This window comes from Streptomyces lydicus (genome assembly GCF_000717345.1).
Taxonomy (GTDB): Bacteria; Actinomycetota; Actinomycetes; order Streptomycetales; family Streptomycetaceae; genus Streptomyces; species Streptomyces lydicus.
The window spans coordinates 113,765-227,294 of the sequence record NZ_JNZA01000014.1 but is presented as its reverse complement, the minus strand read 5'-3'; the positions used below and the strand labels follow the sequence as shown (position 1 = coordinate 227,294).

The following is a 113,530-nucleotide window of genomic DNA, read 5'->3' as shown; positions in this document are numbered from 1 at the left end:
TCCGCCTGCGACGGCGTCGGCAGCTCCAGGCTGCGCGCCACGCTGCCCAGGGCCATGGACAGGTGCGCCACCAGCTCCCGCACCGTCCAGTCCCCCAGCCGCGTCGGCAGCGCGTACTGCTCGGCGGTCAACTCCCTTACGGCCGCGCGCACATGGGCGAGCTGTGCGGCGACGGCGGCGCGGGTCCTGGCGGGGTCGTAGCTGCGGGTGCGGGACGTACCGCGGGCGGGAGACATGGCGCCGAGGCTACTGGGGCCGCGGCCCGCGCGCCGCCGGATTCATGGCAGGAGCCGCGGCCCGCACCGTACGTGCGGGCCGCGGCTCCTTCCGGACGATCAGGCGATCAGGCCGGGGATGGTGCTCTCGTGCGCCTGCTTCAGCTCGCTCAGCGGAATGCTGAACTGGCCCTGCACGTCGATCTCCGCACCGTCGACCACGCCGATGCGGGTGGCCGGCAGCCCCCGCGCACCGCACATGTCGGTGAAGCGGAGCTCCTCGCTGCGGGGGACGGCGACGACCGCCCGGCCGGCCGACTCGGAGAACAGCAGGACGAACGGGTCCTGGCCGTCGGGAACGACCAGGCGGGCACCCTTCCCGCCACGCAGGCACGACTCCACCAGCGCCTGGATCAGACCACCGTCGGACAGGTCGTGCGCGGCGTCGATCATGCCGTCGCGCGAGGCGGAGATCAGGACCTCCGCGAGCAGCTGCTCACGGGCCAGGTCGACCTGCGGCGGCAGACCGCCGAGGTGGTCGTGAACGACCTGCGACCAGGCCGAACCGCCCAGCTCCGCGCGGGTGTCGCCGAGGAGGTAGAGCAGCTGGCCCTCCTCGGAGAACGCGATCGGCGTGCGGCGGTTGACGTCGTCGATGACACCGAGCACCGCGACCACGGGGGTCGGATGGATCGCCACCTCACCGGTCTGGTTGTACAGCGAGACGTTGCCGCCGGTGACCGGCGTGCCGAGGATCTGGCAGGCGTCCGCGAGACCGCGGGTGGCCTCGGCGAACTGCCACATCACCGCCGGGTCCTCGGGCGAACCGAAGTTCAGGCAGTCGGAGACCGCCAGCGGCTTGGCACCGGAGGCGGCGACATTGCGGTACGCCTCGGCCAGCGCCAGCTGCGCGCCCGCGTACGGGTCGAGCTTGGCGTAGCGGCCGTTGCCGTCGGTGGCCACCGCCACACCGAGGTTCGAGTCCTCGTCGATCCGCACCATGCCGGAGTCCTCCGGCTGCGCGAGCACGGTGTTGCCCTGCACGAAGCGGTCGTACTGGTCGGTGATCCACGCCTTGGACGCCTGGTTGGGCGAGCCCACCAGCTTCAGGACCTGCGCCCGCAGCTCCGCGGCGTCGGCCGGCCGCGCCAGCTCGCCCGCGTCGTCGGCCTGGAGGGCGTCCTGCCACGCCGGGCGCTCGTAGGGCCGGTGGTACGTCGGTCCCTCGTGCGCGACGGAGCGCGGCGGGACGTCCACGATCTGCTCGCCGTGCCAGAAGATCTCCAGCTGCGAGCCGTCCGTCACCTCACCGATGACGGTGGCGATGACGTCCCACTTCTCGCAGATCTCCAGGAAGCGCTCGACGTTGCCGGGCTCGACGATCGCGCACATCCGCTCCTGCGACTCGCTCATGAGGATTTCCTCGGGCGAGAGGGAGGAATCACGCAGCGGCACGGTGTCCAGCTCGACGCGCATACCGCCGGAACCGGCGCTGGCCAGCTCGCTGGTGGCGCAGGACAGCCCGGCGCCGCCGAGGTCCTGGATGCCGGTGACCAGCTTCTCCTTGAAGATCTCCAGGGTGCACTCGATGAGCAGCTTCTCCTGGAAGGGGTCGCCCACCTGGACGGCGGGGCGCTTCGCGGGCTTGCTGTCGTCGAACGTCTCGGACGCGAGGACCGAGACGCCGCCGATGCCGTCGCCGCCGGTGCGCGCGCCGTAGAGGATGACCTTGTTGCCGGCGCCGGACGCCTTGGCGAGGTGGATGTCCTCGTGCTTCATCACGCCCACGCAGAGCGCGTTGACCAGCGGGTTGCCCTGGTAGCAGGGGTCGAAGACGACCTCGCCGCCGATGTTGGGCAGACCCAGGCAGTTGCCGTAGCCGCCGATGCCGGCCACGACACCGGGGAGCACCCGCTTGGTGTCGGGGTGGTCGGCCGCGCCGAAGCGCAGCGGGTCCATCACCGCGACCGGGCGGGCGCCCATCGCGAGGATGTCGCGGACGATGCCGCCGACGCCGGTGGCCGCGCCCTGGTAGGGCTCGATGTAGCTGGGGTGGTTGTGCGACTCGACCTTGAAGGTGACCGCGTAACCCTGGCCGACGTCGACGACGCCGGCGTTCTCGCCGATGCCGACGAGCATCGCGTCGTTCTCGGGGGCCTTCTCGCCGAACTGCTTGAGGTGGACCTTGCTGCTCTTGTAGGAGCAGTGCTCGGACCACATGACGGAGTACATGGCGAGTTCGGCGCCGGTGGGCCGGCGGCCGAGGATCTCGCGGATGCGCTCGTACTCGTCCTTCTTCAGGCCGAGTTCGGCCCAGGGCTGCTCGACGCCGGGCGTCTCGCTAGCGTGCTTGACGGTGTCGAGAGTCATGCGTTGACCAGCTTCTTCAGGATCGAGGTGAAGAATCCGAGGCCGTCGGTACGACCCGTACCGATCAGCGGCTCGACGGCGTGCTCGGGGTGCGGCATCAGGCCGACGACGTTGCCCGCCTCATTGGTGATGCCGGCGATGTCGCGGAGCGAGCCGTTGGGGTTGCCGTCCAGGTAGCGGAAGGCGACCCGGCCCTCGGCCTCCAGCATGTCGAGCGTGCGCTCGTCGGCGACGTACCGGCCGTCGATGTTCTTCAGCGGTACGGAGATCTCCTGGCCGGCGGTGTAATCCGTGGTCCAGGCGGTGTCCGCGTTCTCCACCCGCAGCTTCTGGTCGCGGCAGATGAAGTGCAGGTGGTTGTTGCGCAGCATGCCGCCGGGCAGCAGGTGGCTCTCGGTGAGCACCTGGAAGCCGTTGCAGATGCCGAGGACCGGCATACCGGCCTTCGCCTGCTCGATCACGGTCTCCATCACCGGCGAGAACCGGGAGATGGCCCCGGCCCGGAGATAGTCGCCGTAGGAGAAACCGCCGGGCAGCACCACGGCGTCGACCTGCTTGAGGTCCTTGTCGCGGTGCCACAGCGGCACCGCCTCTGCGCCGGCCACCCGGACCGCGCGCTGGGTGTCGCGGTCGTCGAGCGTGCCGGGGAAGGTGATGACTCCGATCCGCGAGGTCATGAGTCGACCCGCACGGTGAAGTCTTCGATGACGGTGTTGGCGAGGAAGGTCTCGGCCATCTCTTGGATGCGAGCGAGGGCGGCCTCGTCGACCGGACCCTCCACCTCAAGTTCGAAACGCTTGCCCTGACGGACGTCGGCGATCCCCTCGAAGCCCAGGCGTGGCAGTGCGCGCTGCACCGCCTGGCCCTGCGGGTCGAGGATCTCCGGCTTGAGCATGACGTCGACTACGACGCGTGCCACTGGCACTCCCGGTGGTGTGGTGCGTAAGGCGGTGTCCTCACAGTACCGTGTTCGAAAATCTACGCGCATAGATATCCTGGCCGTCCGATCACGGCCCGGTATCGGCAGGAGTGGACCGCTGGAAAAATCCTCGAAAAGATCCGGAGTCCGGATTGCGGGAAGACACGCTGACGAAATTAACTGGGCTTCACAATGCAATGCCCATCGCTGTACAAATGAAAAAGCATTGATCCCAATCAGCCGGATCCGGAGCATCACTCCACGTCAACACGGGGTTGCTCCACGAAAGGACCGATATCCGTGGCGCAGCGCGTAGTAGTAACGCTCTCCGATGACATCGACGGAGGAGCAGCCGCAGAGACGGTCACCTTCGGATTGGACGGGAAGTCGTACGAGATCGACCTCAATCCCGCCAATGCGAAGAAACTGCGCGGCGCACTCGCCCCGTTCGTCGAGGCCGGCCGCAAGCGGGCGAAGTCCGGCAAGGCGTACCACCGGACCGCGGTGACCCCCGATCCCGCGGCCGTCCGCGCCTGGGCCCGCTCGAACCAGATGGACGTCCCGCCGCGCGGCCGGATCCCGAAGAAGGTCTACGAGGCCTTCAACGCCGCCAACCGCTAACGGATTTGCCGGCGTCCCTCGGGCCGGGCGGAGCCGACTTGCACAGCACCCCTACTGATCAGCTAGAGTCTGGAGCACGCCGAGGGGCGAGGCCGGAAGGCCGGACCTCACGGAGTCACGCGGGTGTAGCTCAGTAGTAGAGCGCCCCCTTTCCAAGGGGGAGGCGCAGTGTGCAATCCCTGTCACCCGCTCTGACAGTCTCGACCAGTCCATTGGATCAGGTAGAGTAGCTGTCGCGCCGCTCGGTGAAAGCCGAGTGGATGCCTGCGGACGTAGCTCAGTTGGTAGAGCGCAACCTTGCCAAGGTTGAGGTCGCGAGTTCGAGCCTCGTCGTCCGCTCAGAAAGAGAAGGCCCCGGTCATCGCGACCGGGGCCTTCTGCATTTCCCGGTGCCCGGCTCCGCCCGCGCCTCCTTACCCGCTCTTCGCTCATCGGCAACTGACATTTGTCATCGGCCGTGATGACAGGGCGCACTGCCCGGAATCCCGGACCGGCGAAACGCTGGAAGCATGAACATCGGGGAGAAAAGCGCCGGGGGCGCGAGGCACAGCGGCGCGTGGTCCGACGCCGACGTGATCGACGTCACGGGACTGCGCAGGGCGTACGGCGGCGGGCGGACCCGGCCGGACCGGAACCCGCGGGGACGGAACGAGCAGGGACGGAGCGAGCGGGGCGGCCGGGTGCGGCCGGGCGGACGGCCGGGGTTCGAGGCCGTACGGGGGATCGACTTCTCGGTCGCGCGGGGAGAGCTGTTCGCACTGCTGGGGACCAACGGGGCCGGCAAGACCTCCACCCTGGAGCTGCTGGAGGGGCTGGCCGCGCCGACGGCCGGGCAGGTCCGGGTGCTGGGGCACGATCCGTTCCGCGAGCGGGCCAGGATCCGGCCGCGGATCGGCGTGATGCTCCAGGAGGGCGGGTTCCCGTCCGACCTGACGCCCGAGGAGACGGCGCGGATGTGGGCCGGGTGCACCACCGGGGCGCGGCCGGTCGCCGAGGCGCTTCGCCGGGTGGGGCTGGAGCGGCGCAAGGACGTACGGGTCAAGCAGCTGTCCGGCGGTGAGCGGCGGCGGCTGGACCTGGCCCTGGCGCTGCTGGGCGACCCGGAGGTGCTGTTCCTGGACGAGCCCACGACCGGGCTGGACACCGAGGCCCGGCACGAGACCTGGGCGCTGGTCCGTGAGCTGCGCGACAGCGGCGCCACGGTCGTGCTGACCACGCACTATCTGGAGGAGGCCGAGGAGCTGGCGGACCGGCTGGCGATCCTGCACGAGGGGCGGATCGCGGCGGCCGGACGGGTTGCCGACGTCGTCGCCGCGCACCCCTCGCACCTCTCCTTCGAGCTGCCCGACGGGTACCACCTCGGGGATCTTCCCCCGCTGGCGGAACTGGGCGTCACCGGTCACGAGACGGCCGGGCGGACGGTCCGGCTGCGGACGGACGAACTCCAGCGGGCCGCGACCGGGGTGCTGGTCTGGGCGCAGGAGAAGGGGATTGCGCTGGGCCGGCTGGATGTCAGACCGGCCTCTCTGGAAGAGGCATTTCTGCAGATTGCAAAGGGGCTGGAGAAGGCATGAGGGCAAGCGTGCGGGAAGCGGACGGCAATCTGCGCACCGGAACCGGAGCGGAAATCGGTTCCGTGGCGCGGCTACTGTCCCTGGGACGGGCCGAGTTGACGCTCATCGGCCGCAACAAGTCTGCGCTGTTCACCTCGTTGGTCATCCCCGTCGCCATGGCCCTGGCCATGAAACAGGCGGTGGCCGGAATGCCGCTGGCCCGGGCCGGGCTCTCGCCCGAAACGGTGCTGCTGCCGGCCACTCTCGGATATGTCCTGGTGTTCGCCGTCTACTCCGGCCTCACCGGCGCCTATGTCGCCCGGCGCGAGGAACTCGTCCTCAAACGGCTGCGGACCGGAGAGCTGCGGGATCTGGAAATTCTCGTCGGCACGGCGCTGCCCGCGGTGTTCCTGGGACTGGCCCAGTGCGTCCTGCTGGTGGTCCTGGGCGGGCTGGTGCTGGACACCGGCCTTCCGACGGCGCCGCACCTGCTGATCGCCGGACTGGCGCTGGGCATGGTCACGGTCGTCGGGTGCGCGGCGGCGTCGTCGCGGCTGGCCGGGTCGGCCGAGGCCGCCCAGCTGGCCGTACTCCCCTTCATGGCGGTGTCGTTGGCGGGCTCCGGGATGGTCGTCCCGCTCGACGTCCTTCCGGACCGGGTGGCCGGCGTCCTCGAACTGCTGCCGCTGTCCCCGGCGATGGAGCTGATACGGGCCGGCTGGACGGGTGGCGGGACGACGCACGACACCGTGCGGCAGCTGCTCACCGGATTGGCCTGGAGCGGGCTCGCCCTGTTTGCTGTGCAGCGGTGGTTCCGCTGGGAACCGCGGCGCTAGGGCTATCGGTACGGCGGGGACGGGGGCAGCGGATGATCCGGCGGGTACGGGCGGGGTGGCAGCGGCGGAGCCATATGGGCAGGGTCGACGCGTACTTCCGCTGGTCGCTGTACGCCGTTCCCTGGATCTCGCTGCTCGGCGGGGTGGGGCCGGTCATGGGCAGCGCGGCGGGCACCCCCACCGCGGTCACCCTGGTCGGCGTCCTCGCGGGGCTGACCGTGCTGCACGGCGGGCTGGCGGCACCGCTGTTGAACCGCTCCCTGAACCGCTACCTCACCCGGGGCGCGACTCCGCGGCCGCTGCTGGTCGCCTCGGCGGTGCTGGCGCTGCTGGCCGAGTTCCTGCTGTTCGCGCTGGTCGCCGTGCGGGGGCTGGCCGGCGAGGACGGCCTGAGTGCGGCGGTGCTGGCGATGGGCGGGGTCGTCACGCCGTTCTTCATGGCGTACTGCCTGGTGGTGTCCAAGCGGGTGTTCCTGGCGGCACTAGCCGGTGCCGCGGCGGCGCTGGCGCTGCTGATGGGGCTGTTCACGGGCGTGTGGGGGAGCTCGGTGGGCCTGGCGGTCCTGCTGCTCTCCGCCGGCGCGTGGAGCTTCGTGATCACCCGGCCGACCGGCTGGCTGCTCGCGGTGATCGGGAAGCTGGACGCGGCGCACAGCACCGAGACCCGCCTCGCGGTCGCCGAGGAACGGCTGCGGTTCGGACGGGACCTGCACGACGTGATGGGACGGAACCTGGCGGTGATCGCGCTGAAGAGCGAGCTGGCCGTGCAGCTGGCGCGGCGGGAGCGGCCGGAGGCGGTGGCGCAGATGGTGGAGGTGCAGCGGATCGCCCAGGAGTCGCAGCGGGAGATCCGCGAGGTGGTGCGCGGCTACCGGAAGGCGGATCTGCGGGCGGAGCTGGCCGGCGCCCGCTCGATCCTGCGCGCGGCCGGCGTCGACTGCCGCATCGACGGCGAGGAGGACATCCGGCTGCCGGCGGAGGTGGAGTCGGCGCTCGGCTGGGTCGTCCGCGAGGGCACCACCAATGTCCTGCGGCACGCGCCCGACGTCCGCAGCTGTGCGTTGCGGGCCCGGATCGACGCGGAGCGCGCGGTGCTGGTGATGACCATGGAGAACGACGGGGTCGGCGGTGTGCCGGCCGAGGTGGCCGGCTCCGGCTCCGTCCCCGGGAGCGGTCTGAAGGGGCTGCGGGAACGGCTCCATCCGCTGGGCGGGGCGCTGACGGCGGGCCCGGGCCCGAAGGGGTCGTTCCGGCTGACGGTCGAGCTGCCGGTGGCCGGTGCGGGGGCGGCGGGATGAGTGACGCGAGGGGTGACGGGGTGATCCGGGTGCTGCTGGCGGACGACGAGCATCTGATCCGGGGGGCGCTGGCGGCGCTGCTGTCGCTGGAGGACGATCTTCAGGTGGTCGCGGAGGCCGCGTCGGGGCCGGAGGCGCGGGCGATGGCCCGGGCCCACGAGCCGGATGTGGCGGTGCTGGACCTTCAGATGCCGGGGGCGGACGGTGTGGCGGTGGCCACATCGCTGCGGGTCGAGGTGCCGGGGTGCCGGTCCATGATCGTGACGAGTCACGGGCGGCCGGGGCACCTCAAGCGGGCGCTGGAGGCCGGGGTGCGGGGGTTCGTCCCCAAGACCGTGTCGGCGCAGCGGCTGGCGGAGATCATCCGGACCGTCCATGCCGGAAGCCGTTATGTGGACCCGGAGTTGGCGGCGGACGCGATCAGCGCCGGGGAGTCTCCGCTGACGGCCCGGGAGGCGGAGGTGCTGGAACTCGCCGAGGCCGGGGCGCCCGTCACGGAGATCGCCGAGCGGGCCGCGCTGTCGCCGGGGACGGTGCGCAACTACCTGTCGTCGGCGACCGCGAAGCTGGGCGCCGAGAACCGCCATGCGGCGGCGCGCCTCGCACGCCGGCGAGGTTGGCTATAGTGGTCCCCGCACCGCGCGGCGGCGACTGGTTCCAGGAGCCCGGCACGGAGCATGCGGACGTAGCTCAGTTGGTAGAGCGCAACCTTGCCAAGGTTGAGGTCGCGAGTTCGAGCCTCGTCGTCCGCTCAGAGTGAAGGACCCCGGTCGGTGACCGGGGTCCTTTTCGTCGTGCGGGCCCGCGCCCCGGGCCCGTCGTGCGAGCCCGGGGCGCGGTCCGGCCCTACGACCAGCTCAGGCCGGTGAGGCGCTCGTACGCCTCCAGGTACTTGGCGCGGGTGGCCTCGACGATCTCCTGCGGGAGGGCCGGCGGCGGCTGCTCGCCCGTACGGTCCCAGGCCGTGGCCGGCGAGGTGAGCCAGTCGCGGATGAACTGCTTGTCGAAGGAGGGCTGGGCGCGGCCCGGCTCCCACTGGTCGGCGGGCCAGAAGCGCGAGGAGTCGGGCGTGAGGACCTCGTCGCCGAGGGTCAGCACGCGCTCGCCGTCGGGGCGCTCGTCGAAGCCGAACTCGAACTTGGTGTCCGCCAGGATCAGGCCGCGCTCGCGGGCGATGTCGCGGGCCCGGCTGTAGACGGCGAGGGTGGTCTGGCGCAGCTCGGCGGCGACGTCGGCGCCGACCTGGCGGGCGGTCTCCTCGTAGGAGACGTTCTCGTCGTGGTCGCCGACGGCGGCCTTGGTGGCCGGGGTGAAGATCGGCGACGGCAGCTCGGAGCCGTTGGTGAGGCCCTCGGGCAGGGCCAGTCCGCAGACCGTACGGGACCGGTCGTACTCGACGAGGCCGGAGCCGGCGAGGTAGCCGCGGGCCACGCACTCGACGGGCACCATCCGCAGCGACTTGCAGATCAGGGTGCGGCCCTCCCAGTCGGCGGGGGCGCCGGCCGGGACGTCGCTGGACAGGACGTGGTGCGGGACGAGGTCGGAGAGCTGGTCGAACCACCACAGGGACAGCCGGGTCAGCACGCGGCCCTTGTCGGGGATCTCGGTGGGGAGCACCCAGTCGTAGGCGGAGGTGCGGTCGCTGGCGACCATGACCAGGTCGCCGTCGGCGTTCTGGTAGAGGTCGCGCACCTTGCCGGTGTGGAGGTGGGTGAGCCCCGGGACCTCCACAGGCTCAGGCTTTTCTACAAAACCGGACACGCTTCCTCCGCGTAGGTTGATCCAGGAGTCGCTGTCGATTCTCCCGTATGCGGAAGGGTGGCGTCCCCCGGGGGCCGGACCGCTGCCCGGCCCCGTGCGGGCGGTGCCTCAGTCCCGCTTGCAGATGCGGTCCAGGAGGTTGGCGGTGGCGCGCTGGACGCGCTGGTCGACGTGGCCGGGGCGGTCCAGGGCGGGCGACCAGGCGAAGGTGCCGGAGGCGAAGACCAGGGCGCCGCTGGGGGCGCGGTACAGGGAGGTCTCCTGATGGCGCCGGGTGCCTTCGCTGTCGCGGTACGGGGAGTGCGCGAGCAGGATGCGGTGGGTGTGCTCGGGGAGGGCGGTGCGCGGGAAGTACCGGTCGGCCTCACCGGCGACCAGGCCGGGGATCTCGTCGCCTTCGTGGGCGCCGGTGGCCTCCCACAGCCAGTGGTCGCCGTTGCGGACGACCAGCGGGGCCGGCTCGGGGACCCGGCCGGCGTACTGGATGCCCATCAGCCGCTGCTCGGGGTCGCCGGCCTCGCGCCAGAGGGCGGGCCGGCCGGGGCCCTGGCGCTTGCGGCAGCTGAGCAGGGAGTGCGGGCCGGAGGGCGTCGGGGAGAGGTCGACCTGCCAGTACATGGTGTTGGCGGAGAGGAAGACCAGGGAGGTGCCGGTATCGCGGGCGCGCTCGACCGTGCGGCGCATCGGCACCGACCAGTACTCGTCGTGGCCGGGGAAGACCAGGCCCCGGTAGCGGGACGGGTCGACCCGGCCGGCGTGCAGATCGCGGGCGTCGGCGTAGGCGAGGTCGTAGCCGTAGCGCTCGGCCCAGCGGATGAAGTCGTAGGCGTGGCCGACGTGCAGGGGAAGGCCGGCGCCGGCGTAGGGGCGGTCGAAGGAGACCGTGGTGGCGGCGTCCTGCTCGCCGAGCAGGGCGCCCTTCTCGTCCCAGGCGTGGTAAAGGCTGGCGCCCGTACGGCCGTCCTCCGGGTAGAGGTTGTACGCCTGCCAGGTGATGTCGGGCAGCAGCAGGAGCAGGTCGGCGGGGTGGTCGTCGCGGACCGTGAAGGGGATGTGGGAGCGGTAGCCGTCGGCGGTGGTCAGGACCGCGACGTACGCGCCGAGGTTCCAGAACGTGGGGACCTGGAGGCGCCAGGACAGCCACCAGTGGTGGCAGGAGACCGTGCGGCCGGCGGTCAGCGGGGCCGGCTGGACGATGCCGGCCAGCCGCGGGCTGGTGGTGATCTTGGCGGCGCCGACGCCGCCGTAGTGGCCGATGCGGTAGACGTCGATGCTGAACGGCTGGGACGGGTCCACCGAGACCCGGAAGTCGATCGCCTCGCCGGGGGCCACCGCGCCGGTGCTCGCGAAGCCCTTGATCTGGCCGTGCACGTCGTCGGCGGTACGCGGGCCGTTGTGCTTATGGGGTGCGGGCATCCGCAGGTCGCCCTGGGCGACGGCGGGGTCGACGTACCAGGGGATGATGTGGCCGGAGTCGAAGTAGTTCTCGCTGCCGCGCAGCCAGGGCAGCGGCCCCTGCCCGAACGGGTCCGTGACCGCGTGGGCGAGGGCGCCCGATTCCCAGCGCCTGATCTGTTCCGTCGCCACCTTCCACTCCCCTCCCGCGTCCCCCTGCGGCCGCGGCCGATCGGGCCGGTGTCACGTCCGGCTGAGCGAGCCCGGCCATCCCCCAGCACATCACATTACGCACTCACTTCGTCACCCTTCGTCGTGAATTTAGAGCCCCACTCCCCCGAAACGCGAACTGGAAGGGAACATTCAGCCGGGGTCGCGGAACCCTGCGGGTGACGGGTCCGGCCGGGTGTTCGCAGGTCGGCAGCTCCGGCGGGCCGGGGACGGGCCTGCGCCCCGGCGCGCGTACGGACCCGCGGTCCGCCTCATACCAGCCGGACCGGCTTCTCGGGGCGAACACCGACCGTCGTCAGCCAGCCGCGGAGCGGCTCCGCGTCGCCGTCGTCGACCAGGCTGAGCACCGGGCGGCCCAGGTCGGCCCGGCGGGCGCCGCCGACCAGCAGCGCCGGGCCGTCGAGCCAGTCCAGCCCGGGGGCGGCGCCGGCGGTGTCGACGGCGGCGCAGCAGACCATCGCGGTCACGTGGTCGGCGAGCAGCTCACGGCCCGTACGGGGCGGCTGGAGCGGGAACAGCGGCAGGCCGCCCTCGGCGGTGCCGTCGCCCCAGCCCGCGTCCACCGGCACGCCCTGCGCCGCGCCGCCGCGGGCGGCCTGGCGGGCGGCCTCCTCGCGCTCCTCGCGCTCGACCTCGGCGCCCAGCCGGGCGGCGACGAGGTCGCCGGCGCCCGCGTCGTGGGTGAGCCGGTCGATGACCCGGGCCAGGGTCGGGCCCGGCGGCACCACGGGCTCGTCGTCCCGGGGGTCCGCCGGGCGTACGCCCGCGGGCGTACGGCTCGGGGTGCTGGCGTACGACAGCGTCGGGGCGGCGGACTCGGGGGCGGGGGCCGCCGGGAACGCGGTCGTCGGGAGGGCGTCGAGGACGCGGTGGAGCCGGGCGGCCTCCAGGCGCCACTTCCGGTCCACGACCTCTTCCGGGTACTGCTGCCAGCCGACCGGGGACCAGTCGGGCCCGGGCTCGGCCGGGCCGCCGTGGAACAGGCGGGCGGCCAGCAGGGAAGCGGCGCGGTCGATGGCGCCCGGCTCCTCCAGGAGGTCGCAGGCGGGGCGTTCGCCCAGCCGGGAGGCGAAGCCGTCGGCGAGGCGGTCGCGGCGGGAGAGCTCGGTGAGTGCCGAGACCACGCCGGCGTCCAGCCGGGAGGGCCAGCGGCCCATCCGCCAGGCGGGCAGCGCGACCCGGGTCAGCAGCCGGTCCCAGCCCGCGTAGGCCAGGCCGACCTGTTCCTGGGCGACGATCCGCAGGCCGTAGTCGACGGTCTGGGCCCGCTCGGAGGCGGCGGCCGCGACCGCCCGCTCCATGATCGTGGCGTGCTCGCGGCAGGCGCGGAGCAGCAGCCGGGCCACCCGGCCGACGAAGCGGAGCGGGAGGGCGCGCAGCGGGCCGCGGGGGCGGGCGGCGACCGCGACGGCGGCGTCCAGGCCGCGGATGAAGCGGCGGGCGGCCGCTATGTCCGGGTGCGCGGAGGGGCCGGTGCCGGCGACGACCGGCGCCAGCAGGGCGCGCAGCTCGGCGACCCGCATCCACCACAGGAACGGCGAGCCGATGACCAGGACGGGGGCGGCGGCCGCCCGGCGGTCCTCGGCGGTGCCGGAGCGCCGGGCGCGGCGCGGGGGTCCGTGGGCGCGGTGCGTACGGTCCTCCAGCCAGCTGTCGCAGTCCGGGGTGAGCGCTATGGCGGAGGGCGCGGGGACGTCCAGGCGGTCGGCGAGGTCGCGTACCAGGCGGTAGAGATCAGGCGCCGACTGCTCGGAGACGGGCACGGAGGGGCTGAGCGCGGGTCTGGCGCGCGCGACGACGAGCCCGACCAGCGTCGCCAGCAGCAGGCTGAGCAGCGCGAGGCCGCTCACGGCCCAGCGGACGGCCGCGCCGGCGCCGCCCGCGCCGAAGTGGCCGGTCGCGCGGCCGGCGAAGAGCACCACCGCCACGGCAGCCGGCAGCAGCGCCACCGCCAGCGCCGTGCCGCGGATCCGCAGCACGGCGAGGGCGCGGGCACGCGCCGCCAGGACGCCTGTTTCCGGACTTGCCACGAGCCTGTACACCCCCTGCTGTCCTGATGGAGCCGGACGGAGAGAACACGGGACGGACGCCTTCGAACATTGCGTGTGGTGCGAGCGAGCTCACCCACCACCACTGTGGCACCGGCCACTGACATCGCAATGCCGGTGAGCCACTTGCCGGACGTCGCCGCGGTGACCGTGCCGCGGAACGGCACGGCGACCGCAGGACGCTTGCGCGGCACCCTAGTTGGGGGTGCTGGTCTCGTCAGCCGGAATCTGGCGTGGTCACTCGATGGAATGGCTTTGGGCAAAGCCGGGAACCCGGGGCGGGGGTGGTGTGAGCCGGGTGCGGCGCGTGTGGCATATGCGGCTTACGCCCTATGCGCCCTGTGCCTCCGCTGCCGCGTCCGCGACCTTGGCGGCGATGTCCGTACGGTGCTGGGAGCCGTCCAGGGAGATCCGTTCCACGGCCCGGTAGGCGCGCTGCCGGGCGGTGGTGAGGTCGGTGCCGGTGGCGGTGACCGACAGCACGCGGCCGCCGGCGCTGAGCACCGCGCCGGAGTCGTCCCGCCGGGTGCCGGCGTGCAGCACGTACGCGCCCGGGGCGTCCTGGTCGGCGACCTCGGCGAGGCCCTCGATGGGGTCGCCGGTGCGCGGGGTGCCGGGGTAGTTGTGCGAGGCGATGACGACGGTGACGGCCGCGTCGTCGCTCCAGCGCAGCGGCGGCAGCGCGGCGAGGTTGCCGGTGGCGGCGGCGCGCAGCAGGCCGCCGAGCGGGGTCTTGAGGCGGGCGAGGACGACCTGGGTCTCCGGGTCGCCGAAGCGGGCGTTGAACTCGATCACCCGCACCCCGCGCGAGGTGATCGCGAGCCCGGCGTAGAGCAGCCCGGAGAAGGGCGTGCCGCGGCGGCGCAGCTCGTCGACGGTGGGCTGGAGCACGGTGGCCATGACCTCGTCGACCAGCTTCGGGTCGGCCCACGGCAGCGGGCTGTACGCGCCCATGCCGCCGGTGTTGGGGCCCTGGTCGCCGTCGTAGGCCCGCTTGAAGTCCTGGGCGGGCTGGAGCGGCACGACGGTCTCGCCGTCGGTGATCGCGAAGAGCGAGACCTCGGGGCCGTCGAGGAACTCCTCGATGACGACGCGCTCACAGGCCAGCGCGTGCGCCCGGGCGGCCTCGACGTCCTCGGTGACGACGACGCCCTTGCCGGCGGCCAGGCCGTCGTCCTTGACGACGTACGGCGCACCGAACGCGTCCAGTGCCTCGTCGATCTCTTCCGCGGTGGTGCAGACGTAGCTGCGGGCGGTCGGGACGGCCGCGGCGGCCATCACGTCCTTGGCGAACGCCTTGGAGCCCTCCAGCTGGGCGGCCTGGGCCGACGGGCCGAAGACCGGGATGCCGCGCTCGCGCACGGCGTCCGCGACGCCCGCCACGAGGGGGGCCTCGGGACCGACGACGACCAGGTCGGCCTGCAGGCCGGTGGCGAGTTCGGCGACGGCCCGGCCGTCGAGGGCGTCGACCCCGTGCAATTCGGCCACCTCGGCGATGCCGGCGTTGCCGGGAGCGCAGTGCAGCGCGGTGACGTCGGGGTCGAGGGACAGAGAGCGGCACAGGGCGTGTTCGCGGGCGCCGCCGCCGATGACGAGGACCTTCACGGTGGCAGCCTAGACGAACGCACCAGACGGCCGGACGTCGGCCTTGCCCCGATCGCACAAGGCCGGCGCCGCGGCCGGAAACCGACGGAAGCCGCCGGAGCCCGCCGCGGCGCCCACCAGGCGCGGCCGGAGGCCGCCGGGCGCCGCACCCGCCGTCACCTCGCCGCCCCGTCGGTAACTCTTTCGGGTGAGCCACCTCCGGGTCCCCCGTCCCGTCCCGCACCACTTCTGGGCGGAAATAGCGGGATCTTGGGGGCGAGACCAGTCTTTCGGCGGTAGGAAGGGGCTGCGCGCAACGGCCGTCCCGGATGTCCCGCGTGCACCGGACGTATCCACACAGAGCGCGGAGAAGGAGTGCAGGGGTGAGTCAGCCCGAGATGCAGCCCGAGGGACTCCCTCGGGAGGGCGGCCGCCCCGCTCGCCGGTACGGGAACCGCGGCCTCGGCCGGCGGGACCTCGCGGGGCGGGCCTTCCCGCCCGGCGGCTGGGGCGACCCGGCCGGCCGGCTGGACGCGCTCTACCTGTGGACCGAGGAGGGCGCGCTGCGCGCCGCCGACTGGTATCTGCACGACCGGCTGGCCAAGCGGCGCGGCGCGCGGGCGCTGCGGCTGGGCGCCGCGGCCGGGGTGACGGTGGGCGGGGCGCTGCCGCTGCTGGACCTCGCCGCGGTCTGGGACGGCGGTGCGTCGTGGGGCTGCCTGTCGCTGCTGCTGGCCGCGGTGTGTGTGGGCTGCGACCGGTACTTCGGCGTGACGGCCGGCTGGATGCGGGACCTGGCGACCGCCCAGGCGATCCACCGGCGGCTGGAGGCCCTGCAGTTCGACTGGGCGGCGGAGGGCGTGCGTGAGGTGCTCGGGCCGACCGAGGGCACGGCCGGCGACGCGGCGGAGCGCTGTCTGGGCGTGCTGCGGCGGTTCAACGAGGACCTCGGCGAGCTGGTGCGGACCGAGACGGCCGACTGGATGACGGAGTTCCGGGCCGGGCCGGTGCCGCAGGCCACCCAGGCGATGGTGCCGTGGCCGGCGCCGCGGCACGAGGGGGCGGGGCCGCCGGGGCGGTACGCGGTACCGCACCGCACCCGGCCGAACATGCCGCGCCAGCGGCCGCCGGAGCAGGGCCGCTGAATTACCGGCCGGTCCCGTGGGCCGTCGGATCAGCTGAAGACGATCATGGAGCCCTGGCCCAGGCTCTTGGTGGCGGCCGCGTGCAGGCCGAGCCACACATGGCGCTCCCGGGCGAACGGACCGTCGTCCAGGGGCACCGCGCCCGACCGCTCCTCCAGAGAGGTGGGGCCGGCCGGTGGCGCGGGCGCGGCCGGCGGATTGGCCGGATCGATACCCAGGGATGGCGCGACGAGTTCCAGATCGCGCAGCAAACCGTGCGACGAGCCCAACGGGCCGCCGCCCTCCAGGAGTTCGTCGTTGGCGAGCGGGTGCGGGAAGTCGACCGGCACGTACGCGCCCGCGTGGTCGTAGTGCCACACCAGGTGGGACTGCTGCGCGGTGGCCTCGAACATCTCCAGCAACTGCTCGTAGTCGCCGCCCAGTTCGTCGACCGGCGTCACCTCCAGGCCGCACAGGCGCAGGAGGTAGGCGCGGCGCAGGAAGTGCAGCGCGTCGTAGTCGAAGCCGGCGACGGGGGCCACGTCACCCGACAAACCCGGCATGTAGCTGAAGACCGGCACCGGCGGCAGTCCCGCCTCCGTCAGGGCCTTGTCGTAGGCGGCGATCTCCTCGGAGAACGGGTTGTCGGGGCTGTGGCACAGCACATCGACGAGGGGTACCAGCCACAGGTCACATGCCACGGGTGAGAACTCGCTTCCGGTCGGGGACGGGGACACCGGCGCACGAACGCTTACGGGATCGGACCGTTACGGCCGAGTCGGGACAGCGTAGTGCCCGCCGCGCCATCCGACGAGAGCGGGCGTTACCCGATGAGAGCGAGCGAGTGCTCGTTGTACTCGGCGATCAGATGCTGGGCGGCGGGCAGGTCGTGGCGGATCAGCGCGTCGGCCAGCGCGCAGTGGTCCTGCCACAGGTGGCCCCGCAGATCGGGGACCCGGCGCAGCAGCGGAACCGCGAACATCCAGGTCTGCACGCGGATGCGGTCCAGGAAGTCGCTGATGTAGGCGTTGTTCACGATGCTGCTGAGTTCGCGCCAGAACCGCAGGTCGTAGCCGATCAGGACGTCCAGGTCGCCGGCCCGCGCGGCCCGCTCGGCCTCGTCGGCGCGGCGCCGGATGGAGATCAGCACCTCGGCGGGGGTGGCGCGCAGCGCCGGCCCGGCGCCGCTGCGGAAGATCCCCTCGATGATCAGGGTGCGGGCCTCGACCATGGCGCGGAAGTCGTCGGCGGTGAAGGCGTGCACCTTGAAGCCGCGGTGCTGTTCGACGTCGAGCAGGCCCTGGGCGCACAGGTCGAGCAGCGCCTCGCGCACCGGGGTCGCGGAGACGCCGTACTGCTCGGCAATCTCCTTGACGGTGAACGGGTGGCCGGACGGCAGCCGGCCCGCCAGGACCTCGTCGCGCAGGGCGTCGGCGATCTGCTGGCGCAGGGTGCTGCGACGTATGACTGAACTGTCTCCGCCGGCGGCCATCGTGTGCGTCTCCTTCGACGTCCGTTGACCGCGCGGGTGGGAGCGGCCCCCGCCCACGATAGGCGAGGGCCGCGGCGGGCCGCCCGGGGGCGGCCTGCTCAGACGGTGTGCGCGTCCGCCGCCGTGAGGGCCTCGTCGAGGGCGGCCAGGCCCTCCTTGGCCTCGGCCTCGGTGACGGTGCAGGCCGGGACGACGTGCGTACGGTTCATGTTCACGAACGGCCACAGCCCGCCGCGCTTGCAGGCCGCGGCGAACTCCGCCATCGGGGCATTGGCGGCGCCCGACGCGTTGTACGGCACCAGCGGCTCGCGGGTCTCCTTGTTGCGGACCAGGTCCAGGGCCCAGAAGACGCCCAGGCCGCGGACCTCGCCGACGGACGGGTGCCGCTCGGCGATCTCGCGCAGGGCCGGCCCGATGACCTGCTCGCCGATCTCCGCGGCGTTCTCCACGATCCGCTCCTCGGCCATCGCCTCAAGGGTCGCGACGGCGGAGGCGCAGGCCAGCGGGTGCCCGGAGTACGTCAGACCGCCCGGGTAGGGGCGGGTGTCGAAGGTGGCGGCGATCTCGGCGCTGATCGCCACGCCGCCCAGCGGGACGTAGCCGGAGTTGACGCCCTTGGCGAAGGTCAGCAGGTCGGGGGTGACGCCGAAGTGGTCGGCGGCGAACCACGCGCCGGTGCGGCCGAAGCCCGCCATCACCTCGTCGAGGATGAAGACGATGCCGTGGCGGTCGCAGATCTCGCGGACGCCGGCGAGGTAGCCGGGCGGCGGAACCATGATCCCGGCGGTGCCGGGGACGGTCTCCAGGATGATCGCCGCGATCGACTGCGGGCCCTCGAAGGCGATCGTCTGCTCCAGGTGCGCGAGCGCGCGCTCGCACTCCTGCGCCTCGTTCTCGGCGTGGAACGGCGAGCGGTAGAGGAACGGGCCCCAGAAGTGGACGACGCCCGCGGAGGCGGTGTCGGAGGGCCAGCGGCGCGGGTCGCCGGTCAGGTTGATCGCGGCGGCGGTGGCGCCGTGGTACGAGCGGTAGGCGGACAGCACCTTGGCGCGGCCGGTGTGCAGCCGGGCCATGCGGACCGCGTTCTCCACGGCCTCCGCGCCGCCGTTGGTGAAGAAGATCTTGTCGAGGTCACCGGGGGTGCGCTCGGCGATCAGCCGGGCGGCCTCGGACCGTACGTCCACGGCGAAGCCCGGGGCGAGCGTGCACAGCTTCGCGGCCTGCTCCTGGATCGCGGCGACGACCTTGGGGTGCTGGTGCCCGATGTTGGTGTTGACCAGCTGGGAGGAGAAGTCGAGGTAGCGGTTGCCGTCGTAGTCCCAGAAGTACGAGCCCTCGGCGCCGGCGATCGGCAGCGGGTCGATGAGGCCCTGCGCGGACCAGGAGTGGAAGACGTGGGCGCGGTCGGCGGCCTTCACGGCGGCGCCGGCGGCAGGGCCACCGGCAGCCGCAGCGGCGGCGGAGGCAGCGGGATGCGTCGTGGTCACGGTCAGTACCTCGGATCGGGTCGCTCGGGTCCGCCGGGGGATGGGCGCGGCGAACGCCCTCAGCCTAGGGATCACGGCGCTCCGGCCGGTACCGACAGTCTGTATGGCCCTCACCACGCGCACGGACAGAGTGTCTACGGACTGGAGGAACCTCCAGGGCCGCTGACCGGGGTGGCCGCGGGGCCGCCGTCCCGCGGTGGCTTCCGGCCGCCTCCGGGACCGTCCGCAGGGGTGCCGCCGGCGTGGGCCGCCCGGGGGCGCGCCGCCGGGAACGTTTTGCGCAGCTCCCGCGCCCACCGTCCGGCGGCCAGTTCCGGGTGGAGTGCGCCGAGGCCGCCGGCGTACGGGGTGAAGGCACCGGGCCGTATGCCGTGGCCGTGCAGCACGTGGTCCGCCCGGGCGGGGCCGCCGGCGGTCCTGGTGCGGACGAGGACGAGCCCGCCGTCGGTCCGTAACGTGCGGCCGGTCGCCGGGTCCCGGCACAGCAGTGCCGCGTCGCAGGTGACGCGCTGCCCGGCCGTGACGAAGGTGGCCCGGAGGTGGTCGGTCTCCAGGGAGCGGTGCAGGTCGGCGGGGGCGGCGAGGCCGTAGGCGCGGGCGAGTACGGCGGCGAGGAAGTCGCGCGGGCCGGCGCCGAGGGCCGGGTCGCCCGGCAGCAGCGGCTGCCGGTGCTTGACGGTCCCGCCGTGCCGCCCCGGCAGCTCGACCTCGAACTGCCGCTCCCCGGTGTCCTCGTAGAGCCGCTCGCGGATCGTGTACCGCGGCCCGGCACCGCGCCGATGGCCGTGGAAGGACCGCAGGTCGGGGGTGTCGTAGTAGACGGAGCGGGAGCGGAACCAGCGGCGCCCGTTGACGCACAGCGCGTCGAACGGGCCGCCGGCGGCGCGGCGGTCGGTGAGTTCCGCGGCGAACAGGGCGAAGACCTCGGCCGGAACCAGATACCCGCGGTCGACGCGGACGGGCAGCTCGGCCCGCGCCTGGAGCCCGGCGAGCGGTACGGGGCGGGCCGCCATGGCGGCGCGGGCAAGGGCACGTACGGCGGGGATCACACGGTCTCCTTGGCAGGCGACGGGGACGGGAGCGTGCGGGACCGGGAAGTGCGCCGCGCCGTGGGGATACGGCGCGGTACGCGTTCTACGCACACCGGACGCGGAAAGTTCCGGGACGCGGAAGAAAACCTCCATCACCGTCATGTCCCGGCCATCCCCGGCCAGTTGGAACGGCCGGTTCGGCACCCCGCCGGGCCACCGCGCCGCCTGCCGGTGGCCGGGCTGCCCTCGGTATCCTCACCGCGGAAGAGGGACCGCGGGCAGATGGGTGTACGGCGTCCGGGTCTCCTCGCCGCCCGCAGGACGCATTCGGGGGGAAGGGCGACGGATCGTGGAAGAGCCAAGACATGCGGGACAGCAGGGGCGTGGGGGACGGCCGGGTGGGCTGGCGCCTCTGGGGCCGCGGGATCCGCGGCGGATCGGCGCGTACCGCCTGATCGGGCGACTCGGCGAGGGCGGGATGGGACGGGTGTTCCTGGCCCGTTCCGATCGTGGCCGTACGGTCGCGGTCAAGCTGGTGCGCGCGGAACTGGCCGACGAGGAGGAGTTCCGGGCGCGCTTCCGGCGCGAGGTGCGGGCCGCGCAGCAGGTCGGCGGGGAGTGGACGGCGCCGGTGCTGGACGCCGACACCGAGGCCGAGACGCCGTGGCTCGCCACGGGCTACATCGCCGGCCCGTCGCTGCAGCAGGTCGTCGGCGGCGGCCCCCCGCTGCCGGAGCGTACGGTGCGGATCCTGGCGGCCGGGCTGGCCCGTGCGCTGAGGTCGATCCACGCCGCCGGGATCATCCACCGCGACCTCAAACCGTCGAACGTGCTGGTCACCATCGACGGTCCCCGGGTCATCGACTTCGGCATCGCGCGGGCGCTGGAGGGCGTCGCCGGCAACGGTGTGACGCGTACCGGCGCGGCGGTCGGTTCGCCCGGCTTCATGTCGCCCGAGCAGGTGCGCGGTGAACCGCTCGGCCCGGCCTGCGACGTCTTCTCCCTCGGCTCGGTGCTGGCCTACGCGGCAACCGGGCGGCAGCCGTTCGGGACGGCGGAGAGCGCGGCGCACGCGCTGATGTTCCGCGTAGCCGAGGAGGAGCCCGATCTGACCGGGGTGCCGGAGGGGCTGCGGGGGCTGATCTCCGCCTGCCTGGCGAAGGACCCCGCACAGCGGCCCACCCCGGAACACCTGGTGGCACTGGCGGAGGACGGCGTCGACGCGGGACCGGGCGCGGACGACGAGCCGTGGCTGCCGGGGGCGTTGATCGCGCGGCTGGGGCGGCACGCCGTGGAGCTGCTGGAGGCGGAGAACCCGCAAGCGGAGCTCGCGCGGGCGGAGGAGGGACGGCAGAGCGGGCCCGGACCGGCGGACGCGGCACCTCCGGCAACCGGGGCGGCTCCGGCGAGCGGGGCCGACCCGGTGAGCGGGGCGGATCCGGTCGGTCCGGCCGGTCCGGTGCGGGCCGCGGACGCGCCCGGCATCCACGCCCTCCCCACCACCGTCTCGCCGACCCCCGTACCCGGCCGCACCCCGCCGCCGTCCCCGGTACCGCACAGCCCGTACGGTGCGCTGCCGCACAGCCCGTACGGTGCGCTGCCGCACGGCCCGACGTCGTACGCGCCCCACCCGGCGCAGGCGCAGCACGCCCACCCCGCGCCGGCCCCGGTCGCCCCCGGCCCGCGCCGGCGGGGCATCGGCACCGCGCTGCTCGCCGTCGTCGCCCTCGCGCTCGCCGGGGCCGGCGCGGCCACCGCGTACAGCATGCTGACGGACCGGGACGACGGCGTGCGGGCGGAGGACGGCCGCGGCGACGCGAACGGGCGGACGTCGGCGCAGTCCGCGGCGACCGGCGGGATCCCCGCGGACTACCTGGGCACCTGGGAGGCCACGGTCGGCGACTCCGGCGTCGACGTCCGGCGCTTCACCCTCGTCCAGGGCAAGCCGGGCGCCACCGTGCTGACGATGACGGCCACCGGCGCCAACTACCGCTGCGAGTTCGCGGCCACCCTGGCCAGTGCGGGTCCCCCGGTCCGGCTCGGCCCGTCCACCGTCGTCTCCGGCCCGAACGACAGCTGCAGCCGCGGCGAGTCGAGCACCCTGGACATGGTGGGCGGCAAACTGCGCCGCACCTTCGACGACGGCAAGGCCCTGTCGTACGAGAGGGCGGGCTGAGCCCGGGCGGCGGCCGGGGCGGGGGGCCGGGGCGGGGGCCGTCCCGGGCGAACGCTTTTCCGTGGTGACGGTCAGCGCACGTAGTTCTTGAGGATCTCCGTGTCGAGGGTGAGACCGACCGGATCGGGGAGGGTGACCTGCTCGCCGAACGGGGCCCGGTGCACATCGAGGTAGCAGCCCCGCTCCGGGGCGGGGCTGGTGTGGACGACGAGTTCGCAGCGGTCGCGGTCCACGAGGAGGTGGACGGGAATGCCGGCGGCGGCGTAGGCGGCCGGCTTCTCCTGCCGGTCGCGGCGTTCGGTGTCCCCGTCGTACGAGGTGACCTCGACGGTCATCAGGACGCCCTCGGGATCGGCCCACTCACCCTGTCCGGCGAAGTGCGCGACGGGTGCGAGCGAGCCGTCCGGACGGGCCCGTCCTTTGCGGTACCGACCGACCTTCAGCCCTTGGGTCGGGTCAAGGTCGAGCTCCGGGCGGCCCTGCATGCACTGCCTGATCAGCCACATGACGATCGTCCCGTGATCCCCGTCCGGCACCCGCTTCTCCTCGATCCGTCCGTCGATGAACTCCAACGTGACGGTCTCGGGTGCGGCGGAGGCGATCTGCTCGAAGTCCTCCACCAGCATGTGAGACGTGCGCTCGGCCATAACCGTCATGCTGCACTCCTTTCGAGAGGAAGGCCAGTGTTGCCGGACCCGGACGGGCCAGGGGCTGTTCCGCATCGGATCACTCGTTCGAGCACAGCGCACAGCAGGCATGCGCAAGGGCCCGCGCGCCGTCGTTGCCGACGGTGCGCGGGCCCCTGGGGTGAGACGGGCCTACGAGAGGAACGAGTTGATCTCGATGGTCTCGTCGCGGCCGGGGCCGACGCCGATGGCGGAGATCGGGGCGCCGGACATCTCCTCCAGCGCCTTGACGTACGCCTGGGCGTTCTTCGGCAGGTCGGAGAACGACTTCGCCTTGGTGATGTCCTCGGACCAGCCGGGCAGCGTCTCGTAGATCGGCTTCGCGTGGTGGAAGTCGCTCTGGCTGTACGGGAGTTCCTCGACGCGCTTGCCGTCGATCTCGTACGCGACGCAGACCGGGATCTGCTCCCAGCCGGTCAGCACGTCCAGCTTGGTGAGGAAGAAGTCGGTCAGGCCGTTGACGCGGGTGGCGTAGCGGGCGATGACCGCGTCGAACCAGCCGCAGCGGCGGTCGCGGCCGGTGGTGACGCCGCGCTCCCCGCCGATCCGGCGGAGTGCCTCGCCGTCCTCGTCGAACAGCTCGGTCGGGAACGGGCCGGCGCCGACGCGCGTCGTGTACGCCTTGAGGATGCCGATGACGCGGTTGATCTTCGTGGGTCCGACGCCCGCACCGGTGCAGGCGCCGCCCGCGGTCGGGTTCGACGACGTCACGAAGGGGTACGTGCCGTGGTCGATGTCCAGCAGCGTGCCCTGGCCGCCCTCGAAGAGGACGACCTTCTCGTCGTCGAGGGCCTTGTTCAGGATCAGGGTGGTGTCGGCGACGTAGCCCTTGATCTGGTCGGCGTAGCCCAGCAGCTCCTCGACGACCTGGCCGGCCTCGATGGCGCGGCGGTTGTAGAGCTTGGTCAGCAGCTGGTTCTTGACGTCGAGGGCCGCCTCGACCTTCTGGGTGAGGATCGACTCGTCGTAGAGGTCCTGCACCCGGATGCCGGTGCGGTTGATCTTGTCGGCGTAGGTCGGGCCGATGCCGCGGCCGGTGGTGCCGATCTTCCGCTTGCCGAGGAAGCGTTCCGTCACCTTGTCGATGGTGATGTTGTACGGCGTGATCAGGTGCGCGTTGCCGCTGAGCAGCAGCTTGGACGTGTCGACGCCGCGCTCGTTGAGTCCGCTCAGCTCGGAGAGCAGGACCGCCGGGTCGACGACGACACCGTTGCCGATGACCGGGGTGCACCCCGGCGAGAGGATTCCGGAAGGGAGAAGGTGCAGCGCGTACTTCTGATCGCCGACGACGACCGTGTGGCCGGCGTTGTTGCCGCCCTGGTAGCGCACCACATAGTCAACGGACCCACCGAGCAGGTCGGTGGCCTTTCCCTTGCCCTCATCACCCCACTGAGCACCGAGCAGCACAAGTGCGGGCACAGGCGTACACCCCTTCCGGGCGGGGCATGTCCAACGTGCGTGGATGACGCCTGCGTGCGTGTTCACGCGTCCGTCGTCGCAAGAGCCGTTGGACCGGTGCCCCGGAATAGACGAAGCCCCTGGCGCAATAGCGCAAGGGGCTCTTGCACCGAGATGCTACCTGAGGAAGGACCGAGGTGTCGGCGCAGCCTTCTGGGCACTCTCCCGTGGACTCCGTTCGGGGGCACCCCCTGCTCGTGGTCATCGACCCGGTCGCCCGCAGTACGGACGGCGAGTCCGTGCGCATCGCGAAGGATGTCCTGTGTGCGGGTGCGGGAGCGAAAATCTGCCTGCCGGAGGGGCCGGAGGAATTCGCCCGGATCCTGGCGCGACGGGGGCAGCGGCGGCCGGTGGTGATCGGTGACGACCGGGCGCTGCTGCGGGTGGTGAGCCTGCTGGACAAGCAGCGGCAGCTGGCCGAGGTGCCGGTCTCGATGGTCCCGGTGGGTGCGCCCGCCGCGGTCGCGCTGAGCCGTGCGCTGGGCGTCCCCACGGACACCGTCACCGCCGCGCGGACCGTCCTGGACGGCGGCGAGCGGCCGATGGACCTGCTCAGGGACGACAGCGACGGCATCGTGCTGGGCGGGCTGCGGATCCCCTGCGCGGCCGGCGGCCACGACGCGGTACGGCACCTGCTCGGGCCGCAGGTGCCGCGGCCGGCCGCGCCCCGTGACCCGGTGGAGGTGCGGGCCGCGACGGAGGTCTGGGGCGGTGCCGCGGCGGGCGAGGCCGGCGCTGCCCGGCCGTGGTGGCGCCCGGCGGCCCGGACCGCCCGTACGGCACTGGCGCTGCTGGCGCCGGCGGCCGGGCGGCGGGCCCGGGTGCCGGCCCAGCGGCTGCGGATCGAGGCGGACGGGGTGCTGCTGGCGGATCTGGACCGGCCGGTGCGCGGGGTGTCGGTGGTGCCGGCCGCCCGGGCGGGGGCGGACGGGCCGGACGGGGCGCGGCCGGTGGCCGGCGGGATCGACGGGGCCGGGGCCGGCGGTGAGCTGGCCGAGGTGGTGGTGCACTGGGCCGGGGAGGCGCGGCCGGTGCGGGTCCGGGCACACGCGGTGACGGTGTCCGGTGCGGACTTCCACTACCGGGCGGACGCGGTGGTCGGCGGCCCGGTCAGGACCCGTACGTGGACCGTGCAGGCGGGCGCCTGGCGGCTGCAGCTGCCGCGGGGCGGCTGAGCGCCCGCCGGGGCTGCCGGCCCGCGGCGCGCCGGTCCCCGGCGCAATCCGTTTCGTCCGGATCACCGGCAGCCCCTCGCATGCCGCGCATGGCCGCTGGATGCCCGTGGCTCAGCGCATCGCCGGGGCGACCCAGAAAAAGTACTCAACCGCTGTCCCGCACAGCAGCCCGGAACAGTGCAGCGCGAAGAGCGGGTGCCGGTTCGACCGGCGCGCCTCCGGCGACAGCAGCACCAGGGCTGGAAGCGCCAGGCCAAGCGCCGGCCCCGAGATCAGCAGCAGCATCATGCCCAGCACGCTGACGGACCCGCCGGAGGCGAGCCCCATGATGCCGGCCATCAAGCCGCCGCTCACGATCACCGCCAGCATCGGGACGGCGGCCAGCAGCTGCAGCAGCCCGAACAGCACCCACGGCCAAGCCACTGCCCCGGCCGGTCGGTTCTGGTGCGGCACGCTGAAGGTGGGCCTCGCCATACCGCCGACCTCTTCTCAGATGTTCCGGTTGCGCTTGCGGGATCCATTCTCCGGATCACGCGCAGTTTCGGCCTGAGTACCCCTACTCAAAAGAGCCGAACGCACCTTTTGCCGACGCCCCGGGCGGAACGGCCCGGTCGTCGTGTGCGAGGCGCAGCTCGTCGCGGTGGTCGCGCCAGCGCTGGAGCATGCCGGCGAGTTCGTTCTGCATGAATTCGAAGAAGGCGAGGGTCTCGCCGAGCCGGCGGCCGGCGGGGGTGGCCTCACCGAGGCTGGAGACTCCCTCGCGCAGGGTGTTCTCCCACCGGGTGAGCAGGTCGTTCCGGCGGGTCAGTGCCTCGTACCACTGGTCGTTGTGCACGCGGTAGCGGTCGCGGCGGGAGCCGGGCTCGCGCTCCCGGCTGACCATGTCGACCTGGGAGAGGTAGCGGACCGCACCCGAGACGGCGGCGGGGCTGATCTGGAGGCGCTCGCTCAGCTCGGCGGAGGTCAGCACCCCGGATTCGGAGGCCAGGAGGCAGGCGAAGACCCGGGCCGGCATCCGCTGCATGCCGGCGTCGACGAGCTGCGCGGCGAACCGTTCGACGAACTGGGCGGGCGCCTCGTTCGCGTGCTCGTCGCGGGCGCCCTGGCGGGTGTCGTCGGTCCGGTCCGCGCTCTGCTGTCGCTGCTCGCTCATATCCGCATCATCTCCCCTGATCAGAGCCACCCATCCCAACTTTATACGGTTTCTTAACTTCACAAATTTGTGAAACTACCGTAGCTTCGTAAGCATGACCACGGCAATCGCTTCCGCTCCCGCCATCCGGGTGGACGGTCTCCACAAGTCCTTCGGGCGCACCCCCGCGCTGGATGGCCTCGACCTCACCGTCGAGGCCGGCGAGGTGCACGGTTTCCTCGGCCCCAACGGCGCCGGGAAGTCCACGACGATCCGGGTCCTGCTGGGCCTGCTGCGCGCCGACCGCGGCACCGCCCGCCTCCTGGGCAAGGACCCCTGGCACGACGCGGTCGCGCTGCACCGCCGCATCGCCTACGTCCCCGGCGATGTCACCCTGTGGCGCAACCTCTCCGGCGGCGAGGTCATCGACCTCTACGGGCGGCTGCGCGGCGGACTCGACGGCGCGCGCCGGGCCGAGCTGCTGGAGCGGTTCGAACTCGACCCCACCAAGAAGGGGCGGACGTACTCCAAGGGCAACCGGCAGAAGGTCGCCCTGGTCGCCGCCTTCGCCTCCGACGTCGATCTGCTGATCCTCGACGAGCCGACCTCCGGCCTCGACCCGCTGATGGAGGAGGTCTTCCAGACCTGTGTCGCCGAGGAGCGCGACCGGGGCCGTACGGTCCTGCTGTCCAGCCATGTGCTGTCCGAGGTCGAGGCGCTGTGCGACCGCGTCAGCATCATCCGCAAGGGGCGCACCGTCGAATCCGGCTCGCTGGGGGAGCTGCGGCATCTGACCCGCACCTCGGTCGTCGCCGAACTCGCCGGACCGCTGGGGGTCCCCCCAGCGGTAGCCGGTGGAGGGTTGGCCGCGCTGCCCGGGGTGCACGATCTGACCACCCAGCCGATCAAGGGCGGCCAGGGGCACCGGGTCAGGCTTCAGGTCGACAACGACAAGCTCGACGCCGTGCTCCGCTTGCTCGGCAGCTCCGGCGTCCGCAGCCTCACCAGCACCCCGCCCACTCTGGAAGAGCTCTTCCTGCGCCACTACCAGGACGACGTGCGCGGTGCCGTACGGGACGACGCGGCGGCCGTCCGATGACCGCGACCGCCGCCCACCTCCCCGCCCGCGCCGCCGGCTCCCGCCCTCTCGCGGGCACCGGCGCCCTGTTGCGGCTCGCGCTGCGCCGCGACCGCGTGCTGATCCCGGCCTGGGTGCTGGCCCTGGGGCTGACCGTGGCCTCCATGGGCTCGGCCTTCGAGGCGCTGTACGGCACCGCCGCCGCGCGCGCCGCACTCGCCGGCTCGATGAACGCCAACGGCTCGATGCGCGCGCTGTACGGGCCGGTCTTCGGCGACTCCCTCGGCGGCCTGATCGCCTGGCGGATGGCCGGCTTCGGTGCCGTCCTCGCCGCGGTGATGAGCCTGCTGATCGTCGTCCGGCACACCCGCGAGGAGGAGGAGTCGGGCCGTCAGGAACTGCTCTCCGCCGCGATGGTCGGCCGCCGCGCGCCGCTGACCGCGGCCCTGCTGACGGCGCTGCTCGCCGATGCCGTGCTCGCCGCGCTGATCACCGCGGGCCTCGCCGCGTCCGGGCGGCCGGCCACCGGTTCGCTGGCTCTCGGGCTCGCCATCGGCTGCACCGGCATGCTCTTCGCCGGCCTGGCCGCCATCGCCGCCCAGCTCACCGAGAGCGCCCGGATGGCCAAGGGGCTGACCGGTGCGGTCCTCGGCCTGGCCTTCGCGCTGCGCGCCGCGGGGGACGCCGCCACCGCGGACTCCTCGTCGCCGCTCACCTGGGTCTCACCGATCGGCTGGTCGGAGAACCTCCGCCCGTACGCCGGGGAACGCTGGTGGGTCCTGCTGCTCTTCGCCGCGGCGACCGCGCCGGCCGTCTGCGCCTCGTACGCCCTGACCGCGCGCCGCGACCTCGGGATGAGCTTTCTGCCCGCCCGCCCCGGGCCGGCCGCCGCGCCGCGCTCCCTGGCCGGTCCGTTCGGCCTGGCCTGGCGGCTCCAGCGCACCACCCTGGCGGGCTGGAGCGCCGGCTTCCTGTGTGCGGGCGGAATCTTCGGCGGGATCGCCAAGGGCGCCGCGGACCTGGTCGGCGGCAATCAGCAGACCCGGGAGATCTTCGAGCGGATGGGCGGTCAGCAGGGGCTGACCGACGCCTTCCTGGCCACGATGGCCGGCCTGCTCGGCATGGTCGCCTCGCTCTACGCGGCCGGTGCGGTGCTCCGGCTGCGGGGTGAGGAGACCGGGGACCGCGCGGAGCCCGTACTGGCCGGGGCGGTGGGCCGGCTCCGCTGGGCCGCCGGCCACCTGGTCATCGCGTACGCCGGCACCGCCGTCGTCCTGGCCTGCGGCGGCCTGGCCCTGGGCGTGAGCTACGGCCTCTCGGTCGGCGACCTCGGCGGGCAGCTGGGCCCGGTACTGGCCGCGGCCCTCGCCCAGGTCCCCGCGGTCTGGACGCTCACCGGCGTGGCGGTCCTCGTCTTCGGGCTGCTGCCCAAGGCGACCTCCGCGGTGTGGGCGATCGTCGGCGGCTGTCTGGCGCTGGGCTGGCTCGGCCCCTCCCTCAAGTTCCCGCAGTGGGCCATGAACCTCTCCCCCTACGGCCATCTGCCCAAGCTCCCCGGCGCCGAGGTCACCGCGGCCCCGTTCGTCTGGCTGCTGGCCCTCTCCGCCCTCTTCGCCGCCGCCGGCCTCGCCGGCTTCCGGCGGCGCGACATCGGGTGACCCCGCGCGGCGGCACCCCGGGCAGCCGCCGTTTCACGTGAAACGGCGCGACCGCCGCCCCCCTACGTACGCCGCCGGAGCTGTAGCGGACTCCGGCGGCGTACTCCTGTCGTTCTCCGGGCCCCGCCGATCTTTGTCCACAGGCTGTGGATGACGGCGCGCCCGCACGCTCACCCGCCGGGCGTCACCAGCCGCGCCTCGTACGCGAACACCGCCGCCTGCGTCCGGTCGCGCAGGCCCAGCTTCACCAGGATGCGGCTGACATGGGTCTTCACCGTGGATTCGGCGACGACGAGATGCCCGGCGATCTCCCCGTTCGACAGGCCCTGGGCCACCAGCACCAGCACCTCCGTCTCGCGCTCGGTGAGGTCGGCGATGCGCTCCTGGGCGGGCGCCCTGGGGGTGCCCAGACGGGAGAACTCCGAGATCAGCCGCTTGGTGACGGTGGGGGCGAGCAGCGCCTCGCCGGAGGCGACGATGCGCACGCCCTCGGCGAGCTGGCCGGCCGAGGCGTCCTTGAGCAGGAAGCCGCTGGCTCCGGCGCGCAGCGCCTGGTAGACGTACTCGTCGAGATCGAAGGTGGTCAGCACCAGGACCTTGGCCTCCGCGTCGGCCGCGACGATCTCGCGGGTCGCGTCCAGGCCGTTCATCTCCGGCATCCGGATGTCCATCAGCACCACGTCGGGCTTGAGGACCGCGACCTTCTGCACCGCCTGGCGGCCGTCCACCGCCTCCCCGACGACCTCGATGTCCGGCATGGCGTTGAGCAGGACGGAGAAGCCCTCGCGGACCATCACCTGGTCGTCGACGATCAGTACCCGGATCATGACCTGTTCCCCCCGGACGTGGCCTCACCGGCCGTCTGCGACACCGGGATGAAGGCCGCGACCTCGAAGCCGCCGTCCTCGGTGTGGTCGGCGGTCATCTCGCCGCCCAGCATCTGCACCCGCTCCCGCATGCCCAGCACCCCGTGGCCCGCGCCCGGCGACGGCTTGGCCAGCCGGCTCGCCGGGCCGTTGACGATCCGCAGGCCGATCCCGCCCAGCACGTAGGAGATTTCCACCCGGGCGTCGGCGCCCGGCGAGTGGCGCAGCGCGTTGCTCAGCCCCTCCTGCACGATCCGGTAGGCGGACAGTTCCACGCCCTGCGGCAGCGGCCGGGGCGCCCCGGTGATCACGGCTTCGACGGTCAGTCCCGCGCCGCGGACGCTGTCGAGCAGCGATTCGAGGCTGGCCAGCGTCGGCTGCGGGGCCTCCGGGTCGCGCTCGGCGAACGCGTCCGGGTCCTCGGAGCGCACCACGCCCAGGATGCGGCGCAGTTCGGTGAGCGCGGCGACGGCGTTCTCCCGGATCGTCGCGAAGGACGTGGCCAGCTCCGGCGGGGTGTTCTCCACCCGGTACGGGGCGGCCTCGGCCTGAATGGCGATGACCGACATGTGATGGGCGACCACGTCGTGCAGCTCACGGGCGATCGTGGCGCGCTCCTCCAGGAGCGTGCGCCGGGAACGCTCCTCGGCGGTGACCGTCCGGGTCTCGACGACCTGCCGGCGCTCCTCGCGCCAGGCCCGGACGGCAGCGGCGGAGATCAGCACCACACCGCTGAAGACCGCCACCGGCGGCAGATCGCCGACGTCCCGCCCCACGAAGGTGGTCACGACGGCCGCCACCGCGAAGGTGACCAGCCACATCTCCATCGCCAGCCGCGGCCGGGTGCGCAGCACCACGAGCGTCATCACGGCCAGCAGGGTCGGGAAGGCGGCGCCGCCGAAGGCGCTGCCGTACGGGGCGAAGGCCACGTTGGCGAACACCGACAGCACGAAGGCGGCCAGCGACAGCCAGTAGGCGCCCACCGGCCGGAACAGCGTGACCGCCGGACCGGCGGCGACCATCAGGCAGAAGCCGGCCGTCAGCAGGCCGCGCAGCGGGCCGATGTCGTAGCTCGTGGTGAAGCCGGCCAGGAAGACGCAGGCCGCGAAGAAGGTGACGGCGCAGTGCGGCAGCCACCGGGCCCAGTGGCGGATCCGCTGCGGCAGCCAGGGCACCCACCGCGACACCTTCGCGTCCTCCAGCGGCGGCATCGGGCGGAAGGCGAAGGCGTCGACGATCAGGTCCTGGCGCAGTCGGTGGAGCACCCCGTGGGCTATCCGGGCCTCTGAGCGCAGAGTGTTCTGCGTCTGGGTCGTCTGGTTCACGCTGACAACGGTAAGCAAGCGACGGCCCGGAGGCGTCCTCACCAGTGGGGATCTGCGGACATCCGTCTCAAGTACTACGTGGTGGGCGCAGCAGGGAGAGCAGCGCGGCGAAGCCCGCCGTACCGGGCGTGACCGGCGCGTAGTGCCCCACGCCGGGCAGCTCGCGCAGCGTCGTGGTGGCCGGGCTCGCGGCGGCGTAGCGGCGGGAGAGGTCCGGCGGGACGTCCGGGTCGTCGGTGCCGTGCAGGATCGTGACCGGGACGCCCACGGGCGGGCGGCGCACCGGGTCGGCGGCGGCCAGCCGCGCGGCGAAGCCGGGGCCGGGGCCGAGGAGCTCGGCCACCGCTCCGTCGCTCAGGCCCAGTTCGTGGGCGCGGGCGAGGTCGGCGACCGGCGAGACGGCGATCACCCGGCGCACCGGGGTGCCCGGCCGGGCGGCGGCGAGCAGCGCGAGGTGCCCGCCCGCCGAGTGCCCGACCAGCACCACCTCACGGCGGCGGCCGTCCGCCGCCGCCTCGACCGCCGCCGCCACGTCCTCGAAGGTGCGCGGGGCGCCGCCGCCCCCGCCGACCCTGCGGTACTCGGCGAGGGCGACCGGCAGCCCCTGCCCGGCCAGCGCGGCGGCCAGCGGCGACAGATGGCGGCGGTCGTAGGCCGCGCGCCAGAAGCCGCCGTGCAGCAGCACGACCAGCGGCCCGGAGACCGCCGCCCCCGCGCCGCGGTCCGACCCCGCGCCGTCGCCCGGCCGCGGCCCGTACAGGTCCACGACCTGGTCCGGGTGCGGCCCGTAGGCCACCGTGCCGTCCGGCGCCACCGGGGCGAGCCCCAGCAGCGCCGTCTCCTCGTCCGCGGCACTCACCCGCCGGTCCCGGCCGCGGCCGGTCCCACCTCGGGCAGCGCCCCCAGCACCTCGCCGAGCACCCGGGCCGCCCGCTCCGCGTCCGCGAAGGAGGTGTAGAGCGGGGTGAAGCCGAACCGCAGCACGTCGGGCGTGCGGAAGTCGCCGACCACACCGCGCCGGATCAGCTCGTCCATCACCTCGCCCGCCCCCGCGCAGCGCAGCGACACCTGGCTGCCGCGCCGCTGGTGGTCCTGCGGCGTGACCGCACGCGCCCGGCCGGCCGGTACGTACCCGGCCACGCACTCCAGGAAGAAGTCCGTCAGGGCCAGGCTCTTGGCCCTGACGTCCTCGATGGCGACCCCGTCCCAGACCTCCAGCGCGGCCTCCAGCGCGAGCAGCGACAGGATGTCGGGGGTGCCGACGCGGCCGCGCAGGACGCCGTCCGCGGGGGCGTAGGAGGGATCCATCGCGAACGGATCGGCGTGCGAGTTCCAGCCGGGCAGCGGCGACTCGAACCGCTCCTGGAGGCTCTCGCGGACGTACAGGAAGGCGGGCGAGCCCGGCCCGCCGTTGAGGTACTTGTACGTGCAGCCGACGGCCAGGTCGACGTGATGGGCGTCCAGGCCGACCGGCAGCGCGCCCGCGCTGTGGCACAGGTCCCACACGGCGAGCGCCCCCGCGGAGTGCAGGGCGTGGGTGATGCCGGGCAGGTCGTTGAGCGCGCCGGTGCGGTAGTCGACGTGGTTGACCAGTGCCAGCGCGGTGCGCTCGGTGACCTCGTCGGCTATCCGCGCGGGCTCCACGGGCCGCACCGCGAGGCCGGTCATCCGGGCCGCCGACCGGGCGATGTAGCCGTCGGTCGGGAAGGTCGTGGCGTCGACCAGGATCTCCGTGCAGCCCTTCCCGGCCATCCGTACGCCGCCGACCACGGCCTTGAAGATGTTCACGCTGGTCGAGTCGCCGACCACCACCCGGCCCGGGCCCGCGCCGATCAGCGGCGCGATCTTGTCGCCGATCCGCTCCGGCGCGGTCCACCAGCCGGATTCGGTCCACGAGCGGATGCGCAGCTCGCCCCACTCGCGGTGGAGGACGTCGGCGATCCGGTCGGGCACCGTGCGGGGCAGCACGCCCAGGGAGTTGCCGTCGAGGTAGACGTCCGGCAGCCCGGTCGCCGGGTCGACCACGGTGTCGAGGACGAAGCGGTCCCGGAGCGCGGCGAGCGGATCGGCGGCGTCCAGCTCCCGGGCACGGCCCGCGAACGGACGCTCCCCGACCGGTCCGGCGGCGTCGGCGGTCCCGGGGATGCCCGGGGTGTACGGGGTCTCAGACATGGCTGCGCGCCGTCCAGAGCTCGGGGAAGACGTTCTTGCGGGCCCGCTTCTCCAGCCAGGCGACGCCCGCGGAGCCGCCGGTTCCCATCTTCGCGCCCATGGCCCGCCTGGTCGCGACCAGATGGTCGTTGCGCCAGCGCCAGACCAGCTCGGCGACGTCGGTCAGCGCCTCGCCGAGCCGGACCAGCTCGGAGTCCTGCGCGCCGGTGTAGACCTCGGCCCAGACGGCCTCGACGGCCGGGTCCGGCTCGTACCGCAGCGACGGGTCCCGTTGCAGCACGGCCGCGGGGACGGCGTACCCGCGACGGGCGAGCAGCCGCAGCACCTCGTCCCACAGGCTCGGCTCCTGCAGGGCCTTCTCCAGCTCGGCGTGTTCCCGGGGCGCGCCACGGTGCGGCACCAGCATCGAGGCGGACTTCTCGCCCAGCAGGAACTCCAGCCTGCGGTACATCGCGGACTGGAATCCGGAGCCCTCACCGAGCGCGCTGCGGTAGGCGTTGAACTGCGCCGGCGTCAGCTTGGCGAGCGGCTTCCAGGCGGCGTTCAGCGCCTCCAGCTCGTAGGTCGAGCGGCGCAGCGCCTCCATCGCCACCGGCAGGTCGTCGCGGCGCAGTGCCTCGGCCGCGGTCCGCCATTCGTGCACGATGACCGTGAACCACAGCTCCATCACCTGGGTCGTGACCAGGAAGACCATCTCGCCGGGGTCGTCGGAGAGCGGGTGCTGGAGATGGGTGAGGACCTCGGCCTGTACGTAGTCCTCGTACGGGGTGGTACCTGCGAAGTCGAGGTTCGGGGTCTCAGGCTCCTGAGCCCCGCCGGTTACCTCGTGGGACATCGCTGTCTCCTCGAAACGTACTCCGGGTAGCGGTCCGCCCCTGCCATGTCGGCACGGGGGCCCCGGTCCCCACCGGGCATCTTCCGCAATGGTCCCCGGAGAAGGCAAGGCCCGCCTGGTCAGCGGACCAGGCGGGCCCGGTGCTCAGGAGAGGGTGTCGGCCGCGGTGGGCGAGGAGTCGCGCAGGAAGGTCGAGCAGCGCTCGTACTCGGCCTGCTCGCCGATCGCCTGGGCGGCGCGGGCGAGGGCGTGCAGCGCCCGCAGGAAGCCGCGGTTGGGCTCGTGCTCGAACGGCACCGGGCCGTGGCCCTTCCAGCCGGCCCGGCGCAGCGCGTCCAAGCCGCGGTGGTAGCCGGTGCGGGCGTAGGCGTACGACTCGACGACCCGCCCTTGCACGTACGCGTCGTCCGCGAGCTGCGCCCACGCCAGCGAGGACGTCGGGTACTTCGCGGCGACATCGGCCGGCGCGGTGCCCGCGGCGAGCAGCTCGCGCGGCTCCGGGTCGTCGGGCAGGTGGGTCGGGGGCGGTCCCCCGAGCAGGTTTTCGTGAATGGCCATGGTCCCCAGTCTGCCTGGTCGCGACCGCGGAACGGGAGCGGCTACCGCTCCGCCCGCGGCTCCTGCTCGCCCGGGTCGAGCGGCGGCGAACTCACCCCGCAGTGGTAGGCGCACTCCGGGTGGCAACGCCGCCCGGGCTCCGGCTCCGCGGCGCGCAGCGTCCCGGTGCGGACCGTCAGCCAGGCCAGCAGCGCGCCGACCAGCAGCACGCCGGCCAGCAGCGGCATGGCCCGCCGGAAGGACGCCTCGAACTCGGCCGCCGAGCGGTACGCCTCCGGCCCCATGCCCGCCAGCAGCGGCAGCGCGGCCACCGCCACCAGCCCCGCGGCCCGCGCCGCCGCGTTGTTGATGCCGCTGGCCAGACCGGCCCGGTCCACGTCCACCGACGCCAGCACCGTGGAGGTGAGCGGGGCCACCAGGGTCACCATCCCGGCGCCCAGCACCAGCATCGCGGGCAGCACGTCGGTGAGGTACGACGCGGCGGGGCCGACCCGCAGCATCAGCAGCATTCCGGCGGCGCACAGCAGCGGGCCGACGGTGAGCGGGATGCGCGGCCCGAGGCGCTGTCCCAGCTCGCCGGAGCGGGCGGACAGCAGCAGCATCAGCACGGTCGTGGGCAGCAGCGCGGTGCCGGCCCGCAGCGCCGAATAACCCGCCACGACCTGCAACTGGAGCACGGCCAGAAAGAAGAAGCCGCTGAACGCGGCGTAGACGCACACCGTCACCGCGTTGATCGCGGAGAACAGCCGGATGCGGAAGATCGCGGGCGGCAGCATCGGATCCGCCCGGCGCCCCTCGACGCGTACGAACGCCACCCCGAGCAGCACGCCGAGCACCGCCGGCACCACCACTGCCGGGGACAGGCCCTCCGCCGCGGCGATCAGCGCGTAGGTCACCCCCGCCAGCGCCAGCGCCCCCAGCGCCGCGCCTGGCACGTCGAAGCCGCCGCGGGCGGCGGCGTCGTGCCGCCGGGTCTCCGGGACGTGCCGCAGCGCCACCGGGACGCACACCGCCGCCAGCGGCACGTTCAGGAAGAACACCCAGCGCCAGCCGGCGCCGTCCACCAGCCAGCCGCCGACGAACGGGCCGATCGCCGCGCCCACCCCGCCCAGCCCCGACCAGGCGCCGACCGCCCGCGCCCGGTCGTCGGGGTGGAAGACCGCCTGGATCAGCGCCAGCGAGCCGGGCGTCAGCAGCGCCCCGCCGACCCCTTGCAGCGCCCGTGCCGCGATCAGCACCCCGGCGTTCGGTGCGAGCCCGCACGCCAGCGAGGCGGCCGCGAACCACACCACGCCGATGACGAAGATCCGCCGCCGGCCGTACCGGTCACCGAGCGCGCCGCCCAGCAGGATCAGCGAGGAGAGCGTCAGCAGGTAGGCGGTCACCGTCCACTGGAGCACCGCCAGGTCCGCGTTGAGGTCCGCGCCGATCCTCGGCAGCGCGACATTGACGACGGTGCTGTCGAGCAGCGCCATGCCGGAGCCCAGCACGCTCGTCGCCAGCACCCAGCGGCCCTGCGCCGAGGCCAGCCGTACGCCGCCCGGAACGGGGGTCTCGCGCGGTGCGCCCATAGGGTGAGCTTGCCCGGCGACAGGGGTCCACGCACGGCGAAGCCCCGCATCTCGGAGGAGATGCGGGGCCGCGGAGTCCGTACGGACGGATTACTTGATCTTGGTGCCGGTGGAGCGCAGGTTGGCGCACGCCTGCGTCACGCGCTGGGCCATGCCGGCCTCGGCCAGCTTGCCCCAGCTGCGCGGGTCGTACGCCTTCTTGTTGCCGACCTCGCCGTCGACCTTCAGCACACCGTCGTAGTTGCGGAACATGTGGTCCGCGACCGGGCGGGAGAAGGCGTACTGGGTGTCGGTGTCCAGGTTCATCTTGACCACGCCGTTCTCCAGCGCGGTGGCGATCTCCTGCTCGGTGGAACCGGAGCCGCCGTGGAAGACGAAGTCGAACGGGGCGGACTTGCCGTACTTGGCGCCCACGCCCTCCTGGAGGTCCTTCAGCAGCTCGGGGCGGAGCACGACGTTGCCCGGCTTGTAGACGCCGTGGACGTTGCCGAAGGAGGCGGCGAGCAGGTAGCGGCCCTTCTCGCCCAGGCCCAGCGCCTCGGCGGTGCGCAGCGCGTCGTCGACGGTGGTGTAGAGCTCGTCGTTGATCTCGTGCGTGACGCCGTCCTCCTCACCGCCGGTCGGGGTGATCTCGACCTCAAGAATGATCTTGGCGGCGGCGGCCTTGGCGAGCAGCTCCTGGCCGATGGCCAGGTTGTCGGCGAGGTTCTCGGCCGAACCGTCCCACATGTGGGACTGGAAGAGCGGGTTCAGGCCCTTGGCCACGCGCTCGGCGGAGACGTCCAGGAGCGGGCGGACATACCCGTCGAGCTTGTCCTTGGGGCAGTGGTCGGTGTGCAGCGCGACGGTGATGTCGTACTTCGCGGCCACGACGTGCGCGAACTCGGCGAGCGCGACGGCGCCGGTCACCATGTCCTTGTTGTACTGACCACCCAGGAACTCCGCACCACCGGTGGAGATCTGGATGATGCCGTCGCTCTCGGCCTCGGCGAAGCCCCGCAGCGCGGCGTGCAGCGTCTGCGTCGACGTGACGTTGATGGCCGGGTAGGCAAACTTGCCTGCCTTCGCCCGGTCCAGCATCTCGTTGTAGACCTCGGGAGTTGCGATGGGCATCTGTCCGCTCCTTGGGTGTGCGGGTGTGCGTTCTTGGCCCTGACCAGGGCGCGACACTGCGCCGGGCACATCTTCCCAGACTCGGCCGGGAGCTCCACATCGCCGGTCCAGCCGTCATGCGAAAGGGGTGCGCCGTTTCACGTGAAACGGCGCACCCCTCAGCAATCTCGCAGGTCAGGCCGGTGCGTGCGCGCCCTTCGGCCGTCCCGGCCGCCCTCAGGCCAGGCCGAGGTCCCCGAGCTGGTAGCCCGTGATATAAGGCAGCCCGGCCTCGGCGATCGCCGAGGCGGCCCCGCGGTCGACGATCGTCGCGACCGCGACGACCTCGGCGCCCGCCTCGCGGGCCGCCTCGACGGCGGTCAGCGGCGAGCCGCCGGTGGTGGAGGTGTCCTCGACGACCAGCACCCGGCGGCCGGTGATGTCCGGGCCCTCGATGCGGCGCTGCATGCCGTGCGCCTTCTGCGCCTTGCGGACGACGAAGGAGTCCAGCCGGCGCCCGCGCGCGGCGGAGGCGTGCAGCATCGAGGTCGCGACCGGGTCGGCACCCAGCGTCAGCCCGCCGACCGCGTCGTAGTCCAGGTCGGCGGTGATGTCCAGCATCAGCTGCCCGACCAGTGGCGCGGCCTCGCCGTCCAGGGTGATCCGGCGCAGGTCGATGTAGTAGTCGGCCTCCTTGCCGGAGGAAAGCGTCACCTTGCCGTGCACCACGGCCTTGTCCTTGATCTGCTGCAGCAGCGCGCCGCGCACGTCGTCACTCATGGCCATGAGCTTAGAGCCTGCCGGCGCGCCCCCGCCGGGCCGCTCAGGACAGCTCGCGCCAGCTCCAGGTCGTGGAGATCTCCAGCGGGTCGATGGGCGTGACCAGGCGCGGCGCGGTGTTGAGGCCGTTGGGCGGGCCGGACTGCGGCTCGACGCAGACCGCCGCCTCCTGCTCGTCGTAGATCACGACCCACTCGGTGCGGCTGGTGACCCTCAGCTCCAGGCGGCCCGGCCAGGTGAGGGTGACGTCCACCCCGCCCGGCATGCCGAAGCAGTCGTCCCAGGGGCCCGGCTTCGGCAGCATCCGCCGGCCGGTCGGCAGGTGGTCGTCGCCCCGCTCCTCCTGCCACTCGGGCGCGAAGTCGAGGCGTACGTCCGCGCCGTCCCCGAACGGGTTCCGGCGGAACCAGGGGTGCCAGCCGGCCTGCGCCGGGAACGAGTCGGCGGCCGCCTCGACGCCCATCGTCAGGGTGAGCGAGCCGCCGTCCTCGGCCAGTTCGACGAGGTGGGTGACCCGCCCCGGGTACGGCCACGGCGCGGCCGGGTCGCTGAGGTCGTAGGTGAAGGCCGCCTCTGTGGCGCTCGTCCGCGCGGTGCGCCAGGCCAGGTTGCGGCCGGTGCCGTGAATGGCGTGGGGAGCGGCGTTGACCGGCATCTGGTGCAGTTCGCCGCCGTTGCGGAACTGCCCGTGGTCGATCCGGCCGCACCACGGAACCATCGGGAAACAGCCGTACTTGGCGCCCTGCCGCAGCAGCTCCGTACCGGCGACGCGGAGACTGCCGATCCGGCAGCCGTTGTCCGGCTGGACGGTCACTTCGGCCGCTCCGGCGGCCAGCCGCACCGGTGCCTTCGGGGGCGCGGGCTGTGTGTCTTCGTCGGTGCTCACGCTCCGACCCTAGCGGTGCGGAACGGCGTACCAGGGGAAGCGGGGACGGCCGCCGGACCGCGGGTCAGCGGCGGCGGCGCAGCACCCGGCCGACGACCACCGCGGAGGCCAGCACGACCGCGGCGGCCGGCGCCGCCCAGCGCAGGGTGGCCGAGGTGCCGCCGGTCTCGGGCGCGGGGACCGGGGCGTACCGGCCGCGCGGCGGGGCGTGGTCGACCTCCTCCGCGCTGCGCCCGATCATCGTCCGGCGGGCGTGCGCGGCCTCGGCGGGAGCGGCGGCGTCCGCCTCCGGACCGTAGGCGTGCTCGGCGCGCAGTTCGGGCACCCGGTCTTCGGATACGAGGTCGTCGAGCGCGTCGGCGGTGTCGGCCGGGCCCGCGGCGTCGGCGGGGTCGCCCGGGCCCGCCGGCTCGGCGGCGTCCTCGTCGCTGTGCGGGTCCAGGGAGGGCGGCGGCACCTCGGTGTCGAAGACGCCGGGCCGGGCGGCCTGCCCGGCGTCCGGCACCGGCCGCTGCCGCAGGTCCTCCGTCAGGTTCTCCGCGAAGCGGTCCAGCAGCCGGCGGCCCGCGGACTCCGCCGAGCGGTCGGTGGCCTCGGTGAGCCGGCCGTCGCCGTGGACCGTGCCGGCGCAGGAGAGCGTCGTGCCGGGGCCGGGCTCGGTGGCCGGTGAGAGCCGGACGGTCAGGGTCAGCGCGACCGCTCCGTCGCCCCGCGTCTCGGTGCCCTTCGCCTCGACGGTCACCGCCGCGTCCGCGCCGTCGCCGGGCTCGCTGACCGTCAGCGAGCCGCGATAGGTGATCGTGGAGCTTCCGATACGCAGCCGCAGCCGGCCCTCGGGCCGGTGCGCGGCCGCCTCGGCGTCGAGCTGGGCCCCCGGGACGCAGCGCGCCACCCGCTCGGGCTCGGTGAGCGCCTGCCGCACGGTCCCGACGGGAAACGGAACGTACACCTCATGCTCCATGACATGGGAGCCTACCCAGCAGCCCCGGACCCGTGCCCTCCCACGCACAACTTTCTGCGCACCGGCCCGGGACCCGCCCGGCGCCCCGGCCCGGCCGGTACCCTGCGCCCGCCCGGCCCCCCGGCGGCAGCGCGCGCTCAGTCCGGATACCGCGGGTGCATCAGCGTCGACGGCGGCAGGCCGGACATCCGGCACCGGGCCTCCCCCCGCCGGCCCTCCTGCAACTCCTGGAGCGTCAGGCCCGCCAGCACGGGGGCGTCGGGCGCGAGGCCGAACCGCGGGCGGTGCCGAGCGGCGAGCACGAAGCCCCAGTACTGGAGCGGGCCGGCCGCCTGGGCGACGACGGGCGCCGGGCGGGCGGAGTCCACCGGCCGGTCCGGCCCGCCGAAGAAGTCCACCGGCCGGCCCGGCAGCCGGTACGGCACGGTCGCCAGGCCCACCGAACGGATCGTCGCCTCCACCGTCCAGTACGCCCGCGGCCGGGTCACCGGCGGCCCGGCGTGCACGACCAGCCGTCCGCCGTCGGCCAGCAGCCGTACCGCGAGGCCGTAGAACTCCTGCGAGTAGAGCTTGGTGCTGGCGGTGATCCCCGGGTCGGGCAGATCGGAGACGATGACGTCGTACGGCGCCGGGCGCCCGGCGCGGCCGGACCCGTCCTGCTGCCGCAGCCAGTCGAAGGCGTCGGCGGTGACCACCTGCACCCGGGGATCGGCGAGCGAACGGTGGTTGAGACGGGCGAGACCCGGGTCCGAGTGCGCCAACTCCGTGACGCCCGGGTCGAGTTCGACGACGGTGACCGAGCGGACCGAGCGGTAGCGGAGGATCTCGCGCACCGCGAGGCCGTCGCCGCCGCCGAGGACCAGCACCCGGGCGTGCGGACCGCCCGCCATCGCCGGGTGCACCAGCGCTTCGTGGTACCGGAATTCGGTGTCCGAGCTGACCCGCAACCGGCCGTCGAGAAAGAGCTCCAGCGGCCGGCCGGAACCTTTCCTCCCGTGTCCCGCACCGGCTCCGGCCTCCGTGCCGCCGGTCAGCACCACCTCCTGGATGCCGGTCTGCACCGCGACCCGCGCCGACGCCCCGTACACCGCCCGCCGGGCGGCCCGTTCGAACGGTGCGGCCAGCACCATGCCCGCGGCGAGCAGCACCAGCACCAGGGCGTTGACGCCGAGCAGCGTCCAGCGGGCGCGGGCGGTCAGATCGCGGCGGAACAGCCACAGCACCAGCGCGCCGCCGGCCACCGCGTTGACCGCGCCGGTGACCAGCGCGCCGGTCAGCTGGCCGAGGCTGGGCAGCAGCAGGAAGGGAAACGCCAGCCCGCCGACCAGCGCACCGACGTAGTCCGCCGCGAACAGGTCGGCGACCGCGCCGCCCGCGTCCTGCCGGCGGACCCGCTGGATCAGCGTCATCAGCAGCGGCACCTCGGCGCCGATCAGGACGCCGAGGATCAGGGAGAAGCCGACGAGCGCGGAGTGCGACTGGCCCAGCCAGGCGAAGCAGGCGTAGAGCGCCATCGCCGAGCAGCCGCCGACCAGCGCCAGACCGGTCTCGACCAGGCCGAAGCCGACCGCCGCCCGGCAGCGCATCCGCTTGGCGAGCAGCGCGCCGACGCCCATCGCGAAGACCATGACGGACAGCACGACCGAAGCCTGGGTGACCGAGTCGCCGTCCAAGTACGTTGCCAGGGCGACCAGTTCGAGCTCGTACACCAGGCCGCAGGCGGCGCAGACGAAGACCACGGCGAGGACCAGCAGCCGGCCGAGCCCGGCCGGCACGGGCAGTCGCGCCGGTGTCATGGCCTCCGGCGGCCCGACGACACCGGTGAGAACGCGCTCTGACGGGTCGATCATGTCGTGAACGCTACGTGACGCTTCGATGGCTCTTCGTCACCCACACGTGTGCACTCTGCGGGCCACACGCAGCAGTTGGAGCGATGTTCGTGCGCACGGGACGGCGGATGTCGCCATGCCGTACGACCGGCGCACACCACTCCGCGCGCGCCCACCTGCCGCGCCACGCCCCGAGCGCGCGACCACCCCGCCCCACGCCCCCGCGCCGCCCCCGCAGCCCGCCGATCCGCCTGCGCCTTCCGCCTGCCCCCGGTCAGACCGCGGCGACCGCCGCGTGTACGCCCACCCGCGTACGGGTGGCCACCAAGCGGCCCTCCTGCGGGTACGCATGCCACGTCCGCCAGCGCACCTGGCCCTGCTGACACTGCGCCAGCATCGCGGTGAAGGCGTGCGGCGAACCGGGAAAGGTTCCGGCCAGGCCGTGCGGATGCTCGGCGACCAGCGCGAGCAACTCCTGCGCCCGGCCCGCGAACGAGCCGCGCGAGAGGGTCTCCACGTGCGCGGCGAATTCGTATTCCCAGTCGCCCAGGCGCTTGGCCACACCGAGCGGCAGCGGGGTGCTGCTGCCCGGCATGCAGGCGACCGTCTCGGAGCACGTCCCGTGCTCCTCTTCGAGAAGCACTTGGTGAGAGGCGCCGAGGAGTCTCAACTGCACCTGTGCGCCGTGGAGTTGGAGGTCGAGTACGGCCAGGGCCGGCAGGGGTTCCCTGCCGAGCGCCCAGGCCAGGTCGGATGCGCGGGTATCGGTGTACGCCGTCTTCAGAGTGGTGAGCATGGGTCGGCTCCGCAAGCACGCAGTGGAATGGTGGGCCGGCCCGCCCGTGAAGGATCAGGAATGTACGTCTGCCTGCCGGCTCGTGCCCACGTGGGAATGGGAGAACGTGGGGGAATTCTCTAGGGAGAGGGAATCATGAAAGCCCACTCGGCCACAGCGTTTTTACCCATCTCCTCCGGGTTTCCATCCCCTAGAGGGCCATGCAGTTCATCTGTTCAACGACATGCGGCCCGACGGGTTCCGGCCTCCTCGCCGGACCCCTTCGGGCCGCATATGCACAGGGGCAAACGCCCCCCGCATGTGTGCCGTTGAGCGGCCGCTCCGGCCGGCCCCGAAGGCCGCCGCCCGGAGGTGCCGCGCGGCCGGTTCAGGAACCTCCGCCGCAGCCACCGCCGCCGCCCCCGCCGCCGCAGCCGCCACCCCCGCAGGAGGAGCCGCCGCCGCACGAGTGCCCGCCGTGGTGTCCGCCGCCCCCGTGGTGACCGCCGCCTCCGCACGAGGAACCACCGCCGCCGCCGGCCCACCAGCTGCCCCCGCCGGCAGCACCGCGGTACCCGCTTCCCTTCCGCCCGCCGGTGCCGCTCCGCGAGGCCAGGGCCACCAGCCCGATCACCGCCGCGCAGATCACCAGGAAAGCCACGATCCCCATCTGCCTCACGCTCCTTTCGCTCCCCCGAAGCGAGGGCGCTCCGTCCGGCACCCGGTGCCCCACCGGAGCGGGGACTCCGCTCCGGACCGGCACCCGGGGTGCGCTGCGGCACCGTCCCGTGCCGCCGGGGCCGCCACCGTCGGCGGCCTTCACTGTCCTTGGTGCGGGGCTGATGCCCCCGGCCCGGGAGTCTCAAAGCACAGTTGAGGAACTCCAGAGGTTCGGCGGAGGATGGCGCGCATGGACCGACCGCTGCTCAACCGCCGCCTCGCCGAATTCGGCACCACGATCTTCGCCGAGATGTCGGCGCTCGCCGTACGGACCGGCTCCCTCAACCTCGGTCAGGGGTTCCCCGACGCCGACGGACCCGAGGAGGTCCGGGAGGCGGCGGTGCGCGCCCTGCGCGACGGCCGCGGAAACCAGTACCCGCCCGGCCCCGGAATCCCCGAACTGCGCGCCGCCGTCGCCGCCCACCAGGAGCGGTTCTACGGCCACCTCGGCCTCTCCTACGACCCCGACACCGAGGTCCTGGTCACCGCCGGCGCCACCGAAGCCATCGCGGCCTCGCTGCTCGCGCTGCTCGAACCGGGCGACGAGGTCATCGCCCTGGAGCCGTACTACGACTCCTACGCCGCGTGCATCGCGATGGCGGGCGGCCGGCGGGTCCCGGTGACCCTGCGTCCGCACCCGGAGTCCGGCAGCTACCGCCTCGACCTCGACGAGCTGCGCGACGCGATCACCGACAAGACCCGCCTCATCCTGCTCAACACCCCGCACAACCCCACCGGCACCGTCCTCACCCACGAGGAGCTCTCGGCCGTCGCCCGGCTGGCCGTGGAGCGCGATCTCCTGGTCGTCACCGACGAGGTGTACGAACACCTGGTCTTCGAGGGCGAGCACCTGCCGCTGGCGTCCTTCCCCGGGATGCGTGAGCGCACCGTCACCATCAGCTCGGCCGGCAAGACCTTCTCCTTCACCGGCTGGAAGGTCGGCTGGATCACCGCACCGGCGGAGCTGGTCGCCGCCGTCCGCTCGGCCAAGCAGTTCCTCACGTATGTCTCCGCCGGCCCGTTCCAGTACGCCGTCGCCGAGGCCCTCGCCCTCCCCGACAGCTACTTCACCGGCCTGCGCGACGACCTGCGCACCAAGCGCGACGTGCTGGCCGCCGGCCTCACCGACGCCGGTTTCCAGGTTTTCCGTCCCACCGGCACGTACTTCATCACCACCGACATCCGCCCGCTCGGCGAGACCGACGGCTTCGCCTTCTGCCGGGCGCTGCCCGAGCGCGCCGGCGTCGTCGCCATCCCCAACGCGGTCTTCTACGACCACAAGGACGAGGGCTCCCCGTTCGTGCGCTTCGCCTTCTGCAAGAGCATCGAGGTCCTCCAGGAGGCGGCGGGCCGGCTGAAGGCCCTGGCGAGCGGGTAGCGGCCCGCGCCGTACGACGGACGCGGGCCCGGGGAGCCTTCGCTCCTCGGGCCCGCGCAGCCGGGTGGGTGGGGACGTACGGGCGGCTATGCCTCGCCGTCGTCCGGCTTCTCGTCGGAGTCGCCTTCGATCTCGGCCTCCAGGCCGAGCTGCTCGACGACCCACTTGTCGAATTCGATCGAGGCGCGAATCCAGCTGACCGTGCTCGACACAAAGTGTTCGAGCGAGACGCCGGTGCCGATCAGCATCGATGCCTCACCGATCAGACGGACCGTGCCGTCGTCATGGGTGTGGGTGTAGGCCTTGGGCCACAGCGTCCGGCGGTTCCAGTCGTCGATCGCCTCCAGCAGCTTCGACTTCTCATCGATGCCGTGGACACGGTCGTAGAACGTACGGACGGAGAAGATCTGCTGCTCCTCCTCGCCCCGGAACATGAAGTACGTGCGGAACTGCTCCCACGGGGCGGCGAGGTCACCCTCCTCGTCGACTACGTACTTCAGCTCCATCTGGTCGAGGAGCTGCTTGACCAGGTCCTGGTCTGGCACGACGGGACCATCAGGCCCCGACGGCTCGGGTTCGGGCTGGCCCCCGAAATTCGGAATCGAGGACGGGTCGATGCTCACCGTGGAATTCCCTTCGTATGGTCACTGCCATCCTCCCCCACATCGGCCCCGTCGTGGCAACCCCGGCGGGCGGCGCGGTCAGGACGTGCCGCGACCGGGCACCTCCACCGACAGGCCGTCCCCGTCCACGTCCACCCGCACGGTGTCCCCGTCCAGCACCTCGCCGGCCAGGATGGCGCGGGCCAGCTGGTCGCCGATGGCCGTCTGGACCAGGCGGCGCAGCGGGCGGGCGCCGTAGGACATGTCGGGGGCCGGGGCGTCGCTCACCGGTTCGTGGCCGAGCCAGGCGAGCCAGGCCAGGGCGCGGTCGGTGACGTCCAGGGTCAGCCGGCGGTCGCCGAGCCGGCGCTGGAGGTGGGCCAGCTGGATCCGGGCGATCCGCTGCAGCTCCTCGGCGCCCAGCGGGTGGAAGACCACCACGTCGTCGAGGCGGTTGAGGAATTCCGGGCGGAAGGACGCGCGGACCGTCTCCAGCACCTTCTCCTTCTTCTGCTCCTCCTTCATGAGCGGGTCCATGAGGTAGGCGGAGCCGAGGTTGGAGGTCAGGATGAGCAGCGTGTTGCGGAAGTCGACGGTGCGGCCCTGGCCGTCCGTGAGCCGGCCGTCGTCGAGGACCTGCAGCAGGATGTCGAAGACCTCGGTGTGCGCCTTCTCCACCTCGTCGAGCAGGATCACGCTGTACGGCCGCCGGCGGACCGCCTCGGTGAGCTGGCCGCCCTCCTCGTAGCCCACGTAGCCGGGCGGCGCGCCGACGAGCCGGGCGACCGAGTGCTTCTCGCCGTACTCCGACATGTCGATGCGGACCATCGCCCGCTCGTCGTCGAAGAGGAAGTCCGCGAGCGCCTTGGCCAGCTCCGTCTTGCCGACACCGGTCGGGCCGAGGAAGAGGAACGAGCCGGTGGGCCGGTCCGGGTCGGCGATTCCGGCGCGGGTGCGGCGCACCGCGTCCGACACCGACCGCACGGCCTCGGCCTGGCCGATCAGCCGCTTGCCGAGTTCCTCCTCCATCCGCAGCAGCTTCTGGGTCTCGCCCTCCAGCAGGCGGCCGGCCGGGATGCCGGTCCAGGCACCGACCACGTCCGCGATGTCGTCCGGGCCGACCTCCTCCTTGACCATGGACTCCTTGGACGCCTCCTGCTCGGCCTCGGCGGCGGCCGCCGCCTCCAGCTCGTGCTCGACGTCCGGGATCTCGCCGTAGAGCAGCTTGGAGGCGGTGTCGAAGTCGCCGTCGCGCTGGGCCCGCTCGGCCTGGCCGCGCAGTTCGTCGAGCTTCTCCTTGAGCTCACCGACGCGGTTGAGGCTCTGCTTCTCCTTCTCCCAGCGGGCGGTCAGACCGCGCAGCTCCTCCTCCTTGTCGGCGAGGTCCTTGCGCAGCTTCTCCAGGCGCTGGAGCGAGCCGGCGTCGGTCTCGTTCCTGAGCGCCAGCTCCTCCATCTTGAGGCGGTCGACGGCGCGCTGGAGCTCGTCGATCTCCAGCGGGGAGGAGTCGATCTCCATACGGAGCCGGGACGCGGCCTCGTCCACGAGGTCGATGGCCTTGTCGGGCAGGAAGCGGGAGGTGATGTAGCGGTCCGAGAGGGTGGCCGCGGCGACCAGCGCGGAGTCCGCGATCTGGACCTTGTGGTGCGCCTCGTAGCGGCCCTTGAGCCCGCGCAGGATCGCCACCGTGTCCTCGACGGTCGGCTCGGCGACCAGCACCTGCTGGAAGCGCCGCTCCAGGGCCGGGTCCTTCTCGATCCGCTCGCGGTACTCGTCGAGGGTGGTCGCGCCGACCATCCGCAGCTCGCCGCGGGCCAGCATCGGCTTGAGCATGTTGCCCGCGTCCATCGACGAGTCGCCGCCGGCGCCCGCGCCGACGACGGTGTGCAGCTCGTCGATGAAGGTGATGATCCGGCCCTCGCTGGACTTGATCTCCGCCAGGACGGTCTTCAGCCGTTCCTCGAACTCGCCGCGGTACTTGGCGCCCGCGACCATCGCGCCGAGGTCCAGTGCGACCAGCCGCTTGTCGCGCAGCGACTCGGGCACGTCGCCCTTGACGATCCGCTGCGCCAGCCCCTCGACGACGGCGGTCTTGCCCACGCCGGGCTCGCCGATCAGCACCGGGTTGTTCTTCGTACGGCGCGACAGCACCTGCACCACGCGGCGGATCTCGTGGTCCCGGCCGATCACCGGGTCGAGCTTGCCCTCGCGGGCCGCCGCGGTGAAGTCCGTGCCGAACTTCTCCAGCGCCTTGTACGTGCCCTCCGGGTCGGGATTGGTCACCCGCTGCCCGCCACGGCTCGCCTCGAAGGCCGCCAGCAGCTTCTTCGCGGAGGCGCCCTGCCGCTCCAGCAGCTCACCGGTGCGCCCGCCCTTGGCGGCGATCCCGATCAGCAGGTGCTCGGTGGAGACGTAGGCGTCGTCCAGCTCCTTGGCGCGCTGCGTGGCGTCCGCGATGGCGGACAGCAGCTCGCGGTCGGGCTGCGGCGGGGCGACGGTCGAACCCTGCACGCTGGGCAGCGCGGCGAGCTGGCGCTCGGCGCCGCTGCGCAGCGCGGCGGCGTCCGCCTCGACCGCGGCCAGCAGGTCCATGATGTTCTCGTTGTCCTGCCCGGCCAGCAGCGCGAGCAGCAGGTGGGCGGACGTCATGTCCGCGTGCCCGGCGGTGACCGCCCGCTCATTGGCGGCGCTCAGCGCCTCCCGGCTCTTGTTGGTCAGCTCGGCGTCCACGGTCCTCGCGATCCTCCTCGTACTCGTAGCCCGTACCGGCACACGTGCCCGGAGCCAATCCTGCTCATGCCCTCATGCGATAAGTTGAGTCTAGTCCACTCAAGGTGCCACATGCGGGTGAACGGCCCCGAACGCGCCTTCGCCGTCGGCGAAACCCGGCGACACTGGCCTCCGACCACAAGGAGGTGCAGCATGACGGCTATGGCACACGAGCCCATGTCCGCGCAGGACGACACCCTCCTGGAGGGCTTCCTGGCCCTGGAAACTCCGCACGGCTTCCGGGCCGAGCTCATCGAGGGGGAGATCGCCGTGACACCGCCGCCGGACGGCGACCACGAGGACTACCTGAGTGCCATCCTCCGGCAGGTGCTGAGGGAGTCGGCGACCGACATGGATTCCTCGGGCCACAAAGGACTCCTCCTCCCCGCCGGGGAGGACCGGCCCGCCAACCACGTGATCCCCGACGCCACCGTTGCCCCGCGGACCCTGCGCCTCTTCCGGGGCGCCCCCTCCTGGATGCCCGGTGACGGCGTCGCCATGGTCGTCGAGGTGACGTCGACCAACCCCCGCAGGGACCGCAAGGACAAGCGGCACTGCTACGCCCGTGCCGAGATCCCCCTCTACCTGCTGGTCGACCGCGACAGGGCGACGATCACGCTGTTCAGCGACCCCTCGGGAGAGGACTACGTAGCGAACGTCACCGTTCCCTTCGGCAAGCCCGTCCCTCTCCCCGCGCCCTTCTCCTTCGACCTCGACACCGCCGACTTCCTCTGACCGCCGGGCCCCGCCCCCGGGGCCCCGATTACTCTGGCGGCCATGGCCCACGACCTCAGCGCCCTCAGCCCGGAGTACCTCGCCTTCTGGGGCGAGTACCTGATGCCGACGCTCACCACGCTGCGCAGGAACGGGACGCCGCACGTCGTCCCGGTGGGCGTCACCTACGACGCCGGGCAGCGGATCGCGCGGATCATCACCCGCAAGGACAGCACCAAGGTCAAGAACATCCTCGCCGCCGGCGCGGACGGCGCCACCGTGGCCGTGTGCCAGGTCGACAAGGGCCGCTGGGCGACGCTGGAGGGCATCGCGCGGGTGCGTACGGACGCCGAGACGGTGGCCGACGCCGTGAACCGCTACGCCGAGCGGTACGGGCGGATGCCGTCCCCCAACCCCGATCGGGTCATGATCGAGATCGCCGTGACCAAGGCGATGGGGCGGGCCTAGGCCCCAAGAGGTCCAGACCTGTCCGAAATCGGATCCTCCGCCTCCGGGAAAACGCCTCCACCTGGTACTCAGGTACGAACAGGAAATGAACAACTCCGCGCGATGACGGACGACTTCGGCCTGTTCTGTGCAGAAGACAGCAGCTGGAGGCCGCATGGGGTCGGCATTGGGCAACGTGACGACCGCTCCACGCCGTCCGCGCCGCACCCGCCCGCGCCCGCACGCCGAGCTCTGCCCGCGCTGCGGCGGCCAACTCGCCGTCAACCAGGACGGCTGGAAGATCTGCCACGCCTGCGGATACGCCTCGCCGCCCGGCACAGCCCCTCCACCACGGACCGCACTCGGGGGTATCGTCGCCCCCACATTCGCCACGCCCCGGAGGGCACGATGAACTCGGTCCGAGTCACGGCGATCGCCTGCCTGATGCCGCTGTCCGAGCTGGACGAGGATCCGTTCCTGGTCGACGACCGCAGCCAGCACGACATGTGCAAGCAGTGGGCGGCGGCCCGTGACTACCACCTGACCTGCCAGCTCAGCCTGCATCAGCTGCGCGCCGACCACGGCGCGCTGTGGCGCGATGTGGAAGAGGGCCTGGTGGATGTGTTCGTGACGCCCAACCGCCGGGCGCTGGAGAACGCCATCGACGGGGCCGACGAGTTCACCGAGCGCTGCGCGGCGGCCGGCATCCGGCTGGAGACCGCCGACCTCGACGAGCCGGTCTACACGCTCGCGATGAAGTCCCAGGTGCACCGGCGGCTGTCGATGCCCACGGCCGGATACAACGGCTGCTGAGGCCCCGTACGCAGCACGAAGGGCCGGGGTGCACCACCCCGGCCCTTCGCCCTTACGCATACGGCGTGCGGCGCGCGCTACTCGGAACGCGTGGGCCGCCACACCACCAGCGCACTGGTCTGCTGGACATCCTGATACGGCACCAGATCGCGCCGGTAGGAGGCGTGCACCGCCGCCTCCCGCTGCCGCATCGCGCTGGCCGCGCCCTCCAGGGCGCCCTGGAGTTCGGCGACCCGCTGCTGCAGGGCCGCGACCTGGTTCTCCAGCTCGATGATGCGCTTGATGCCGGCGAGGTTGATGCCCTCGTCCTGGGACAACTGCTGCACGGTACGCAGCAGTTCGATGTCCCGGGCGGAGTAGCGGCGGCCCCGGCCGGGCGTACGGTCCGGCGAGACCAGGCCCAGCCGGTCGTACTGCCGCAGGGTCTGCGGATGCAGGCCGGAGAGCTGAGCCGCGACGGAGATGACGTACACCGGCGACTCATCGGTCAGTTCATACGGGTTACGACGCTGCCCGCCCCGGCTGTCCATCTCATGCTCCCTTCGCGGCCTGGAACAGCTCTGCCCGCGGGTCCGCTCCCGCGGTCGCGTCGCGATAGGACTCCAACGCTTCCTTCGCCTTGTCGCCGAGCTCGTCGGGAACGGCCACCTCTATGGTGACCAGCAGATCACCACGGGTGCCGTCCTTGCGGGCCGCGCCCTTGCCCCGGGCCCGCATCGTGCGTCCGTTGGGGGTACCGGCCGGCAGCTTCAGCGTCACCGGCGGACCGCCCAGCGTGGGCACCTTCACCTCGCCGCCGAGCGCGGCCTCCGGGAAGGTGACCGGCACGGTGACGGTGAGGTTGTCGCCCTTGCGGCCGAACACCGGGTGGGCGCCGACGTGCACGACGACGTACAGATCACCGGCCGGGCCGCCCTGCTCGCCCGGAGCGCCCTTGCCGCGCAGCCGGATGCGCTGCCCGTCGGAGACGCCCGCGGGGATGCGGACCTGCATCGTGCGCGCACTGGTCGCGCGCCCGCTGCCCTTGCAGACCTCGCACGGGTCCTGGGCGATCAGGCCCCGGCCCTTGCAGTCCGCGCAGGGATCGGTCAGCGAGAACCCGCCGCCCGCGCCCCGGCTGACCTGGCCGGTGCCGACGCAGGTCGGGCAGACCCGCGGCGTACCGTTCTTGTCGCCGGTGCCGGAACACGACTTGCACGGCGCCTGGCTGGACATCCGCAGCGGGACCGTGGCCCCGTCGACCGCCTCGGTGAAGCTCAGCGTCACCTCGGACTCGATGTCCTGGCCACGGCGCGGCTGGGTACGCGCGCCGGCGCCACCGCGGTTGAACAGGCCGCCGAAGACGTCCCCGAGACCGCCGCCGAAGCCGCCGGCTCCGCCCGCGCCGCCCGAACCGCCCGCGCCGCCTCCGAAGAGGTCGCCCAGGTCGAAGTTGAACGAACCGCCGCCCCCGCCGGGGCCGGGACGGAAGCCGCCGTTGCCGAACAGCGCCCGCGCCTCGTCGTACTCCTTGCGGCGCTTGGCGTCACCCAGGACGTCGTTGGCCTCGGAGATCTCCTTGAAGCGCTCCTCGGCCTTGGTGTCGCCCTTGTTGGCGTCCGGGTGGTTCTCCCGGGCGAGCTTGCGGTACGCCTTCTTGATCTCCGCTTCGGTGGCGTCCTTGGGGACGCCGAGGACCTTGTAGTAGTCCTTCTCGACGAAGTCCTTGGTGCTCATCCCCGACGTCCCTCCTTCCGCACCGTTTTCCTGTTCTTCCGCACGTCAGCCCTCGTCCGGGCCACCGCTCTCCTCGTCCGAAGCCGCGGCACCCTTGGCATCGTCCTCGGATCCCGACTTGGCGCCCTGCGCGCCCGGCTGCGGCTCGGCGACGGCGACCCGCGCGGGGCGGATCGTTCGCTCACCGATGCGATACCCGGGCTGAAGGATCGCAACGCACGTCGTCTCGGTGACATCCGGCGCGTACGAGTGCATCAGCGCTTCGTGGATCGTCGGGTCGAAGGGCTCGCCCTCCTTGCCGAACTGCTGCAGACCGAGCTTGGCGACCACGGTCTCCAGCGATTCGGCCACCGACTTGAAGCCGCCGACCAGCTCGCCGTGCTCCCGCGCCCGGCCCACGTCGTCGAGCACGGGAAGGAGCTCGGACAGGAGGTTCGCCGAGGCGATCTCCTTGACCGTGATCCGGTCCCGCTCCACCCGACGGCGGTAGTTCTGGTACTCCGCCTGGAGCCGCTGGAGGTCGGCGGTGCGCTCGTTGAGCGCCGAGCGTGCCTGGTCCAGCTGCGCCTGGAGTGCTACGTCCTGTACGTCCCCGGCCGGGGCCGAGCCCGCCTTGTCGGCGGACTCGGCCTGCGCCGCGTCTTCAGGGGCGGCGTCAGAGGGGACGTCAGGCTTCTCGTCGAAGCCCGGGGTCTCCTCCGTCACGCGGCACCGTCCTTCTTCGGCTTCTCGTCGTCGACGATCTCGGCGTCGACGACATCGTCCTCGGCCTTGGCCTGGTCACCGGGGGCAGCGCCCTCGGCGCCGCCCGCGGCCTGGGCGTCGGCGTACATGGCCTGGCCCAGCTTCTGCGAGACGGCCGCGACCTTCTCGGTGGCGGTGCGGATCTCGGCCGTGTCCTCGCCCTTGAGCTTCTCCTTCAGCTCGGTGACGGCTTCCTCGACCTCGGTCTTGACCTCGCCGGGGGACGGTCATCTTCTGCTCCTTGCCCGTGCCCAGGTCCTTCGCGGTCACGTGCATGATGCCGTTGGCGTCGATGTCGAAGGACACCTCGATCTGCGGGACACCACGCGGGGCCGGCGGCAGACCGGTCAGCTCGAACATCCCGAGCTTCTTGTTGTACGCCGCGATCTCGCGCTCGCCCTGGTAGACCTGGATCTGCACGGACGGCTGGTTGTCCTCGGCCGTCGTGAAGATCTCGGAGCGCTTGGTCGGGATCGTGGTGTTGCGCTCGATGAGCTTGGTCATGATGCCGCCCTTGGTCTCGATACCGAGGGACAGCGGGGTGACGTCCAGCAGGAGGACGTCCTTGACCTCACCCTTGAGGACACCGGCCTGCAGGGTGGCGCCGATGGCGACGACCTCGTCCGGGTTGACGCCCTTGTTGGCGTCCTTGCCGCCGGTCAGCTCCTTGACGAGCTCGGCGACGGCCGGCATACGGGTCGAGCCACCGACCAGGACCACGTGGTCGATCTCGGACAGCTGGATGCCGGCGTCCTTGATGACGTTGTGGAACGGGGTCTTGCAGCGCTCCAGGAGGTCCGCGGTGAGCTGCTGGAACTGCGAGCGCGTGAGCTTCTCGTCCAGGTGCAGCGGGCCCTCGGCGGAGGCGGTGATGTAGGGAAGGTTGATCGTCGTCTCGGTGGAGGACGACAGCTCGATCTTCGCCTTCTCGGCGGCCTCGCGCAGACGCTGCAGCGCCATCTTGTCCTTGGCCAGGTCGACGCCGTGACCGTTCTGGAACTGCTTGACCAGGTAGTCGACGACGCGCTGGTCCCAGTCGTCACCACCGAGGTGGTTGTCACCGTTGGTGGCCTTCACCTCGACGACGCCGTCGCCGATCTCCAGCAGCGAGACGTCGAAGGTGCCACCACCGAGGTCGAAGACCAGAATGGTCTGGTCGTCCTTCTCCAGGCCGTAAGCCAGGGCGGCCGCGGTGGGCTCGTTGACGATGCGCAGGACGTTGAGGCCCGCGATCTCACCGGCCTCCTTGGTGGCCTGGCGCTCGGAGTCGTTGAAGTAGGCCGGAACGGTGATGACCGCGTCGACGACCTTCTCGCCCAGATACGCCTCGGCATCCCGCTTGAGCTTCTGCAGGATGAAGGCGCTCATCTGCTGCGGGTTGAAGTCCTTGCCGTCGATGCCGATCTTCCAGTCGGTGCCCATGTGGCGCTTGACCGACCGGATGGTCCTGTCGACGTTGGTGACCGCCTGGCGCTTCGCGACCTCGCCGACCAACACCTCGCCGTTCTTGGCGAAGGCGACAACGGACGGCGTGGTCCTGGCGCCCTCGGCGTTGGTGATGACGGTGGGCTCACCGCCTTCGAGAACACTGACGACGGAGTTCGTCGTGCCCAGGTCGATGCCGACCGCACGTGCCATTTCAATTCCTCCAGCTGACTTGAGTGGAACAGGCTCAAGAGTGCAGCACCGGGAAAAACCTGTCAACAGAGCTGAGTCGTGTCCACTCAACTTTTATGTCGCCCTTATCGTCACCCAGCCGCAACGAAGACGTGTCCGGCCCCGCGCAGGGTTGCCTGCGCGACACAGATCACCGGCCGGGCGGCTTCATGGGGCCGGGGAGAATGGGTAACCTCAGCCGCAGACCAAAAAAGTTACTGCTTAGTAGTTCCGCTGAGTCCGCTCAGCTTTCTCCGTTCTTCCGCTCGCGCAGGTTCGAGGAGCCCCCAATGCAACTCGCCGCGATCATCGTGTCGCTGGTCCTAATCGCGGTCGGCGTCGCGCTGTTCGGCCGTGCCATCCTGCAGATCTACCGTTCCGTACGGCTCGGCCAGCCCGTACCCGCCGGCACCCGGACCGACAATCCCGGGCAACGCACGGTCACGGTGGTCAAGGAGTTCCTCGGCCACACCCGGATGAACCGCTGGGGCGTCGTCGGCGTCGCGCACTGGTTCGTGGCGGTGGGCTTCTTCTCGCTGCTGCTGACGATCGTCAACGCCATCGGCCAGCTCTTCCAGGCCGACTGGCTGCTCCCGATCATCGGCGACTGGGCGCCGTACAACGTCTTCGTCGAGTTCCTCGGCCTGATGACGACGCTGGGCATCCTGACCCTGATCGTCATCCGCCAGCTGAGCAAGCCCGGCAAGGCAGGCCGCAAGTCCCGCTTCACCGGCTCCAACTTCGGCCAGGCGTACTTCGTCGAGGCCGTCATCCTCATCGTCGGCATCTGCATCGTGACGCTGCACGCGCTGGAGGGCGCCCAGCACCACGTCGACAGCTACGAGGCGTCGTTCTTCGCCTCGTACCCGCTGGTCGCGGCCCTCAAGGGGCTGAGCGTCGGCACCCTCCAGTTCCTGACCTACCTCTTCGCGCTGATCAAGATCGCGACGTCCTTCATCTGGATGATCACGGTCGCGCTGAAGACGGACATGGGCGTCGCCTGGCACCGCTTCCTGGCCTTCCCCAACATCTGGTTCAAGCGCGAGTCGGACGGCGACGTGGCGCTCGGCGCGCTGCAGCCGATGACCTCCGCGGGCAAGCCGATCGACTTCGAGGACCCGGGCGAGGACGACCAGTTCGGCGTCTCGCAGATCGAGCACTTCTCCTGGAAGGGCCTGCTCGACTTCTCCACCTGCACCGAGTGCGGCCGCTGCCAGTCGCAGTGCCCCGCCTGGAACACCGGCAAGCCCCTCTCGCCGAAGCTGATGATCATGGCGCTGCGCGACCACGCGCACGCCAAGGCCCCGTACCTGCTCGCCGGCGGCGGCAAGTCGATGGAGGGCGAGGAGCAGGCGACCGAGGAGCAGCTGGCGGACGTCCCGGCGTCCGCGCTCGCCGAGGCCGAGCGCCCGCTGGTCGGCACGCTGGAGGAGAACGGCGTCATCGACCCCGACGTCCTGTGGTCCTGCACCACCTGCGGCGCCTGCGTCGAGCAGTGCCCGGTCGACATCGAGCACGTCGACCACATCGTCGACATGCGCCGCTACCAGGTCATGATCGAGTCCTCGTTCCCGTCCGAGGCGGGCACGATGCTCAAGAACCTGGAGAAGAAGGGGAACCCCTGGGGTCTGGCCAAGAAGCAGCGCCTCGCCTGGACCAAGGAGGTCGACTTCGAGATCCCGGTCGTCGGCAAGGACGTCGAGGACCTCACCGAGGTCGACTACCTCTACTGGGTCGGCTGCGCCGGCGCCCTGGAGGACCGCGCCAAGAAGACCACCAAGGCGTTCGCCGAGCTGCTGCACATCGCGGGCGTCAAGTTCGCGATCATGGGCGGCGACGAGGCGTGCACCGGTGACTCGGCCCGCCGGCTGGGCAACGAGTTCCTCTTCCAGCAGCTCGGCCAGCAGAACGTCGAGATGCTGAACATGGCCTTCGGCGAGGACAGCGAGGACGAGTCCACCAAGAAGCCCAAGGCCAAGAAGAAGATCGTCGCGACCTGCCCGCACTGCTTCAACACCATCGCGAACGAGTACCCGCAGCTGGGCGGCGAGTTCGAGGTCATCCACCACACCCAGCTGCTCCAGCACCTGATCGACGAGGGCAAGCTCATCCCCGTCACGCCGGTCGAGGGTCTGATCACGTACCACGACCCCTGCTACCTGGGCCGCCACAACAAGGTCTACACGCCGCCGCGCGAGATCATCGCCAAGGTGCCGGGCCTGCGGAACGAGGAGATGCACCGCCACAAGGAGCGCGGCTTCTGCTGTGGCGCCGGTGGTGCCCGGATGTGGATGGAGGAGCGCATCGGCAAGCGCATCAACAACGAGCGCGTCGACGAGGCCCTCTCCCTCAACCCCGACATCGTCTCCACGGCCTGCCCCTTCTGCCTCGTCATGCTGACCGACTCGGTCAACGGCAAGAAGAACGACGGCAAGGCGAAGGAGTCCATCCAGGTCGTCGACGTGGCCCAGCTGCTGCTGGACTCCGTCAAGACCCCGGCCGACCCGGCGGACGACGAGGAGTCCGAGGACGCCCCGGAGCCGGAGCCGGTGAAGTGAGTCGGTGAAGCAGCCGCCTCCGTACGGGCGTTGCGCGACGGCCGGTCCCCTGTCACAGGGGACCGGCCGTCGCCGTTCCCGCCCCTGCCGGCAGGCCCCCGCCCGCACCGGAAATCCGGTTGCCCGGCGCGCCGGGTCCGCCCGACCATGACGGCATGACCACGGCTCCGGACCCCGTCACCATCCGCCCGGCCCGCCCCGCCGACGCCCCCGCGATCGCCGCCGTCCACCAGGACTCACGGCGGGCCACCATGCCCTATCTGCCGCCCCAGCGCCGTACCCACGACGAGGTCACCCACTGGATCCGCGAGATCGTGCTGCCCGAGAGCCACACCCTCGTCGCGGTCCGTGGCCCCGAGGTCCTCGGCTACGCCGCCGTGCGGGGCGAGCTGCTCGACCAGCTCTACCTCCGCCCGGACGTCCGGCGCACCGGCATCGGCACCCGCCTCCTCACCGAGGTGCGGCGGCACCGCCCGGACGGGCTCACCCTGCACGTCTTCCAACTCAACGCCGAGGCCCGGGCGTTCTACGCCCACCACGGATTCCGCGTGGTGGCCACCGACGACGGCAGCGGCAACATGGAGCACCTCCCGGAACTCACCCTGCGCTGGACGCCGTCCCCCGGGGCCGCCGCCCCTCCGGAATCCCCCTAGGGGATGTCACAGGTCAGCAGCAAACCCCGCCCCGGTCGCCGGCTCGGCCACCCGTTCGCCGCGGACCAGGTACTTTCGAAGGCGTGGCTGGATTCAGGATGGGTCGCGGACGGGATGCCCGCCCCGCGCAGAACGGACAGCAGGGCCAGGGGCAGCAGGCACCGTACGGGCAGCAAGGGCCGTACGGACAGCAGCCCCCGCCGCCGCACGGGCAGTGGCAGGCCCCGCCGAACTACGGCGGCGCACCGCAGGCGCCACCGCACGGCCGGCACGGCGAGCCCGAGTACTTCGGTGACGGCGGCTACGAGCCCGCGCAGGCGTCGTACGCGCCGTACGGCGGCGACAACAACCCCGGCAGCACACGGCAGTTCAGCATCGGCGAGGGCCCGGACGCCTACGGGCAGCAGCCCGACCAGTACGGCGCCGGTGACGGTGCGTACGCGGACGGCGGCACCTACCGCGCCGGCCAGTCCGCCGCCCCGCCGGCCGGCCCCCGGCTGCACTGGAAGCAGCTGCTGTCCGGCATCGTGCTGCGCCCCGACGCCACGTTCTGGCAGATGCGGGACCACACGGTCTGGGGCCCGGCGCTCGTCGTCACCTTCGTCTACGGCCTGCTCGCGGTCTTCGGCTTCGACAAGGCGCGCGAGGACGTGCTGAACGCCACGCTCTCCAACAGCATCCCCTGGGTGCTGATCACCGCCGTGATGTTCATCGTCGGCAGCCTGATCCTGGGCGCGGTCACCCACACCATGGCCCGCCAGCTCGGTGGCGACGGCGCCTGGCAGCCGACCATCGGCCTGTCCATGCTGATCATGAACATCTCGGACACGCCCCGGCTGCTGTTCGCGATGTTCCTCGGCGGCGACTCCACCCTCGTCCAGGTGCTGGGCTGGCTGACCTGGCTGGCCTGCGGCTACCTGCTGACGTCCATGGTCAGCAAGTCGCACGACCTGCCGTGGCCCAAGGCCCTGGGCGCCTCCGCGATCCAGCTGGTCGCCCTGCTCGGCCTGCTCAAGCTCGGCACGCTGTAGGCCCTGCCCGGCCACGCCTAGGGGCCCGTCCCGGAGCACTCGGCTCCCGGACGGGCCCCTCGGCGTACGGCCGCTCCCGCTGCCCGCCGCGCGGCGGCTACGCGAACCGCTGGCCGGCCGACCCGTCGCAGGCCCGCAGCCTGAGCGGCTCCTTCGCCCCGCCCAGCGTCAGGCACAGCGACGGCGCGGCCGCGGGCCGCAGCACCCCGCCGGCCCGCACGAACTGCTGGTTGCCCGCGCCCGAGCAGTTCCACAGCACCAGCGCCGCGCCCGCCTCGTACCGTCCGCCCGGCACATCCAGGCACCGGTCCTGGCTCAGCCCCACGTGCACCGACCGCTGACCGTCGTCGTACCACCAGTCCTGGTTGCGCTGCCCGTTGCAGTCCCAGCCGATGACCGCGGTGCCGTTGCGGCTCGCGCCGCCGGTCGCGTCGACGCAGCTGCCCGTGCCGGCGTTCTTCAGCGGCCGGTACGCGTCGTCCCAGGCCCCCGCGTACAGCGTCGGCCGCCCGGTGCTCGCGGGGTCCGCGCAGGACGCCTCCCGCAGCCCCGGCGCCGCGTACAGCTGGGTCAGGCAGGCGGCGAACGCACCGTGCCCGCGCGCGTTGGGGTGGAACGACTGCCGCACCGAATTGGCGTCCGGCGGGAAGGGGTTGGTGAGGTTCACGTACAGCCCGCGGGCCCAGGTGTCCTCCATGCACACCTCGTGCCCGTGGAACAGCCGCGAGGAGTCGAGGTACGTCGCTCCCGCCTCCCGCGCGGCCGCCCGCACGCCCTTCTCGAAGGCCGGCACCGCGGCGTTGCGTCCCCACGCCGCATCGGAGGTGTAGCCGGTGCAGCCGCCCGGCAGCTTCCCCGGGTAGTGCGGGTTGTCCTCCACGTCCGGCCCGATCGGGCTCGGGTACGACATCACCACGAGCCGGTAGTCGCCGTCCGCGTAGCCCGCGTCCCGCATCACGGTCCGCAGATCGCCGACGGTCCGCTCGATCTTGGGCCCCAGCCCGTCGACCCGCGCCTGCCAGCCCGGCTGGTACTTCGTCTCGCAGGTGCCCTGGAGCAGGAACCAGCGCTCCACGCAGTCCGTCATCACCGGCCCGAACTGGAGATCGTCATTGGCGCCCGCGACCAGCAGCACCATCTTCAGCCGGGTGTTGCGGGCCTTGATCGCCAGGCTGTCGCTCTGCACCAGCTCGTCGGCGTACTGCTTGCTGCCCCCGAGGACGATGTTGCCGCTGTACGCCCCCGAGCAGGCGACGTTGTACGTCACGTCCGCCGCGATCCCGGTCCGGTGGATCGCCGAGTCCGGCGACCGGTGACACCAGTTGGTGGGCCCGTCGGTCCCCGGCTCGTACGTCCCGACGCCCTCGCCCGAGATCTCGCTGTCGCCCAGCGAGATCAACGAGGTCTTCCGCTCCGCGAGGGGCCGCTCGGCCGCGTCCCCGTACAGGGCCACCGCCTCCCGCGCCCGGATCTTCTCCAGCTCGGGAGAGAGGGGCGTGGCGGCACGGGGCGTGCCGCCCGTGCCTGCCGGGGCGGCGGGGGTCGCGGCGGTGGCGACGCCCGTCCCGCCCGCCGCGGTACTGATCATCGCCGTCAGGGCCACGGCCGAGGCCGCGACCCCCGCCCTCGCCCGCCACCCACGTCTCGCACGCGCCATTGGGGCCTCCCCTCCGGTCCGGCGGAACCACTGGCCCCGCCGCTACCGCCGTCGCCACTGTGACCGCTGTTACCGCCGGTTTTTACTCGGTGGTAAGCACCTGCGGAACACTCGGAACGGGATTGGCCGAAACACGTGTGAGGCAGCGCATACATACGACGAAAGGGAGCCGGCCGGCAGCCGCTCCCTCACGGAAAGCCCCTGTTCACCCCGGCCGGGCCGCGGTCAGGAATCGAGGACCTGGCCCTCCCGCCACCCCCCGGCGGCTCGACGCTCCACGGGGAGATGATCCACGCGAGCACGACACCCGCCCGCTGACCGGGGACGCGGCCGCTGATCTCGCAATTCGCGCCCCGCGGACTGTGCGGAACAGCGGGAGAAGGAGCAGGCGACGAGCCTGCCGACGGAGGCGCTCCGGGTCAGGGAACAGGAGTGGGAATTCTCGCCGATATCGCTCAGCTCATCGAGACGGAGAAGGCGAAGACCATCACGGTGTCCATCCTCCCGCAACTCTTGCCCGACAAGGCACGGGAGCGCGACGCGTTGAAGTCGGCGAGCCCGTTTTGAGCCGGCCGGACGCTGTGCTCGACGTCCGATCTTGCCACGATCTGGCGGTCATCATTTCGGGACAAGCCCTTGATCTTCCGCCGCCCTCCTCCCGGAAGCTGGAAGATCCAGATCGGCCATTCTTCATTTTTGGAGACCACCCGATCCGCAAGAATGCTTTTCCGGAAATCGCTAGAGGTTGCCGAAACTTGCCCCTTGGGGAATCACCCGAATGTCGTGCCCCTTTCAGGGATCGCCGCAATCCCCTTATGGTTACTATTAAACCGGCATATTCCCCGCACACGTTCTCCGTCCAGGAGGGCTGAAAGTGAAGCGCGTTCCCTTCTTTCGTAAAGCTTTTTATGTGCCTCGGGGATCAGTGATTTCGGCCGCCTGCCCAAGGTCGACCGAACCCTTTTGAAGGAGTTGGGCGCCTCGATGAAACCGAACGTCTTCACCGCGCCTCGTTCGCGCGGAGCCACCGCTTGGGCCGCCGCGGTCCTCACGGTGGCACTTGTTGTCGCTGGGATGACACTCATGCCGACTCGCGCGAGCGCGATCGGCGTAGCTCCTGACCTCGGGACGGCAACCAGTTACGCGGTACTGGGCGGTCAGAGCGTCACGAACACCGGCCCCTCGACCATCAACGGGGATCTCGGCGTGAGTCCAGGGTCCTCGGTGACCGGATTTCCTCCGGGCACGGTGAACGGCACAATCCACGCCGCGGACGCCAATGCGCTCCAGGCGCAGTCCGACCTGACCATCGCTTACAACGACGCTGCCGGCCAGGCTCCCGATGCGACCCTCACCTCGCCGGGAGACCTCGGTGGAATGACCCTGAACCCGGGCGTCTACAAAGCCTCGTCGTCGATTGACATCACGGGCACCCTCACGCTTGACGCCCACGGCGACCCCAACGCGGTCTGGATCTTCCAGATCGGTTCCACGCTGAGAACGGCCTCCGCAAGCAAGGTGTCTCTCATCAACGGCGCCTCGCCGTGCAACGTCTTCTGGCAGGTGGGCAGTTCCGCCACGATTGGCACGAACAGCACCTTCGTGGGCACGATCATGGCGTTGACCTCGATCTCGGTGACCACCGGCGCGACGATCGACGGCCGGGCACTGGCCCGTAACGGCTCGACCACGCTGGACGACAACGTCATTACCCGAGAGGACTGCTCGACCGTCACAGGCGGCATGATCGCCGGGACGACGGGCGGCGCCACAAGCACCGTCGCCGGCCCGGTGACAGGTGGTACCACCGCGAGCACGACGGCCGGCACAGGGGGCACGACGGGCGGCACGGGCGGCACCACTGGGGGTACGGGCGGCACCAATGGGGCTGCGACGGGCGGCACCGGCGGCGTGCTCGGCGGCCCGATCACGGGTGGTCTGCTCGGCGGCCCGACGACCGGCGGTCTCCTTGGCGGTCCGATCACGGGTGGTCTGCTCGGCGGCCCGACGACCGGCGGCCCGGGTGGGGGTCCGCACCATCACCATCACGGCCACGGCCACGGCCACGGCCACGGCCACGGCCACGGCCACGGGCACGGGCACGGGCACGGGCACGGCCAGGGCCACGGACACGGCCACGGGCACGGGCACGGCCAGGGCCAAGGCCACGGGCACGGACACGGCCAGGGCCACAAGCACGGCTACGGGCACGGCGAGTACGGATGCGACAGCTGCGACCACGAGTGCGGTCGTTGTAACCGCGACCACGGCCATGAGTTCAGGTCCTGTGGCCGCCGGCATGACGGTGGTCGCGACCACAGCCGGTGCCACGACGAGTGCGGTAAGCGGCACTCCGAGTGCGGCCATGAGTTCAGGTCCTGTGGCCGCCGGCATGACGGTGGTCGCGAGCACAGCCGGTGCCACGACGAGTGCGGTAAGCGCCGCTCCGAATGCGGCCGTTCCGGACGCCGCGACTTCTGACGGCGTAGGACATCGCAGCCGGTACGCCGGTAAAAGCGGTGCCGCGCGATGCGCGGGCCGCGCCGAACGGGCCGCGATGCATTTCCTGATCTCCCCGTGACGGCCGCTGGCTGGAGTGGACGGCACGGGGGCTTGGGGCAGCGCGTGGGGGCGGAGCGGACTCAACGGTCCTCCCCCACGCTGCCCACCCCGGGGCCGAACGGCAATTCTTCGGCCGCTGCACGAGATCCACCAAACCCTCCTGAAGGAGTTGGGCGCCTCGATGAAATCGAACGTCTCTACCGCGTCGCATTCGCGCAGATTCACCGCTTGGGCCGCCGCGGCCCTCACGGTGGCACTCGGCGCCACCGGGATGGCGCTGATCCCGACCAGCGCCAACGCGATCACCGTGACCGTTCCGCCGCTGCTCTCCCCCGCGACGCCACGTCTCCCCCTGGGGCTGACATCGGGGGGCGGCACCCTTGGGCTGACGGGTGGCCATCTCGGCCTGGTCGCCGGTCCGACCGTCGGCGGCCTGCTCACCCCCTTGACGACGGGTGCTGGCGCCGCCCCAACGGTCGTCGAAACGAACCCGGTTGGCTCTTACGGTGGTTCGTGCGGCCGCCACCGCCACAGTTGGGGTGACCACGGATGCGGTCGCTGCGGACATCGCCACGGATGCGGTCGCTGCGGACATGGCCACGGGTTCGACCGGTGCGGCGGCCATCACCGCCACGGTCGCGAGCACGGGTTCGGGTCGTGTGGCCGCCGGCATGACGGTGGTCGCGAGCACAGCCGGTGCCACGACGGGTGCGGCCAGCGTCACTCCGAATGCGGCCGTTCCGGACGCCGCGACTTCTGACGGCGTAGGACATCGCAGCCGGTACGCCGGTAAAAGCGGTGCCGCGTGATGCGCGGGCCGCGCCGAATGCGCCGCGATGTATTTCCTGATCCTCCCTGTGGCGTCCATTACCTGTGGGCGGACGGCACGGGGGCTTGGGGCAGCGCGTGGGGGACGGAGCGGACTCAACGGTCCGTCCCCCACGCTGCCCACCCCGGGGCCGAACGGCACCTGCCGACCCACAGGTTTCTTCGCATGAAGAGGACGAGATGAGCACCACCGACTACAACCGTGCGGGGAACGCCGTCGCGCCGGTGAACGAGGAACGTCAGGTGAAAAAGGAAGGGCAGGCGTCAGGACTGCCCTTAACCGCTCTCCAGGAAGGTACTTCGCAGAAGGCGACCGAGGGCGAAAGCATGCGATCGCCCACGCCGATGTCGCGGCCGGCGGGGTTGGTCGTCGCTTGCGCGGTCGCGGTGTGTATCACGGCGGCCATCGTGCATGTATGCACGGTGTTTTTGTCTGTCGCACCCCCCAATATCGTTTCCCAACGTTACGAGGGGCAGATCAACACCTGGGTCTATCCCTACTTCGAGCAGAACTGGCGGCTGTTCGCTCCGGATCCGGAAGGTGCCCGGCGGCAGATCTTGGCGCGGACGGCAACCACCTCTCGCGACGGCGACCGGCAGGTGAGCGGTTGGGTCGACCTGAGCGCCATTGACGCCGACGCGGTCCGGCACAATCCCTTCCCCAGTCACATCAGCCAGAACATGCTGCGCCGGGCGTGGTCTTCGTACCTCGATTCGCACGGCACCAGCGACCGGTCCAATTCCGAGCGAGCCGAAATCCTTCGAAAATACCTGCTCAACATCGCCACGCAACGCCTCGCAGCCCACAGCCATCGTGCCTTTGACGCCGTCCAGCTACACGTCATCACCACCCCGATCGCCTCACCGGCCCTTCGAGGCGCCGACAAGCGCGCTGTGCGAAGCCCCTCCGACTCCCGGTATCTCCCGTGGTGGCAGGTGACCTCCCATGACAACTGACCAGAAGCCCGACGACGCCGGCATCCGTCCAAACAGCGCGGCAGACGGAACCGCGCCCGGGAATCCCGATCCCGTCACCAGAGCATTCACCTTCCTGACTGAACGAGCGGTCTCTCTCCACGCGGCGGCTGTGCTGCGCGTGGGATACGGACTGCTGTATCTGGTCTTCCTGCTGCGTGAATTCCCGCACCGTGAGGAGATCTGGGGCCCCGACTCACCCTGGACGCCACACCTGGCACGCGAACTGCTCAGCCAGACCGGCTGGTTCAGCGCGCTGACCTTCTCCGACCGTCCCGCATTTTTCGAGGGCTGCTACGCGCTCGCCCTCCTCACCTGCGCGCTGTTCACGCTGGGTTGGCACACAAGGGCTCTGTCCTTGCTGTTCGCCCTCGTGGTGACCTCTTTCCACGGCCGGAACATCTACATCACGGACGGAGGGGACAACCTCATCGTCCTGATGGCCGAATACCTCACACTCGTCGCATGCGGCCGGCGTTGGTCCCTCGACGCCCGCCGGAAGCGGCTCCGTGCCCCCACGTACCGGTCCCGGCCCCGGCCGGCCCTCGCAAGGCTGCTGCCTGCATGGGAGCAGGCCGTCTTGGTCCGGGGGCAGTTGAGTACCTTGCTGCACAACTGCGGCATGTTCGTCATCGCGATCCAGGTCTGCATCCTTTACGGATGCGCCGGCTTGTACAAGGTGCAAGGAAGCACCTGGCGGGACGGCACCGCACTGCACTACGTCCTGAATCTCGACCTGTTCCGGCCCTGGCCCGAACTGTCACAGTTCGCCGACCACCATCAGCTTTTCATCGCGATCGCCGGGTACCTGACCGTGCTGGTCCAGGTGGCCTGCCCGTTCGCCCTGTTCAGCAGGCTCAAATACGTGGTCATCGGCCTGCTGATCGGCATGCACATCGGGATCGCCGTCCTCCTGGGGCTCCCGGTGTTCTCCGGCGCGATGATCGTCGCCGACGCCGTCTTCCTGCCTGACCGCTTCTTCCTGCTCCTCCAACGCATCTGCCTGACACGTCTGCGGCGGGCCGGTGCCGACGCGACCGTGCCCCGGGCCCGCAACGGAAATCTCCGCCCGCCACCCTCGCCGGGCACCCCTGGCAGAAGCGATGTGCGCTCGCCGGTAACGGACACGACGTCCAGCTGACGCACGGGCGCCTCACCATGCGCCCGATCCCGTTCGCCATGGGCGCCGATCCCCGGAAGGACTCGTCCTTCTCTGTCGGAGGCACAGGCTCGCCACGGCGGCGGGCCCCAGGCCGGCCACGGTAAGTCAGGAGCGGCCTACAAGGCGTCGCGCGACGGGGTGATCGGCGTGCCGGACTTACGGCACGGAGGCAGGACGGACCACGGGAAGTTGATCCAGTCGTCCGTGCGCTTCCAGACGTACTCGCACTTCACCAGCGACTGCGACTTCTCGTAGATCACCGCGCTGCGGACCTCGGCCACGGTGCCCACGCAGAAGTCGTGCACCAGCTTCAGCGTCTTGCCGGTGTCGGCGACGTCGTCGGCGATCAGCACCTTCTTCTCGGAGAAGTCGATCACGTTCGGCACCGGGGCCAGCATGACCGGCATCTCCAGGGTGGTCCCCACGCCGGTGTAGAACTCCACGTTCACCAGGTGGATGTTCTTGCAGTCCAGCGCGTACGCCAGCCCGCCCGCGACGAAGACACCGCCGCGCGCGATCGACAGCACGATGTCGGGCTCGTACCCGTCATCGGCGATCGTCTGCGCCAGCTCGCGGATCGCCCCACCGAACCGCTCGTACGTCAGGTTTTCCCGCACGTCACTCACGTATCTCTCTCAGACCTTCGCTGTTCAACGGCTCTGCCCCGCGCGCCCGCCCTGCCGAACGCGCCCCCATGCCCAGGCGCTCTCCGTCGCCTGCCTCACACCCGCGTCATACCTGCGTCCGGTGGAAGTTCATGAACGACCGGGACGGCGTCGGGCCGCGCTGCCCCTGGTAGCGGGAGCCGTACCGCTCGCTGCCGTAGGGGTGCTCGGTCGGCGACGTCAGCCGGAACATGCACAGCTGGCCGATCTTCATGCCCGGCCACAGCTTGATCGGCAGCGTGGCGACATTGCTCAGCTCCAGCGTCACGTGCCCGCTGAACCCGGGGTCGATGAATCCGGCGGTCGAATGCGTCAGCAGCCCCAGCCGCCCCAGCGAGCTCTTTCCCTCGAGCCGGGAGGCGACGTCATCGGGCAGCGAGATGACCTCGTACGTCGAGGCCAGCACGAACTCGCCCGGGTGCAGGATGAACGCCTCGTCCCCCTCCGGAACGACCTCACGGGTCAGATCGGGCTGCTCGACGGCGGGGTCGATGTGCGGATACCGGTGATTCTCGAACACCCGGAAATACCGGTCGAGGCGCACGTCGATACTGGACGGCTGCACCATCGACTCGTCATAGGGGTCGATACGCACCCGACCAGCATCGATCTCGGCCCGGATGTCCTTGTCTGAGAGAAGCACGCACACGAGGATACGCGCCCGCACCACCCCCACCGCACGACGAGGGCCCGGCCCCTCAGGGGGGCCGGGCCCTTCACCACTTCCTCGATCACCGGACCGGTGATCGCTGTCGCTGCTCTACCTCTTCAACGTCGCTGCACTACCGCTTCGCGTGCTCCACGGGCACCGCATGCCGCAGCCGAGCGCAGCGCGGGCAGCGCAACAGCCGCCCAGGACCGAGCCGGTCGGTGGTCTGCATCGGGAACGAAGCGGTGCTGAACACGTGGCCCTCAGCACAACGTACGACGGTGCGCTCCATCAAGTCCCTCTCCCAACTGCGTGGACAACAAAAGCCACATTAGGGGATGAACTGGGCGCACCTGAAAGCGGCACTCCGACGCCCCACCGTACGCCCCAACTCCCGCACCCGGCACCCGCATCCCACCCCCCGGGGACCACCCCACCGACCCCCGTCGACCCCCGCCGTGGACCGGCCCCGACCACCCCCGGACATGCCAAATGCACCGCGAGGCGGTGATGGGGTAGAGTGTGCGACGATGTTCCGCTCTCGTACCGAGGCGGGATTACGCGGGTGTAGTTTAATGGTAGAACATGAGCTTCCCAAGCTCAGAGCGCGGGTTCGATTCCCGTCACCCGCTCCATAGTTGAGGCCCAGGTCGGAGACCTGGGCCTTCATCCTTTTCTGGACTCGTAAGGGCCTACCGCCCCTCCGCGTGCCCCAACTCCCGCGCATGCCCTGCACGGAGGGCACACGGCCCACCACCTTGCACCACCTCGGCGCGCGGGTGGTGGATGCGTGTCGCGGCCGGCTCAGGACGGCCCCATGGCCGTCACCGGATGGTGGTGTCACCGAGGATCTCCAGCACCTGCCGGAGGCCCTCGCCGGTCTTCTGGACCAGGTCTCGGTCCACGTCGGCGAGCAGCTGTGCGTAGTTCGCCAGATGGTCGGCGAAGGCAGCCCGGGTGACCTCGTGTCCGTGTTCCGTGAGGCGGATCTTGACGGTGCGCCGGTCGTCGCCGTCCCGCACCCGCTCGACCAGGCCCTTGGCCTCCATCTTGTCGATGCGGTTGGTGATCGCGCCGGAGGTCACCATGGCCGCCTTGAGGAAGGCCCCGGCGGTGAGGGCGTAGGGCGGTCCGGAGCGCTGCAGCGTGGTGAGTACGTCGAACTCGCCGTGCTCCACTCCGTGCGCGGCGGCTGCGGCCTTGGCGGACTTGTCGATCATCCGGGCCAGCCGCTGGATGCGCCCGAAGAGCTCCACCGGCCAGAGATCCTCCGCCACGTCAGGGCGTTCCCTGACCCACTGACCGATGATCGCGTCCACGGCATCGCTCATCTCCGCACTCCTCTCAATGGTCACCTTCTCAACATTAAGATACTTGACGTTGAGGAGATCGGCTGCTTTTATCTCAACGTTGAGATTATCAAGGTTGAACGACAGGAGCACCTCGATGTCCCCGCTCGCTCTCCACCCCACCGCCCAGGACCTCCTCTTCCGTGAGGCCCGCACCGCCAACACCTTCACCACCGAGCCGGTGACCGAGGAGCAGGTCCAGGCGATCTACGACCTGGTCAAGTACGCCCCCACCGCCTACAACCAGTCGCCGCTGCGGATCGTCCTGGTTCGCTCGGACGAGGCCCGCGAGCGCCTCGTGCACCACATGGCCGAGGGCAACGGGTCGAAGACCTCGGCAGCGCCACTGGTCGCGATCCTGGCCGCCGACAACGAGTTCCACGAGGAACTCCCCGTACTGCTCCCGCACTTCCCGCAGGCCAAGGACCTCCTCTTCGCCGACCGCCCGGCGCGCGAGGAGTCCGCGCTGCTCAACGCGACGCTCCAGGCGGCGTACTTCATCCTCGGCGTGCGCGCGGCGGGTCTGGCCGCGGGGCCGATGACGGGGTTCGACTTCCCAGGCGTGCAGAAGGAGTTCCTGGACGACGACCACACGCCACTGATGGTCGTGAACATCGGCCGCCCGGGCACGGACGCCTGGTACCCGCGCTCACCACGGCTCGCCTACGACGAGGTCGTCACCACGGTCTGAGCGGCTTGCTCCGCCGAACCCCCGGGCCGCTCGGGCCATCACCGTCCCGGGCTGTCCCCACCGCCTCGCCGAAGGCGCCGAACTCTCCGCACCCACCCCCTCAGCTTCCGGAGCCCGCCATGTCGCTGCTCGACCGGCCCCGTCCCCACCACACCGCGCAGGCGTCGCCCCCCGCTGCCGCGCCGGTATCGCGCCAAGTCCCGGCCGCATGGCTGGCGCTGCTGGCCACTCCACTCGCCGCGAGCGCCAACAGCCCGGTACTGATCCTCCCCGACATGGCCGACTCGCTCGGCATCCGTACGGCCACGGCGACCTGGCTCGTCACAGTCTTCGCCTGGGCCGTCGCCGTCGGCACCCCACTGATGGCCGGCCTGCTGCGCCGCAGCGGGCTGGGCAGCACGCTCCGGCTGAGCGCGGTCCTGGCCCTGGCCGGCACCGCGATCGTCGCTGTGGCGCCCTGGCTGCCGTTGGCCATGGCGGGCCGGGCGGCCCAGGGGATGGGCGGCGCGGGCCTGGTCACCGCAGCGATGAGCCTGGCCGGCTCGGTCCGCCGCATGGGCGTGATCACGGCGGGCTTCGGGACGCTGGGAGCGGTCGGGCCGCTGCTCGGCTCGGCGATCGCGGGCACGGCCTCCTGGCGGGCGTCCCTCGCCGTCGGGGCGGTCGCGCTCCTCGCCCTGCCGGCGATCATGCGCCGTGCCGACCTGTCCGCACCACAGCAGAGCACCCCCTTCGACGGCCGGGGCGCCACCTTGCTGGCCCTGATGGCGACGGCCCTGGTACTCATCCCGCGCTACCCGCTCCCGGCGGTGGCCGCCTCGTTGGTGATGGCCGCGCTGCTGGCCCTGCACATCCGGTCCAACCCCACGGGCTTCGTCCCGGCAGCGCTGCTGCGCACCAGGGCGTTCGTCTTCTCCGCCGTGCTCGCCTGCACCTTCGCGACCTCGTACTTCACCCTGCTCTTCACCGTCCCGCAGTTGCTGCGCGACCGTACCGGCTGGTCGACCTCCACGATCGGCACCGGCCAGCTGGTCGCCCTCCTCGCGGGCTCGGTGCTCTCGATGGTGCTGGCCTCGGCCTCGGCCCGGATGAGCCGCCCGCGGGTCCTGACGATCCTGCTCACGGTCGGAGCGCTGGCCCCGCTCACCGCAGTCCTGACCCCCTGGGCGCCACTGCTCCTGCTGGTCGCGACACTGGCCGTATTCACGACGAGTGCCGGCCAGGCGACGCTCGCGGTGTATGCCACCCGGGCCGCGCCGACCGCTCAGCGCCCCACGGCGATCGGCCTGTTCAACCTCTGCTACCAGCTCGGCGGCGCCTTCGGCCCAGCCATCGCGGCCTTGATCACACTGGGCGGCTGACGCTCCGCCCCGGCCTCCAGAAACCGCCTGTACGACGGTCACCCACAATCCTAGGATCACGATCATGAGCAACGAAACCCCCACCGCGTCCACGTCCAACACTCCGCCGGCGGCGGTACTGACCCGCCACGCAGATGCCGAAACCTGTGCCGACCCGAGCAGCGTGATGACCCTTCTGGCCGACTCTGACGGCACTGCAGGCGGCATCACGAGCTACCGATCCACCTTCGCCAAGGGCGCGCCAGGGGCGCCGGCCCACTTCCACACCCGGGCGACGGAACTGTTCTTCGTGATCAGCGGAGCTCTGCAGGTTCTGGTGGGCGAGGAAGTCACCGTCCTGAAGGAAGGCGACTTCCTCGCGGTGCCGCCCCACACCCCGCACGCCTTCGCGGCTGCCCCGGACTGTGAAGCGGACGTCCTCTTCGTCTTCACCCCCGGCATGGGCAGGTTCGACTACCTGCGCCTGCTGGGCCGGGTGATGCGCGGCGAAGCGGACCCGAAGGAGATCGCCGAGTCCTCGGAGCGCTTCGACAACCACTACGTCGACAGCCCTGCCTGGCGCGCCGCCCTGGAGCGTTCCGCGTGATCGACTCCACGACCCCGGTCCGGGTGGCCCGGCCCTCGCGGGACCTCGTCGCGGCAGAACGCTTCTACGGGGACGGCCTGGGTCTGACCGTCCTGTGGCGGACGACCGAGCGTGTGCCGGGCGAGCACGACCTGCTGATGCTCGGCCCCACCGGCGGCACCTGGCACTTCGAGCTGACGCATGACCCGGACCACCCGCTGGAGCCGACCCCAACGGTGGACGACCTGTTCGTGGTCTACCTCGGCAAGCCGGTGGACGAAGCCCTGATCGACCGCCTCGTGGCGGCCGGCGGTACCCGGGTCCCGGCGCACAATCCGTACTGGGACGAGCATGGCGTGACGATCTCCGACCCGGACGGCTACCGCCTCGTACTGTGCTCACGCACGTGGGCATGAACAGCGGCCGACATCTCATGAGCGGAGCCGGAGCCGGAGCCGGATCGGGGCGACGGTGACGGTGCCGTGAGGACGTAGGACTTCCCCGCCGCATCATCGCGGTGGCGCGCGGGTTCGATTCCCGTCACCCGCTCCATGGTTGAGGCCCAGGTCAGTGACCTGGGCCTTGTTCGTTGTCCGGACCGCGCTGGGCGTCGCGCATCAGATCCGCTTGCTCGATGCCGACCGGAGGCGAGGATCCATCGGAACTTGCCCGGCTGCTCCACGCATCGGCGCGGCGCGTCGTTCCCGAGCTGGGCAGCGGTCACCTCACCCGGACACGGGTGGCCAACCGACCAATTCCAGGGGACGGATTCCCCTCGGTGGGAGCTGTGGCATCCGTGCCGGGCTACTACGAAGCCGTTTCCCACAGCGGCATCACACTCGGGCCGGTGATCGGCCGACTGCTCGCTTCGGAGATCCTCGGCGGGCAGCGGGACGAGATGCTTGCGGACTTCCGCCCGGAGCGCTGTCCCCTGTGACAGCCCGGGCAACCCGCGATCCCCGGGTCGGGGCGCGGGTTCGCCTTCCGTCATCCGCTCGCTGCTCGTGCCCGCGTTTGCCGGACGTTAGTGGTGCGGCAGCCTGGCGATAGCGGTCGCGGACAGAGTGGGTGTCGTACCGAGGAAACGACGACACCGACCGCCCTGGGGGACCCGAGATGAGTGCCAACACCACTGCCCGTACCGCCCGTCGCCGCACCGTGCGTATCGCCGCCGCGGCTCTGACCGCGGCTGCCGCGCTGTCCCTGACCGCCTGCTCCGGCTCGGACGCCGCCGCCTCCAAGCCTGCGGGCCAGACGCAGACGGGCGCGGCCGCCGAGGCCGGTGGCGCGGGCTCCTCCGGGTCCGGTGACGCGGGCTCCTCCTCCGGAGCGCAGGGTTCGGACTCCAAGGCGGACTCCGGCGCCAAGACCGGTACCCAGGCGGGCGCCACGGGTAGGCAGACGGGCAAGCAGACGGGCGGCGCGCACGCCACCGGCGGTGGCGGGGCGGGCTCGGGTGTCGAGCGCTGCCACACCTCCGGCCTGACGGCGGCGTTCGCCACGGGCGGCGACGCGGTCCCGGACCCGGACGCGCAGGGGGCGACGACCGCCAGCGTCGTGCTGACCAACAAGGGCAGCCGCGCCTGCAAGATCGGCGGCTTCGCGGGGGTGGACCTCAAGTCCGAGAACGGCGGCGAGCGCTGGTCGCTGGCCCGCTCGTCGGCCAAGCACGGCTCGATCACCCTGGGGCCCGGCGACAGCACCGACTTCACGATCAACGTCGCCATGACCAAGGAAGACACCGGCTTCTACCAGCCCGCCTTCGCGGACGTCACCCCGCCCAACGAGACCAAGTCGCTCACCATCAAGTGGCCCTGGGGCACGCTCGTCGACCAGCGCAGCGCCACCCACCCGGCCACCTTCGTCAACCCCATCGGCTGACCGGCCCCTCTTCGCGGGGTGCCGGCGGGACGCCGTCGAGGGGCGCCCAAGGTCGCCATCTAACGGCCTGTCACAATTTGAATGCACACTGAACCATTACCGGATCGGGGGCGTGGTCAGCAGTGACACGTTCACGCCGCACGCCCCGGGGAGATTCATGACGCGCAGATGGGCGCTCATCACCACGATCGCCGTATTGACCGTCGCGCTGGCCTTCGTCGCCTTCCAACTGGTCCGCGGCCAGGACTCCGGGAAGGAGCAGGCCGGGGCGAAACCGGCCGCGTCGAGCCCGGGTGGCGGCGCCGAGTCGCTACAGGGACTCGGATGGTGGCCCCTGCACCGGACCGGCACCGCGAAGGCCGGTGAGCACGACGCCGTGATGAGCGGCGGCACGCAGTGGACCGACGGCCCCGAGGGCGGCGCGCTGCAGCTGGACGGCACCAGCGGATTCGCGGACACCGGCACCCGGCTGGACACCACGGGCAAGGACTACTCGGTCGCCGCACGGGTGCGCCTCGCCTCCGAGGACAGGGAGGGCTTCCACACCGCCCTGTCCGAGGACGGCGACCCGAACAGCTCGTTCTTCCTCCAGTACGCCGGCCCGGACGGGAACTTCGCCTTCAGTTTCACCGGCGCCCGTACCGTCGCGGAGACGCCCGAGCAGCCGCAACCCGGCCGCTGGTACCACCTGACCGGCACGTACAGCCAGAAGGATCACCGGATGCGGATCTACGTGGACGGCCGGCTCGCGGGCACCAGGGTGGCCGCCAGCGACGTGAAACCCACCGGTGCCGTGGTGATCGGACGCGCCAAGTTCGACGGGAAGGCGGCCGACCACTGGAACGGCGACATCGCCGATGTGCACCTCTACGACCGGGAACTGACGTCCCGTGAGGTCAGCTCACTTTCCTCGCACGAACCGGGCTGACGGCGCTACCGGGGCGAGTTCACCGCTGCCGCAGGCCGGCGGGCGCCACTCGGGCGCACGACGGCTCGCGGTGGCACCCGCCGGTTCTCCGGCAGCCGGCCGAACCCGTGTTCCCCACAGACGACCGGAGAGGAAAAGGCCCTTGTCGGCCAACGCTTCGACCAAAGACCGCATACCCTGCCCGCGCGCCACGGAACGCCGCCCCGACGAGTTCCTCAGAGCGCTCTACCAGTTCCACGGCAGCGCGTTACTGCAGTTCGCCGCACGGCGGCTGGAGGGTGACTGGCACCGCGCCGAGGACGTCCTCCAGGAAGTCGCGCTACGCGCCTGGCGGCACGCCGGGGAACTCGACCCGACCGCGGACTCGGTGCGGCCCTGGCTGTTCACCGTGCTGCGCAATCTCGTCATCGACGGCCACCGGGCGCGCCAGGCCAGACCGCCGGAGACCGGTGACCCCGAACTCGCCCACCTGCCGGTGGCCGACGGCGTGGACCACATCCTCACCTCCCAGGTGCTCACCGAGGCGCTGCGGGACCTGCGGCCGGCGCAGCGCGAGGTCCTGCTGCACGTGCACTACCTGGGACGCAGCGTCAACCAGACGGCCAAGTTCCTCGGCGTGCCGCCGGGCACGGTCAAGTCGCGGACGTACTACGCCGCCCGCGCCCTGCGCGAGGCACTGCACAGCCGCGGGCTGTACGCGGGCGGCCTGGACCGCGAGGCGGTACGGCACTCACGCGAAGCGTCCCACGTGCCGGGTGATCTCCAGGCCGAGCGGCCCGGTGTCGAGCGATCCGCCCGCACCGGCACGCCAGCGCCACCCCGTGGGCACCTCGCCGAGCACCAGCAGCGCGTCCCCACGCCGCAGGCCGTCCAGCGCCCCCTCCCGTCGCGGGAGCTGTGAGGCGTCCACGACGAACAGGTGCGGCGCCTCGCCCTGGACGGCGATCCGGCTGCTGCCCTCGATCAGCCGGAAGATCTGGGTGACGTCGGGCGATCCGGGCCCCGGTGCTCCCGTGCTCGCCGAAGCCACCCGGGCGAAAGCCTCCTCCAGGCTGGCCGCGGTGTGCAGCCGCGAGGTCCGTGCCTCGTCGCCGGAAAGGAGCCCGCCGCCGGCCAGCGACCCCACCAGGGTGACCTCGGCGAGCGCGCCCACCGGGCTGGAGAGCGCCTCGGCGACGACGGCCCGCACCAGGCTGCGCACCTCCGCGTCCGGACCCGTCACCGAGACGGGCCCCGCCGCCCGGGAGAGGTCGACCAGCACCCGGTCGGGGCCGTCCAGGCCCACCGTCACCGTCAGCGCGTACGGCAGGGCCGGTTCGCCCTCCGGACCGGGGCGGTGCAGGTCGTCAGGGGAGATCGTCCAGCGCTCGCCGTCCGCCTCGGCGGTCCAGGGCGCGGGGGCGGCCTCCTCCGCGCCGGCCAGCAGCAGTCCGAGCCGCTCCTCGGAGTAGACGACGGCGTACAGGTCGGGCAGCGACCGGCCGGAGCGCAGGCACTCGCCCGTCAGCCGGCGCAGGCCCGCGTTGACCACGTCCAGCGCCTCCCGCCCCACGACGGCGGCCGAGGCGGCGGCGGGCTTCGGCGCGCGGGGCCGCCGCTCGGTGACGATCAGCGCGGCCACCGCCCCGATCAGCGCCAGCCCCAGCGCCACGGCCAGGACGTACCAGATCATCTTCTGACTCCTTGTCGGGACGTCCCGGCGGCGGAGCCGGGACGGTCGAAAGCGGGGGCGGCACAGTCGCGGCGCCGTGCACCCGATGGCCACTACGGGGCCCGCCGTCGAATGGTTCACCGGCGCTCCGGGTGAACCATCCGCGGCCGGGGTCCGTAGGTCCCGTCAGTGGCACGGGAGCCGCCGAGTGCGGCTGCCGAGGCCCCCCATTCACGCCGGCTGGAGGACGTTTTCGTGTCGTTGATGTTGACCGTGGTCGAGGGGGGCGGGGACGCGTTCGACGTCCACCTCGACGCCGACCCCGACACGCCCGTGAGCGCTGTCGCGGAGGCGCTGGCCGGGGCGGGTGGGGGTCCCCCCGGCGAAGCCAGGGGGAGGGTCCCCCGGCCCCCGGAGGGCCTCGGCCTGTACGCCGGCGACCGGCTGCTGCCCGCCGACATGCGGCTGCGGGACGCGCCGCTCCACCACGCGGCCATCGTGGGCCTGGGCCGCCCGGCGGGCACCTCGTCGGCCGAACCGGACGGGCTGGTGGAGGTCCGTACGGTCGGCGGGGCCGGCGCGGGCACCGTGCACCGGCTCGACATGGGCGAGTACCGGATCGGACTGGCCCACGACGGGACCGCCCAGGTGCTGCGCGCCGTACCGGACCGCCCGTTCGCCGTCCTGGCGGTGGGCCCCGCGGGGCGCTGCCGCATCGCGCCCGACGCGTCCACGCAGGGCGGCGGCACCCTGCAACTGGACCGCGAGGACCTCACCGAGGCGACCGCCTGGCCGGCCGGCGCGCAGCTCCTCGTCGGCGGCTGCCTGCTCGAACTCGCCCTCCCGCAGAAGCCGGACGCGGCCGTGCAGCCGTCGGAGGACGGCACCGGCTGGGACTACAACCGGCCGCCGCGGCTGCGGCCGGCCCAGACCGCCACCCGCTTCACCCTGCCCACCCCGCCCGCGGCGCCGGCCGCCCGGCCGCTCCCGTGGATCACCGCGGCCGCGCCGGTGGTGATGGCGGTGGCCGGTGCGCTGGCCTTCGGCCGCATGTCGATGCTGCTGTTCGGGCTGCTCTCCCCGGTCGTGGTCGTCGGCAACTTCCTGATGAGCCGGCGCACCGGACGCCAGTCCCACTCCAGCAGTGTCGCCGAGTACGAGGAGAAGAAGGCGCGCATCGAGGGCGACGCGGCGCAGGCCCTGGCGGCCGAACGCACCGCCCGGCGGCGCGGCTTCCCGGACCCGGCCGAGGTCGTCCTGACCGCCGTCGGCCCCCGGCGCCGCCTGTGGGAGCGCCGCACCTCGGACGCCGACTTCCTGGAACTGCGCATCGGCACCGCCGACCTGCCCTCCGACGTGGTCCTGCACGACCCGACGAAGGACGAGCACCGCCGCCAGGACCCGTGGACCGCGTACGACGTCCCGGTGACCGTTCCGCTGCGGGAGCACGACGTCCTGGGCATCGCGGGCCAGGGCCCGACCGCGCGCGCCGTGGCGCGCTGGGCGGTCGCCCAGGCCGCCGTCCTGCACAGCCCCCGTGACCTCCAGATCCATCTGCTCACGACCGGCGAACAGGGCCGGGACGGCTGGTCCTGGCTGCGCTGGCTGCCGCACGTGCGCAAGAAGTCCGGCGACACCCCGGCCAGCATCGGCTACGGCACGGAGACCTGCGCCCGGCGGGTCGCCGAACTGACCGCGCTGATCGTCGAACGCGCCGGACGGGAGGGCCGGCGGGACCGGGCCCCCGGCCCCGACGTGCTCGTCATCCTCGACGGGGCCCGCAGGCTGCGTTCGCTGCCCGGCGTGGCGCAGATCCTGCGCGACGGTCCGGCCGTCGGCATCCGCGCGGTCTGCCTGGACGCCGAGGAGCGGCTGCTGCCCGAGGAGTGCCAGGCCGTCGTCGCCGAGGAGCCCGGCGGAACCGTCAGGGTGGGACGCTCCGGGCGGGGCACCGTCGGGGGCATCCGGCCCGACGCGGTGTCCCTGGACTGGTGCCGTTCGCTGGCCCGGGCGATGGGCCCGATGCGCGATTCGGGCGGCGCCGACGAGGAGGCCGCGGTGCTGCCCGGCTCCGCGCGGCTGCTGGACGTCCTCGCCCTCGACCCGCCGCAGGCCGCCGGCATCAAGGCGCGCTGGGCGGCCGGGGGCCGCTCGACCCGGGCGGCCGTGGGCGTCTCCCTGGACGGCCCGTTCTACCTGGACCTGCGGCGTGACGGCCCGCACGGGCTGGTCGCCGGCACCACCGGCTCCGGCAAGTCCGAACTCCTCCAGACGCTGGTCGCCTCGCTCGCGGTGGCGAACCGTCCGGACGCGATGACGTTCGTCCTGGTCGACTACAAGGGCGGCTCCGCGTTCAAGGACTGTGTGGACCTGCCGCACACCGTCGGCATGGTCACCGACCTCGACGCCCACCTCGTCGAGCGGGCCCTGGTGTCGCTGACGGCGGAACTCACCCGGCGCGAGCACATCCTCGCCGCGGCCGGCGCCAAGGACATCGAGGACTACGTCGACCTGCTGGAGCGCAACCCGGCGGGCCGCGAGCCGATGCCCCGGCTGCTCATCGTCATCGACGAGTTCGCCTCGATGGTGCGCGACCTGCCGGACTTCGTGAAGGGCCTGGTCAACATCGCCCAGCGGGGCCGCAGCCTCGGTATCCACCTGATCCTGGCGACGCAGCGCCCCAGCGGCGTCGTGTCCTCGGAGATCCGCGCCAACACCAACCTGCGCATCGCGCTCCGGGTGACGGACGCCGGCGAGAGCACGGACGTCCTCAACTCTCCGGAGGCCGCCGGGATCTCGCAGGGCACCCCCGGCCGCGCCTATGTGCGCCTGGGCCAGAACTCCCTCGTGCCGTTCCAGTCGGGACGGGTCGGCGGCCGCCGGCCCGGTGCCACGGCGACCTCGCTGCCGGCGCCCTGGGCGGTGTCGGTCGGCTGGGAGCGGCTCGGCGAGCCGCTGCCGGCGCGGCCCCGCGCCGCGGCGGCGCCCGCCGAGGTGGAGACCGACCTCACCGGGCTCGTCACGGCGATCCGCGAGGCGGACCGGGAGATGGGCATCCCCGCGCAGCACAGCCCCTGGCTGCCGCCGCTGCCCGAGGTGCTGGTGACCGGCGAACTGCCGCCGCCCCCGCCCTCGGACTACGACCTCGCGCCCGTCGCGTACGGCGTGGTGGACCTGCCCGCACAACAGGCCCGGCAGCCCCTGGTGATCGACCCGGCGACGCTCGGGCACCTGCACATCATCGGCTCGCCCCGGCAGGGCCGGTCGCAGACGCTGCGCACCATCGCCGGCACCCTGGCCTTCGCGCATGCGCCGGACCAGCTGCACATGTACGGCATCGACTGCGGCAACGGCGCGCTGCTGCCCCTCGAAGGACTGCCGCACTGCGGGGCCGTCACCCAGCGCACCCAGCCCGACCGGGTGGCCCGGCTGCTCGCCCGGCTGACGGAGGAGCTGACCAGGCGCCAGGAGATGCTCGCCGCCCGCGGCAGCGCCGACCTGCCGGAGCTCCGCCGGGCCCTGCCGGAGGCCGAACGGCCGCCGCACATCGTGCTGTTCATCGACCGGTGGGAGGTCTTCGACAAGCAGCTCGGCGAGTACGACGCCGGGAACCTGCTGAACTCCGTGCTGACCCTGCTCCGGGACGGCGCGAGTGCCGGCATCCACCTGGTGATGACCGGTGACCGGGCGCTGTTCTCCAGCCGGGTCAACGGCTCGACCGAGGACAAGCTCGTGCTGAAGCTGAACGAGAAGTCCGAGTACGGGATGATCGGCATCACCCAGCGCAACGTGCCCGACGAGATCCCGCCGGGCCGCGCGTTCCGTGCCGCCGACAAGGCGGAGGTGCAGATCGCGCTCCTCACGGACAACCCGGAGGGCCAGGCGCAGGCCGTGGCGCTCCAGCAGATCGCCGAGTACTGCCGCGAGCGGGCGGCCCAGCTGCCGGCCGGCACCCGGCCGTTCCGGGTCGACATCCTGCCGGACCGGCTCACCTGGGAGGAGGCGGCCCGGTACGTGCCGAAGCCGCTGCCGTCCGCACGCTGGGCGCTGACCGGTGTCGGCGGTGACGAACTCACCGCGTTCGGGCCGGACTTCTCCGTCACGCCGACCTTCCTCGTCGCGGGCCCGGCCCGCTCGGGACGCAGCACCGTCCTGGCGACGCTGGCACTGTCGCTGCTGTCGGTCGGGACGCCCCTCGTCGTCGGCGCGCCCGCCAGGTCGCCGTTGCGCCGGCTCGCCGGACGGCCCGGGGTCCTCGCGGTCTTCGACGAGGCCGACATCGAGCCCGCGGCGCTGGAACAGGCCCTGGCGTCCGCGCCGGAGGGGGCCGTGGTGATCCTGGACGACGCCGACCTGCTGCTGAAGTCGAAGGCCGAGTCCGTCCTCACGCCCATCGCCAAGTCCGGTGCCGAGACCGGCCGGGGCCTGGTGATCGCTGGGCAGACCGACCGGCTCTCCTCCGGCTTCTCCGGCTGGCACGCCGAGGCCCGCCGCAACCGGTGCGGTCTGCTGCTGAAGCCGCAGAACATGAGCGACGGCGAGCTGATCGGCGTCAAGGTGCCCCGCAGCCGCCTGGGCGCGACCCGCCCGGGCCGGGCCATCCTGCACCTGGGCGACGGCGTGCTGCGTACCGTCCAGGTGCCGGAGACGGTGCTGCCCAAGCCGGACGCACCTGCCTGATCCACCCTGCCGGACGCACCGTCCGCACAGTACGGAGGGCTCCCGCCGAGGTGATCGGCGGGAGCCCTCTCGTCTGCGGGGCGGGGCCGGCTCAGGCGTCCCGGGGCCGACGGACCGGCGCTCAGAAGAAGGTCTTGTCCCAGTCGTCCGTGACGAGGGCCTCGACGGCAGCCTCGAAGTCGTGGGCCACGCGCTGCATCCCGGCATCCCCGCCGAAGAAGATCTCGCCGCTCTCCGCCAGAAGGACCGCCTCCTCGGTGGAGAAGGCGATGCCCACGGGGAGGACGGACTGCCCCAGGCGCTTGCCGTAGAGGCGAACGTTTCTGTCCGGGACGTCCAGCGCCTTCTCCACCGCGATCGTGAGGTCTGTCTCGCCGCGCCGGAAGGGCCAGGTGATCGTCAACTCGCCGTACGCCGTGAGGAATGCACGCAGCTGCGCAGTGACGTCGTAACCCGCGTCCGCGTATTGCCGGCAGGCGTCCTCGACGTCCAGCCGGCGTGCCTCGACGCGGGCCGTGCCCGCGAGGCGTTCTCGCAGCGACTGCGCCGCCGGGTGGTGGTGGGGGCCGTTCATCCTGAAAGTACCTTTCCTCCGAAGCCGGGAACCCATGTCCGGCAGTTCTCGCACATCTTGAACTTCTTGCCCTTGGCGTTCTGCGTCACCAGGTCCACGTTCTTCGGGTCGGCGCCGTCGTTGATGGCGTTCGTGAACATGCGTGGCTCGGCGCAGACTCCCGGGGGGCGGCCGGTGGGGTGCTGTGATTCGCCGGGCAGGGCATCGTTCACGGCCTTGGCGAGGTTTTCGTCGGTGAGGCTTTCACCGTGATAGATCTTGCCGGTGGTCCTGTCCTTGCCCGTGGCGTAGGCACCCGGGACGTGATCCTCCGGACCGAGGCCGCCCTGCACATGCTGGATCCGCGCCTTGCCGAGGTCCAGCAGCTCCTTCCTGAGGGCCTGGTCCGGATCCGGGGCGGGTGCGAGGCCGAGCGGGTCGCACCAGGTGTGCGGGTTGTGGACATAGGCGGCGGGGTTGGGCGCGGGGACCAGCCCGAGCGGGTCGGGGGTGGTGAACCGGGCGGTGTCGGGGTCGTAGTGACGGTGCAGGTTGTAGTGCAGGCCCGTTTCCGGGTCGGCGTACTGCCCGGGGAATCGCAGGGGTGTGTAGGCCGTCGCGTCCCGGTTCCACGCGGTGGTGCCCCACAGCATGGCGCGGGAGTGCCAGGCGATGTGGCCGGCCTCGTCGACGAGTTCGGTGGGGGTGCCGACGAGGTCGGTGGCTATGGCGAAGAAACGGCGGTCGACCTCTTCCTGGTCGTCCGGATCGAGCCGGCGCTCGGTCTGGGCCAGCGGCCGGTGCCCGTCGTGGTCCCAGGTGAGCGTCACCCGGGTGAGGCTGTCGCTCTGCTCCGCGAGGCGGGTGCCGTCCCAGGTGAAGCGGACCTCCTCCGCCACCTCCCCGGTGTCGGTGAGCCGCTGCTTTGCGGTGCGGCGGCCGAGCGGGTCGTAGGCGTACTGCCACACCGTGCCGTCCGGGGTGACGCACGAGGTCAGACGGTCCTCGGCGTCGTACTCGTAGCGCCAGGTGGCGGGCTTCTTCGACAGGCGCGTCTGCTGCCGCAGCACGGTGCGGCCCGCGGCGTCGTACTCGTAGCGGATGCGTCCGGCGGTGAGCACCCGGGTGCCCTCGTACGTGCGCGGGCCGCGGGCCTCGGTCCGGGGTGCCTTGTCGGGCCAGTGCGCGTCCATCTGGTTGCCGGCCGCGTCGTACGCGTAGGACTCGGACCAGTTCTCGGCCGTCACGGTCAGCGGCCGGCCGCCGGGATCGAGCTCGTAGTGCCGGGTGGCGCCGGTGAGCTGGTCGGTGACGGCGGTCAGGTGGTGGTCGGCGCGGAAGGTGTAGGCGCGGGCGCGCAGCGTGTGGTCCCGCTTGCCCAGGGACTGCTGGACGGGACGGCCGACCCTGTCGTACGCGGTCGCGAACGTCACCGGGTCCCCGTGCGGACCGAAGCTGCGTTCCAGCTCCTTGCCGAGCGCGTCGTACGCGAAGCCGATGGTGTGCCCGGAAGCGGTCAGGCCGGCGCGGTTCCCCGCCGCGTCGTAGGCCAGTTCGGTGCACGCGCCGGTGGGGGTGACGCGCCCGGTGCGGCGGCCGAGTGCGTCATAGCGGTAGGTGGTGGTGGCGCCGTCGACCGTCTCGGCGACCAGGTTCCCGCGGACGTCCCACTCCAGGTGGACGGTTGAGGTGGGCGACGCGGCTTCGCGCATGCGCCCGGCGGCGTCATACGCATAGTCGGTGCGCCGGCCTGCGACATCCTTGGACAGGGTGCGTCCCATGGAGTCGTGCTCGTAGCCGATGCACTCCCCGAGGGGTGTGGTGTACGTGCTGAGGCGGCCGGCGGCGTCGTGGGTGTAGGTGAGCGTGCGGTCGTCGAAGTCCGACTCGGAGATCAGGCGGCCGCACGCGTCGAAGGTGTAGTCCCACGACAGGCCCTGCGGGTCGAGGACCCGGACCGGGCGCAGTTCGGTGTCGTAGGCGAACCGGTAGCGCGTGCCGTCCGGTCCGGTACGGGCCGTGAGCCGGTCGAAGTGGGTGTACTCGGAGGTGGTGACCTGGCCGGCGGGGTCCGTGTGGGTGAGGCAGTTCCCCTCGCCGTCCCACTCCCACGTCTCGGCGCTGCCGTCCGGCAGGGTGCGACGCCTGAGGCGCCCCTCGACGGTCCACTCCATCTCGGTGCGGGCACCGAGCGCGTCGGTCAGGGTCGTCGAACGGCCGAACGCGTCACGGGTGACCGTCGTGACGTTCTGTGCCGGGTCCGTGACGGTCAGCGGCAGGCCGGCGGCGTCGTTGGCGATGCGCTGCACGCCGCCCAGGGCATCGGTGACCGAGGTGACCGCGCCGTGCTCGTCGTGGGTGAAGCGGGTGGTGGCGCCGTCCGGTGCGGTGACGCTGATGCGGCGGCCGCGGGCGTCGTACTCCTGGAGCCAGGTCTCGCCCCCGGGCAGGACCGTCTCGATGGGGAGGTGGAACCCGTTGTAGCGGGTCCGGGCGCTGGTGCCGTCGGGGAAGTGGACCGCGCTGAGGTCACCGGTGCGCGCGTCCCATTCGTACCGCGTCGTGTTGCCGAGCGGGTCGGTGCGGGCGAGGAGGCTGTCGTAGCGGTCCCACTCGGAGGCCGTGGTGTGTCCCAGCGGGTCGGTCTCGGTGATGACCTGATGCAGGTCGTTGAGCTGGTAGACGGTCGTCGCGCCGCAGGAGTCGGTGAAATGCGTCCGGTGCCGGTCGGGGTCGTAGCTCCATTGGGAGGAGAGGTAGCCGTCGGGGCCGATGGTCTGTGTGACGCGGTTGTCGTCGTCGTAGACGTAGCGGTAGGTGGAGTCGTTCCGGTCCGTCCAGGCGGTGATGCGGGACCGGTCGTCGTAGGCGAACACCATCGCCCTGCCCGACGAGTTCGTGACGTGGGTGAGGTTCCCGTCCGCGTCGTGACTGTAGGACGCGACCTCGACGGGGCCCTCGGGCGTGGTGACCGTCAGACGGGTGAGGAGACCGGCGGTGCAGTGGACGTTGACGCGGTAGCCGCCGGAGTGGACCAGCGCCGTCGGGGTGCCGTCCTCCAGACGGGAGACGCTGATCTCGTTGCCGTTGCGGTCCTGCCACCGGGCCAGCCAGTACAGCTCACTCTCGCTGTCCCCGGGATGGTGCGCGAAGGTGCAGACGAGGCCCGCGTGCGGGTCGGAGATGCGGTACGTGACCTCGCCCGTGGTGGCGTCTTCTTCAGCGGTCAGCGGAAGGCGGGGGCCCTCCTCGGGCCGCACCGCCTCATCCGACCCGGCGGCGGGAAGGCTGGGGTAGGTCAGAATCGAGCCGTCCTCACGGGCCCACAACACCCGCCCCCGGTCGTCGACTTCGAGGCGTTCGTCCAGGGTGGAGGCCCAGGACGGGCCGAAGAACTGCCCGTAGCGGTACGTCGACAGATGCGTCCGCGTGATCGCCAACGGCAGGACGCCCGGCAGCTCCAGATCGTCCTGCTGCAGCAGCATTTCGCCACTGGCCACATCGACCGGGTCCGTCTTGCAGGTGCGGCTGTTCGCGGGCCGGCTGTTGATGCGGACGCCGCCCTGGGGATTCTTCATCGAGAGGGGCTTGATCCCCTTCAGGGCCGAACCGAGCCCCCCGAGGCCCTTGAGGGCCGCGGCCCCGCCCCCGACCAGTCCCACGACGCCGAGCACGATCTCAAGGACGTTCCACTCACCTGTCTCCGCCATCGTGGACAGGTTGATCCCCAGCGACACCGCGCCGGCCACGATGCTGCCGATCGTCAGGGCTATTCCGATGCCCTGCAGGCCGGGTATCAGCATCGCCAGCACGCCCAGCACCGCGCTGATGATGCCGAAGGCCGTGCTCAACGCCTTCTTGATCTTGTCCCACAGGCTGTAGCCGTCGACCGACTCGCTCCGGGCGTCATCCAGCTTCTGCGCCGCCGTGGCGGCGTCCTCCTCGCGCACCTGCCGCGCGTCCTCGGCCAGCAGGCGGGCCGCGTCGAGATCCGCCTGCGCGTCATCGGCGTGCGCCTGCGCGGTGGACTGCTTGCCGTGGGCCTCGTCCAGCGCGCGCCGGGTGCTCGCCCTCGCCTCGGCGTCGTCCGGAGGGTGGGTGACCCCGTCCAGCCGGCTGATGTCGGCACCGGCCGCACGCACGACCTCGGTGGCCGACGCCAGCCGCTCCTTGGCCTCGCGCCCCTTCTCCAGCGCGTTGTCGGCATTCCGCTGCTGATCACGCAGCGAATTCACATACGTGTCCAGGGCGCCGGCGGCCTGGTCGTAGGAGCTGTGCAGCTTGCGCACCTGTTTGGCCAGGTCGCCCAGCTTGTCCCGGAGCTTCTCCATGGTCTTGCCCTCGCCCACCTGCTTGTTCTCCAGCCCGGAGACAAGGGGCAGGGCGTCGCCCGCGTTATCGGCTACGGAACGGTAGCTGCGGGCGAGTTGTCCGAGCACTTCCGGATCACCCGGGGTCGGGTCGTCCTCGAACCCGAAGACCGATTCCCAATCGGACACCGCTGGACGCGCCATGGCCGCGACCTCACTTTCCCTTGTCTGCTTCGCCCATGGGGCCTCCACCGGCCGCATCCGCCGCCGGATCCGCTGCGCCGGACGTGCCGGCCGGGTCCTCGAAGCGGAACGACTCCGCGATCGCGTCGAAGACCTCGTAGAACTGGTCCGCCAGGTCCACGTTGGGGGTGGAGCCGGCGAGCACCAGGTAGTCCCGGCTGTTCGGCACCGGGATCAGGGTGTGTCGCACCGCGGTGGGCACCCGCGTCCCCTGGTAGTCCACTTCCTCGATCCTGGTGATCCGCCCGGCCGCTCCGACCTCGGGCAGTTCCACCAACTCCACGTCGCCGGGCGGCAGTCCGCTGCCTTCCGCCTCGGTGCCGAGCTGCATGGCGGCCGCGACGACGAGGTCCGCCAGATCCTCCGACTGTTCCTCGGGAACGGAGAGCCGGAGCACGACCATCGTGGCGCTGAGCACCAGGGGGCCGCTGCCCGCGCGGAGGATCCTGAGCATCCCCGACGCCCGCAGCGCGCCCTGCGCGTGCGCCTCGCGGGCGGTCCGCCGGGTGGTGCGGATCAGCGCGTCCACCTGCTCGCGGGAGAGCTGCGGAGCCTTCTCCACCTGGGCCTCGATACGGCGGCGGATCGACGCGTCCCGGGTGCTCGGGTCGAGGTCGAGTTGCCACCAGGAGTCGGGGAACCTCAGCGTGTAGCCCGCGGGCGCGCCCTCGGGCCGCTCCGTGACCGGTTGCGTCATGACGCCTTTCCCTTCCGCGCGACGTTTCCGCTCACGCGTCCTTCTTCTCCAGCGCCTTGACGCTGTCGTCGTCCGTCTGCACGAAGTTCTCGGCGATCGTGTCCACGTTCTCGGAGAACTTCTTCACGTTGTCGTGGACCCGCTCGTGGCCGGCCGCCCACGCCTTGTCGAACTCGTCGAGGGCGTGCGCGAGTTTGCTGTCACCGGCGATGCGCTTGAAGTCATCCCGGTCGCCCGCGGCGTGGTAGAGCGTCGCGGAATCCCCCAGCAGATCCCCGATGTTCTGGAGCTCCTTGACCGTGTCCTTCAGGTCCTGCACGGGAACGCTGATGGTCCCCATCGGTGCCTCCTCCCCTGCTCCGGCCGTCCGGCCCCGCCCTCACGGGGAGGGCGGGGCCGGACGATGCGGGGCACGTCAGCCGATGGAGCCGGCCGTCTGGTCGTCGGTGTCGACGAACGCGTCGGCGACCTGCTTGATGAACTCGCTGACGCCCTGCAGGCCCTCGATCGCCTTCTCGGTTCCGTTCTTGTACTCCTCCCAGTACGGGCGGAACTTGCTCTCGGAGCCGGGGGTGGCGTAGGCGGCCTCGACCATCTCGTCCATCTTGGTGTTGGCCTCGTGGAGGCTCTGCTGCATCAGTTCCTTCTGGTTCTGCAGCCAGGTCGACGCCTCGCGCATCTCGTCGGGGCTGATCTTGATGTTGCCGCCGGCCATGTCGATTCCTTCTCTCGTTGGGTATCGCTGCGGCCGCTGAGCCGCGCACACCGGGCTGTACGGGGCACCTGCCGAGGCGGTTCACGGCTGTTGCGGAACGGTGACAAACACGGCAGAGCGGCCACGCCGATCGGGGCTGCGGCCGCGTCCCCGCAGGTGAACGGCGGTCAGCCAAGAGGCCGACGGGGACGGCGGGACAAGTCCGGAGAAGGCCGGGAGAAGGGCCGGGAGAAGGACCGAAGAAGGGCGGGAGCATAGGCGACGGCAGCCGTCCGCTGCGCGCTTTTGCGCATCATCGCTGAATCAATTCGCTTGCCCAATGCAAAAGTTAGCGTGGTGCGTGCCCCAGCAATGCCAGGCGCAACAGCGCCCGCACGACGAATCGTCGGGCACTTCAGGAGGCATGATGAAATCTCACGCACGGAATCCGAGGGCCACATCCCGTCGTGGCCGCCTGATAGCCGCTGCCGTCGCCCTCATGGCAGTTGTCGCCGCCGTATCCGTGTGGCTTGCGCAGAGAAACAGCTCCGCCGACGAGTCGGTCTCCGCGAACCTCCCGCTGTCGGGGACCGGTCAGGCCGCACCTCAGGCGAGTAACACCGGCCCACTCAGCGCGCTGGACAAGCTCTTCCTCACCAAGGTCCGGCAGGCCGGCCTGTGGGAGATGCCGGCGGGCCGGCTCGCCCAGACGCACGCGTCGAGCGAAGCCATCAAGCGCGCGGGTATGCATCTTCTGGAGGGGCACAGCAAGCTCGACCAACTGGATCGCGAGGACTCCGAGGCGTTGAACGTGCCGATCCCGGACCAGGCCACCGCGGAACAGCAGGGCTGGGTCGAGCAGTTGAAGAATGCCCGGGGCCACGCCTTCGACCAGCTCTTCGTGGACCTGCTCCGGGCCTCCCACGGCAAGATTTTCATCACCATCGGTGAAGTCCGCGCAAGCACCAAGAACGACCTGGTGCGGCGATTGGCGACGCAGACGAACAACACCGTCCAGGACCACATGGACGTCCTGGAGGACACCGGTCTCGTCAGGGACGCCACCCTCGACGATGTCGCCTCGACCATTCCCAAGTGACCTCCACCGGGACGTGTCGTGGAACGCAGCAACCCGGAAGCTCGCCTCCCGGTCGAGGGTTGACGCCCCTGGGGCCGGAAGCTTTAGTGATCGTGACCGCCGCAGAACGATCAACGCGTAGTGATCCACGCTCTCCTGGGGGAATTCGATGCGCACTCTCACATCGGCCGGAGCCGTCCTCGCCGCCGTCGGCCTCAGCCTCGGCCTGAGTTCCGCACCGGCGTCCGCGGCACCCGCCGCGCCTGCCGTGTCCGGCGCTTCCCAGCTGCTCGCCGCGACCGCACCGGCAGCAAAGGCCCCGCCGAAGTCGGGGAAGGACAGCATCAAGTGCAACGAGTCGAATGGGCGGGTCAACTTCTCGTGGAAGACCGGCTGGTCGAGCACCACGGTCTACTACAACAACCACTGCCTGGGCGGCACGCGCGTCACCGCTGCCTTCAAGTTCTACAACGACGGATCGACGCCGTTCTACAAGTGCGTCACCTTCCAGGGCGATTCCCAGGGCAAGTACAAGTTCGCGCACATCAACGAAATCATGGACGTCAACAAGGACACCAAGAAGTGCAAGAACAACTAGGAACTGTCCGGGCGGTCACGCTCGACGTCTGAATGGCCTTGACCTCCGCAGTCACGTCGGCATGACGCACCGTGAAGCGGAAAGTCCGCCGCCCCGGTGTGACACTCCGGGGCAGCGGACTTCTCGGCGCCGCGTCGGCGCCACGAGGGGCACCGGCGCCTGTTACGCGTGGGCGCTGATCACACCGCCGCTGCTGAGCACGATGTAGATGCCGTTGGCGTCGAGCCCGACGTCGTGCTGGTTCGTCTCCAGCGTGGCGGCCACGCCGTCGTGGCCGATGATCTGTGCGCGGTACCGCAGCTCGCCGACCTTCGTGACCTTGGCCGTCCAGCCGCCCGCGAGCTTGAAGGTGCCCGGTCCCTGGTGGCCGCCGCCCATCCAGGAATGGACCTGGCCGTCCAGCGTGAGCGTGACGAACATGTCGTTGGCGTCGAGCCCGTCGTCGTGCCCCTTCGTCTCCAGCGTCGCCAGGACCGAACCGCGGGCGACGATCTTGGCGCGGTAGTGCTGGTCGCCGAGCTGGTAGATCTCGGCCTTGCTGATGCCGTCCGCCAGGCGCTGGGTGCGGACCGGGGATGCCGCCTTGCCGCCCTTGGCGGCGTGCGCGCCGCCCGACTGCTTGCCCAGGACGTCCGCCTTGGCGCCCGTGCTCTGCAGCCCGGACCAGCCCGAGGCGGTGGACTCGGCGGCGGCCGAGCTGGTGTTCGTGCGGCCCGCGGACCTCGCGTCGGCGGCGTCCGAGCCGGCGCAGGCGGTCAGGGTGAGGCCGGCGGCCGCGATCAGGGCCGCGGCGGCGACGCGCACGGTGCGGCGACGAGCGGTGCGGACGGAGGTGCTGGAGCTCATGTGGGGTCCCCCCAGGACAGTCGGTTGCGTTGTCTCCTCGGTACGTCACCCACTCTGTCCGGGGCCACTAGCGCACGGCTGCCGCTCCGCTAATGCCCGGCTAACACGCTTTTGCGCAGCGGAAGGACGCCGCGGAGAGCCCGAGGAACCGGGCCGATGCCGCCTGCGGGGCGCCGGGGGCGGGTCAGGCCATCCAGAAGAAGACCGCCGTCATCCGTTTCTCCTCCAGAGTGGTGCCGCAGTAGCCGGTGGCCGTGTGAATCAGGTTCGCGGAGTAGAGCAGCAGCCGGTTGGGGCGGTGCGGAACGCGGACGTCCTCGACGAAGGATTCCGGCGCGACGAAGCGGGTGCCGAGTGCGTCGACCAGGTTGTTGTGCGGAGCGGCCACCTGGTTGCCGCCGAGGGAGCCGCCCGGCAGGCTCTGCCGGTAGAAGCTGGTACCGAAGTCCTTGGGGACCAGGGGATTGAGGTAGAGCACGGCCGCGTAGCGGCAGAGGTTGCGGGAGTCGGTGTGCGGGCGGGGCTCGCACTCGCCCGCACCGACGACCTGGACGCAGTTGTGGTTGAAGGTGCCGCCGCCGGCCGGGCGTTCGGCCCAGATCTTCGAGGCACCGGTCGCCTTTCTCACCAGCTTCTCGACGCGGGCCAACTCACCGGGTTCCAGGGCCGGCATGGTCCGCAGGCCCGGCCAGCTCTCGGGCTTGTGGGGGTAGCCCTCGGTCCAGTCGTTCCTGGCCAGGCAGCGTTCCCGTACGGCGCCCGGATCCGGCAGCACGTCGTCCAGCAGCCAGTAGTCCCGGCCACGGGTCGGTTTGCGGTACGGGAGGACCGGCAGGGTGGGGGCAGTGGGGCGTGGGGGCATGAAGGGAACGTAATTCGCTCCCTTCAGGAGCTCGCCACGCAAGCGGTCAACCTTCAGTCAAGGGTTCCCACCGTCAGTCAAGGGTTCCCCATCCGCCCTGCCGGGCGCCTGACCGCCAGGAGATGGTCCCCTCGGACGGGGGAGGACGGCGCTCGGGGGAACACCCCGTCGTAGGCGGGAGGGAGTGCGGGACGGGGCCTCGCCGAGGGGTGGGAGGCCCGCGTCCCGGCGCCTCACGGGTTGTTCAGGTAGGCCAGCACGGCGAGGACGCGGCGGTTGCTGTTGTCGTCGTCGGTGATGCCGAGCTTGCCGAACAGGGAGGTGGTGTATTTGCTGATGGCGCTCTCGCTGAGGAAGAGCCGCCGGCCGATGGCCTGGTTGGACAGTCCTTCGGCCATCAGGCCGAGCACCGAGTGTTCGCGTGCGGTGAGCGCGGCAAGCCGTCGGTTCGAGGGCCCGGTGGACAGCAGTTTGCCGATGACGGCCGGGTCCATGGCGGTCCCGCCACCGGCGACGCGTTCCAGGGCGTCGATGAACTGGTCGGCGTCGAAGACGCTCTCCTTGAGGAAGTAGCCGATGCCGCCGGTGCCGTCGGCCAGGAGTTCGCGGGCGTAGAGCTGTTCGACGTGCTGGGAGAGGATCAGCACCGGCAGTCCTGGCACTTCGCGGCGGGCGTCGAGGGCCGCCCGCAGGCCCTCGTCCGACTGGGTCGGCGGCATGCGGACATCGACGACGGCGACGTCCGGCCGCCACGTCAGCAGCGCGTCGAGCGTCTCGGGCCCGGTGGCCGCCGTCGCCACCACCTGGTGTCCGTACGCCTCCATGAGGCGGACCAGGCCGTCGCGCAGCAGGTAGAGGTCTTCGGCTACAACGATGCGCATGGCACCACCATTCTCACGCGGGTCGGGCCACCGGCCGGGCTGGTGACCTCCAGGGTGCCGTCGAAGACCGCGAGGCGGCGGCGCAGCCCCGCGAGGCCACCCCCGGCCCGCACCTCGGCTCCGCCGCGGCCGTCGTCCTCGACGTCCACGACGATCGCGGTGTCGGCGGCGTCCCGGGCGAGGGAGATCCGCGCCCGGGTCGCGCGGGCGTGCTTGACCGCGTTGGTCAGCAGTTCGGCGATCCCGAAGTACACCGCGGACTCGACGGGCGGGTCCAGCCGGAGCCGCCCGTCGGCGCCGACCTCCGCTTCGAGCGGGCTGTCCAGGGCGAGCGCGCGCACGGCGTCGATGAGCCCCCGCTCGTTCAGCACCGGCGGGTTGATGCCCCTGACCAGTTCGCGGAGTTCGGTCAGCGACGTGGCGGCGCCGGCCCGCGCTTCCCGCATCAGCGCCTTGGCCCGGCCGGGGTCGGTTTCCATGAGCTTCTCCGCGGTCGCCAGGGCGAGTCCCAGCGCGACCAGGCGGGCCTGCGCGCCGTCGTGCAGGTCCCGCTCGATCCGGCGGATCTCGGCGGCCTGTGTGACCGTGGCGTCCGCGCGCTGGGCCGTCAGCTCGTCCACCCGGTCCGCCAGCGCCATCGCGGGCGAGGCGCGCAGGAAGCGGACGGCCACCGGCCGGACGGGCCGCCAGGCGTACGGGGCGCCGGCGACGGCCACGACCAGTCCGAGCCCGCCGAGCAGGCGCGCGGGCAGCCCCGGCTGGGACAACCCGAGGACCGCTGACGCGATGCCGGCCACCGGAACGGCCGCCACCACGCCCGCGGTGAGCGGCGCGATCCCCGTGAACCGCAGGTCGCGCCAGTTGGCGGGGTCGCTCCACCGGACCCGCCACTTCTGGTCCAGGAGGGCGTCGCGGCTGGTGCGTTCGTAGCTGAAGCCGTTCCACCAGTACCCGGTGGACATCTGCGTCACCGGCCCGGCCTGCCGGTATCCGTCGGGGATGACGGTGGCGGTCCACCTCGCGACGAGATGGCGGACCACCCGGCAGACCGGGCGGGACAGGGCGAGCGTGCCCACGCACACCAGCACGACCGGCGCGAGCCACGACCACGGGTTCGCCGCGCCCCACCAGATGCCCAGCGCCACGGCGGCGGCCCACACGGCGGGGACCAGCATGGTGACGGCCACCACCACGCACGCCCGCACGAACCCCACGCCGGCGCTCGCCACCCACGACCTCACCTGATGCATGCTCGTTCCCCTCATGTGCCAACTCCGGGCGCGGCACCACGCGGTGCCGCACTGCCCGGCCCGGGCCCGTTCGACCAGGTGCCTCCACTCTGCGCCGCGAGAAGCCCGGTTCCGGCCGGATCACCGCGGAAGTAGGTCTGGCCCCACCCACCCGTACGTCCAGGCCCATACCGCGTCCTCCCGGCGCTTTCTAGCGTCAACACCATGACGACGACACGAAGCAGCAACGCCACGGGAACCGCCGCCTCCACCACGGCCGGCGCGGCCCGCCTCCACCACCCGGCCACCCGTCGCACCTTCCGCAAGGTGAAGATCCTCGCCGCGGCCTACGCAGCGCTCAGCGCCGCCGTCCTCCTCACGGTCGCCGTCCTCGCGAGCACCGGACACACGGTGACCTCGTTCATGTGGGGCCGATCGGGCGGCATCCTGGCCAGCGCCGCGGTGGTCTGCTGGATGACCGTCCTCGCCTCCCGGGGAGCACGCTGGGCCTATCTCCGCGTACGGGTCCTCTCGGTCGTCATGCCGATCGCGATCATCACCGTCGACCTGATCCCCGGCGTCTGCCCGCTGTGGTTCGCCCTGGCCCAGGCCACCTGCGCCCTCCCCCTCGCCGCCGCCGCTTTCCTCAGCAACGGCGCCGAACTGCGCGCCACCTTCCCCAAGCCCTGACCGCCCCGGCCTGTCGGACGCGGTAGGGGCGGGCAACGCCGGTGCGTAGTAACCTCTTCGCTCGTGTCGAAGCCCGATGAATTGCTCGTTGACATCGCCGCCAGGGTCGAGTCGGAGCAGAGCAATCAGATGTCTCTGACCGTCGTCGTCCAGGGTGCGGTCATCACCGGACGACTCGCCCCCGAGGCCGCGTGGCGGCAGCGTGTGGCCGAGGTGCTGGAGAAGTCGGAACGGCTGGGGCCGTTCTCGGCCCTCTTCGCACCGGCCGGCGCGGGCACCCGTGCGCCGGACCCGAACGCGCAGCCCACACACCTGTACTTCCACGTGGCGCGGATCCTGCAGGGAAGCGTGGGCCTCCCGGAGACGGGCGGTATGTACCGCGTCGCCATCGAGGATGTCGCCGCCTGGACGGTGGGCGACCTGAGCTACTCCGACCACTGAACGGACGGGTCCGCCGCGGGCGGCGTACGCCGGCAGCCGGCGACGCAATCCCGCGGCGGACCCGAGCCGGTCGTCGGTTTGTGTACGGAGGGCGGGGCGTCGCGCCCTATTCCGCCGACGCGACCGCGCGTGCGGGGCGTACGCGGAGCACCAGTACGCCGGGCACCAGCACACCCAGGACGCCCAGCCCGGCGCATCCTGCGACCACCTGTGCCAGTGCTCCCCAGGGCAGTACGTCGGCAACCGTGAGATGCGGCCCGAGCCGCGCCGCGAGGCCGGCGAGGAAGATCGTGATCACCACCGCCGCCATCAGCAGCCCGCTGAGCACCACGGTGGCCGACTCCCAGCCCAGCATGCGCAGGAGCTGCGCCTTCGTACTGCCCGCCAGCCGAAGGGCGGCGAACTCCTGGCGGCGCCGGCGGGTGGCCAGCAGCAGGGTGTTCAGGATGCCGAGGGCCGCGTAGACGATCAGCGGGGTCATCAGGATGCGCATGCCCACGGCGTTGTTCTGCTGTTGGAGTGTGCTGTGGGCGGTGACGGTCGCCTGTGACACGGCATTGCCGCACAGCAGCATGGCGCTGAGCCCGGCTGCCAGCAGTACCGGACCGGCCATGGCCGCCACCCGTGGCCCCGCCGCCGCGCAGTTCGCCGCGCCCAGCCGCCCCGTACAGCGGGACAGCAGTCGCCCGGGCAGCGCGCTGAGTGCCGCCACCGGGCGCACCACGAGCGGGAGCAGGAGCCAGGCCGCGATGAGCAGCGTCAGGCACAGGGCCATCGCCCCGTTGATCGCCTCGTGCACTCCGCTCTTGCGTCCGTAGCGGTCCCAGACAGCCCACGCGAGGGCCAGGGTGGCCACTGCCGCGATCGTGCGCCCGACAGGCAGCGCACGGCCCTCCACCGACCCGTCGCGAACGGCGGCGATCGGGGACATCCGCAGCGGTCCGCGCACCGCGGCCCAGGCTGCGGGGACCGCGATCACGACGGTGGACAGGACACCGACGGCGAAGCCGACGGGTGAGAAGCCGGCCTGTGGTCCGGTCGGCAGGACACCGTGCCGGATGAGCCACTGCAGTACGGGGCTGAGCGCCGCGGTGCCGACGGCCGCGCCGGTCACACCGCCCAGTACGGCCACGACCACGGCCTCCCCCACGATCTGGCCCCGGATCTGCGGGGCGGTCGCGCCGATGACCCGCAGGGTGCCGATTTCCAGGCGGCGTTGCTGGGCGACCAGGACCAGGGTGTTGGCGACGAGCAGCAGGGCCGCGAAGCCCGACGTGCCGCCGACCAGCCCGAGCAGGGACTGGGCCGCCCGCTCGGCGCCGTGGCCCGGCGCGGCGCGGTGGACGCTGTCGAGGACGGAGGCCAGCAGGGTCAGCAGGCTCGCGCTCATGAAGGAGACGAGAAGGGCACCGGCGTACTGCCACAGGCGGGTGCGTACGGAGGCGAGAACGAGGGTGAGCACGGTCGGTCACACCCCCAGGTCAGCCAGGCGGGCCGCGATCGTGTCGGCTGTGGTGTGGGGCGCGGCCAGTCGGTCGACCAGGCGTCCGTCCGCCAGGAGGAGCACCTCGTCCGCCCAGGCAGCCGCCTGTGGGTCGTGGGTCACCATGACGACGGTGGTGCCCAGGTCATCGACGGCACCGCGCAGGAGCGCGAGCACTTCACGGCCGGTGGCACGGTCCAGGGCGCCGGTCGGCTCATCCGCGAAGACCACCTCGGGCCGCGTGACCAGCGCACGGGCCAGAGCCACGCGCTGCCGCTGACCGCCCGAGAGCTCACCGGGCCGGTGCCGGCGACGGTCCTGGAGTCCCACCCGCGTCAACAGGTCGTCCCGCCAGTGCGTGTCGGGTCGGCGTCCGGCCAGGCGCAGTGGCAGCTCCACGTTGGCGGAGACGCTCAGCGCCGGAACGAGATGGAAATCCTGGAAGACGAAGCCGACATGGTCGCGGCGCAGGAGCGTCAACTGCCGGTCGGACAGTTGGCTCAGATCCCGCCCACCGAGCTCGACGACGCCTGCGGTGGGCCGCTCCAGCCCCGCAGCGCAGTGCAGCAAGGTGGACTTGCCCGAGCCGGAGGGACCCATCACGGCGGTGAACGTGCCGTGGGTAAAGCCGTGGTCGATGGTGTGCAGGGCGGTGACCGCGCCGGGCCCCTTTCCGTGCACCTTGCGTAAGGAGCGTAAGTGGACGGCCATGCGTTCGCCGCTCACGGGCCGGTAGTCGATGGGCGGCGGAGAAGTCCTCTTCATGAGCCCATCCAATCCCCGGCAAGGGGTGTTGTCAGTGGAACGTGAGGGCATCCTTCGTCTCTGGTCCCCCGATCCCCCCTTTCTCCGCTCTGTTGGGCCGCTGGGCGGAAGTAGTCGGGGCGTTTCGGTGCGCGTGGGCGGGGAAACCCGCGGGCGCAGTCTTCGTGGTGACGGGGGGTATCCCTGGATTCAGGGGACATGTCGGGTGGGGAGTGTGGGGGTGGTGGGGGATCTGCACACAAGCGTCACAAGGTCTACGCGATGCCTTCGGTGGGTGCCGTTAGCGTTGCTGGCCGCTCGATCCCGCGTGCGAACGTGGCCAGATCCCGGCGTCCCTGGCGGCGCAGTCAGCAGAGAAAGAACGCAGATGGACTACTGCTCCTCGTGCCGCCGGAACCTCAACGGGGCGCTGGTGTGCCCGGGATGCGGCGATTACGCCCCTGACATAGCCCCGCCCGGCCGCCACCGCGGTGGCGCGGCGGCCGCTGCCGCGGCGCCGTCGTGGGACAGCTGGCCGGCGGAGGCGACCGCCGCGAGCGCCCCGCACGTTTCGAGCGCGCCGCACGTTCCGAGTGCCCCGCAGGTTCCGGATGTCTTCGACGCGGCGCCGGTCGGGAGCAGCGCGGCGCAGAGTGCCGCGGAAGGGGCGGACGCCGGTACGGAGAACGGCTTCGACGGCTCCTCCAGCACCGGGCAGGGCCGGGCCGCGCGGCGTCGGCAGATGGCGCGCTGGAAGAAGCACCGGCGCCGGGCCGCGGCCGCGACGGCGTTCGCGCTCGCCGGTGGCGCCCTGACCGTGGCGCTGCTGCCGAACAAGCCGTCCTCGGGTCAGACGCAGGCGGCCGGATCGCCCGACCCGGAGCTGGCGGGCACGCCCCGTACGGAGAACACCGACGCGGCGTCGGAGCAGCCGGACGCGCGGGCCTCGCGGCACCTCGACAGCCGTCCGCCGAGGGCGGCCGGCCGGCCGCCGCAGGGCACAAGCCCCGCCTCGGCCCCCGCCGCGACGAGCCGGCAGGCGGCCCCCGCCGCGCCGAACCACCCTGCCGCGGCCCCGAGCACGGCGCCGCACAGCGCGTCGGCACCGGCCGCGGCCCCGCACACCGACAGCGCCGGCAGCGGCCCGGCGGCGGCGCCGCGGACGAGCACGCCCGCTCCTGCCGGAGGGTCCGACGCGGGCTCCTCGTCGGTGAGCCACACGCCGTCCACGCCGACTCAGACGCAGCCGCAGACCCAGCAGCCGGCTCCCACGTCGCCGTCGGCCGACCCGACCTCGCCGTCGCACCTGTGCCTGCTGGGGGTCGTCTGCCTCGGCTGACCGGGGTGCTGCGGGAGCGGCCCGGCCCTTGTCGCCCGGGGCCGTGGCCGAAGGCTCCGGCTCCGTGATCTCTTTGCGCCGGGTGGGGGCGGGCCCCACGGGGTGCGCGGGTCGTGGCGGTGTTCGACCATTTATGGGCGGTTGTTACGCAACCGCCGGATTGCTGTAATACGCGGCGGGGAGCATCATCGTCCGCATCCGCTGCCGGCCCGCGCTCCTGGACGTACCGTGCTCCTTATCCGTTCCCTGCCCGTCCCCGGTCCGGCGCGGACCGTTTCGCTCGCCCTTGTGGTGATGGGTGCGACGGCGACGCTGGCGGGGTGCTCGGACACCGGGCAGCCCGAGGGGGCCGGCGCGACCCGGGTCGCCTCGGCGCCGGCGCGGCTGTGGCCCGAACGGCCGCCGGCGCCGCAGCCCCCGACGGACCGGAGCGGTCAGGACGGGCCGTCGCCGGTGCCCGGGCTGCGCCGGGAGGCGTCCGGGGACATCCGCAAGGTGGACCTGCTCTCCGTCGTACGGGCACAGATCGCCTCGGACGCCCGGGCGCACACGCCGGCCTTCGACAAGGCCACCGAGCGGAGGATCGCCCGCTGCGCCACCGAGCCGGCGCGCTGCCCCGTGCGGGCGCCCCAGTACCAGGACCTGACGCACGACGGGAAGGCCGAGCTGATCGTCGGCATCGAGGGGAGCGAGCACGTCCTCGCGGTGTGGGCCTACACGCTCCGGGGCGGGGTGGTGAACCGGATCCTGGACACCGCCGGCACCCCGTTGTCGGTGGAGGTGGCGGACGGCGATCTGATCATGCGGGAGCCCACCGGCTCGCCCGGGTACGAGATGCGCACGGTCCACTCGTGGGACGACAAGCGGCAGACGATGGAGATCCGGGCGATGGAGTTCGACCGGGCGGTCTCCTCGCCCGCCCCGGGCCGTTCCGCGGGCGCCGCACCCTCCCCGGGCCGTTCCGCGGTCTCCCCGCCCGCCCCGGAGCGCACGCCGTGAGCGCCGCCCGGCGGCGGGCGGCGCTGCGGCTGCCCGGCTGGACGGCCACGCTCTACTGGAAGTTCGCCGTCTTCCTCACCGTCATGTGCTGCACCCTCGCCGCGCTGCTCGGCGTCCTCGTGCACGTCCTGGTGGGCCGGCAGACCGAGGGCCAGGCGCGCGGCGCGGCCCTGGACGAGCTGGACAACGCCGTGGCCACGTACGTCGCCGGGGAGCCGCTCGGCCGCAACGCGGCGGTGGACCCGCCGGACCTCCCCCGCCCGCTGCGCGAGATGGCGCGCCACAAGGAGCGCGGCACCCAGCTCGGCGACCACCGGGGCCGGCCGACGATGTGGGCGGTGGCGCCGGTCGACGGCGGCAGGGCGCTGGCCGTACGCCTCGACTACAGCGACCGGGCCGCCGCCACGCAGGGTCTGGACCGCGCCATCATCGGCTCCTCGGCCGCCGCGATCGGGGCGACCGTGCTCGTCGGGCTGGTCGCCGTCTCGCGCATCACCCGCCGGCTGCACCACACCGCGCGGGTGGCCCGCCGGATCAGCACCGGCGATCTCGATGCCCGCGTCAACGACCCCCGGGCGCGGCGCCCCGGACACGCCCAGGACGAGGCGGCCGCGGTGGCGGCCGCGCTCGACGCGATGGCCGCCACGCTCCAGGCGAAGCTGCGCAGCGAACAGCGCTTCACCGCCGATGTGTCGCACGAGCTGCGCACCCCGCTCACCGGGCTGCACGCGGCGGCCGAGCTGCTGCCGCCCGGCCGCCCGACGGAGATGGTGCAGGAACGCATCCGGACCATGCGCCGGCTGACCGAGGACCTGCTGGAGATCTCCCGGCTCGACGCGCAGGTGGAGCGGGCCGACCTCGACGTCCACCAACTGGGGCCGCTGGCCGAGCGCGCGGCGCGCGCCACGGGGACGTCGACCGAGGTGTGCGTCGTACGGGACGCCCGGGTGGAGACCGACCAGCGCCGGCTGGAGCGGGTGCTCGGCAACCTCGTCGCGAATGCCCACAAGCACGGCCGCCGGCCCGTGGTGCTGACCGTCGACGGCCCGGTGGTGACCGTGCGGGACCACGGCGACGGGTTTCCCGGCTACCTCCTCGACGAGGGTCCGCAGCGCTTCAAGAGCAGTTCGGGCGACGGCCGCAGGACCGGCCACGGACTGGGGCTGACGATCGCCACCGGGCAGGCCCGGGTGCTCGGTGCCGCGCTGCGGTTCTCGAACGCGCCCGACGGCGGGGCGGTGGCCACCCTCCGGCTCACCGGGGCGAGCGGCACCCGGCCGGGGGAATAGCCCGTCCGCGCGGGCACTTGACGCTGACATGTACGCCGGGTCCCGCGAAAGGCAGCCATGAGCGAGTCCACCCCCGTCAGCGCACTGACCGTCCGCTATCTCGGAGGGCCCACCGCGGTCCTGGAGACAGCCGGCGTACGGCTGCTGACCGACCCCACCTTCGACCCGCCCGGCGACTACCCGATCGGCGACCGTGCCCTGGTCAAGACCGCCGGTCCGGCGCTGGACGCGGCGACGCTCGGGCCGGTCGACGCGGTGCTGCTCTCCCACGACCAGCACCCGGACAACCTCGACCGCGCCGGCCGGGCCTTCCTCGACGGGGCGCCGCTGGTGCTGTCCACCGCCTCCGCCCAAGCGCGGCTCGGCGGCACCGTAAGGGCGCTGGCCAACTGGGCGGAGACCGCCCTGCCACTCCCGGACGGCAGAACGCTGCGGATCACCGGTGTGCCCGCCCAGCACGGCCCGGACGGCTCCGAGCACCTGGTCGGCGAGGTCACCGGCTTCCTGCTGTCCGGTGAGGAGCTGCCGACCGTCTACGTCAGCGGCGACAACGCCTCCCTCGACGTGGTGCGCACGGTCGCCGAGCGGGCCGGGACGGTCGATGTGGCGCTGCTGTTCGCCGGCGGCGCGCAGACCCCGCTGCTCGGCGACGCCTACCTCACGCTGCCGAGCGACCAGGCGGCCGAGGCGGCCCGGATCCTGGGCGCCCGGGCGGTGGTTCCGCTGCACTTCGAGCACTGGAAGCACTTCACCCAGGGCGCCGAGACCCTGGTCGCGTCCTTCGAGCGGGCGGGCCTCGCCGACCGGCTGCACCTGCTGGAGCCGGGCGGGCAGTTCGTCGTGCGATGACGGGTGCGGCCCGCGGATCAGCCGCGGGCCGCGGCACCGGGCCGGGCGGCGGCCGCGGGCGCGGCGTCCGCCGTGCCGCGCGGCGCGGCGGCGGCCCGCGGCGGCCGGGTGCGTGCCTTCAGGACCTGGGCGCCGACGGCGAGCGTGACCCCCAGCAGCAGGACGTAGAAGACGCCTATCTTGTTCAGGTCGTCGAGGAAGAACCAGACCGAGGTCAGACCGGTGAACCAGAACGCGACGAGGGCGAAGCCGCCGCTGTGCTCGTCCCGGTACCCGGCGGCGAAGCAGAGGGCGGCCACGGCGCCCAGCAGCAGGGCGATGACGACATAGCGGGTGTCCCAGCCGAGGTAGCCGCGGGAGAGCTCGGACCACACGGCCACCGCCTCCGCCACCGGGCCCCACACCACCGCGCACGCCAGCCGCGCCGACCACAGCAGCAGCACCGCTCCCGCCACCGCGGCACCCAGCGCGACGTGCGAGAACCGGCCGACCTCGATCACCTCGCTGCGGGAGATCACCAGCGCCAGGACGCAACCGAGCAGCGCGACCGCCCCCTCGGCCGTCGGCCGGAACACCACCCGCGCCGGCCACCGGCGCACGGCCCGCGCCGCCGGCTCGCTGCGGGGCGGCGCGGGGGACGGCTCCGGCACCCCGGCGGCGGCCGCGCCGGCCCGGGGATCGAGCGCGGTGGGCGTCCGTACGGGGGCGGCCGGAGCCTCGGCCGCCGCGTCGAGCGCCGCCTTCATCGCCGACGCGTCCGCGAACCGGTCCGCCCGGTTCTTGAGCAGCGCCCGGCGGATCACCTCGTCGACGGCCGGCGGCAGCCCCGGCCGCAGCGCGGACGCCGGCGGCGGTACCGCGGCCAGGTGCTGGTGCATGACGGAGAACGGCGAGTCCCCGGTGTACGGGGGCCGCCCGGTCAGCAGCTCGTGGAGCAGGCAGCCCACCGCGTACAGGTCCGTGCGGTGGTCGGTCTCGGCCCCGTTGATCTGCTCCGGCGCCAGATAGGCGGGGGTGCCGACCGCCACGCCGGTCCCGGTCAGCCGGGTGGCCACCTCGCTGAGGGCCTTGGCGATGCCGAAGTCGACGACCTTGACCCGGCCGGTGGCGGTGAGCATCACGTTCGCCGGCTTGATGTCCCGGTGCACGATGGCGTGCCGGTGGCTGTGCTCCAGCGCCTCCAGCACCTGGCCGGCGATGTCGACCGCCTGCGGCACCGGCAGCAGGCCGTCGGCCAGGACCTGGCTGAGGGTCCGGCCCGGCACGTACTCCATCACCAGGTAGGGCTCGGCGCTGCCGCCGCCGGCGTCCTCCCCCACGTCGTGGACGGTGGCCACCCCGGGGTGGTTGAGCGCCGCCGCGGCGTGCGCCTCACGCTGGAAACGGGCGAGGAACTCGGGCTGCAGCGCCAGCTCGGCGGAGAGCGTCTTGACCGCGACGGTGCGGCGCAGCCGGCGGTCGACGGCACGGTGGACCGTGCCCATCCCGCCCTGCCCGAGCTGCTCGACCAGCTCGTACCGTTCGCCCAGGATTCTGTGCTCCACCGGTTCCTCCACGGACCGTCTGACGCCAACACGCCGGAAGACGGCCTGGAGCGCGCGCCGGTTGCCCGGGACCGCTCAGTCCCCGACGCCGACCAGCGCCAGCGTGATGTTGTCCGGCCCGCCCGCCTCGATGGCGGCCCGCCACAGCTCGAAGGCGGCCCGGCCGTCCTCGTGGGCGCGCAGCAACTCGTCCAGCTCGTCCTGCGGCACCGGGTCGGTCAGGCCGTCGGTGCAGATGAGGTAGCGGTCACCGGGCGTGAGCGGGGCCGTGCTGACGTGCGGGGTGATCGGGCTGAAGCCGGGTGCGCCGCCGAGCGCCTGGGTGACCAGGGAGGTGGTGCGGCGGCCGGGCTGGAGGGGCGGGCTGTCGTCGACGCTGACCTGCCGCAGGCCGTCCTCGGTGACGCCCAGGACCCGGCTGTCGCCGACGTTGAAGACCAGCAGCGACTCCTCCAGGACGACCGCGCCGGCCACCGTCGTCCCCATGGTGAGCAGTTCCGGGTCGCGGTCGGCGGCCGCGTACACCGCCTGGTTGCAGAGCTTCAGGGCGTCCTGGACGGCCTGCGCGCCGTCCAGCGCCGGGCCGACCGCCGCCAGCTGCCGTACGGTCAGCGCGCTGGCCACCTCACCGCCCGGCTGGCCGCCGATGCCGTCGGCGACCGCGACGACGAGCGGGTGGCCGCGCGGGAACACCAGCGTCTGCGGATTCTCGGTCACGGTCGCGCACAGCGTCCACGGGCCGGCCACCAGGCTGTCCTCGTTGTGGTCCCGGATCAGGCCGGGGTGGCTGAGGGCGGTCACGGTGACGTACGGCATGGCGGGTTCCGCCTCTCTCTCAGTCGTCCGCCCGGTCGCCGTTCTCCCGGGCGCTCAGGGTGCGCCGCTGCATCAGCCGGGTCACGTCCTTGCCCGTGACGATGCCGACCAGCCGGCCCGCGTCCAGGACCAGCAGCCGGGGCCCGGTACGCAGGGTGAAGCGGTCGACGGCGTCGCTCAGCAGGTCGTCCGGCGCGGCGACGGCGCACTGGGACAGCGGGGTCGCCACCTCTCGCACCCGGGCCGTCTCCCGGCTCGGGGGCGGCACGGAGGCGAGCCGCTGGAGTTGCACGAGGCCGCTGGGGCGGCCCTCGAAGTCGAGCAGCGGCAGGGCGGAGTGGTGGGCGGGCACCGCCACCTCGTCGATGAAGCGCCGCACGGTCAGCCAGTCGGCGCCGGTGACGACGGGGCTGGACATGGCGTCGGCGACCCGTACGCCGCGCAGCGACGTGTGCAGCGCGGCACGGCGCCGCTCCGCCCCGGCGACGACCATGATGAACAGGCCGACGAAGACGATCCACAGCCCGCCCGGCGCCCCGCGCAGTACGGAGATCCAGCCGGCCGCCACGAGCAGGACGCCCATGATCTGCCCGCCGCGGGAGGCCGCCAGGTCGGCGCGGTCGCGGTCCTTGGTGCGCCACCACAGCACCGCCTGCACCACCCGTCCGCCGTCGAGCGGCACCGCGGGCAGCAGGTTGAAGACGCCCAGGAAGAGATTGGCCCAGCCGAGCCAGAGCAGGATCACCGCGGGGAGCTCCGCCCAGCCGGCCAGGCGCTGCAGCCCGATGCCCGCGCCGAGCGCCGCGCCGCCGAGGACCAGGCTGGTGAGCGGGCCACTGACGGCCACCGCGAAGGCCGCGGCGGCGGACTGCGGGCGGCCCATCCGCGTCATCCCGCCCAGCGCCCACAGCGTGACGTCCTCGACCGAGATCTTCCGGCGGCGGGCGGTCGCCGCGTGGGCCGCCTCGTGCAGCAGCAGGCTGCCGGTGAGCAGGACGGCGCCGACGACGCCGCCGAGGGCGTACACGGCCGACGGGCGGCCCGGCATCCACGCGGGCAGGGCCTGCCGGCCGAGTCCGAACGCGAACAGGCCCACCAGGAGCGGCACGCTCCAGTGCATGCGCAGCGGCACCCCGACGACCTGGCCGATCTGTACCGATCCGTTCATCTCATCGCCATCCACACCAATTGTCGCTCGTGGAATCTACGCTGGACCTGTTGGCAGGACTGCTGGACTCCCGGAGGTGCGTCATGGGGCACAGCCATCACTTCCACCTGGACCAGGGCGGCCACTCGATCACCGTGAACGTCGGCCCCGGCCGGGACGGTGAGATCGAGCTGCTGGTCAATGGCAAGGTCGTCGCCTATCAGAAGGAGCACGGCCCGGGGATGAACGTCCTGACGGGCGAGCTCCCCGACCAGCCCGCACACCCCTTCCGCGTCCTGCTGCGCCAGCCCCACCTGGTGCCGTCCATGCCCCGCTGCACGCTGGAGCTGGACGGTGTGGAGCAGCCGATGCCGGAGCGGCTCGTGCTATGAGGTCATGAAGGGCATGAAGGGGGGGTGCGGGACCCGGCAGGCGGCTGCCCGGCACCGGGCGGCGGACGCGTGGTGATCTTCAGCCCGGCCGCGGCGCTGCGCCGCCAACGGCGACGGGGCCGGTGGGTTGTTGGGCCACCCGGCTGATTCTGGCCGACGAGCGTTTTACTCCCTGCGGGTTGAACGACGATGCGGGTGGACAACGGCAGCACGATACGTCTGGCATCGGAACGATGAACAGGCGAGGAGCATCGTGAGAAGAATTGCGCAGGCAGGAAGTGTGATCGGGGCGTGCGGGCTGGTGCTGTTCGGCAGCGGGGCCGCCGCGGCCGTGACGGTTCCGGGAGAGTCGCTGCTGCAGGCCGCGGTGGGCGCGGACGTCGGTGACATCACGGGCATGGTCTCCGGCGTGATCTGCAACAACCGCCTCGCCGACTTCCATTACAAGTCGCCGGTGTACAAGTCGCCGTCGCCGCACCCCTGCATCAACGGCCCCGTGCGCAGCGGCAACAGCCTCAACAGCGGCAACTTCATCAACCACGGCAACCCCAACAACAGCGGCAACCTCTCCAGCACCAACGGCTCCACGAACAGCGCCAACTCGGCATCGGGTTCGTCGGTCGGCAGCAGCAACAACATCCAGCGGGTCTTCAAGATCCTCGGCTTCTGACAGGCACGCCCCGCGCCGGCCGCTTCCTCGCGGCCGGCGCGGACCACACGAAGCGGCCCCGTTCCCCGGTCGGTACCGGGGAACGGGGCCGCTTCAGTGGCGCGTCAGGTCACAGACGCGTCGAACCGGGTCCGTTGTGCTGGATGTCGTTACCGGTCTTGTTCTCCGCACCGGTCGTGCCGCCGCTGTCGACGTTGGTGTTGCCGTTGTCGATCGTCGGGCTGCCGCTGTCGCTGTTGTTGCCCGACATGTGGACGTTCTGCGCGTTCCTGACGTTACCGCTGTTGAGCGGACCGTTGACGCAGATCCTCGCCCGGGGACCACAGCGGAGCACGGTGTGGAAACTGGCGAGGGTGTCGCTGGCATATACGCCGTCGCCGCCGTACCCCCCGTCGAACCCGTACGCCAGGGCGGGAGATGCCCCACCCGCAGCCAGGAGCAGGCCACATGCTCCTGCGATCACGAAATTGACACGTGCCATGTTCTTCACTGTGTGCTCCTGCACCTCGCGGTTTGGTAACCCGCGGTCTTGCTACCGGGCGTCACGGCATCCACCAAGCCTGAGCAACGGCCCGTCCTTTGTATTCACCCTGTCCGACCACTGGATTCACCGTGACGGCCCTCCGTCACGCGGCGCTCTGGCAGGCTGCCGGCATGGACGACGACGCGGTGGCCGGGTTCGTGCAGATCGCCCGGCCGCGGGAGCTGACCGCGCGGTGGCGCGCGGAACTCATCGCGTGCTGGACGGCGGTGGCCAACTCCGGCGGGGCGGTCGTCCCGCTCGCCTTCCCCGTGCCGCCGGTCAGCGCCGAACAGGTCGCGCCGGCCGCCGACGAACTCGCCGCCGGGCTCGACCCGGACCGCGGCCGGCTGCTGCTGGCCACCGTCGACGGCACGCTCGCGGGCTGGTTGGTCGTCCGCAGGGAACTGCACCCGCTGATCCGGCACTGGGGCGTGCTCAACCACGTGCAGACGCACCCCGGCTTCCGCGGCCGCGGAATCGGCAGCACGCTGCTGCGGCGGGCCCGGGACACGGCGACGGACATGGGCCTGGAGCAACTGCACATCGGGGTCCGGGCCGGGCTGGGGCTGGAGGACTTCTACCGGCGGCTGGGCTGGGCGGAGGTCGGCCGGTGGCCCGGTGCGCTGCGGCTCGCGCCGGGCGACGACCGGGACGAGATCCTGATGGCGCTCGACCTGCGGGCGGCCGGCTGACCGGAACCCCCTTTCCGCTGCGGGGGTAAACGGCGCACGAATGGAAAGGGTCTCTGTGCCCGTTCGACCCTGATCCACCGGACGGGCCACCGGGCCGCCGAAGAGGAACCGCGGCCCGCCATTCTCATGCCTCGCAGGGGAGGGAACGTCCGGGATGAACGGTGCCCCTCTTCATCTGGAACCGCACCTGGAACCACCGCTGGCGACCGTACTGCGCGCACCGGCCTTCCTGCACACCCTGGTCGACGCGCTCGGCTCACCGCTCAACGTCGTCCTGCCCGACCGGATCGCCGCGAACGTCGACCGCTTCCGCGCCGTCCACGGCCGGCACAGCCTCGCCGGGCAGGTCTTCTTCGCGCACAAGGCGAACCGCTCCCGTGCCCTGGTGCGCCGGCTCGCCGCCACGGACGCCGGCATCGACGTCGCCTCGCTGGGCGAGCTCCAGCACGCGCTGGGTGCCGGCTTCACCCCGGACCGGATCGTGGCGACCGGCCCCAAGGACCCGCAGTTCCGGTGGCTCGCCGCCCGCACCGGCGTCACGGTCAGCGTCGACGGGGAGGGCGAACTGACCGGGCTGGCGGCGCTGGTACGCCGCCACGGCCTCCCGCCGGTGCGCGTCCTGCTGCGGTTATCGGGGTTCGAGGCGGCGGCGTCCGGGATCCGGGTGCGCTCCCGGCAGAGCCGGTTCGGCACCTCCGTGACGCAGCTGGACGGCCTGCTGGACGCCGTCGAACGCCACCGGGACGCCGTCGAACCGGTCGGCGTGGGCCACCACCTCGACACCACCAGCCTCGACGAGAAGGCGCTCGCCCTGGAGGGCGCGCTGCACGCCATGGACGCGCTGCGCCGCCGCGGCTGCCAGCCGCGGGCCATCGACATCGGGGGCGGCTTCGGCGTGAACTACCTCGCGGACGGCGCCGCCTGGGACCGCTGGACCACCGCGCTCACCCACGCCGTGCTGGGCAGCCGCCCCCCGCTGACCTGGGGCGGACACGGCTACGGCCTGCGGGCGGAGGGCGGCACCCTGCGCGGCGCCCTCGGCCTCTACCCGGCCCACCGCCCGCTCGCCGGCCCCGCCTACCTCGACGCGCTGCTCGCCCGCCCGGCGGCGTCGCTGGGCGGCCGCCCGCTGGGCACCCTGCTGCTGGAGAACCTCTACGACCTGTACAGCGAGCCGGGCCGGGCCCTGGTGGACCAGTGCGGGCTGTCCCTGGCGCGGGTGCTGGAGGTGCGCACCACGGCCGCCGGCGACCGGCTCGTACGGCTGGCCATGACGGCGAACGACGTCAGCCTGGAGGAGCACGGCGTCCTGATGGACCCGGTGCTCGTACCGCACGACGGACCCGAGCCGGCCGCCGACGGCGCCGGGAGCGACGGCGCCGGGCCGGCGGCGCACGGCGTGTACCTCACCGGCAGCCTGTGCCTGGAGTCCGATCTGATCACCCGCAGGGCGGTCTTCCTGCCCCGCCCGCCGCGCCCCGGCGACCTGCTCGCGTTCGCCAACACCGCCGGCTACTGCATGGATTTCAGCGCCACCCGCGCGCAGGCGCAGCCCGTCGCGCACAAGGTCGCCGCCTGGGAGGAGGACGGCTCCTGGCGCTGGTGCCTCGACGAGCAGTACTGGCCGCTCACACCTTCTGGGGGACTCACGGCATGAGGTACGACAGCATCACCGACGCCATCGGCGACACCCCGCTCGTGCGCATCGACCCGGCCGTGCACGGCCTGCGCCACATCGACCTCTACGCGAAGCTGGAGATGCTCAACCCCTTCGGCTCGGTCAAGGACCGGGCGGCCTGGAGCATGGCCCGGCCCGGCCTGCCCGACGCGGTGCGCCGCGGCGCGACGATCGTCGAGCTGTCCAGCGGGAACACCGCCAAGGCGCTGGCCGTCATCGCGGGGATGCACGGGCTGTCGTTCAAGAGCGTCACCAACCGGATGCGGGTGCCGGAGGTCAAGGAACTGCTCCTGCTGCTGGGCGCGGAGATCGAGGAGCTGCCCGGCCGGAGCGAGTGCCTCGACCCGACCGACACCGAGGACCCGCTCACCCTCTTCCACCAGGAACTGGCCCGGCCCGGCCAGCCGAGCCTGCACACCGACCAGTACTTCAACGACCTGAACACCGCGGCGCACGCGGCCGGCACCGGCCCGGAGATCATCGCCGACCTGGACGGCCGGGCCCCCGACTGGTTCCTCGCCTGTGTCGGCACCGCCGGCTCGTCCACCGGCGTGGCCAGGGCGCTGCGGGCGCACGATCCCGCGGTCCGGGTCGTCGGGCTGGTCGGCGAGAAGTCCGACTTCATCCCGGGGATCCGCACCCTCGACGAGGTGCACGAGGTCGGCCTCTTCGACCCCGCCACCTACGACACGATCGAGGCGGTCGGCGCCGACGACGCCCTGGACGGGATGCTGACGCTGATCCGCCGCTGCGGTCTGCTCGCCGGGCCCACGGGCGGCGCCGCGTACCACGGCGCGGTGCGCCATCTGCGGCCGCTGGACGACGGACTGGCCGCGGAGGCGGGCGCGGACGGCCGCCGGCGGACCGCCGTCTTCATCGTCTGCGACCGCGTCGAGAGCTACCTCAGCTACATCCGCGAACGCCGGCCGGAGCTGCTCGGCCGGCCGCCCGCGCGGAACTCGGTGGCCACCCTCACCGACGCCGAGATACGGGCGACGACCGTCATCGACACCACCGACGCCCGGAAGTGGATCGCCGCCGAACGCCCGCTGGTGGTCGACCTCCGCGGCCCCTTCGCCTACGCCGCGCTGCACATCGACGGCTCGGTCAACATCGTGGACGAGCTCTTCGACGAACTCCTGCGCGGCGGGCTGCCGTTCAGCAAGCGGCAGCCGGTCCTGCTGGCCTGTCCGGTCGGCGAGAAGTCCGTACGGTACGCGGCGCTGCTGACGCGGATGGGCCACCCCGACGTCCGCAGCCTGGCCGGCGGCATCATCGCCTGGCGCGACGCGGGCGCTCCCCTGGTGCGGGACTGACATGGGCCGTCCCGTGGAGGAACCGCCCCGGCGGCAGGCGCCGGACGACGACCTGGCGGAGCTGCGGGCGTGGCAGCGTCCGCTGCGCGCCCAGTTCCCGATCATCACGGCCCACCCCGGCCTCGCCTATCTGGACAGCGCGGCCACCTCGCAGAAGCCGCAGGCCGTCCTGGACGCCGTGCTCTCCTACCTCACCACCTCCAACGCCAACGCGGGCCGCGGCACCTACCCCTGGGCCAACGCCACGACGGCCCTGGTGGAGGCGGTCCGCGACCGCGTCAAGTCCTTCCTGCACGACCCGCGTCCCGAGCGCTCGACCGTCCACTTCACCAGCGGCACCACCGAGGGACTGCGCACCGTCGCCCGGGACTGGCTGGCCACCTTCCTGACCGACGGCGACGAGATCGTCGTCCCCTTCGCCGACCACGAGGCGAACCTGGCGCCGTGGCTGGAGGCCCGGGACCTGCTGGCGCGGCGCGGCATCCGCGTCCGGGTCCGCGCCCTCCCCTGCCAGGAGGGCTCCGGCGACTACGACCCGGCGGCGCTGGCGGCGCAGCTCACCCCGCGCACCCGCTTCGTCGCCGTCACGCACGTGCACCACGTCTACGGCGCCGACATGAACGTCCACCGCATCCGCGAGGTGGCCGGGCCCGCCGTACCGATCTGCCTCGACGCCGCCCAGAGCATCGGCCACCTCCCGGTCTCCACCGCCGAACTGGACGTGGACTTCGTGGTGTTCTCCGGGCACAAGGCGCTCGCCCTGCCGGGCACCGGCGTCGTCTGGGCCCGCGGCCTGCGCGGCCCCCGCTTCCGCCCCGGCGGCTGGCAGGGCACCCCCAACACCGCCGGGATCGCCGGTCTGGCGGCGGCGCTCGACTGGCTGGACGCGGCGGGCACGGACCGGATCGAGCGCTGGACGGCGGCGCTGGCCGCCCGGCTGACCGACGGCCTCGGCCGGCTCGACGCGTACGAGATCCTCGGCTGCCGGGAGAGCCTGTCCGCCGCCTCGCGGGTCCAGCGCCGCCGCAGCATCGTCACCTTCCGGCACCGCGGCATCAGCTCCACCGACCTCGGCTTCATCCTCTACAGCGCCGGCTTCATGGTCCGCTCCGACCACCACTGCCAGGCCGGCGCGCAGGACGGCCCGCAGGACGGCTCCGTGCGGGTGAGTCTGCACGTCCACAACACTCCCGAAGAGATCGACGCGCTGGTCTCCACGCTCACCAGTCTGCAATGATTTTCACAATCATCGGTGCAAGCATGGGTGGCGCGTGGTGTCGGGGTCGAGCGGTACGGCAGAGGTGCGGAGCGACAGCAGCGTCAGTGTCGCGACGGCGGCACGCTGGGTGCGGCGCTGGGAGGACCAGCAGCAGCGGTACGCGGTCGACCGCGAGGAGCGGCTCACGGTGATCACCGACGTCGTCGAGGACGCCACCGCCGGCCGCGCCGGACCGCTGGTCGTCGACCTCGGCTGCGGCCCGGGGGCCCTGGCGGCCCGGCTGGCGGCCCGGCTCCCGCACGGCGAGATCGTGGCCGTCGACGCCGACCCCCTCCTGCTCGGGCTGGGCCGCTCGTACTACGGGCCGGCGGTCCGCTTCGTCGAGGCCCTGATCGGCCGCCCCGGCTGGCTCGGCGCCCTGGCCCTGGACCGCCCCCTGGACGCCGCGGTCTCCACCACCGCCCTGCACTACCTCGGCGAGGCCGCGCTGCGCCGGGTCTACCGCGACCTGGCCGACCGCCTGCGCCCCGGCGGCGTCCTGGTCAACGGCGACCACCTCCGGCAGGACACCGGACGGCTGTGCGAGATCGCCCGGGCCGTCGGCCGCCGCCGGGCCGAACGCCAGCGCGTCCGCGGGCACGAGGACTGGGACTCCTGGTGGGCCGCCGCGCACACCGACCCCGAACTCGCCGCCCTGCTCGCCGAACGCCGCAGCCGCCCGCTGCCCGCCAGCGAGGGCGAACACCTCACCCTCTCCGCCCACCTCACGCTCCTGCGCGAGGCCGGCTTCCGCCACGCCGGCCCGGTCTGGCAGTTCGGCAACAGCCATGTGGTGGTCGCGGTGCGCTGACCGCCCACCGCCTCCGGCGCGTCCGGCCGGGCCCGGCCCGGGCTCAGGTCCGAAGGCGCAGCCGCTGGCCCGGGTAGATGTGGTCGGCGCCGTCGGGGAGATGGTGTTTGTTGAGGTGGTAGAGGGCCTTGGTGCCGCCGGGGGTGTGGGTGCGTTCGGCGATGGCGGAGAGGCAGTCGCCGGGGCGGACGACATAGGTGTGGGCGGCGGCCGGGGCGTGCCGCGGGACCGCGCGGGTACCGGTGGTGTAGGAGCAGTTGGGCCAGGCGGACATGCCGCGGTCGCGCACGATGCGCCGGGCGACGGTGATCTGCTCGTCGCGGGTGGCGAGGTCGGCGCGCGGGGCGTACCGGCCGCCGCCGTACGCGCGCCAGGTGGTGGGGTCGATCTGCAGGCCGCCGTGGTAGCCGTTGCCGGAGTTGATGTGCCAGCGGCCGTTGCTCTCGCAGGCGGCGATGCGCTCCCAGTCGGGTACCGGGGAGCCGAGGGGAGCGCCGGCCGCCACGGCGGGGGCGGCGAGGCCGAGGACGCTCAGCACGGCCAGCAGCACGGACAGCATCGTCACGACGGAACGCTTGGCGAGGGGCGACGGCATCACGGGATTCCTCCGCTGTGCTCCGGCAACGCCGTGACCGCGTGCTCGCCACGACCGGTGGGCACGCACCAACTAACCCGGCAATATGGTTTTCGCCCAACCGGCGAAGCACGACATGCGCGCGTTTCACCCGGCTGGGCCATTACCTGTGCCGGCGCCCGCGGCCGCCGATGTCAAGGCGTGAATTCAGGCCAGGGGCAGGGAATTCGCCGAGGCCGTGCCCGCCTGCGCGGGAAACGGGCAATTACGTGACCGAATAGGCGAAGGAAGGGGCGATCGGAAGGGGTTCCGCGGTCGCCACGGCGAACTCGTAAGAGGCGGCGAAGGCGAAGTTCCTTACCGAAACGGGGACTTCCAGACCATACGGGCCCGGCACGCTGACCGTGCCGCGGTCGGTGGAAAAGCCGGCCTCGATACGCTCCGGAGCGATGGACAGACCGCGGCCGACGGCCTGCATGGCGGCATCCTTGCGGACCCAGAAACGGGTGATGAGACGTTCCCGCTCGGCGGCCGGGCAAGTGGCCGCGAGCTGCGCCTCCCGGGCGGTCAGCACCTCGTACGGGGTGGACGGCGCGGCGGTCTCGCGGCGCACGGACTCCACCGAGAAGCCCATCCGGCGGGCGTCCTCACCGCACGCCACCACCAGCAGGCCACGGGTGCCGTAGAGCTCCCAGTGGGTGGCGGCGGCCATCGCGGTGGCGACCCGGTCGGGGAGCCTGGCCAGCAGCCAGTTGCGGGACGCACCGTCGAGGGTCGCTCTGGAGTGGCCGTTCAGGCCCAGGCAGTTGTCCGGGGACAGCAGACTGGTGGAGCCGTCGAGCGCGGAGGACACTGCGGATACCGCGGACGGCGCGGTGGGGGAGGCGATGGGGACGACGAAGATCGGTACGGGGACGGCCGCCGCGTCCGGGTGGTCGTGCCGGTGCGGGTGAGCGGTCGAGGGTGCGGGTGCGAGCGGTGCCGGAGGGGTCCGGACGAGGTGGTGCCGAGGGTCAGGAACGTCCTGGTCAAGGGGTTCCGGACAGAGTTCGAGAAGAGCGGCGTTCGTTTCCACGTACTTTCCGTCCTCCACAGTTGAGCGGTGCCGAGGCCGCACTGGGTGAGTGACAGGCCGTCATACAGGTGCTGTCTCCCCCTTTTTCGCCTACATCGATCGATACAGACAGCCCAAGGTTTGCAGATCCTCCGGATCCTTCGAGTCATCCCTCCTGCTGATGTACGGCTACATACTTCGATGTACGGGAGACCGACCCAAATTCGGGCGCCAGGGCCAAGAGAACGGGCAACACGCCCCAGTACTGTCCTCGTGTGTGGTTACGTCTTTTCACAAGTACGCACGCGCGCCGCCGCCCCATACCGCTCCGCGACCTCAGATTGGCCGTGGGATTCTTCGCCGGCTGTCTGATTCTGTACGTGGTGGGCGGCCCCCGGGTCATGGGGGGCGACATCACCGCCTGGCAGGCGGTCCTGCCGGTGCTCGTGCTGTGTGCCGCGACCGCTTTCCGCAGCACGCTGCCGCCGCTGGCGGTCGCCGTCGGCACCGTGACCGTGCTCGTGGAGATGACGTCGAGCGGCGGCCTGGGCCCCGTGCTGATCTACACCGACCTGCTGTACGCGGCCGCCCTGTACGGGGCCTCCTGGCTGTGCCGGCTGCTTCAGTTCGGGACCGTCGCCGTCACGCTCGCCACCACCATCGCCCTGATCGCCCTCGGCAACCGCTCGGAGGGGGTGACGACCGGCGTCATCGTCGCCCTGCTGCTCATCTCCCCCGTATGGACCGGGGTGTTGATACGGAACCACAAGGAGCGGGCGGACGCCGAGCGGGAGCGCGCGGTGCAGATCAACCGGCTGGCGGAGCTGGACCGCAAGACCGTGCTGCA

At 72.1% G+C, this 113,530-nt stretch carries 102 protein-coding genes, 4 tRNA genes and 2 pseudogenes (2 of these 108 cut by a window edge); 51 read left to right on the top strand and 57 right to left on the bottom strand.

Annotation, left to right across the window (positions count from 1 at the left end):
• The 4 genes from OO62_RS16140 to purS form a co-directional block, all read right to left on the bottom strand.
• Positions 1 to 236: the 5' portion of a maleylpyruvate isomerase family mycothiol-dependent enzyme gene (locus OO62_RS16140; protein ID WP_033268077.1), read on the bottom strand. It extends 562 nt beyond the left edge of the window; 236 of the gene's 798 nt are visible here — the first part of the coding sequence; it begins with the start codon at positions 234 to 236; its stop codon lies off the left edge, out of view.
• Positions 237 to 335: 99 nt separating this feature from the next.
• A complete protein-coding gene (gene purL / locus OO62_RS16135) occupies positions 336 to 2,585 on the bottom strand; it encodes a phosphoribosylformylglycinamidine synthase subunit PurL (protein ID WP_033268076.1) in 2,250 nt (749 codons plus the stop codon).
• Complete coding sequence (gene purQ / locus OO62_RS16130; protein WP_033268075.1) at positions 2,582 to 3,262, bottom strand: phosphoribosylformylglycinamidine synthase subunit PurQ; 681 nt, start codon at positions 3,260 to 3,262, stop codon at positions 2,582 to 2,584. Before purQ ends, purL begins: the two co-directional genes overlap by 4 nt.
• On the bottom strand, positions 3,259 to 3,504 hold the full coding sequence (purS, locus tag OO62_RS16125) for a phosphoribosylformylglycinamidine synthase subunit PurS (protein ID WP_033268074.1): 246 nt from the start codon (positions 3,502 to 3,504) through the stop codon (positions 3,259 to 3,261). The genes purQ and purS overlap by 4 nt, the downstream gene beginning before the upstream one ends.
• 300 nt (positions 3,505 to 3,804) lie before the next feature.
• On the opposite strand from purS, the gene OO62_RS16120 reads away from it, so the two are divergent.
• The 8 genes from OO62_RS16120 (at position 3,805) to OO62_RS16085 (ending at position 8,564) form a co-directional block, all read left to right on the top strand.
• Positions 3,805 to 4,125, top strand: a complete 321-nt coding sequence (locus OO62_RS16120; protein ID WP_033268073.1) for a histone-like nucleoid-structuring protein Lsr2 — start codon at positions 3,805 to 3,807, stop codon at positions 4,123 to 4,125.
• 119 nt (positions 4,126 to 4,244) lie between these two features.
• Positions 4,245 to 4,316, top strand: a tRNA-Gly gene (locus OO62_RS16115).
• 75 nt (positions 4,317 to 4,391) lie between these two features.
• Positions 4,392 to 4,464: transfer RNA gene (locus OO62_RS16110), tRNA-Gly, on the top strand.
• Between the two features lie 170 nt (positions 4,465 to 4,634).
• Positions 4,635 to 5,699, top strand: coding sequence for an ABC transporter ATP-binding protein (locus tag OO62_RS16105; protein ID WP_033268072.1), 1,065 nt, complete (start codon positions 4,635 to 4,637; stop codon positions 5,697 to 5,699).
• On the top strand, positions 5,696 to 6,514 hold the full coding sequence (locus OO62_RS16100; protein ID WP_078617191.1) for an ABC transporter permease: 819 nt from the start codon (positions 5,696 to 5,698) through the stop codon (positions 6,512 to 6,514). Before OO62_RS16105 ends, OO62_RS16100 begins: the two co-directional genes overlap by 4 nt.
• A 74-nt stretch (positions 6,515 to 6,588) precedes the next feature.
• Positions 6,589 to 7,812: a sensor histidine kinase gene (locus tag OO62_RS16095; protein WP_051733254.1), complete on the top strand. Its 1,224-nt coding sequence runs from the start codon at positions 6,589 to 6,591 to the stop codon at positions 7,810 to 7,812.
• Positions 7,809 to 8,438, top strand: a complete 630-nt coding sequence (locus OO62_RS16090; RefSeq protein ID WP_033268070.1) for a response regulator transcription factor — start codon at positions 7,809 to 7,811, stop codon at positions 8,436 to 8,438. The genes OO62_RS16095 and OO62_RS16090 overlap by 4 nt, the downstream gene beginning before the upstream one ends.
• A gap of 53 nt (positions 8,439 to 8,491) precedes the next feature.
• Positions 8,492 to 8,564: transfer RNA gene (locus tag OO62_RS16085), tRNA-Gly, on the top strand.
• A gap of 94 nt (positions 8,565 to 8,658) precedes the next feature.
• On the opposite strand, the gene OO62_RS16080 is transcribed toward OO62_RS16085, so the two are convergent.
• The 4 genes from OO62_RS16080 to purD all read right to left on the bottom strand — a co-directional run bounded on the left by OO62_RS16080 (position 8,659) and on the right by purD (position 14,852).
• Positions 8,659 to 9,573, bottom strand: a complete 915-nt coding sequence (locus OO62_RS16080) for a phosphoribosylaminoimidazolesuccinocarboxamide synthase (RefSeq protein WP_033268069.1) — start codon at positions 9,571 to 9,573, stop codon at positions 8,659 to 8,661.
• 108 nt (positions 9,574 to 9,681) lie between these two features.
• The gene (locus OO62_RS16075) at positions 9,682 to 11,160 is read right to left on the bottom strand and encodes a N,N-dimethylformamidase beta subunit family domain-containing protein (RefSeq protein ID WP_033268068.1); all 1,479 of its coding nucleotides are present in this window, start codon (positions 11,158 to 11,160) and stop codon (positions 9,682 to 9,684) included.
• Between the two features lie 290 nt (positions 11,161 to 11,450).
• Complete coding sequence (locus OO62_RS16070; protein WP_228332476.1) at positions 11,451 to 13,229, bottom strand: hypothetical protein; 1,779 nt, start codon at positions 13,227 to 13,229, stop codon at positions 11,451 to 11,453.
• Between the two features lie 348 nt (positions 13,230 to 13,577).
• On the bottom strand, positions 13,578 to 14,852 hold the full coding sequence (gene purD, locus OO62_RS16065) for a phosphoribosylamine--glycine ligase (RefSeq protein ID WP_033268066.1): 1,275 nt from the start codon (positions 14,850 to 14,852) through the stop codon (positions 13,578 to 13,580).
• A 362-nt stretch (positions 14,853 to 15,214) separates the two neighbouring features.
• On the opposite strand from purD, the gene OO62_RS16060 reads away from it, so the two are divergent.
• Entirely contained in the window at positions 15,215 to 15,976 is a 762-nt protein-coding gene (locus tag OO62_RS16060) for an SLATT domain-containing protein (protein WP_033268065.1), read from the top strand.
• Between the two features lie 29 nt (positions 15,977 to 16,005).
• Here OO62_RS16060 and OO62_RS16055 read toward each other — a convergent pair whose 3' ends face one another.
• The 4 genes from OO62_RS16055 to OO62_RS16040 form a co-directional block, all read right to left on the bottom strand.
• A complete protein-coding gene (locus OO62_RS16055; protein WP_033268064.1) occupies positions 16,006 to 16,656 on the bottom strand; it encodes a hypothetical protein in 651 nt (216 codons plus the stop codon).
• Positions 16,657 to 16,778: 122 nt separating this feature from the next.
• A complete protein-coding gene (locus tag OO62_RS16050) occupies positions 16,779 to 17,447 on the bottom strand; it encodes a GntR family transcriptional regulator (protein WP_033268063.1) in 669 nt (222 codons plus the stop codon).
• Between the two features lie 98 nt (positions 17,448 to 17,545).
• Positions 17,546 to 18,934 (bottom strand): aspartate aminotransferase family protein, encoded by a 1,389-nt coding sequence (locus OO62_RS16045; protein WP_033268062.1) that lies wholly within the window; start codon positions 18,932 to 18,934, stop codon positions 17,546 to 17,548.
• A gap of 134 nt (positions 18,935 to 19,068) precedes the next feature.
• A complete protein-coding gene (locus OO62_RS16040) occupies positions 19,069 to 19,983 on the bottom strand; it encodes a VTC domain-containing protein (RefSeq protein WP_063739016.1) in 915 nt (304 codons plus the stop codon).
• 385 nt (positions 19,984 to 20,368) lie between these two features.
• On the opposite strand from OO62_RS16040, the gene OO62_RS16035 reads away from it, so the two are divergent.
• Positions 20,369 to 22,141, top strand: coding sequence for a serine/threonine-protein kinase (locus tag OO62_RS16035; protein ID WP_033268150.1), 1,773 nt, complete (start codon positions 20,369 to 20,371; stop codon positions 22,139 to 22,141).
• Between the two features lie 71 nt (positions 22,142 to 22,212).
• Here OO62_RS16035 and OO62_RS16030 read toward each other — a convergent pair whose 3' ends face one another.
• Both OO62_RS16030 and OO62_RS16025 read right to left on the bottom strand, forming a co-directional pair.
• Positions 22,213 to 22,797 carry a Uma2 family endonuclease gene (locus OO62_RS16030; protein WP_033268061.1) on the bottom strand — a complete coding sequence of 195 codons (585 nt, stop codon included), beginning with the start codon at positions 22,795 to 22,797 and terminating at the stop codon, positions 22,213 to 22,215.
• Between the two features lie 162 nt (positions 22,798 to 22,959).
• On the bottom strand, positions 22,960 to 24,246 hold the full coding sequence (locus OO62_RS16025; protein ID WP_033268060.1) for an adenylosuccinate synthase: 1,287 nt from the start codon (positions 24,244 to 24,246) through the stop codon (positions 22,960 to 22,962).
• Between the two features lie 206 nt (positions 24,247 to 24,452).
• Here OO62_RS16025 and OO62_RS16020 point away from each other — a divergent pair, with 206 nt between their 5' ends.
• A complete protein-coding gene (locus OO62_RS16020) occupies positions 24,453 to 25,460 on the top strand; it encodes a diacylglycerol kinase catalytic domain-containing protein (protein ID WP_228332477.1) in 1,008 nt (335 codons plus the stop codon).
• Between the two features lie 111 nt (positions 25,461 to 25,571).
• Here OO62_RS16020 and OO62_RS16015 read toward each other — a convergent pair whose 3' ends face one another.
• Together OO62_RS16015 and OO62_RS16010 are read right to left on the bottom strand one after the other, a co-directional pair.
• Positions 25,572 to 25,934, bottom strand: a complete 363-nt coding sequence (locus tag OO62_RS16015) for a hypothetical protein (RefSeq protein WP_033268059.1) — start codon at positions 25,932 to 25,934, stop codon at positions 25,572 to 25,574.
• 82 nt (positions 25,935 to 26,016) lie between these two features.
• Positions 26,017 to 26,613, bottom strand: coding sequence for a GbsR/MarR family transcriptional regulator (locus OO62_RS16010; RefSeq protein ID WP_051733252.1), 597 nt, complete (start codon positions 26,611 to 26,613; stop codon positions 26,017 to 26,019).
• A gap of 94 nt (positions 26,614 to 26,707) precedes the next feature.
• On the opposite strand from OO62_RS16010, the gene OO62_RS16005 reads away from it, so the two are divergent.
• Positions 26,708 to 27,691 (top strand): ABC transporter ATP-binding protein, encoded by a 984-nt coding sequence (locus OO62_RS16005; RefSeq protein ID WP_033268058.1) that lies wholly within the window; start codon positions 26,708 to 26,710, stop codon positions 27,689 to 27,691.
• Positions 27,688 to 29,328: an ABC transporter permease gene (locus tag OO62_RS16000; protein WP_033268057.1), complete on the top strand. Its 1,641-nt coding sequence runs from the start codon at positions 27,688 to 27,690 to the stop codon at positions 29,326 to 29,328. The genes OO62_RS16005 and OO62_RS16000 overlap by 4 nt, the downstream gene beginning before the upstream one ends.
• Positions 29,329 to 29,498: 170 nt before the next feature.
• On the opposite strand, the gene OO62_RS15995 is transcribed toward OO62_RS16000, so the two are convergent.
• The 13 genes from OO62_RS15995 to OO62_RS15935 all read right to left on the bottom strand — a co-directional run bounded on the left by OO62_RS15995 (position 29,499) and on the right by OO62_RS15935 (position 42,999).
• A complete protein-coding gene (locus OO62_RS15995; RefSeq protein ID WP_033268056.1) occupies positions 29,499 to 30,155 on the bottom strand; it encodes a response regulator in 657 nt (218 codons plus the stop codon).
• A complete protein-coding gene (locus tag OO62_RS15990; protein WP_077192836.1) occupies positions 30,152 to 31,519 on the bottom strand; it encodes a sensor histidine kinase in 1,368 nt (455 codons plus the stop codon). The genes OO62_RS15995 and OO62_RS15990 overlap by 4 nt, the downstream gene beginning before the upstream one ends.
• A 67-nt stretch (positions 31,520 to 31,586) precedes the next feature.
• Positions 31,587 to 32,378 carry an alpha/beta hydrolase family protein gene (locus OO62_RS15985; RefSeq protein WP_033268055.1) on the bottom strand — a complete coding sequence of 264 codons (792 nt, stop codon included), beginning with the start codon at positions 32,376 to 32,378 and terminating at the stop codon, positions 31,587 to 31,589.
• Positions 32,375 to 33,691, bottom strand: coding sequence for a kynureninase (gene kynU / locus OO62_RS15980; protein WP_078617189.1), 1,317 nt, complete (start codon positions 33,689 to 33,691; stop codon positions 32,375 to 32,377). Before kynU ends, OO62_RS15985 begins: the two co-directional genes overlap by 4 nt.
• On the bottom strand, positions 33,684 to 34,526 hold the full coding sequence (locus OO62_RS15975) for a tryptophan 2,3-dioxygenase family protein (protein ID WP_033268054.1): 843 nt from the start codon (positions 34,524 to 34,526) through the stop codon (positions 33,684 to 33,686). Before OO62_RS15975 ends, kynU begins: the two co-directional genes overlap by 8 nt.
• A 144-nt stretch (positions 34,527 to 34,670) precedes the next feature.
• Positions 34,671 to 35,084: a DUF3151 domain-containing protein gene (locus OO62_RS15970; protein WP_033268053.1), complete on the bottom strand. Its 414-nt coding sequence runs from the start codon at positions 35,082 to 35,084 to the stop codon at positions 34,671 to 34,673.
• Positions 35,085 to 35,125: 41 nt separating this feature from the next.
• On the bottom strand, positions 35,126 to 36,655 hold the full coding sequence (locus OO62_RS15965) for an MFS transporter (RefSeq protein WP_033268052.1): 1,530 nt from the start codon (positions 36,653 to 36,655) through the stop codon (positions 35,126 to 35,128).
• A gap of 90 nt (positions 36,656 to 36,745) precedes the next feature.
• Entirely contained in the window at positions 36,746 to 37,768 is a 1,023-nt protein-coding gene (gene fbaA, locus OO62_RS15960; RefSeq protein ID WP_033268051.1) for a class II fructose-bisphosphate aldolase, read from the bottom strand.
• Positions 37,769 to 37,984: 216 nt separating this feature from the next.
• A complete protein-coding gene (gene pyrE, locus OO62_RS15955) occupies positions 37,985 to 38,527 on the bottom strand; it encodes an orotate phosphoribosyltransferase (protein WP_033268145.1) in 543 nt (180 codons plus the stop codon).
• 43 nt (positions 38,528 to 38,570) lie between these two features.
• Entirely contained in the window at positions 38,571 to 39,413 is an 843-nt protein-coding gene (locus OO62_RS15950) for an aldose epimerase family protein (protein WP_033268050.1), read from the bottom strand.
• A 64-nt stretch (positions 39,414 to 39,477) separates the two neighbouring features.
• On the bottom strand, positions 39,478 to 40,374 hold the full coding sequence (locus OO62_RS15945) for an SRPBCC domain-containing protein (RefSeq protein WP_033268049.1): 897 nt from the start codon (positions 40,372 to 40,374) through the stop codon (positions 39,478 to 39,480).
• A gap of 137 nt (positions 40,375 to 40,511) precedes the next feature.
• Complete coding sequence (locus OO62_RS15940; protein WP_033268048.1) at positions 40,512 to 42,224, bottom strand: polyamine aminopropyltransferase; 1,713 nt, start codon at positions 42,222 to 42,224, stop codon at positions 40,512 to 40,514.
• 253 nt (positions 42,225 to 42,477) lie between these two features.
• Entirely contained in the window at positions 42,478 to 42,999 is a 522-nt protein-coding gene (locus OO62_RS15935; RefSeq protein WP_033268047.1) for a DUF2617 family protein, read from the bottom strand.
• An 889-nt stretch (positions 43,000 to 43,888) separates the two neighbouring features.
• Here OO62_RS15935 and OO62_RS15925 point away from each other — a divergent pair.
• Positions 43,889 to 45,076 (top strand): pyridoxal phosphate-dependent aminotransferase, encoded by a 1,188-nt coding sequence (locus OO62_RS15925; RefSeq protein ID WP_033268144.1) that lies wholly within the window; start codon positions 43,889 to 43,891, stop codon positions 45,074 to 45,076.
• Between the two features lie 86 nt (positions 45,077 to 45,162).
• On the opposite strand, the gene OO62_RS15920 is transcribed toward OO62_RS15925, so the two are convergent.
• Together OO62_RS15920 and clpB are read right to left on the bottom strand one after the other, a co-directional pair.
• Entirely contained in the window at positions 45,163 to 45,699 is a 537-nt protein-coding gene (locus tag OO62_RS15920) for a YbjN domain-containing protein (RefSeq protein ID WP_033268045.1), read from the bottom strand.
• A 78-nt stretch (positions 45,700 to 45,777) separates the two neighbouring features.
• The gene (gene clpB, locus OO62_RS15915) at positions 45,778 to 48,408 is read right to left on the bottom strand and encodes an ATP-dependent chaperone ClpB (protein WP_033268044.1); all 2,631 of its coding nucleotides are present in this window, start codon (positions 48,406 to 48,408) and stop codon (positions 45,778 to 45,780) included.
• Positions 48,409 to 48,600: 192 nt separating this feature from the next.
• Here clpB and OO62_RS15910 point away from each other — a divergent pair, with 192 nt between their 5' ends.
• The 3 genes from OO62_RS15910 (at position 48,601) to OO62_RS15900 (ending at position 50,421) form a co-directional block, all read left to right on the top strand.
• The gene (locus OO62_RS15910) at positions 48,601 to 49,182 is read left to right on the top strand and encodes a Uma2 family endonuclease (protein ID WP_157850149.1); all 582 of its coding nucleotides are present in this window, start codon (positions 48,601 to 48,603) and stop codon (positions 49,180 to 49,182) included.
• A gap of 42 nt (positions 49,183 to 49,224) precedes the next feature.
• On the top strand, positions 49,225 to 49,629 hold the full coding sequence (locus tag OO62_RS15905) for a pyridoxamine 5'-phosphate oxidase family protein (RefSeq protein WP_033268042.1): 405 nt from the start codon (positions 49,225 to 49,227) through the stop codon (positions 49,627 to 49,629).
• Positions 49,630 to 50,016: 387 nt separating this feature from the next.
• The gene (locus OO62_RS15900) at positions 50,017 to 50,421 is read left to right on the top strand and encodes a hypothetical protein (protein ID WP_033268041.1); all 405 of its coding nucleotides are present in this window, start codon (positions 50,017 to 50,019) and stop codon (positions 50,419 to 50,421) included.
• A gap of 77 nt (positions 50,422 to 50,498) precedes the next feature.
• Here the strand turns inward: OO62_RS15900 and OO62_RS15895 are convergent, their stop codons facing one another.
• From OO62_RS15895 to dnaK, 4 genes and pseudogenes are all read right to left on the bottom strand, one after another.
• Complete coding sequence (locus OO62_RS15895) at positions 50,499 to 50,951, bottom strand: heat shock protein transcriptional repressor HspR (RefSeq protein WP_033268040.1); 453 nt, start codon at positions 50,949 to 50,951, stop codon at positions 50,499 to 50,501.
• 1 nt (position 50,952) lies between these two features.
• Positions 50,953 to 52,137: a molecular chaperone DnaJ gene (gene dnaJ, locus OO62_RS15890; RefSeq protein ID WP_033268039.1), complete on the bottom strand. Its 1,185-nt coding sequence runs from the start codon at positions 52,135 to 52,137 to the stop codon at positions 50,953 to 50,955.
• 45 nt (positions 52,138 to 52,182) lie between these two features.
• Positions 52,183 to 52,842 carry a nucleotide exchange factor GrpE gene (gene grpE / locus OO62_RS15885; RefSeq protein WP_033268038.1) on the bottom strand — a complete coding sequence of 220 codons (660 nt, stop codon included), beginning with the start codon at positions 52,840 to 52,842 and terminating at the stop codon, positions 52,183 to 52,185.
• A pseudogene (dnaK, locus tag OO62_RS36480) lies at positions 52,839 to 54,519 on the bottom strand (molecular chaperone DnaK). Before dnaK ends, grpE begins: the two are co-directional and overlap by 4 nt.
• Positions 54,520 to 54,827: 308 nt before the next feature.
• On the opposite strand from dnaK, the gene OO62_RS15875 reads away from it, so the two are divergent.
• From OO62_RS15875 to OO62_RS15865, 3 genes are all read left to right on the top strand, one after another.
• Positions 54,828 to 57,095, top strand: coding sequence for a (Fe-S)-binding protein (locus tag OO62_RS15875; protein ID WP_033268037.1), 2,268 nt, complete (start codon positions 54,828 to 54,830; stop codon positions 57,093 to 57,095).
• A gap of 155 nt (positions 57,096 to 57,250) precedes the next feature.
• Positions 57,251 to 57,748, top strand: a complete 498-nt coding sequence (locus OO62_RS15870; protein WP_033268143.1) for a GNAT family N-acetyltransferase — start codon at positions 57,251 to 57,253, stop codon at positions 57,746 to 57,748.
• 98 nt (positions 57,749 to 57,846) lie between these two features.
• A complete protein-coding gene (locus OO62_RS15865) occupies positions 57,847 to 58,779 on the top strand; it encodes a Yip1 family protein (RefSeq protein ID WP_033268036.1) in 933 nt (310 codons plus the stop codon).
• 97 nt (positions 58,780 to 58,876) lie between these two features.
• Here the strand turns inward: OO62_RS15865 and OO62_RS15860 are convergent, their stop codons facing one another.
• Positions 58,877 to 60,436 (bottom strand): ricin-type beta-trefoil lectin domain protein, encoded by a 1,560-nt coding sequence (locus tag OO62_RS15860; RefSeq protein ID WP_033268035.1) that lies wholly within the window; start codon positions 60,434 to 60,436, stop codon positions 58,877 to 58,879.
• Between the two features lie 432 nt (positions 60,437 to 60,868).
• Here OO62_RS15860 and OO62_RS41335 point away from each other — a divergent pair, with 432 nt between their 5' ends.
• From OO62_RS41335 to OO62_RS15845, 5 genes are all read left to right on the top strand, one after another.
• Positions 60,869 to 61,003 (top strand): hypothetical protein, encoded by a 135-nt coding sequence (locus tag OO62_RS41335; RefSeq protein WP_266105134.1) that lies wholly within the window; start codon positions 60,869 to 60,871, stop codon positions 61,001 to 61,003.
• Between the two features lie 405 nt (positions 61,004 to 61,408).
• A complete protein-coding gene (locus tag OO62_RS37930) occupies positions 61,409 to 62,917 on the top strand; it encodes an ice-binding family protein (protein ID WP_228332479.1) in 1,509 nt (502 codons plus the stop codon).
• 620 nt (positions 62,918 to 63,537) lie between these two features.
• Entirely contained in the window at positions 63,538 to 63,807 is a 270-nt protein-coding gene (locus tag OO62_RS39605) for a hypothetical protein (protein WP_157850148.1), read from the top strand.
• Between the two features lie 199 nt (positions 63,808 to 64,006).
• A complete protein-coding gene (locus OO62_RS15850; protein WP_228332480.1) occupies positions 64,007 to 64,783 on the top strand; it encodes a DUF5819 family protein in 777 nt (258 codons plus the stop codon).
• A complete protein-coding gene (locus tag OO62_RS15845; RefSeq protein WP_180290063.1) occupies positions 64,773 to 65,942 on the top strand; it encodes an HTTM domain-containing protein in 1,170 nt (389 codons plus the stop codon). Before OO62_RS15850 ends, OO62_RS15845 begins: the two co-directional genes overlap by 11 nt.
• Positions 65,943 to 66,079: 137 nt before the next feature.
• Here OO62_RS15845 and OO62_RS15840 read toward each other — a convergent pair whose 3' ends face one another.
• Entirely contained in the window at positions 66,080 to 66,589 is a 510-nt protein-coding gene (locus tag OO62_RS15840; protein ID WP_077192848.1) for a phosphoribosyltransferase, read from the bottom strand.
• 106 nt (positions 66,590 to 66,695) lie between these two features.
• The gene (gene dcd / locus OO62_RS15835; RefSeq protein ID WP_033268139.1) at positions 66,696 to 67,271 is read right to left on the bottom strand and encodes a dCTP deaminase; all 576 of its coding nucleotides are present in this window, start codon (positions 67,269 to 67,271) and stop codon (positions 66,696 to 66,698) included.
• A 567-nt stretch (positions 67,272 to 67,838) separates the two neighbouring features.
• Here dcd and OO62_RS15830 point away from each other — a divergent pair.
• A tRNA-Gly gene (locus OO62_RS15830) sits at positions 67,839 to 67,912 on the top strand.
• A 189-nt stretch (positions 67,913 to 68,101) separates the two neighbouring features.
• Here OO62_RS15830 and OO62_RS15825 read toward each other — a convergent pair.
• Complete coding sequence (locus OO62_RS15825) at positions 68,102 to 68,608, bottom strand: MarR family winged helix-turn-helix transcriptional regulator (protein WP_033268033.1); 507 nt, start codon at positions 68,606 to 68,608, stop codon at positions 68,102 to 68,104.
• Positions 68,609 to 68,723: 115 nt separating this feature from the next.
• Between OO62_RS15825 and OO62_RS15820 the strand changes: the two genes are divergently transcribed.
• The 8 genes and pseudogenes from OO62_RS15820 to OO62_RS37920 all read left to right on the top strand — a co-directional run.
• Positions 68,724 to 69,317 (top strand): malonic semialdehyde reductase, encoded by a 594-nt coding sequence (locus OO62_RS15820; protein WP_033268032.1) that lies wholly within the window; start codon positions 68,724 to 68,726, stop codon positions 69,315 to 69,317.
• Between the two features lie 119 nt (positions 69,318 to 69,436).
• Complete coding sequence (locus OO62_RS15815; protein WP_033268031.1) at positions 69,437 to 70,678, top strand: MFS transporter; 1,242 nt, start codon at positions 69,437 to 69,439, stop codon at positions 70,676 to 70,678.
• A 64-nt stretch (positions 70,679 to 70,742) separates the two neighbouring features.
• A complete protein-coding gene (locus OO62_RS15810; RefSeq protein ID WP_033268030.1) occupies positions 70,743 to 71,264 on the top strand; it encodes a cupin domain-containing protein in 522 nt (173 codons plus the stop codon).
• Positions 71,261 to 71,659, top strand: a complete 399-nt coding sequence (locus OO62_RS15805; protein WP_033268029.1) for a VOC family protein — start codon at positions 71,261 to 71,263, stop codon at positions 71,657 to 71,659. The genes OO62_RS15810 and OO62_RS15805 overlap by 4 nt, the downstream gene beginning before the upstream one ends.
• 218 nt (positions 71,660 to 71,877) lie before the next feature.
• The gene (locus tag OO62_RS37925; protein ID WP_078617186.1) at positions 71,878 to 72,180 is read left to right on the top strand and encodes an FAD-dependent oxidoreductase; all 303 of its coding nucleotides are present in this window, start codon (positions 71,878 to 71,880) and stop codon (positions 72,178 to 72,180) included.
• 179 nt (positions 72,181 to 72,359) lie between these two features.
• A complete protein-coding gene (locus OO62_RS15800; protein ID WP_033268028.1) occupies positions 72,360 to 73,124 on the top strand; it encodes a DUF4232 domain-containing protein in 765 nt (254 codons plus the stop codon).
• Between the two features lie 157 nt (positions 73,125 to 73,281).
• Entirely contained in the window at positions 73,282 to 74,052 is a 771-nt protein-coding gene (locus OO62_RS15795; protein WP_033268027.1) for a LamG domain-containing protein, read from the top strand.
• 142 nt (positions 74,053 to 74,194) lie between these two features.
• Positions 74,195 to 74,764: pseudogene (locus OO62_RS37920) on the top strand (sigma-70 family RNA polymerase sigma factor); the annotation flags it as partial.
• A gap of 18 nt (positions 74,765 to 74,782) precedes the next feature.
• Here the strand turns inward: OO62_RS37920 and OO62_RS15785 are convergent.
• A complete protein-coding gene (locus tag OO62_RS15785; protein ID WP_033268025.1) occupies positions 74,783 to 75,724 on the bottom strand; it encodes a hypothetical protein in 942 nt (313 codons plus the stop codon).
• A gap of 243 nt (positions 75,725 to 75,967) precedes the next feature.
• Here OO62_RS15785 and OO62_RS15780 point away from each other — a divergent pair, with 243 nt between their 5' ends.
• Positions 75,968 to 80,383 carry an FtsK/SpoIIIE domain-containing protein gene (locus OO62_RS15780; protein ID WP_106974860.1) on the top strand — a complete coding sequence of 1,472 codons (4,416 nt, stop codon included), beginning with the start codon at positions 75,968 to 75,970 and terminating at the stop codon, positions 80,381 to 80,383.
• A 121-nt stretch (positions 80,384 to 80,504) separates the two neighbouring features.
• Here the strand turns inward: OO62_RS15780 and OO62_RS15775 are convergent, their stop codons facing one another.
• The 5 genes from OO62_RS15775 to OO62_RS15755 all read right to left on the bottom strand — a co-directional run bounded on the left by OO62_RS15775 (position 80,505) and on the right by OO62_RS15755 (position 86,901).
• A complete protein-coding gene (locus OO62_RS15775; RefSeq protein ID WP_033268023.1) occupies positions 80,505 to 80,957 on the bottom strand; it encodes an SUKH-3 domain-containing protein in 453 nt (150 codons plus the stop codon).
• The gene (locus OO62_RS15770) at positions 80,954 to 85,435 is read right to left on the bottom strand and encodes an RHS repeat-associated core domain-containing protein (protein ID WP_051733247.1); all 4,482 of its coding nucleotides are present in this window, start codon (positions 85,433 to 85,435) and stop codon (positions 80,954 to 80,956) included. The genes OO62_RS15775 and OO62_RS15770 overlap by 4 nt, the downstream gene beginning before the upstream one ends.
• Positions 85,436 to 85,460: 25 nt before the next feature.
• Positions 85,461 to 86,186, bottom strand: coding sequence for a hypothetical protein (locus OO62_RS15765; RefSeq protein WP_033268022.1), 726 nt, complete (start codon positions 86,184 to 86,186; stop codon positions 85,461 to 85,463).
• Positions 86,187 to 86,217: 31 nt separating this feature from the next.
• Positions 86,218 to 86,526: a hypothetical protein gene (locus tag OO62_RS15760; RefSeq protein ID WP_033268021.1), complete on the bottom strand. Its 309-nt coding sequence runs from the start codon at positions 86,524 to 86,526 to the stop codon at positions 86,218 to 86,220.
• A 75-nt stretch (positions 86,527 to 86,601) separates the two neighbouring features.
• The gene (locus tag OO62_RS15755; protein WP_033268020.1) at positions 86,602 to 86,901 is read right to left on the bottom strand and encodes a WXG100 family type VII secretion target; all 300 of its coding nucleotides are present in this window, start codon (positions 86,899 to 86,901) and stop codon (positions 86,602 to 86,604) included.
• A gap of 478 nt (positions 86,902 to 87,379) precedes the next feature.
• Here OO62_RS15755 and OO62_RS15750 point away from each other — a divergent pair, with 478 nt between their 5' ends.
• Together OO62_RS15750 and OO62_RS15745 are read left to right on the top strand one after the other, a co-directional pair.
• Positions 87,380 to 87,979: a DUF4142 domain-containing protein gene (locus OO62_RS15750; RefSeq protein WP_033268019.1), complete on the top strand. Its 600-nt coding sequence runs from the start codon at positions 87,380 to 87,382 to the stop codon at positions 87,977 to 87,979.
• A 148-nt stretch (positions 87,980 to 88,127) separates the two neighbouring features.
• Positions 88,128 to 88,556 carry a hypothetical protein gene (locus tag OO62_RS15745; RefSeq protein WP_033268018.1) on the top strand — a complete coding sequence of 143 codons (429 nt, stop codon included), beginning with the start codon at positions 88,128 to 88,130 and terminating at the stop codon, positions 88,554 to 88,556.
• Positions 88,557 to 88,718: 162 nt separating this feature from the next.
• On the opposite strand, the gene OO62_RS15740 is transcribed toward OO62_RS15745, so the two are convergent.
• The 4 genes from OO62_RS15740 to OO62_RS15725 all read right to left on the bottom strand — a co-directional run bounded on the left by OO62_RS15740 (position 88,719) and on the right by OO62_RS15725 (position 92,395).
• Entirely contained in the window at positions 88,719 to 89,402 is a 684-nt protein-coding gene (locus OO62_RS15740) for a hypothetical protein (RefSeq protein WP_033268017.1), read from the bottom strand.
• A gap of 184 nt (positions 89,403 to 89,586) precedes the next feature.
• The gene (locus OO62_RS15735; protein WP_033268016.1) at positions 89,587 to 90,264 is read right to left on the bottom strand and encodes a DUF6445 family protein; all 678 of its coding nucleotides are present in this window, start codon (positions 90,262 to 90,264) and stop codon (positions 89,587 to 89,589) included.
• 233 nt (positions 90,265 to 90,497) lie between these two features.
• Positions 90,498 to 91,145, bottom strand: a complete 648-nt coding sequence (locus OO62_RS15730) for a response regulator transcription factor (RefSeq protein WP_033268015.1) — start codon at positions 91,143 to 91,145, stop codon at positions 90,498 to 90,500.
• On the bottom strand, positions 91,130 to 92,395 hold the full coding sequence (locus OO62_RS15725) for a sensor histidine kinase (RefSeq protein WP_033268014.1): 1,266 nt from the start codon (positions 92,393 to 92,395) through the stop codon (positions 91,130 to 91,132). The genes OO62_RS15730 and OO62_RS15725 overlap by 16 nt, the downstream gene beginning before the upstream one ends.
• 204 nt (positions 92,396 to 92,599) lie before the next feature.
• Between OO62_RS15725 and OO62_RS15720 the strand changes: the two genes are divergently transcribed.
• Together OO62_RS15720 and OO62_RS15715 are read left to right on the top strand one after the other, a co-directional pair.
• A complete protein-coding gene (locus tag OO62_RS15720) occupies positions 92,600 to 93,064 on the top strand; it encodes a hypothetical protein (protein ID WP_033268013.1) in 465 nt (154 codons plus the stop codon).
• Between the two features lie 63 nt (positions 93,065 to 93,127).
• Positions 93,128 to 93,505: a hypothetical protein gene (locus OO62_RS15715; protein ID WP_033268012.1), complete on the top strand. Its 378-nt coding sequence runs from the start codon at positions 93,128 to 93,130 to the stop codon at positions 93,503 to 93,505.
• Between the two features lie 106 nt (positions 93,506 to 93,611).
• Here OO62_RS15715 and OO62_RS15705 read toward each other — a convergent pair whose 3' ends face one another.
• Positions 93,612 to 94,967, bottom strand: coding sequence for an FtsX-like permease family protein (locus OO62_RS15705; RefSeq protein ID WP_033268010.1), 1,356 nt, complete (start codon positions 94,965 to 94,967; stop codon positions 93,612 to 93,614).
• Positions 94,968 to 94,973: 6 nt separating this feature from the next.
• A complete protein-coding gene (locus OO62_RS15700; protein WP_078617182.1) occupies positions 94,974 to 95,753 on the bottom strand; it encodes an ABC transporter ATP-binding protein in 780 nt (259 codons plus the stop codon).
• A gap of 367 nt (positions 95,754 to 96,120) precedes the next feature.
• Here OO62_RS15700 and OO62_RS15695 point away from each other — a divergent pair, with 367 nt between their 5' ends.
• From OO62_RS15695 to OO62_RS15680, 4 genes are all read left to right on the top strand, one after another.
• Entirely contained in the window at positions 96,121 to 97,071 is a 951-nt protein-coding gene (locus tag OO62_RS15695) for an SCO2400 family protein (protein ID WP_033268008.1), read from the top strand.
• A gap of 228 nt (positions 97,072 to 97,299) precedes the next feature.
• On the top strand, positions 97,300 to 98,070 hold the full coding sequence (locus OO62_RS40200; RefSeq protein WP_206738501.1) for a hypothetical protein: 771 nt from the start codon (positions 97,300 to 97,302) through the stop codon (positions 98,068 to 98,070).
• Positions 98,067 to 99,359: a sensor histidine kinase gene (locus OO62_RS15685; protein ID WP_099869819.1), complete on the top strand. Its 1,293-nt coding sequence runs from the start codon at positions 98,067 to 98,069 to the stop codon at positions 99,357 to 99,359. The genes OO62_RS40200 and OO62_RS15685 overlap by 4 nt, the downstream gene beginning before the upstream one ends.
• A 57-nt stretch (positions 99,360 to 99,416) precedes the next feature.
• Positions 99,417 to 100,208 (top strand): MBL fold metallo-hydrolase, encoded by a 792-nt coding sequence (locus tag OO62_RS15680; protein ID WP_033268007.1) that lies wholly within the window; start codon positions 99,417 to 99,419, stop codon positions 100,206 to 100,208.
• A gap of 17 nt (positions 100,209 to 100,225) precedes the next feature.
• Here OO62_RS15680 and OO62_RS36985 read toward each other — a convergent pair whose 3' ends face one another.
• The 3 genes from OO62_RS36985 to OO62_RS15665 form a co-directional block, all read right to left on the bottom strand.
• Positions 100,226 to 101,752 (bottom strand): protein kinase domain-containing protein, encoded by a 1,527-nt coding sequence (locus tag OO62_RS36985; RefSeq protein ID WP_051733244.1) that lies wholly within the window; start codon positions 101,750 to 101,752, stop codon positions 100,226 to 100,228.
• A 75-nt stretch (positions 101,753 to 101,827) separates the two neighbouring features.
• Positions 101,828 to 102,568: a PP2C family protein-serine/threonine phosphatase gene (locus OO62_RS15670; protein WP_033268006.1), complete on the bottom strand. Its 741-nt coding sequence runs from the start codon at positions 102,566 to 102,568 to the stop codon at positions 101,828 to 101,830.
• 19 nt (positions 102,569 to 102,587) lie between these two features.
• Entirely contained in the window at positions 102,588 to 103,736 is a 1,149-nt protein-coding gene (locus OO62_RS15665; RefSeq protein WP_033268005.1) for a site-2 protease family protein, read from the bottom strand.
• Positions 103,737 to 103,819: 83 nt separating this feature from the next.
• Here OO62_RS15665 and OO62_RS15660 point away from each other — a divergent pair, with 83 nt between their 5' ends.
• Both OO62_RS15660 and OO62_RS15655 read left to right on the top strand, forming a co-directional pair.
• On the top strand, positions 103,820 to 104,107 hold the full coding sequence (locus OO62_RS15660) for a hypothetical protein (protein WP_033268004.1): 288 nt from the start codon (positions 103,820 to 103,822) through the stop codon (positions 104,105 to 104,107).
• Between the two features lie 253 nt (positions 104,108 to 104,360).
• Positions 104,361 to 104,777, top strand: coding sequence for a hypothetical protein (locus OO62_RS15655; protein WP_033268003.1), 417 nt, complete (start codon positions 104,361 to 104,363; stop codon positions 104,775 to 104,777).
• A 109-nt stretch (positions 104,778 to 104,886) separates the two neighbouring features.
• Here OO62_RS15655 and OO62_RS15650 read toward each other — a convergent pair whose 3' ends face one another.
• Positions 104,887 to 105,258, bottom strand: a complete 372-nt coding sequence (locus OO62_RS15650) for a hypothetical protein (RefSeq protein WP_318533618.1) — start codon at positions 105,256 to 105,258, stop codon at positions 104,887 to 104,889.
• Between the two features lie 173 nt (positions 105,259 to 105,431).
• On the opposite strand from OO62_RS15650, the gene OO62_RS15645 reads away from it, so the two are divergent.
• From OO62_RS15645 to OO62_RS15625, 5 genes are all read left to right on the top strand, one after another.
• Positions 105,432 to 105,992 (top strand): GNAT family N-acetyltransferase, encoded by a 561-nt coding sequence (locus tag OO62_RS15645; RefSeq protein ID WP_033268134.1) that lies wholly within the window; start codon positions 105,432 to 105,434, stop codon positions 105,990 to 105,992.
• A 154-nt stretch (positions 105,993 to 106,146) separates the two neighbouring features.
• The gene (locus OO62_RS15640) at positions 106,147 to 107,649 is read left to right on the top strand and encodes a type III PLP-dependent enzyme domain-containing protein (RefSeq protein ID WP_033268001.1); all 1,503 of its coding nucleotides are present in this window, start codon (positions 106,147 to 106,149) and stop codon (positions 107,647 to 107,649) included.
• Positions 107,646 to 108,986 carry a pyridoxal-phosphate dependent enzyme gene (locus tag OO62_RS15635; RefSeq protein ID WP_033268000.1) on the top strand — a complete coding sequence of 447 codons (1,341 nt, stop codon included), beginning with the start codon at positions 107,646 to 107,648 and terminating at the stop codon, positions 108,984 to 108,986. Before OO62_RS15640 ends, OO62_RS15635 begins: the two co-directional genes overlap by 4 nt.
• Position 108,987: 1 nt before the next feature.
• Positions 108,988 to 110,223 (top strand): aminotransferase class V-fold PLP-dependent enzyme, encoded by a 1,236-nt coding sequence (locus OO62_RS15630; RefSeq protein WP_051733243.1) that lies wholly within the window; start codon positions 108,988 to 108,990, stop codon positions 110,221 to 110,223.
• A 37-nt stretch (positions 110,224 to 110,260) separates the two neighbouring features.
• A complete protein-coding gene (locus OO62_RS15625) occupies positions 110,261 to 111,055 on the top strand; it encodes a class I SAM-dependent methyltransferase (RefSeq protein WP_228332482.1) in 795 nt (264 codons plus the stop codon).
• A 43-nt stretch (positions 111,056 to 111,098) separates the two neighbouring features.
• Here OO62_RS15625 and OO62_RS15620 read toward each other — a convergent pair whose 3' ends face one another.
• Positions 111,099 to 111,650 (bottom strand): LysM peptidoglycan-binding domain-containing protein, encoded by a 552-nt coding sequence (locus OO62_RS15620; RefSeq protein ID WP_033267998.1) that lies wholly within the window; start codon positions 111,648 to 111,650, stop codon positions 111,099 to 111,101.
• Between the two features lie 244 nt (positions 111,651 to 111,894).
• Positions 111,895 to 112,704 (bottom strand): 4'-phosphopantetheinyl transferase family protein, encoded by an 810-nt coding sequence (locus OO62_RS15615; protein WP_129322984.1) that lies wholly within the window; start codon positions 112,702 to 112,704, stop codon positions 111,895 to 111,897.
• A gap of 326 nt (positions 112,705 to 113,030) precedes the next feature.
• Here OO62_RS15615 and OO62_RS15610 point away from each other — a divergent pair, with 326 nt between their 5' ends.
• Positions 113,031 to 113,530: the start of a sensor histidine kinase gene (locus OO62_RS15610; RefSeq protein WP_079271432.1), read on the top strand. Its footprint extends 697 nt past the window's final position; 500 of the gene's 1,197 nt are visible here — the first part of the coding sequence; its start codon is at positions 113,031 to 113,033; its stop codon lies beyond the right edge, outside the window.

Excerpts from the sequence above, each read along its gene's own strand:
- purL (WP_033268076.1), bottom strand. The coding sequence starts at position 2,585 with ATGACTCTCGACACCGTCAAGCACGCTAGCGAGACGCCCGGCGTCGAG.
- purQ (WP_033268075.1), bottom strand. The coding sequence starts at position 3,262 with ATGACCTCGCGGATCGGAGTCATCACCTTCCCCGGCACGCTCGACGAC.
- OO62_RS16105 (WP_033268072.1), top strand. The coding sequence starts at position 4,635 with ATGAACATCGGGGAGAAAAGCGCCGGGGGCGCGAGGCACAGCGGCGCG.
- OO62_RS16100 (WP_078617191.1), top strand. The coding sequence starts at position 5,696 with ATGAGGGCAAGCGTGCGGGAAGCGGACGGCAATCTGCGCACCGGAACC.
- OO62_RS16095 (WP_051733254.1), top strand. The coding sequence starts at position 6,589 with ATGGGCAGGGTCGACGCGTACTTCCGCTGGTCGCTGTACGCCGTTCCC.
- OO62_RS16090 (WP_033268070.1), top strand. The coding sequence starts at position 7,809 with ATGAGTGACGCGAGGGGTGACGGGGTGATCCGGGTGCTGCTGGCGGAC.
- OO62_RS16050 (WP_033268063.1), bottom strand. The coding sequence starts at position 17,447 with ATGGCCGCCGGCGGAGACAGTTCAGTCATACGTCGCAGCACCCTGCGC.
- OO62_RS16030 (WP_033268061.1), bottom strand. The coding sequence starts at position 22,797 with ATGACGGTTATGGCCGAGCGCACGTCTCACATGCTGGTGGAGGACTTC.
- OO62_RS16015 (WP_033268059.1), bottom strand. The coding sequence starts at position 25,934 with ATGGCGAGGCCCACCTTCAGCGTGCCGCACCAGAACCGACCGGCCGGG.
- OO62_RS16010 (WP_051733252.1), bottom strand. The coding sequence starts at position 26,613 with ATGAGCGAGCAGCGACAGCAGAGCGCGGACCGGACCGACGACACCCGC.
- OO62_RS16005 (WP_033268058.1), top strand. The coding sequence starts at position 26,708 with ATGACCACGGCAATCGCTTCCGCTCCCGCCATCCGGGTGGACGGTCTC.
- OO62_RS16000 (WP_033268057.1), top strand. The coding sequence starts at position 27,688 with ATGACCGCGACCGCCGCCCACCTCCCCGCCCGCGCCGCCGGCTCCCGC.
- OO62_RS15995 (WP_033268056.1), bottom strand. The coding sequence starts at position 30,155 with ATGATCCGGGTACTGATCGTCGACGACCAGGTGATGGTCCGCGAGGGC.
- kynU (WP_078617189.1), bottom strand. The coding sequence starts at position 33,691 with ATGTCTGAGACCCCGTACACCCCGGGCATCCCCGGGACCGCCGACGCC.
- OO62_RS15975 (WP_033268054.1), bottom strand. The coding sequence starts at position 34,526 with ATGTCCCACGAGGTAACCGGCGGGGCTCAGGAGCCTGAGACCCCGAAC.
- OO62_RS15970 (WP_033268053.1), bottom strand. The coding sequence starts at position 35,084 with ATGGCCATTCACGAAAACCTGCTCGGGGGACCGCCCCCGACCCACCTG.
- OO62_RS15965 (WP_033268052.1), bottom strand. The coding sequence starts at position 36,655 with ATGGGCGCACCGCGCGAGACCCCCGTTCCGGGCGGCGTACGGCTGGCC.
- fbaA (WP_033268051.1), bottom strand. The coding sequence starts at position 37,768 with ATGCCCATCGCAACTCCCGAGGTCTACAACGAGATGCTGGACCGGGCG.
- pyrE (WP_033268145.1), bottom strand. The coding sequence starts at position 38,527 with ATGAGTGACGACGTGCGCGGCGCGCTGCTGCAGCAGATCAAGGACAAG.
- OO62_RS15945 (WP_033268049.1), bottom strand. The coding sequence starts at position 40,374 with ATGGAGCATGAGGTGTACGTTCCGTTTCCCGTCGGGACCGTGCGGCAG.
- OO62_RS15940 (WP_033268048.1), bottom strand. The coding sequence starts at position 42,224 with ATGATCGACCCGTCAGAGCGCGTTCTCACCGGTGTCGTCGGGCCGCCG.
- OO62_RS15935 (WP_033268047.1), bottom strand. The coding sequence starts at position 42,999 with ATGCTCACCACTCTGAAGACGGCGTACACCGATACCCGCGCATCCGAC.
- OO62_RS15925 (WP_033268144.1), top strand. The coding sequence starts at position 43,889 with ATGGACCGACCGCTGCTCAACCGCCGCCTCGCCGAATTCGGCACCACG.
- OO62_RS15910 (WP_157850149.1), top strand. The coding sequence starts at position 48,601 with ATGACGGCTATGGCACACGAGCCCATGTCCGCGCAGGACGACACCCTC.
- OO62_RS15905 (WP_033268042.1), top strand. The coding sequence starts at position 49,225 with ATGGCCCACGACCTCAGCGCCCTCAGCCCGGAGTACCTCGCCTTCTGG.
- OO62_RS15900 (WP_033268041.1), top strand. The coding sequence starts at position 50,017 with ATGAACTCGGTCCGAGTCACGGCGATCGCCTGCCTGATGCCGCTGTCC.
- OO62_RS15895 (WP_033268040.1), bottom strand. The coding sequence starts at position 50,951 with ATGGACAGCCGGGGCGGGCAGCGTCGTAACCCGTATGAACTGACCGAT.
- dnaJ (WP_033268039.1), bottom strand. The coding sequence starts at position 52,137 with ATGAGCACCAAGGACTTCGTCGAGAAGGACTACTACAAGGTCCTCGGC.
- OO62_RS15875 (WP_033268037.1), top strand. The coding sequence starts at position 54,828 with ATGCAACTCGCCGCGATCATCGTGTCGCTGGTCCTAATCGCGGTCGGC.
- OO62_RS15870 (WP_033268143.1), top strand. The coding sequence starts at position 57,251 with ATGACCACGGCTCCGGACCCCGTCACCATCCGCCCGGCCCGCCCCGCC.
- OO62_RS15865 (WP_033268036.1), top strand. The coding sequence starts at position 57,847 with ATGGGTCGCGGACGGGATGCCCGCCCCGCGCAGAACGGACAGCAGGGC.
- OO62_RS15860 (WP_033268035.1), bottom strand. The coding sequence starts at position 60,436 with ATGGCGCGTGCGAGACGTGGGTGGCGGGCGAGGGCGGGGGTCGCGGCC.
- OO62_RS15850 (WP_228332480.1), top strand. The coding sequence starts at position 64,007 with ATGAGCACCACCGACTACAACCGTGCGGGGAACGCCGTCGCGCCGGTG.
- OO62_RS15845 (WP_180290063.1), top strand. The coding sequence starts at position 64,773 with ATGACAACTGACCAGAAGCCCGACGACGCCGGCATCCGTCCAAACAGC.
- OO62_RS15825 (WP_033268033.1), bottom strand. The coding sequence starts at position 68,608 with ATGAGCGATGCCGTGGACGCGATCATCGGTCAGTGGGTCAGGGAACGC.
- OO62_RS15820 (WP_033268032.1), top strand. The coding sequence starts at position 68,724 with ATGTCCCCGCTCGCTCTCCACCCCACCGCCCAGGACCTCCTCTTCCGT.
- OO62_RS15815 (WP_033268031.1), top strand. The coding sequence starts at position 69,437 with ATGTCGCTGCTCGACCGGCCCCGTCCCCACCACACCGCGCAGGCGTCG.
- OO62_RS15810 (WP_033268030.1), top strand. The coding sequence starts at position 70,743 with ATGAGCAACGAAACCCCCACCGCGTCCACGTCCAACACTCCGCCGGCG.
- OO62_RS37925 (WP_078617186.1), top strand. The coding sequence starts at position 71,878 with ATGCCGACCGGAGGCGAGGATCCATCGGAACTTGCCCGGCTGCTCCAC.
- OO62_RS15800 (WP_033268028.1), top strand. The coding sequence starts at position 72,360 with ATGAGTGCCAACACCACTGCCCGTACCGCCCGTCGCCGCACCGTGCGT.
- OO62_RS15795 (WP_033268027.1), top strand. The coding sequence starts at position 73,282 with ATGACGCGCAGATGGGCGCTCATCACCACGATCGCCGTATTGACCGTC.
- OO62_RS15785 (WP_033268025.1), bottom strand. The coding sequence starts at position 75,724 with ATGATCTGGTACGTCCTGGCCGTGGCGCTGGGGCTGGCGCTGATCGGG.
- OO62_RS15780 (WP_106974860.1), top strand. The coding sequence starts at position 75,968 with ATGTTGACCGTGGTCGAGGGGGGCGGGGACGCGTTCGACGTCCACCTC.
- OO62_RS15775 (WP_033268023.1), bottom strand. The coding sequence starts at position 80,957 with ATGAACGGCCCCCACCACCACCCGGCGGCGCAGTCGCTGCGAGAACGC.
- OO62_RS15765 (WP_033268022.1), bottom strand. The coding sequence starts at position 86,186 with ATGACGCAACCGGTCACGGAGCGGCCCGAGGGCGCGCCCGCGGGCTAC.
- OO62_RS15760 (WP_033268021.1), bottom strand. The coding sequence starts at position 86,526 with ATGGGGACCATCAGCGTTCCCGTGCAGGACCTGAAGGACACGGTCAAG.
- OO62_RS15755 (WP_033268020.1), bottom strand. The coding sequence starts at position 86,901 with ATGGCCGGCGGCAACATCAAGATCAGCCCCGACGAGATGCGCGAGGCG.
- OO62_RS15750 (WP_033268019.1), top strand. The coding sequence starts at position 87,380 with ATGGCAGTTGTCGCCGCCGTATCCGTGTGGCTTGCGCAGAGAAACAGC.
- OO62_RS15745 (WP_033268018.1), top strand. The coding sequence starts at position 88,128 with ATGCGCACTCTCACATCGGCCGGAGCCGTCCTCGCCGCCGTCGGCCTC.
- OO62_RS15740 (WP_033268017.1), bottom strand. The coding sequence starts at position 89,402 with ATGAGCTCCAGCACCTCCGTCCGCACCGCTCGTCGCCGCACCGTGCGC.
- OO62_RS15735 (WP_033268016.1), bottom strand. The coding sequence starts at position 90,264 with ATGCCCCCACGCCCCACTGCCCCCACCCTGCCGGTCCTCCCGTACCGC.
- OO62_RS15730 (WP_033268015.1), bottom strand. The coding sequence starts at position 91,145 with ATGCGCATCGTTGTAGCCGAAGACCTCTACCTGCTGCGCGACGGCCTG.
- OO62_RS15725 (WP_033268014.1), bottom strand. The coding sequence starts at position 92,395 with ATGCATCAGGTGAGGTCGTGGGTGGCGAGCGCCGGCGTGGGGTTCGTG.
- OO62_RS15720 (WP_033268013.1), top strand. The coding sequence starts at position 92,600 with ATGACGACGACACGAAGCAGCAACGCCACGGGAACCGCCGCCTCCACC.
- OO62_RS15700 (WP_078617182.1), bottom strand. The coding sequence starts at position 95,753 with ATGAAGAGGACTTCTCCGCCGCCCATCGACTACCGGCCCGTGAGCGGC.
- OO62_RS15695 (WP_033268008.1), top strand. The coding sequence starts at position 96,121 with ATGGACTACTGCTCCTCGTGCCGCCGGAACCTCAACGGGGCGCTGGTG.
- OO62_RS15680 (WP_033268007.1), top strand. The coding sequence starts at position 99,417 with ATGAGCGAGTCCACCCCCGTCAGCGCACTGACCGTCCGCTATCTCGGA.
- OO62_RS15670 (WP_033268006.1), bottom strand. The coding sequence starts at position 102,568 with ATGCCGTACGTCACCGTGACCGCCCTCAGCCACCCCGGCCTGATCCGG.
- OO62_RS15665 (WP_033268005.1), bottom strand. The coding sequence starts at position 103,736 with ATGAACGGATCGGTACAGATCGGCCAGGTCGTCGGGGTGCCGCTGCGC.
- OO62_RS15660 (WP_033268004.1), top strand. The coding sequence starts at position 103,820 with ATGGGGCACAGCCATCACTTCCACCTGGACCAGGGCGGCCACTCGATC.
- OO62_RS15650 (WP_318533618.1), bottom strand. The coding sequence starts at position 105,258 with ATGGCACGTGTCAATTTCGTGATCGCAGGAGCATGTGGCCTGCTCCTG.
- OO62_RS15645 (WP_033268134.1), top strand. The coding sequence starts at position 105,432 with ATGGACGACGACGCGGTGGCCGGGTTCGTGCAGATCGCCCGGCCGCGG.
- OO62_RS15640 (WP_033268001.1), top strand. The coding sequence starts at position 106,147 with ATGAACGGTGCCCCTCTTCATCTGGAACCGCACCTGGAACCACCGCTG.
- OO62_RS15635 (WP_033268000.1), top strand. The coding sequence starts at position 107,646 with ATGAGGTACGACAGCATCACCGACGCCATCGGCGACACCCCGCTCGTG.
- OO62_RS15630 (WP_051733243.1), top strand. The coding sequence starts at position 108,988 with ATGGGCCGTCCCGTGGAGGAACCGCCCCGGCGGCAGGCGCCGGACGAC.
- OO62_RS15620 (WP_033267998.1), bottom strand. The coding sequence starts at position 111,650 with ATGCCGTCGCCCCTCGCCAAGCGTTCCGTCGTGACGATGCTGTCCGTG.